Annotated in this window: 89 protein-coding genes and 1 pseudogene (1 of these 90 running past the window's edge); 47 read left to right on the top strand and 43 right to left on the bottom strand. The window is 72.8% G+C overall.

Annotated elements, in window-relative coordinates; translation table 11 throughout:
• A pseudogene (locus ACGF5T_RS10065) lies at positions 1-212 on the top strand (fusidic acid esterase FusH); the annotation flags it as partial.
• A 164-nt stretch (positions 213-376) separates the two neighbouring features.
• Here the strand turns inward: ACGF5T_RS10065 and ACGF5T_RS10060 are convergent.
• The 9 genes from ACGF5T_RS10060 to ACGF5T_RS10020 form a co-directional block, all read right to left on the bottom strand.
• Entirely contained in the window at positions 377-1,468 is a 1,092-nt protein-coding gene (locus ACGF5T_RS10060; RefSeq protein WP_361015426.1) for an AI-2E family transporter, read from the bottom strand.
• 76 nt (positions 1,469-1,544) lie between these two features.
• On the bottom strand, positions 1,545-3,257 hold the full coding sequence (locus ACGF5T_RS10055) for a SpoIIE family protein phosphatase (RefSeq protein ID WP_392887433.1): 1,713 nt from the start codon (positions 3,255-3,257) through the stop codon (positions 1,545-1,547).
• A gap of 183 nt (positions 3,258-3,440) precedes the next feature.
• Positions 3,441-4,958, bottom strand: a complete 1,518-nt coding sequence (glpK, locus tag ACGF5T_RS10050; protein ID WP_366766855.1) for a glycerol kinase GlpK — start codon at positions 4,956-4,958, stop codon at positions 3,441-3,443.
• A 24-nt stretch (positions 4,959-4,982) separates the two neighbouring features.
• Positions 4,983-5,828 (bottom strand): MIP/aquaporin family protein, encoded by an 846-nt coding sequence (locus ACGF5T_RS10045; RefSeq protein ID WP_366766856.1) that lies wholly within the window; start codon positions 5,826-5,828, stop codon positions 4,983-4,985.
• Between the two features lie 220 nt (positions 5,829-6,048).
• Positions 6,049-6,879, bottom strand: coding sequence for an ammonia-dependent NAD(+) synthetase (gene nadE, locus ACGF5T_RS10040; protein ID WP_356610243.1), 831 nt, complete (start codon positions 6,877-6,879; stop codon positions 6,049-6,051).
• Positions 6,880-7,012: 133 nt separating this feature from the next.
• Entirely contained in the window at positions 7,013-10,018 is a 3,006-nt protein-coding gene (locus tag ACGF5T_RS10035) for a family 16 glycoside hydrolase (RefSeq protein ID WP_361015423.1), read from the bottom strand.
• Between the two features lie 226 nt (positions 10,019-10,244).
• Positions 10,245-11,666 carry a DEAD/DEAH box helicase gene (locus tag ACGF5T_RS10030; RefSeq protein WP_366766857.1) on the bottom strand — a complete coding sequence of 474 codons (1,422 nt, stop codon included), beginning with the start codon at positions 11,664-11,666 and terminating at the stop codon, positions 10,245-10,247.
• A 147-nt stretch (positions 11,667-11,813) separates the two neighbouring features.
• Positions 11,814-12,773: a chlorophyllase gene (locus tag ACGF5T_RS10025; protein WP_366766858.1), complete on the bottom strand. Its 960-nt coding sequence runs from the start codon at positions 12,771-12,773 to the stop codon at positions 11,814-11,816.
• A gap of 190 nt (positions 12,774-12,963) precedes the next feature.
• Complete coding sequence (locus ACGF5T_RS10020) at positions 12,964-13,389, bottom strand: PGPGW domain-containing protein (RefSeq protein WP_361015417.1); 426 nt, start codon at positions 13,387-13,389, stop codon at positions 12,964-12,966.
• Positions 13,390-13,864: 475 nt separating this feature from the next.
• Here ACGF5T_RS10020 and ACGF5T_RS10015 point away from each other — a divergent pair, with 475 nt between their 5' ends.
• Positions 13,865-14,104 carry a DUF5302 domain-containing protein gene (locus ACGF5T_RS10015; RefSeq protein ID WP_356610248.1) on the top strand — a complete coding sequence of 80 codons (240 nt, stop codon included), beginning with the start codon at positions 13,865-13,867 and terminating at the stop codon, positions 14,102-14,104.
• Positions 14,105-14,247: 143 nt separating this feature from the next.
• Here the strand turns inward: ACGF5T_RS10015 and ACGF5T_RS10010 are convergent, their stop codons facing one another.
• A complete protein-coding gene (locus ACGF5T_RS10010; RefSeq protein WP_356610249.1) occupies positions 14,248-15,195 on the bottom strand; it encodes a formyltransferase family protein in 948 nt (315 codons plus the stop codon).
• A 231-nt stretch (positions 15,196-15,426) separates the two neighbouring features.
• On the opposite strand from ACGF5T_RS10010, the gene ACGF5T_RS10005 reads away from it, so the two are divergent.
• The 9 genes from ACGF5T_RS10005 (at position 15,427) to ACGF5T_RS09965 (ending at position 35,699) form a co-directional block, all read left to right on the top strand.
• Entirely contained in the window at positions 15,427-16,782 is a 1,356-nt protein-coding gene (locus ACGF5T_RS10005) for a lysine N(6)-hydroxylase/L-ornithine N(5)-oxygenase family protein (protein WP_356610250.1), read from the top strand.
• Positions 16,783-16,793: 11 nt separating this feature from the next.
• Entirely contained in the window at positions 16,794-17,852 is a 1,059-nt protein-coding gene (locus tag ACGF5T_RS10000) for an iron ABC transporter permease (protein WP_356610251.1), read from the top strand.
• Positions 17,853-17,863: 11 nt separating this feature from the next.
• The gene (locus ACGF5T_RS09995) at positions 17,864-18,952 is read left to right on the top strand and encodes a FecCD family ABC transporter permease (protein WP_392887605.1); all 1,089 of its coding nucleotides are present in this window, start codon (positions 17,864-17,866) and stop codon (positions 18,950-18,952) included.
• Between the two features lie 37 nt (positions 18,953-18,989).
• Entirely contained in the window at positions 18,990-19,847 is an 858-nt protein-coding gene (locus ACGF5T_RS09990; protein WP_361015413.1) for an ABC transporter ATP-binding protein, read from the top strand.
• Between the two features lie 93 nt (positions 19,848-19,940).
• The gene (locus ACGF5T_RS09985; protein ID WP_356610253.1) at positions 19,941-21,005 is read left to right on the top strand and encodes an iron-siderophore ABC transporter substrate-binding protein; all 1,065 of its coding nucleotides are present in this window, start codon (positions 19,941-19,943) and stop codon (positions 21,003-21,005) included.
• A 2-nt stretch (positions 21,006-21,007) separates the two neighbouring features.
• Complete coding sequence (locus tag ACGF5T_RS09980) at positions 21,008-22,795, top strand: ABC transporter ATP-binding protein (RefSeq protein WP_366766859.1); 1,788 nt, start codon at positions 21,008-21,010, stop codon at positions 22,793-22,795.
• Positions 22,796-22,864: 69 nt separating this feature from the next.
• A complete protein-coding gene (locus tag ACGF5T_RS09975; protein ID WP_366766860.1) occupies positions 22,865-33,781 on the top strand; it encodes an amino acid adenylation domain-containing protein in 10,917 nt (3,638 codons plus the stop codon).
• Positions 33,768-35,468 carry an ABC transporter ATP-binding protein gene (locus tag ACGF5T_RS09970; protein ID WP_356610256.1) on the top strand — a complete coding sequence of 567 codons (1,701 nt, stop codon included), beginning with the start codon at positions 33,768-33,770 and terminating at the stop codon, positions 35,466-35,468. The genes ACGF5T_RS09975 and ACGF5T_RS09970 overlap by 14 nt, the downstream gene beginning before the upstream one ends.
• 153 nt (positions 35,469-35,621) lie before the next feature.
• A complete protein-coding gene (locus ACGF5T_RS09965) occupies positions 35,622-35,699 on the top strand; it encodes a 50S ribosomal protein bL37 (RefSeq protein ID WP_372486533.1) in 78 nt (25 codons plus the stop codon).
• A 76-nt stretch (positions 35,700-35,775) separates the two neighbouring features.
• Here ACGF5T_RS09965 and ACGF5T_RS09960 read toward each other — a convergent pair whose 3' ends face one another.
• The 3 genes from ACGF5T_RS09960 to ACGF5T_RS09950 all read right to left on the bottom strand — a co-directional run bounded on the left by ACGF5T_RS09960 (position 35,776) and on the right by ACGF5T_RS09950 (position 37,948).
• A complete protein-coding gene (locus tag ACGF5T_RS09960) occupies positions 35,776-36,183 on the bottom strand; it encodes a DUF393 domain-containing protein (protein ID WP_366766862.1) in 408 nt (135 codons plus the stop codon).
• Positions 36,184-36,215: 32 nt separating this feature from the next.
• Positions 36,216-36,761: a DUF6328 family protein gene (locus tag ACGF5T_RS09955; protein WP_356610258.1), complete on the bottom strand. Its 546-nt coding sequence runs from the start codon at positions 36,759-36,761 to the stop codon at positions 36,216-36,218.
• Between the two features lie 98 nt (positions 36,762-36,859).
• The gene (locus tag ACGF5T_RS09950) at positions 36,860-37,948 is read right to left on the bottom strand and encodes an alpha/beta hydrolase-fold protein (protein ID WP_366766863.1); all 1,089 of its coding nucleotides are present in this window, start codon (positions 37,946-37,948) and stop codon (positions 36,860-36,862) included.
• Positions 37,949-38,037: 89 nt separating this feature from the next.
• Between ACGF5T_RS09950 and ACGF5T_RS09945 the strand changes: the two genes are divergently transcribed.
• From ACGF5T_RS09945 to ACGF5T_RS09935, 3 genes are all read left to right on the top strand, one after another.
• Complete coding sequence (locus tag ACGF5T_RS09945; RefSeq protein WP_356610260.1) at positions 38,038-38,250, top strand: MbtH family protein; 213 nt, start codon at positions 38,038-38,040, stop codon at positions 38,248-38,250.
• A 6-nt stretch (positions 38,251-38,256) separates the two neighbouring features.
• On the top strand, positions 38,257-39,834 hold the full coding sequence (locus tag ACGF5T_RS09940; RefSeq protein WP_366766865.1) for an amidohydrolase: 1,578 nt from the start codon (positions 38,257-38,259) through the stop codon (positions 39,832-39,834).
• Positions 39,835-40,242: 408 nt separating this feature from the next.
• Complete coding sequence (locus ACGF5T_RS09935; protein WP_366766866.1) at positions 40,243-42,834, top strand: MXAN_6230/SCO0854 family RING domain-containing protein; 2,592 nt, start codon at positions 40,243-40,245, stop codon at positions 42,832-42,834.
• A 39-nt stretch (positions 42,835-42,873) separates the two neighbouring features.
• On the opposite strand, the gene ACGF5T_RS09930 is transcribed toward ACGF5T_RS09935, so the two are convergent.
• From ACGF5T_RS09930 to ACGF5T_RS09915, 4 genes are all read right to left on the bottom strand, one after another.
• On the bottom strand, positions 42,874-43,296 hold the full coding sequence (locus ACGF5T_RS09930) for a DUF6003 family protein (RefSeq protein ID WP_366766911.1): 423 nt from the start codon (positions 43,294-43,296) through the stop codon (positions 42,874-42,876).
• Between the two features lie 64 nt (positions 43,297-43,360).
• On the bottom strand, positions 43,361-44,251 hold the full coding sequence (locus ACGF5T_RS09925) for a biotin-dependent carboxyltransferase family protein (RefSeq protein WP_356610263.1): 891 nt from the start codon (positions 44,249-44,251) through the stop codon (positions 43,361-43,363).
• Positions 44,248-44,910, bottom strand: a complete 663-nt coding sequence (locus tag ACGF5T_RS09920; protein WP_356610264.1) for an allophanate hydrolase subunit 1 — start codon at positions 44,908-44,910, stop codon at positions 44,248-44,250. The genes ACGF5T_RS09925 and ACGF5T_RS09920 overlap by 4 nt, the downstream gene beginning before the upstream one ends.
• Positions 44,907-45,659 carry a 5-oxoprolinase subunit PxpA gene (locus ACGF5T_RS09915; protein WP_366766867.1) on the bottom strand — a complete coding sequence of 251 codons (753 nt, stop codon included), beginning with the start codon at positions 45,657-45,659 and terminating at the stop codon, positions 44,907-44,909. The genes ACGF5T_RS09920 and ACGF5T_RS09915 overlap by 4 nt, the downstream gene beginning before the upstream one ends.
• Before the next feature lie 215 nt (positions 45,660-45,874).
• On the opposite strand from ACGF5T_RS09915, the gene ACGF5T_RS09910 reads away from it, so the two are divergent.
• The 4 genes from ACGF5T_RS09910 to ACGF5T_RS09895 all read left to right on the top strand — a co-directional run bounded on the left by ACGF5T_RS09910 (position 45,875) and on the right by ACGF5T_RS09895 (position 49,309).
• Entirely contained in the window at positions 45,875-46,594 is a 720-nt protein-coding gene (locus ACGF5T_RS09910; protein ID WP_356610266.1) for a DUF969 domain-containing protein, read from the top strand.
• On the top strand, positions 46,591-47,565 hold the full coding sequence (locus tag ACGF5T_RS09905) for a DUF979 domain-containing protein (protein WP_366766868.1): 975 nt from the start codon (positions 46,591-46,593) through the stop codon (positions 47,563-47,565). The genes ACGF5T_RS09910 and ACGF5T_RS09905 overlap by 4 nt, the downstream gene beginning before the upstream one ends.
• A gap of 77 nt (positions 47,566-47,642) precedes the next feature.
• A complete protein-coding gene (gene pcp / locus ACGF5T_RS09900) occupies positions 47,643-48,293 on the top strand; it encodes a pyroglutamyl-peptidase I (protein WP_366766869.1) in 651 nt (216 codons plus the stop codon).
• Complete coding sequence (locus ACGF5T_RS09895) at positions 48,293-49,309, top strand: DUF2891 domain-containing protein (protein ID WP_356610269.1); 1,017 nt, start codon at positions 48,293-48,295, stop codon at positions 49,307-49,309. Before pcp ends, ACGF5T_RS09895 begins: the two co-directional genes overlap by 1 nt.
• A 65-nt stretch (positions 49,310-49,374) precedes the next feature.
• Here the strand turns inward: ACGF5T_RS09895 and ACGF5T_RS09890 are convergent, their stop codons facing one another.
• Both ACGF5T_RS09890 and ACGF5T_RS09885 read right to left on the bottom strand, forming a co-directional pair.
• A complete protein-coding gene (locus tag ACGF5T_RS09890) occupies positions 49,375-50,172 on the bottom strand; it encodes an alpha/beta hydrolase (protein WP_366766870.1) in 798 nt (265 codons plus the stop codon).
• A gap of 86 nt (positions 50,173-50,258) precedes the next feature.
• Entirely contained in the window at positions 50,259-50,933 is a 675-nt protein-coding gene (locus ACGF5T_RS09885) for a type III effector protein (RefSeq protein ID WP_361015392.1), read from the bottom strand.
• A gap of 122 nt (positions 50,934-51,055) precedes the next feature.
• Between ACGF5T_RS09885 and ACGF5T_RS09880 the strand changes: the two genes are divergently transcribed.
• The gene (locus ACGF5T_RS09880) at positions 51,056-51,493 is read left to right on the top strand and encodes an Hsp20/alpha crystallin family protein (protein WP_366766871.1); all 438 of its coding nucleotides are present in this window, start codon (positions 51,056-51,058) and stop codon (positions 51,491-51,493) included.
• A 273-nt stretch (positions 51,494-51,766) separates the two neighbouring features.
• On the top strand, positions 51,767-52,147 hold the full coding sequence (locus tag ACGF5T_RS09875) for a DUF2267 domain-containing protein (protein ID WP_356610314.1): 381 nt from the start codon (positions 51,767-51,769) through the stop codon (positions 52,145-52,147).
• Here the strand turns inward: ACGF5T_RS09875 and ACGF5T_RS09870 are convergent.
• Together ACGF5T_RS09870 and malX are read right to left on the bottom strand one after the other, a co-directional pair.
• Positions 52,131-53,387 carry a MalY/PatB family protein gene (locus tag ACGF5T_RS09870; protein WP_366766912.1) on the bottom strand — a complete coding sequence of 419 codons (1,257 nt, stop codon included), beginning with the start codon at positions 53,385-53,387 and terminating at the stop codon, positions 52,131-52,133. The genes ACGF5T_RS09875 and ACGF5T_RS09870 overlap by 17 nt on opposite strands.
• Before the next feature lie 2 nt (positions 53,388-53,389).
• Complete coding sequence (gene malX / locus ACGF5T_RS09865) at positions 53,390-55,057, bottom strand: maltose/glucose-specific PTS transporter subunit IIBC (protein WP_366766872.1); 1,668 nt, start codon at positions 55,055-55,057, stop codon at positions 53,390-53,392.
• 206 nt (positions 55,058-55,263) lie between these two features.
• On the opposite strand from malX, the gene ACGF5T_RS09860 reads away from it, so the two are divergent.
• Positions 55,264-56,625: a phosphatase PAP2 family protein gene (locus ACGF5T_RS09860; RefSeq protein WP_366766873.1), complete on the top strand. Its 1,362-nt coding sequence runs from the start codon at positions 55,264-55,266 to the stop codon at positions 56,623-56,625.
• A 58-nt stretch (positions 56,626-56,683) separates the two neighbouring features.
• Here ACGF5T_RS09860 and ACGF5T_RS09855 read toward each other — a convergent pair whose 3' ends face one another.
• The 4 genes from ACGF5T_RS09855 to ACGF5T_RS09840 all read right to left on the bottom strand — a co-directional run bounded on the left by ACGF5T_RS09855 (position 56,684) and on the right by ACGF5T_RS09840 (position 61,958).
• Positions 56,684-57,547, bottom strand: a complete 864-nt coding sequence (locus tag ACGF5T_RS09855; RefSeq protein WP_366766874.1) for an ATP-binding cassette domain-containing protein — start codon at positions 57,545-57,547, stop codon at positions 56,684-56,686.
• Entirely contained in the window at positions 57,544-59,418 is a 1,875-nt protein-coding gene (locus ACGF5T_RS09850; protein WP_366766875.1) for a dipeptide/oligopeptide/nickel ABC transporter permease/ATP-binding protein, read from the bottom strand. The genes ACGF5T_RS09855 and ACGF5T_RS09850 overlap by 4 nt, the downstream gene beginning before the upstream one ends.
• Positions 59,415-60,356, bottom strand: coding sequence for an ABC transporter permease (locus tag ACGF5T_RS09845; RefSeq protein WP_366766876.1), 942 nt, complete (start codon positions 60,354-60,356; stop codon positions 59,415-59,417). The genes ACGF5T_RS09850 and ACGF5T_RS09845 overlap by 4 nt, the downstream gene beginning before the upstream one ends.
• A 72-nt stretch (positions 60,357-60,428) precedes the next feature.
• Positions 60,429-61,958 carry an ABC transporter substrate-binding protein gene (locus ACGF5T_RS09840; protein ID WP_366766877.1) on the bottom strand — a complete coding sequence of 510 codons (1,530 nt, stop codon included), beginning with the start codon at positions 61,956-61,958 and terminating at the stop codon, positions 60,429-60,431.
• Positions 61,959-62,150: 192 nt separating this feature from the next.
• On the opposite strand from ACGF5T_RS09840, the gene ACGF5T_RS09835 reads away from it, so the two are divergent.
• Positions 62,151-62,810 carry a TetR/AcrR family transcriptional regulator gene (locus ACGF5T_RS09835; RefSeq protein ID WP_366766878.1) on the top strand — a complete coding sequence of 220 codons (660 nt, stop codon included), beginning with the start codon at positions 62,151-62,153 and terminating at the stop codon, positions 62,808-62,810.
• On the opposite strand, the gene ACGF5T_RS09830 is transcribed toward ACGF5T_RS09835, so the two are convergent.
• Entirely contained in the window at positions 62,800-63,711 is a 912-nt protein-coding gene (locus tag ACGF5T_RS09830) for an SGNH/GDSL hydrolase family protein (protein ID WP_366766879.1), read from the bottom strand. The two genes, ACGF5T_RS09835 and ACGF5T_RS09830, sit on opposite strands and share 11 nt — an antisense overlap.
• Before the next feature lie 238 nt (positions 63,712-63,949).
• Between ACGF5T_RS09830 and ACGF5T_RS09825 the strand changes: the two genes are divergently transcribed.
• Both ACGF5T_RS09825 and ACGF5T_RS09820 read left to right on the top strand, forming a co-directional pair.
• Positions 63,950-66,370: a glycoside hydrolase family 3 C-terminal domain-containing protein gene (locus tag ACGF5T_RS09825; protein WP_366766880.1), complete on the top strand. Its 2,421-nt coding sequence runs from the start codon at positions 63,950-63,952 to the stop codon at positions 66,368-66,370.
• A 316-nt stretch (positions 66,371-66,686) separates the two neighbouring features.
• On the top strand, positions 66,687-67,886 hold the full coding sequence (locus tag ACGF5T_RS09820) for a serine hydrolase domain-containing protein (protein WP_366766881.1): 1,200 nt from the start codon (positions 66,687-66,689) through the stop codon (positions 67,884-67,886).
• A 213-nt stretch (positions 67,887-68,099) separates the two neighbouring features.
• Here the strand turns inward: ACGF5T_RS09820 and ACGF5T_RS09815 are convergent, their stop codons facing one another.
• Both ACGF5T_RS09815 and ACGF5T_RS09810 read right to left on the bottom strand, forming a co-directional pair.
• Positions 68,100-68,678: a helix-turn-helix domain-containing protein gene (locus ACGF5T_RS09815; protein WP_366766882.1), complete on the bottom strand. Its 579-nt coding sequence runs from the start codon at positions 68,676-68,678 to the stop codon at positions 68,100-68,102.
• A 10-nt stretch (positions 68,679-68,688) separates the two neighbouring features.
• Positions 68,689-69,963, bottom strand: coding sequence for a family 1 glycosylhydrolase (locus ACGF5T_RS09810; RefSeq protein ID WP_366766883.1), 1,275 nt, complete (start codon positions 69,961-69,963; stop codon positions 68,689-68,691).
• A gap of 279 nt (positions 69,964-70,242) precedes the next feature.
• Between ACGF5T_RS09810 and ACGF5T_RS09805 the strand changes: the two genes are divergently transcribed.
• Both ACGF5T_RS09805 and ACGF5T_RS09800 read left to right on the top strand, forming a co-directional pair.
• Positions 70,243-71,841 carry a family 20 glycosylhydrolase gene (locus ACGF5T_RS09805; RefSeq protein ID WP_366766884.1) on the top strand — a complete coding sequence of 533 codons (1,599 nt, stop codon included), beginning with the start codon at positions 70,243-70,245 and terminating at the stop codon, positions 71,839-71,841.
• Positions 71,842-71,921: 80 nt separating this feature from the next.
• On the top strand, positions 71,922-72,713 hold the full coding sequence (locus ACGF5T_RS09800) for a VOC family protein (RefSeq protein ID WP_366766885.1): 792 nt from the start codon (positions 71,922-71,924) through the stop codon (positions 72,711-72,713).
• 16 nt (positions 72,714-72,729) lie between these two features.
• On the opposite strand, the gene ACGF5T_RS09795 is transcribed toward ACGF5T_RS09800, so the two are convergent.
• The 5 genes from ACGF5T_RS09795 to ACGF5T_RS09775 all read right to left on the bottom strand — a co-directional run bounded on the left by ACGF5T_RS09795 (position 72,730) and on the right by ACGF5T_RS09775 (position 77,175).
• Positions 72,730-74,091, bottom strand: coding sequence for an APC family permease (locus ACGF5T_RS09795; protein ID WP_356610276.1), 1,362 nt, complete (start codon positions 74,089-74,091; stop codon positions 72,730-72,732).
• Between the two features lie 135 nt (positions 74,092-74,226).
• Positions 74,227-74,886, bottom strand: a complete 660-nt coding sequence (locus ACGF5T_RS09790) for a hypothetical protein (RefSeq protein ID WP_366766886.1) — start codon at positions 74,884-74,886, stop codon at positions 74,227-74,229.
• 195 nt (positions 74,887-75,081) lie between these two features.
• Positions 75,082-75,585: a hypothetical protein gene (locus ACGF5T_RS09785; protein WP_366766887.1), complete on the bottom strand. Its 504-nt coding sequence runs from the start codon at positions 75,583-75,585 to the stop codon at positions 75,082-75,084.
• Between the two features lie 39 nt (positions 75,586-75,624).
• The gene (locus ACGF5T_RS09780) at positions 75,625-76,455 is read right to left on the bottom strand and encodes a DUF4397 domain-containing protein (protein ID WP_366766888.1); all 831 of its coding nucleotides are present in this window, start codon (positions 76,453-76,455) and stop codon (positions 75,625-75,627) included.
• 111 nt (positions 76,456-76,566) lie between these two features.
• On the bottom strand, positions 76,567-77,175 hold the full coding sequence (locus ACGF5T_RS09775) for a sigma-70 family RNA polymerase sigma factor (RefSeq protein WP_356610280.1): 609 nt from the start codon (positions 77,173-77,175) through the stop codon (positions 76,567-76,569).
• Positions 77,176-77,336: 161 nt separating this feature from the next.
• Between ACGF5T_RS09775 and ACGF5T_RS09770 the strand changes: the two genes are divergently transcribed.
• The 4 genes from ACGF5T_RS09770 (at position 77,337) to ACGF5T_RS09755 (ending at position 82,450) form a co-directional block, all read left to right on the top strand.
• On the top strand, positions 77,337-78,344 hold the full coding sequence (locus ACGF5T_RS09770) for a MerR family transcriptional regulator (RefSeq protein WP_356610281.1): 1,008 nt from the start codon (positions 77,337-77,339) through the stop codon (positions 78,342-78,344).
• 556 nt (positions 78,345-78,900) lie between these two features.
• Positions 78,901-80,118 carry a lycopene cyclase family protein gene (locus tag ACGF5T_RS09765; protein ID WP_361015379.1) on the top strand — a complete coding sequence of 406 codons (1,218 nt, stop codon included), beginning with the start codon at positions 78,901-78,903 and terminating at the stop codon, positions 80,116-80,118.
• Complete coding sequence (locus ACGF5T_RS09760; RefSeq protein WP_356610283.1) at positions 80,115-80,846, top strand: class I SAM-dependent methyltransferase; 732 nt, start codon at positions 80,115-80,117, stop codon at positions 80,844-80,846. The genes ACGF5T_RS09765 and ACGF5T_RS09760 overlap by 4 nt, the downstream gene beginning before the upstream one ends.
• The gene (locus ACGF5T_RS09755) at positions 80,843-82,450 is read left to right on the top strand and encodes an FAD-dependent oxidoreductase (protein ID WP_356610284.1); all 1,608 of its coding nucleotides are present in this window, start codon (positions 80,843-80,845) and stop codon (positions 82,448-82,450) included. The genes ACGF5T_RS09760 and ACGF5T_RS09755 overlap by 4 nt, the downstream gene beginning before the upstream one ends.
• Before the next feature lie 12 nt (positions 82,451-82,462).
• On the opposite strand, the gene ACGF5T_RS09750 is transcribed toward ACGF5T_RS09755, so the two are convergent.
• The 6 genes from ACGF5T_RS09750 to ACGF5T_RS09725 all read right to left on the bottom strand — a co-directional run bounded on the left by ACGF5T_RS09750 (position 82,463) and on the right by ACGF5T_RS09725 (position 90,257).
• The gene (locus tag ACGF5T_RS09750; protein ID WP_356610285.1) at positions 82,463-83,605 is read right to left on the bottom strand and encodes a polyprenyl synthetase family protein; all 1,143 of its coding nucleotides are present in this window, start codon (positions 83,603-83,605) and stop codon (positions 82,463-82,465) included.
• A gap of 137 nt (positions 83,606-83,742) precedes the next feature.
• The gene (locus ACGF5T_RS09745) at positions 83,743-85,239 is read right to left on the bottom strand and encodes a cryptochrome/photolyase family protein (RefSeq protein ID WP_366766913.1); all 1,497 of its coding nucleotides are present in this window, start codon (positions 85,237-85,239) and stop codon (positions 83,743-83,745) included.
• Positions 85,240-85,252: 13 nt separating this feature from the next.
• Positions 85,253-86,626, bottom strand: a complete 1,374-nt coding sequence (locus tag ACGF5T_RS09740) for a deoxyribodipyrimidine photo-lyase (RefSeq protein ID WP_366766889.1) — start codon at positions 86,624-86,626, stop codon at positions 85,253-85,255.
• 53 nt (positions 86,627-86,679) lie between these two features.
• A complete protein-coding gene (locus tag ACGF5T_RS09735) occupies positions 86,680-88,203 on the bottom strand; it encodes an SDR family oxidoreductase (protein WP_366766890.1) in 1,524 nt (507 codons plus the stop codon).
• Positions 88,204-88,311: 108 nt separating this feature from the next.
• Positions 88,312-89,205 (bottom strand): SDR family oxidoreductase, encoded by an 894-nt coding sequence (locus ACGF5T_RS09730; RefSeq protein WP_366766891.1) that lies wholly within the window; start codon positions 89,203-89,205, stop codon positions 88,312-88,314.
• 164 nt (positions 89,206-89,369) lie between these two features.
• Positions 89,370-90,257, bottom strand: a complete 888-nt coding sequence (locus tag ACGF5T_RS09725; RefSeq protein ID WP_366766892.1) for a sigma-70 family RNA polymerase sigma factor — start codon at positions 90,255-90,257, stop codon at positions 89,370-89,372.
• Between the two features lie 82 nt (positions 90,258-90,339).
• On the opposite strand from ACGF5T_RS09725, the gene ACGF5T_RS09720 reads away from it, so the two are divergent.
• Positions 90,340-90,789: a carboxymuconolactone decarboxylase family protein gene (locus tag ACGF5T_RS09720; RefSeq protein ID WP_356610290.1), complete on the top strand. Its 450-nt coding sequence runs from the start codon at positions 90,340-90,342 to the stop codon at positions 90,787-90,789.
• Positions 90,790-90,868: 79 nt separating this feature from the next.
• On the opposite strand, the gene eno is transcribed toward ACGF5T_RS09720, so the two are convergent.
• On the bottom strand, positions 90,869-92,146 hold the full coding sequence (gene eno, locus ACGF5T_RS09715) for a phosphopyruvate hydratase (protein WP_361015367.1): 1,278 nt from the start codon (positions 92,144-92,146) through the stop codon (positions 90,869-90,871).
• Between the two features lie 191 nt (positions 92,147-92,337).
• Between eno and ACGF5T_RS09710 the strand changes: the two genes are divergently transcribed.
• From ACGF5T_RS09710 to ACGF5T_RS09700, 3 genes are all read left to right on the top strand, one after another.
• Positions 92,338-92,793: a MarR family transcriptional regulator gene (locus tag ACGF5T_RS09710; RefSeq protein WP_356610292.1), complete on the top strand. Its 456-nt coding sequence runs from the start codon at positions 92,338-92,340 to the stop codon at positions 92,791-92,793.
• A 110-nt stretch (positions 92,794-92,903) separates the two neighbouring features.
• Complete coding sequence (locus ACGF5T_RS09705; RefSeq protein WP_361015363.1) at positions 92,904-93,755, top strand: aminoglycoside phosphotransferase family protein; 852 nt, start codon at positions 92,904-92,906, stop codon at positions 93,753-93,755.
• Positions 93,756-93,888: 133 nt separating this feature from the next.
• Complete coding sequence (locus ACGF5T_RS09700) at positions 93,889-94,455, top strand: hypothetical protein (protein ID WP_366766893.1); 567 nt, start codon at positions 93,889-93,891, stop codon at positions 94,453-94,455.
• A gap of 113 nt (positions 94,456-94,568) precedes the next feature.
• Here the strand turns inward: ACGF5T_RS09700 and ACGF5T_RS09695 are convergent, their stop codons facing one another.
• Positions 94,569-95,858: a hypothetical protein gene (locus ACGF5T_RS09695; protein WP_366766894.1), complete on the bottom strand. Its 1,290-nt coding sequence runs from the start codon at positions 95,856-95,858 to the stop codon at positions 94,569-94,571.
• Positions 95,859-96,520: 662 nt separating this feature from the next.
• On the opposite strand from ACGF5T_RS09695, the gene ACGF5T_RS09690 reads away from it, so the two are divergent.
• The 3 genes from ACGF5T_RS09690 (at position 96,521) to ACGF5T_RS09680 (ending at position 99,437) form a co-directional block, all read left to right on the top strand.
• A complete protein-coding gene (locus ACGF5T_RS09690; RefSeq protein WP_356610296.1) occupies positions 96,521-97,411 on the top strand; it encodes an SDR family oxidoreductase in 891 nt (296 codons plus the stop codon).
• Between the two features lie 156 nt (positions 97,412-97,567).
• Positions 97,568-97,915, top strand: coding sequence for a VOC family protein (locus ACGF5T_RS09685; RefSeq protein ID WP_366766895.1), 348 nt, complete (start codon positions 97,568-97,570; stop codon positions 97,913-97,915).
• Positions 97,916-98,423: 508 nt separating this feature from the next.
• A complete protein-coding gene (locus ACGF5T_RS09680; RefSeq protein ID WP_356610298.1) occupies positions 98,424-99,437 on the top strand; it encodes a LacI family DNA-binding transcriptional regulator in 1,014 nt (337 codons plus the stop codon).
• A 93-nt stretch (positions 99,438-99,530) separates the two neighbouring features.
• On the opposite strand, the gene ACGF5T_RS09675 is transcribed toward ACGF5T_RS09680, so the two are convergent.
• Positions 99,531-99,965 (bottom strand): VOC family protein, encoded by a 435-nt coding sequence (locus tag ACGF5T_RS09675; protein ID WP_356610299.1) that lies wholly within the window; start codon positions 99,963-99,965, stop codon positions 99,531-99,533.
• A gap of 256 nt (positions 99,966-100,221) precedes the next feature.
• Here ACGF5T_RS09675 and ACGF5T_RS09670 point away from each other — a divergent pair, with 256 nt between their 5' ends.
• The 5 genes from ACGF5T_RS09670 to ACGF5T_RS09650 all read left to right on the top strand — a co-directional run bounded on the left by ACGF5T_RS09670 (position 100,222) and on the right by ACGF5T_RS09650 (position 106,575).
• A complete protein-coding gene (locus ACGF5T_RS09670; protein ID WP_361015354.1) occupies positions 100,222-101,316 on the top strand; it encodes an ABC transporter substrate-binding protein in 1,095 nt (364 codons plus the stop codon).
• A 70-nt stretch (positions 101,317-101,386) separates the two neighbouring features.
• A complete protein-coding gene (locus ACGF5T_RS09665) occupies positions 101,387-102,946 on the top strand; it encodes a sugar ABC transporter ATP-binding protein (protein WP_366766896.1) in 1,560 nt (519 codons plus the stop codon).
• On the top strand, positions 102,939-103,901 hold the full coding sequence (locus ACGF5T_RS09660; protein ID WP_366766897.1) for an ABC transporter permease: 963 nt from the start codon (positions 102,939-102,941) through the stop codon (positions 103,899-103,901). Before ACGF5T_RS09665 ends, ACGF5T_RS09660 begins: the two co-directional genes overlap by 8 nt.
• Positions 103,898-104,932: an ABC transporter permease gene (locus ACGF5T_RS09655; RefSeq protein ID WP_366766898.1), complete on the top strand. Its 1,035-nt coding sequence runs from the start codon at positions 103,898-103,900 to the stop codon at positions 104,930-104,932. Before ACGF5T_RS09660 ends, ACGF5T_RS09655 begins: the two co-directional genes overlap by 4 nt.
• A 140-nt stretch (positions 104,933-105,072) precedes the next feature.
• Positions 105,073-106,575: a family 43 glycosylhydrolase gene (locus ACGF5T_RS09650; RefSeq protein WP_366766899.1), complete on the top strand. Its 1,503-nt coding sequence runs from the start codon at positions 105,073-105,075 to the stop codon at positions 106,573-106,575.
• Positions 106,576-106,655: 80 nt separating this feature from the next.
• Here the strand turns inward: ACGF5T_RS09650 and ACGF5T_RS09645 are convergent, their stop codons facing one another.
• Entirely contained in the window at positions 106,656-109,931 is a 3,276-nt protein-coding gene (locus ACGF5T_RS09645; RefSeq protein WP_366766900.1) for a LamG-like jellyroll fold domain-containing protein, read from the bottom strand.
• A 270-nt stretch (positions 109,932-110,201) separates the two neighbouring features.
• Here ACGF5T_RS09645 and ACGF5T_RS09640 point away from each other — a divergent pair, with 270 nt between their 5' ends.
• The 5 genes from ACGF5T_RS09640 to rfbB all read left to right on the top strand — a co-directional run.
• Positions 110,202-110,933: a VOC family protein gene (locus tag ACGF5T_RS09640; RefSeq protein ID WP_366766901.1), complete on the top strand. Its 732-nt coding sequence runs from the start codon at positions 110,202-110,204 to the stop codon at positions 110,931-110,933.
• Positions 110,934-110,971: 38 nt separating this feature from the next.
• The gene (locus ACGF5T_RS09635) at positions 110,972-111,775 is read left to right on the top strand and encodes an SAM-dependent methyltransferase (protein WP_356610307.1); all 804 of its coding nucleotides are present in this window, start codon (positions 110,972-110,974) and stop codon (positions 111,773-111,775) included.
• A 212-nt stretch (positions 111,776-111,987) separates the two neighbouring features.
• Entirely contained in the window at positions 111,988-112,491 is a 504-nt protein-coding gene (locus ACGF5T_RS09630; RefSeq protein ID WP_361015341.1) for a cold shock domain-containing protein, read from the top strand.
• A gap of 399 nt (positions 112,492-112,890) precedes the next feature.
• Complete coding sequence (gene rfbA / locus ACGF5T_RS09625; RefSeq protein WP_361015339.1) at positions 112,891-113,763, top strand: glucose-1-phosphate thymidylyltransferase RfbA; 873 nt, start codon at positions 112,891-112,893, stop codon at positions 113,761-113,763.
• Between the two features lie 9 nt (positions 113,764-113,772).
• Positions 113,773-114,259, top strand: the 5' end (the start) of a protein-coding gene (rfbB, locus tag ACGF5T_RS09620) for a dTDP-glucose 4,6-dehydratase (RefSeq protein ID WP_366766902.1). 503 nt of this gene lie beyond the right edge of the window; 487 of the gene's 990 nt are visible here — the first part of the coding sequence; it begins with the start codon at positions 113,773-113,775; the stop codon falls past the right edge of the window.

Here is a 114,259-nt window from a genome sequence, read left to right as displayed (position 1 = left end):
TGGGTACCTACTTCGACGGTGGTACCCACTGGAGCGCCGGCTGGGGCCGCTTCCTGACCGGCGCCGACCTGGGTCGCCTCCGCTTCGGTGATGTCACCGGCGACGGCAAGGCCGACCTGTACGTCCACGTCTTCCGCAACGGCGAAGTCTCGGTGCGCACCAACAAGGGCACCTACTTCGACGGCGGCACAGTGATGGCCACCCTCCAGTAGGACCCGCGTCCTGGCCCTGTCCGACCGGGCACTCGACACGGCACCCTGCCGGCGGTTCCCCCGCCGGCAGGGTGCGGAGTGCTTTCACCGGGCTTCGCGTTCGCCGTCGTCGGTACCCTCCCGGGCGATTCATCGACGGGTCACCGAACGAGACCGCCGATACCTCAGGCGTCGGCTGTCGCGGGTTCCTCCGGGGGGTCGGTGAGTTGGTCGCGCACGTAGTTCCAGACGACCGCGATCAACGCGGCGACCGGTACGGCGAGCAGGGTGCCCACCACTCCGGCCAGGCTGCCGCCCAGCGTCACCGCCAGCAGGATCACCGCCGCGTGCAGACCCAGCCCCCGGCTCTGGATCATGGGCTGGAACACGTTGCCCTCCAACTGCTGCACCACCACGATGATCGCCAGCACGATCAGGGCGTCCGTCAGACCGTTCGACACCAGGGCGATGAGGACCGCGACGAAGCCCGCGAACAGGGCACCCACGATGGGCACGAACGCGGACACGAAGGTCAGCACGGCCAGGGGCAGCACCAGCGGCACGCCCAGTATCCACAACCCGAGGCCGATGAAGACCGCGTCGAGCAGACCCACGAGCGCCTGCGAACGGACGAAGGAGCCCAGGGTCTCCCAACCGCGCGCGGCCACGGCCGGTACGTCGGTGGAGAGCCGGCCGGGCAACTGGCGGGTGAGCCACGGCAGGAACCGCGGCCCGTCCTTGAGGAAGAAGAACATCAGGAAGACCGCCAGGATCGCGGTGATCAGACCGTTGACCACGGCGCTCACCCCCGTGGCCACCGTGCTGACCATGCTGCCGACGCTGTCCTGGACACGGTCCATCGCCGTGTCGACCGCGCTGGTGATCTGGGCGTCGCCGATGTTCAGCGGCGGTCCCGCGGCCCACTCGCGGAGCCGCTCGATGCCCTCCACCACGCCGTCGGTCAACTCTTCGGTCTGGGAGGACATCGGCACCGCGATCAGTGCCACGACACCGACGGCGGCCAGCAGGAACGCCACGGTCACCACCGACGCGGCCAGCGCGGGCGCCCATCCGTGCCGCCGGAGGAACCGGGCCGACGGCCAGGTCAGCGTGGTCAGCAGCAGGGCGATCGCCACCGGCCACACGACGGACCACATACGGCCGAGGAGCCACAGGGCCACGGCGAGCAGGACGAATATCAGCAGCAACTCGGTGGAGACACGCGCGGACGTGCGCAGCGCGGCACGGGTCCTCGCGGAACTCAATCTGGCAGACATGGGGATCACCTTAGAGGGACGGCGCACGCCCTCTGCCGCGGGTGAACCGACACAGGCGGCCGAGGTCCCGCGGCCGTCAGTCCGGGGCGCCCAGCCGCACGGCCAGCAGGGCGACGTCGTCGTCGTTCTCGGCGGGCCGCACCCTCCTGAGCAGCTCGTCGGTGAACGACTCCATGGGGCGGCGGGCCAGCACCGCGGCGTGGCGCCGCAGTTGCTCCAGTCCCTCGTCGAGGGAGTGCCCCGGGGACTCGATGAGTCCGTCCGTGTACAGCACGAGCGTCGAGCCGGACGGCAGGAGCGCCGACGCGTCCGGGCGGGCTTGCTCGGTACCGGTGCCGAGCAGCAGGCCGTGACCGCCCGTCAGGTAGCTGGCCACTCCTTCCCCGGTGATCAGCAGCGGTGGCGGATGTCCGGCGTTCGACCAGGCCAGTGCCCACTGTCCGTCATCGCGGACCGTCATCCGCGCGAACGTCATCGTCGCCATGGGCACATCGGTGATCCGGAGGATCGCCTGGTCCACGCGTTGGACGATCTCGCTGGGCGGCCCCTGGTGGGCCCAGGCGTAGGCACGGAGGATGTTGCGGACCTGCGCCATGCCGGCCGCGGCCTCCAGGTCGTGTCCCACGACGTCTCCGACGGCCAGCGCCGTGCCGCCGTCACTCAGCGGAAAGACGTCGTACCAGTCACCGCCGACATGGGAGGCGTCGGGCGCGGGCAGGTACCTGGCCGTCATCTGCAATCCCGGTACGCGCGGCAGTTGGGGCAGCAGATAGCGCTGCATGGTCTCGGCCACCTTGCGCTGCCGCTCGTAGAGGCGGGCGTTGTCCAGCGCCAGGCCCGCACGACGCGTGATGTCCTCCAGCAGCGTGAGGTCGGCCGCCGTGAACTCCCGCGCGCCCGCCTCGCGCCCCAGGGTCAGCGCGCCCAGCACCTGGCGCAGGCCCCGGATCGGTGCGATGGCGGCGGACTGGATCCCCGTGGACTCGAACAGGCGGCGCTGCTCCACGGCGATACCGGAATCCGGGGACCGCTCGTACGTCCGCGCGTCGGTCACCGTCGAGGCGACACCCCGCAGAGCCCGGGACAGCGGCATGGTGGACGCCTCGGGCACCGGGGCCATGGGGCCCTCCAGGTCCGGTCGGTGCACCAGGGCCCCGCCCTCCGCGTGCACCACGGCGGTGCGCCACACCTCGTCGCGTTCGGTGATCTGGTCGATCACCGCCCAGTCGGCCAGCCGGGGCAGCACCAGGGCCACGAGTCGGCGCATGGCCTCGTCGACGGAGAGGGTGGAGGTCAGCTGGGTGGTCGTCTCGGCCAGCAGGGCCAGCCGATCCAGTTCCGTGAGTTGCCCCGAGCCGTGTGCGACGCCCGGGACGTCGTGGAGAGTCGGCGAGTGGAAGACGACGAGCGTCCCGTTCTCGTCGTCGCCGATCCGGCAGGGAGTGATCAGCCACGCGACGGGCATCAGGGTCTCGTCCCCCCGCAGGAACCAGTCCAGCTCGCCCTGGGCCGTGTGTCCGGAGAGGAACGCCTGCCGCATGCCGCACCGGGCCCTGGGCAACGGTTCGCCGTGAGCGCTGCGGTGCAGCAGGTCGTGCGCGTCGCAGCCGACGAGTTCACCGGCGGGGCGGGCCAGTGACCGCTCGGCGGCGGCGTTCACCGCGATGATGCGTCCCCGCTCGTCCACGACGTAGGCGGCGCCCCCCAGGGCAGCCAGCACCCTGTCCACTTCGCGGGGCGTCTCCGCGGCCTGCTCTCCGGCGCAGCCGTTCTCGTCCGGACCGAACACTGCGTCTCCTCACCGTCTGCCGGAAGGAGGGGCCACCGAGGAACGAACCACTGAGGGTCCTCCGCGCCCCGCCTTCGTCTCGCGCTCCCACAGGCGAGCGCCGACGCTCAGATCATCGCACCTCCGGTGGCGCGAGAGGAGGGGGAACAGGACGACCGGCGCCGGTCGCCGCCGGGCCGGGCGTCACGGCACCTCGACCCAGTCGAGGGTGCGCTGTACCGCCCGCTTCCACCCGTCGTAGCCTGCCGCCCGCCGGTCCTCGGCCCACTGGGGCACCCAGCGCCTGGACTCCTGCCAGTGGCCGCGCAGCTCGTCGGTGTCCCGCCAGAAGCCCGTGGCCAGCCCCGCGGCGTACGCCGCCCCCAGCGCGGTGGTCTCCGCGACGACGGGCCGGCTGACGGGGACACCGAGGACGTCGGCCTGGATCTGCATGCAGAGGTCGTTGGAGGTCACGCCCCCGTCGACCCGGAGCACGTCGAGGTGGACCCCCGAGTCCTGCTCCATGGCCTCGACGACGTCGCGGCTCTGGTAGCAGATCGACTCCAGGGTCGCCCGGGCCAGGTGCGCGTTGTCGTTGTAGCGGGCGAGGCCGACGATCGCTCCCCGGGCGTCGGAGCGCCAGTAGGGGGCGAACAGGCCCGAGAAGGCCGGGACGAAGTACATGCCGCCGTTGTCGTCGACGGTACGGGCGAGTTCCTCGCTCTCGGCCGCGGTCTTGATGATCTTCATCTGGTCGCGCAGCCACTGCACGGCGGACCCGGTCACCGCGATGGAACCCTCCAGGGCGTAGACCGCCGGGCCGTCGCCGAACTGGTAGGCGACGGTGGTGAGGAGGCCGTGCTGGGAGCGGACCGGTTCCGTGCCGGTGTTGAGCAGCAGGAAGTTGCCGGTGCCGTAGGTGTTCTTGGCCTCGCCGGGCGCGAAGCAGACCTGGCCGACGGTGGCGGCGTGCTGGTCGCCGAGCACGCCGCAGACGGGGACGGCGGCGCGCAGCGGCCGGGAGGTCCGGGCCACGCCGTACGCCTCCCGGTGGGAGGACGGGTGGATGGCGGGCAGCATGGCCCGGGGGATGTCGAAGAAGCCGAGCAGTTCGTCGTCCCAGTCGAGCGTCTCCAGGTTCATCAGCATGGTGCGGCTGGCGTTGGTCACGTCGGTGGCGTGGATGCCGCCTTCGGGACCGCCGGTCAGGTTCCACAGGACCCAGGCGTCCGTGTTGCCGAAGACGGCGTGGCCCCGCTCCGCCGCCTCGCGCACGCCGTCGACGTTCTCGAGGATCCACTGGATCTTGCCGGCCGAGAAGTAGGTCGCCGGCGGCAGTCCGGCCTTACGGCGGATGACGTCTCCCCGCCCGGAGCGTTCCAGGTGCGCCGCGATGGCGTCGGTGCGGGTGTCCTGCCACACGATGGCGTTGTAGTAGGGACGCCCGGTGCGCGGGTCCCAGACCACCGTGGTCTCCCGCTGGTTGGTGATGCCGATGGCCTCCAGGTCGGTACCCGACAGCCCGCTGTGGCGCAGCGCGTTCTGCATGACCGAGTTGGTGCGCTCCCAGATCTCCACGGGGTCGTGCTCCACCCAGCCGGAGCGGGGGAGGATCTGGGCGTGCTCCAGCTGGTGCTTCGCCACCTCGTTGCCGCCGTGGTCGAAGATCATGAATCGGGTGCTGGTGGTTCCCTGGTCCACCGCGCCGATGAAGTCCGCCATGATGTGTCGCCTCTCCGGCCGGTGTCAGTCCTCGGGCGCCGGTACGCGCCCCGTCGGTTCCGGCTCCGCGGCCGGCAGGAACCGGCCGACGAAGACCTTGTACAGCCCCGCCCCCAGAACGCCGCCGATCAGCGGCGCGACGATCGGCACCCAGAAGTAGAGATTCCCGTACTGGTCCCGCCAGGCCCCGCCGTATCCGGTCAGGAAACTGGCCAGCCGGGGGCCGAAGTCGCGCGCCGGGTTGATGGCGTAGCCCGCGTTGGTGCCCCACGCCATGCCGATGGCGACCACCACCAGGCCGATGACGAAGGGGGCCAGGTTCGCGCCCGGGGGTGTGTTGAGCAGATCGGTGATGGCCAGGATCAGCAGCAGCAGGAGGGCGGTGCCGATGATCTGGTCGCGGAAGGCGCCCCACTCGTGGACCGGGAGCGCGGTGTTCCCGTTGGCGGGGAGCGTGGAGAACACGGTCTGCGTCTTGACCGTGTGGCCGGGGTCGGCCTTCGCCAGCGCCTCCGAGTAGTTCCAGCGGACGAGCAGAGCGGCCACGAAGGCGCCGGCCGTCTGGGCCAGGGCGTACGGGGCCACCTTGCGCCAGGGGAACCCCTTGAACGTGGCGAGGGCGACGGTCACCGCGGGGTTGAGGTGGGCGCCGCTGAGCCGTGCGGCCACGTAGACGCCGAGCGTCACACCGAGCCCCCAGGCCCAGGCGATGCTGTCGTGGTCGCCGAGTCCGCCCTGGGGGTCGGTGAGGGCACCGCCCGCGGCCACTTGGGCGACCACGCCGCAGCCGAAGAGGATGAGGATGAGCGTGCCGGCGAACTCGGCCGACAGTTCGCCGATCAAGCCGGACCGCTTGAGCCGTTCAGCCATGGAAGCGCACCTTCCGCCGGCTGAACCGGCCGTCGACTGTCCGAGCCTTCCAGTCGACAGATTAGGGCGGTAAGTGACATATCGCACCAATTGTGCGACCACCTGCCCCTACCGTGCCCGCCCCTGCCCGGGTGGTCCGGGCACACGTACGGGGAGAACGGCGGAGCATCGTCCGCCGTTCTCCCCGCAGGTCACGTCCTCGGCCCGCCGGGCCGGGGCCTCACGGCCCGATGGGCAGCTTGCGCTTGTGGTCGGTCAGCCGGTAGCGGCTGACGATCTTCTCGAAGGCCTCCTCGCCGACCGGCTTGCCCTCGAGGAAGTCGTCGATCTCGTCGTAGGTCACGCCGAGCGCGTCCTCGTCGGCCTTGCCGGGGTCGAGGGTCTCCAGGTCGGCCGTCGGCACCTTGCGCACCAGTTCGGCGGGCGCGCCCAGCGCGTCGCCGACGGCGCGCACCCGGCGCTTGGTGAGACCGGTCAGCGGGACGACGTCGGCGGCGCCGTCGCCGAACTTGGTGAAGAAGCCGGAGACCGCCTCGGCGGCGTGATCGGTGCCGACGACGAGGCCGTTGTGCGCGCCGGCCACGGCGTACTGGGCGATCATGCGCTGCCTGGCCTTGACGTTGCCGTGCACGAAGTCCTGGTGGTGGGCGTCGCGGAAGGCGACGTCGGCGGCGAGCAGGGCCTCCAGGGTGGCGTCGCTCGCGGGCTTGATGTCCACCGTCAGCACCTGGTCGGCCTTGATGAAGGAGAGCGCGAGCTGGGCGTCGTGCTCGTCGGCCTGGACGCCGTTGGGCAGCCGCATCGCGTAGAAGCGAGCCTCGTGGCCCTCGGCCCGGGCCCGCTCGACGGCCAGCTGGCACAGACGGCCCGCGACGGTCGAGTCGACCCCGCCGCTGATGCCCAGCACGAGGGCGCGCAGACCGGTGGAGGTCAGGCGCTCGGTCAGGAAGGCCACCCGGCGCTCGATCTCCCGTTCGGCGTCGAAGGTCTCGGCGACCTCCAGTTCCCGGGCGATCTCCAGTTGCAGGGCGACGGACGCCGGCTCGCTCAATTCCGCTCCTTGTTCGACTCACGGCAGGACTTCCACTCACCCTACCCAGAGGCGCCCGGAGGACACGGGCCGGCCGGTGACCAGGAGCGGTGCGTGCGGGGTGGCCGTCCGGAGCCACCCCGCACGGCCGCGGTCAGTCCAGCGGCTCGATCCGGAGGTTGCGGAACCGGACCTTGTTCCCGTGGTCCTGAAGCCGGATCGCCCCGGCGGCCGGCGTCTCGGCCCGGCCCGCCGCGGTGGGGCCGTCGAGGGCGACGTCGTCGTGGACCTTCTTGCCGTTCCAGACCACCGTCACCCGGGCGTCGGCGGTCTTGCGACCGGTGTCGTCGTAGCGGGCGGCGCGGAAGACGATGTCGTACGTCTGCCACGTCTCCGGGGCCGTGGCCGCGTTGATGTCAGGCGCCTTCTTCTGGTAGAAGGCGCCCGCCTCGTTGGTGGCCGGCGAGGTGTCCCCGAAGGAGTCGAGGATCTGCAGCTCGTAGCGGTCCTGCAGGTAGATGCCGCTGTTGCCGCGGTCCTGCCCGGTCACGTCCGGGGGCAGCAGGGGGACGCGGAACTCCACGTGGAGGGCGAAGTCCTGGTAGGCGTCCTTGGTGCGGAGGTCGCCGCAGCACACCTCCATCGACCGTTCCTCGGACAGGGGCCACGCCGTGCGCCGTCCGTCCGTGTGCTGCCACTGGTCCTGCGAGGCGGCCGTGCCGTCGAAGAGGGCGACGCGGGCACCCTGCGGGTGGACGGTGATCAGGTCGAGGTTGACGTGGCCGGTGTCGCCCGCGTCGTACCGGTAGGAGACCGTGTTGTGGCCCGCGCGCAGGCGCAGGCGCTCGGTCCGCGTGGACCAGGTGTCCCAGTCCCCGGTGGAGGCGAGGTGGGTCTGCCGCACCTTCTTCCCGTTGGCGTACAGGGACAGCGACTTGGTTCCCTCGAAGGGGTTCGGTCCGTTGGAGTAGCGCAGGTTGACGTCGTACGTGCCCGACTTCGGGACCGTCACGTCGAACGTGGTGGCGGCCCTGCCCTCGGTGGCGTACTGGTCGACGAAGCCGCTGCCGGAGTAGCCGACGTGGTCGGTGCCGATCCCGGCCGTGCCCGTCAGGCTCGCCTCCTCGGCCTCGTAGAGGGTGGCGGCGGGCGGCTGCTTGCCGGGCATCGCGTTCAGCGTGTACCAGGCCTCGGTGCTCCAGAGCGCTTCACCGGACGCGGAGGTGAAGGGGCGCGGGGAGCGCACGTGCACCACGCGGTCCGGCTTGAGGCCGTCCAGCCGCAGCCGGACGGTCCGGGCGTCCCGGGAGAGCGTCGCGGAGCGCACGGACAGTCGCTCCTCGGCGATCTTAGGGCCGCCGTAGTCGGCGGTGGGGGTGTAGTGCCACTGCTGGGCCTCGTAGCGGGCGGCCAGCTCCGCGGCGGTCTCGGCGGACACCGGCTGGGTGTACGTCAGGTCGAAGCCGCCGGGTACGGCGCGCATCTTCTGGATGTCGAAGGTGTTGCCGCCGTTGGGCGTGAGCTTCTGCAGGCCGAACTTGAGCTTGCCCTCCTGTCCCCAGTTGCCGTCGGCGCCGAGGCCGCCGGCGTAGATCGCCCCGTCGGGGCCGACGCTGATCCGGTTGACGCCGGCCTCCAGGCCCTGGGTGTAGCGGAAGACGGCGCCCTGGTACTGGCCCTTGACCTTCTCCAGGTAGGCGCGTTGCAGGCCGCCGTAGGTGACGTCACCGATCAGCATCTGGCCCTTGAAGGTCCCCTTCTTCACGAGCAGCGGGGTGGAGGGCGAGTTGCCGATCTCGTTCTGCGGCAGCCACAGCACCGGCTTCGTGACGGGGGAGTCCTCGAAGGGCCCGGCGGGCTCGGTGTAGTGGTTGAAGAAGCGGTCCTGCTCGACCTGGACGAGCTTGGAGGAGGGCAGCCAGCCGCCCTGGTTGTCGGTGGCGAAGAGGCCGTTGTCCGGGCCCCAGCCGATGCCGTTGGGCGTCCGCAGTCCGCCGGCGACCGGGCTGATCTTCCCGGTCCTCTTGCTGATCTTGTACGTCGTCCCGCGGCCGGGCGCGGGCTGCGGGGTGGTGGTGGCGCCGCCGAGGTCGATGGCGACGGAGAGGTTCACGTAGAAGTAGCCGTCGCGGTAGAGCAGGCCGAACGCGAACTCGTGGAAGTTGCCGCCGTACGGCCAGGTGGCGACCGTGCGCAGGTCGTCGGCCACGTCGTCGCCGTTGTCGTCCACCAACCGGGTCAGTTCGTGCTTCTGCGAGACGTACAGCGAACCGTCGACGTACTTGATGCCCATGGGCTCGCGCAGCCCGCTCGCGATCTTCTTGACGGTGACCTTGTCCCGGCTGGTCGCGCCGGTGACGTTGTCGAGCAGGTACACCTCACCGGCAACGTTGTCGGTGCCGCCCCAGGTGCTGATCGCGAGGCGTCCGTCGGGCAGCCAGTCCATGCCGCTGACCTGCGGTTCGAATCCGTCGGGGCGCAGGTCGGTGAGGGTGAGGTCGGGGCGTACGGAGGTCAGCGGCAGGCCGTCGCCCGGGGTGTCCCGACCGGCCTCGCACTCCTTGCGGCCGGGTGCCGTCACCCGGACGACCCCGGCGTCGGTGCTCAGCGCCTCGCGGGGTACGACGGTGAACCCGCTCTCGCCCGGCGGCTTCCAGGACAGCTGGAGCTGCTGCCCGCCGCCGCGGTCGAAGTGGTCGATGCGCAGCGGGTGCGCTCCCGCGGTGAGGTCGACCGCGCCGTCCTTGGGTTCCGCGCCGTGCAGTCCGTCGTGGTCGATCACCGTGGCCTGGTCGAGGGTCAGCCGTGAGCCGTCGTCGCTGGTGAGACGGAACACGTAGGTGCCGTCGCGGGGCGCGACCAGGTAACCGGAGGCCTGCGAGACGAAGTTGTCCGCGATGCCGCCGAAGTCGTCGGTGGTGGACCAGTCGACCGTCGGCATCAGTTCGTCGTGGTTGGGGGTCTGGCCCGTCTTGAGGGTGCACAGCTCGTTCAGGGGTGTCTGGACGTCGAACACGCGCAGGGTGACCCCGGGTTCCTGCGGCGGGATGTCGGCCGGGGCGGCGGACGCCGGGGCGGCCAGGACGCCGCCGGTCGCGACGGCCGACGTCAGCAGGAGGATGAGGCTTCTTCGAGCACGCGAGAACAGGCGTTGGGGCATTGGTCCTCCGTGGCATGGGGACCGGACCGTGCCGGAAATCGCTCCGGTCTTGAGCGGAGTGGCTTCAGTTCCGCCGCAAAGGTAGGAGACTTCCGCTTGGCATGTCCATACTTTGTCATCGATGTGTTCAAAGTTCTCGGCGCCCCGGGAGCGCCGGCGGGCTTCCGGACACGCCGAAGCCCGCCCCCCACGTGGTGCGCGGGCGGCGGGCGGTGTCGGGTGGCGGTCAGCGGCCCTTGCGTACCCGGGCCGCGGCCCTGGCCTCGGCGGCCTTGCGGGCCTCGGAGGTCTTGCGCGACTCCTTGGCGGGGCGTCCCGGCCGGTTGCCGAGGCCGCGGAAGGGGGCGTTGCCGCCGCTGGACCGCGGTGCGCTCGGAGGGCGCTTCGCGCCGGTGATGTCGGTCAGTTTCTGTTCGCCGGAGCGCACCGGGGTGACCGTCGGGCGGATTCCCGCCTCCGACATCATCCGGCTCACGTCGCGTCGCTGGTCGGGGGTGACCAGGGTGACCACGCGTCCGGACTGTCCGGCGCGCGCGGTGCGCCCGCCGCGGTGCAGGTAGTCCTTGGCGTCGGCGGGCGGGTCCACGTTGACGACGAGGTCGAGCGCGTCGACGTGGATGCCCCGCGCCGCGACGTTGGTCGCCACCAGCACGGTGACGTCGCCGTCCATGAACTGGCCGAGCGTGTGGGTGCGCTGGGGCTGCGACTTGCCGCTGTGCAGGGCGGCGGCCCGCACGCCGGCGGCCCGGAGCTGACGGAGGAACCGGTCGACCCCGGCCTTGGTGTCCAGGAACATCAGCACCCGGCCGTCGCGGGCGGCGATCTCGGTCGCGAGGGCGTACTTGTCCGCCGGATGGACGGTCAGCACGTGGTGCTCCGACCCGGCGACGGAGCCCGACGCCGGGTCGACCGACACGAGGACCGGGTCGTGCAGGTGACTGCGCACCAACCCGTCGACGTCGCCGTCGAGAGTGGCCGAGAAGAGCAGCCGCTGCCCGTCGCCCGGCACCTGGTCGAGGATGCCCGTGACCTGGGGCAGGAACCCCATGTCGCACATCTGGTCGGCCTCGTCCAGCACGGTGATCCGCACGCGGTCCAGGTGGCAGTCCCGGCGGGACACCAGGTCGGCGAGGCGCCCCGGTGTCGCGACGACCACTTCCGCGCCGCCGCGCAGCACCTCCGCCTGGCGGTTGATCGACAGCCCGCCGACCACCGTGGCGAGGCGCACGTCCAGCGCCCGCGCGTACGGCGCCAGCGCGTCGCTCACCTGCTGGGCGAGTTCCCGCGTCGACACCAGAACCAGGGCCAGGGGCCGCTTGGAGTCGGCCCGCCGCCCCGCGGTCCTGGTGAGCAGGGCCAGCCCGAAGGCCAGGGTCTTGCCGGAACCGGTCCGCGCGCGGCCGAGGACGTCGCGGCCCGCGAGCGCGTCGGGCAGGGTGGCCGCCTGGATCGGGAAGGGGTGCGTCACGCCGAGGCCGGTCAGCGTCTCCAGCAGGGCCGACGGCAGTCCCAGGGAGTCGAACGACGCGGCCGGCGGAGCGTCCGCCGGGGCGGGCCGGGGCGGCCGGCCCCGGTCCTGGGGGGCTGTCGCCCGCGAGGGCGTGCCGCTCCCGGAGGAGGCTTCTCGGGCGGACGGCTGCGCGTGCATGGGGGACGACCTTCCTGATCAGGCGCCCGGAACGCGCCCGGGTCCGTACCCCTCGGTACGGACCCGGGCGCCTCGAAGCGTGGACCCGAGTTTACCAGCGGGCCTTCCGGGGCCGGCGGCCCGCGCGGGCCGCCGGCCGTCGGCGGCCTACTTGGACTGGATCCGCCCGAACGGGTCGGCTCCCGCCGTCAGCTCGTCGCACGCCTCCTTCCAGGCCGGGTCCCCGGGGTGGAACGCGCTGCGCAGATAGGCCCAGGTGAGGCGCTGCACCGCGGCCACCCGCCCGGGGCTCTCGTCGGTGGTCTCGGCGACGTCGTACCCGGCGATCCCGCCCAGGCCGTGCTCCGCGTCGAACAGGGTGAGCAGGGTCTTGGGGCCGGGGGAGAGGACGTACGGATCGGTGTGCCACTCCGGTCCGCGGACCGTCAGGTGCGCGGACGCGTCCTTCTCGCCGGCGACCACGAGGGCGGGGGTCGTCATCCGGGAGAAGTCGGTGCTCCGCAGGAAGGGGAGGTCCCGCGCGGCGTACTCGGTCAGGGAGTCGCCGCCCCGGCCGGGAGCGGCGAGCAGGACACCCGCCGTGATGCGGGGGTCGCTCAGGTCCACCTCCGTCGCGTCGCCCGGGTCGGTGAGGCGGGCACCCAGCAGCAGGCTCGCGGTGTGCCCGCCCATCGAGTGGCCGGCCACGGCGACCCGGCTGCCGTCCAGTCGTCCACGGAGTTGCGGGACGGCGGCCTCCAGCGCGTCCAGTCGGTCGAGGACGCGGGTCATGTCCTCCGCCCGCGACCGCCAGTGGAGCGGCGCGCCGGGGGTGTCGGGGGTCAGGCGCAGGCTCCGGGAGCTGAGGTGGGTGGGCTGGATCACGACGAAGCCGTGGGCCGCCCAGTAGTGGGCGAGGGGCGCGTAGCCGTTCAGGGAGGACAGGTGGTGCGAGGGGCCCTGGCCGTGCGAGAGCAGGATGACGGGCAGCTCGCCGCCGGTCAGGGGCGCTGAGACCCGTACCTCGAGGTCCACCGCCCGGCCGGGGGACGGCAGCACGACCGGGCTGACCGAGAGGACGGGGGCGGGCGGGACGCGGTGGGCGGCCGCGGTGGTCGGTGTACTCATGGCGTACGTCCGTTCGGTGGACGCCGCGGCCGGTCCGGGCCGGCCGACGACTCGTGGAGGGGCTCGTGAAGGATCGCGCCGGCTGCGAGCAGTAACCGGAACGTCGTCCCGTTTAATATACGGAACGCTGTTCCGTTTGGTCAACGGTGCTCGGCGCGGACCGCCTCCTCGCTGAGCCCCCGTGTCGGCGTCACTCGGCCGTCGGCGGGTCGTCGCGGCGGGCCGCCCGTACGCGGCGGTGGCTCCACAGGAGCAGCGCGAACAGGACGAAGCCGGAAAGGAGCAGACTCGCGCCGGTGCCCCATCCGGAGAACGGCAACCAGGGCAGGAGGCCCCACGCCAGGCCCGCGCCCACGAGGCACAGTCCCGCCAGCACGGAGCCGGCCACCCGCCAGCGCGAGGAGACGCTCTCCTCGGCCGCACGCATCGCCTGACGGCGCACGGGGGTGACGAACCGGTCCAGGGCGGGGACGGCGCGCGACAGCAGCACCACCCCGGCGAACACCAGCAGCAGGCCCGGTCCGGGCAGGACCAGCAGGGCGATGCCGACCACCACCAGCACGGCACCCAGGGAGCCCAGGGCGGCCCGCCGGATCGAGTCGACGCTGCGTCCCATGAAGCCACCTTCCTGCGGTCCGCTGGAACCACGGTTCCGTCGGGCCCGTCCCACCTTAGGCAGGCATCGGAGGGCGGGCGATCCAGCGGGGTCCCGCGGTGTCGGAGGCCTCCGCGCGGGACGACCGTGTTCAGGTGCCCAGGGCCGCCGACGGCGGGAACGCCGGGGCCTGCGCGGACGGCGACTGCGAGATCTTCGCGAGATGCACCGCGTTCCGCATCGGGGCCCGCATCCGGGTCGGCACATGCCGGCACCCGTCAGCGCACAGGCGAAATCCCGGCATCTCCGGATGCGTTCACGGTGCCCCGCCGCGACCGCCGCCGACCGGCGGCAGGCAGGCGCCGTCGGCGGCGCGGCCACCCGCGGTCGGCCCCTCGCCGTGCGCGGGAAGGCGGCCGGGCGTCCGGTATTCGTTCCTCGGACGGTCGTCGGCATGACAAGCTGTGATCCTGTTGTCCCAACCCAGGAGGTCACCATGGCTGCAGACGACTCATCGCAAGCGGGTTCGGAGTCGGCCGAGGCCGAGAACCCCGCCCTGGCGCCCGACGAGGAGGGTCAGTACGACCTGAAGGGCAAGTTCCGGGAAGCCCTGGAACGCAAGCGCAAGCAGGCGGACGAAGCGGGACGTGCCGCGAACGTGGACTCCTCGAAGATCCGCGGCGCACACGGTCCGGCTTCCAGCCAGCGCTCCTTCCGGCGGAAGAGCGGCGGCTGAGTCCGACACGGGCTGTCCGGCGGTCGGTGTGACGCGTCCGATCCGCCGGACCCCACCCGCCGCGCGCCGTGCCGGTCCGCGGTGGGACGAGGACGACGCGGTCCCGGCCGCGGCCGGTGCGGGAGCCCGGCCGTCCGGTCCGGTCAGGGGCGGCTGGTCAGGTAGCCGCCCATGGAGGTGAAGTACTCCGCCGCGGACAACTCCCGTCCGTCCTCGGTCCGTACGCGCGTGATGGCCAGGCCGTGGTTGCGGCCGGTACGGGCGTCGGCTCCGGCCACGATCACCACGCCGTCGCCCTCGCGGTAGAAGACGCGACCGGGCGTACCGCCGTAGCGGCCCTGGGAGACGACGGCGGCGAGCACCTCCAGTCGCCTGCCCCGGTGGAACGTGAAAGCGCTCGGGTACGGCTCGGACTGGGCGCGGACCAGTCGCTCCAGGTCCTCGGCCGGCCAGCTCCAGTCGATGCGGATGTCCTCGGTGGAGCGCTTGTGGAAGAAGCTCGCCCGCGACCGGTCCTGCCGGGTGAACTCGGTCTGCCCGGCGGCGATGAGGCCGAGGGCGCCGACGGTGACCGGGGCGATGAGGTCGACGGTCTTGTGGAAGAGGTCGGTGGCGGTGTCCGTCGGTCCGACCGGCACGGCCTCCTGCCGGACGATGTCGCCGGCGTCCAGCTCGTCGTTCATCATGTGCGCGGTGACGCCCACCTCGGTCTCGCCGTTGATCAGGGCCCAGATCAGCGGGGAGAAGCCGGCGTACTTCGGCAGCAACGAGTCGTGCACGTTGAGCGTGCCGTGCCGGGGGAGGCCGAAGATGCGCGGGGGAATCCACGTCCGCCAGTTGTTGGCCACGATGATGTCCGGCTCGGCCGCCTCGAGGCGCTCGAACAGCTCCTCGTCGTCCGGGCGGTTGCGGATCAGCACCGGGACACCGTGCTCCTCGGCGAGGTCGGCGACGGAGTCGCTCCAGATCTTCTCGTAGGCGTGCTCGCTCTTGGGATGCGTCACGACCAGCACCACGTCGTGCTCGGAGTCCAGGAGGGCTTGGAGGGTGCGGTGGCCCCAGGTCTGGTAACCGAACATGACGACCCGCATGGGGTTCCTCCTCAGGGCAGGAAACGGCTCCGCAAGTAAAGCAAGGCTTGCCTTAGCCCACAACACCACGCCAGGAGAACCGAGTTGAGGTAGTCGACCGCGTCTCGCCCTATCGACAGTCTCGCGGCATTAGCTTAGGCTCACCTAAGTTTCCGGCGGGAGTGTTCCGTCGGCACATCCCGTTCCGTCCCCCACGCCCGACAGGCGACTGTCCCGCACGATGGGAGTGACATGTCACAGGTTCTTCCTGATGACGCACCACCGGTCCACGACCTCATTGGCATCGGCTTCGGCCCGTCCAACGTGGCCATGGCCATCGCGCTCAGCGAGCACAACGCGGGCGTCGGCGGGCAGGAGGCGGTCACCGCCCGCTTCTTCGAGCAGCAGCCGCGCTTCGGCTGGCACCGCGGCATGCTCATCGACGACGCGACCATGCAGGTGTCCTTCCTCAAGGACCTGGTGACACTCCGGAACCCGGCCAGCGAGTTCAGCTTCCTCTGCTACCTGCAGAGCAAGGGGCGGCTGATCGACTTCATCAACCACAAGAACCTCTTCCCGCTCCGGGTGGAGTTCCACGACTACCTCGAGTGGGCGGCGGCCAAGGTCGACGACCTGGTCTCCTACGGCCACGAGGTGGTCGGTGTCGCACCCGTCGTGCGCGACGGAGCCGTGGAGCACCTGGAGGTGACGGTCCGCTCGGGGGAGGGGCTGGAGGTCCACCGGGCCCGCAACCTCGTCCTCGGCACCGGGCTGCGCCCCCTCCTGCCGGAGGGCGTCGAGCGCGGCGACCGCGTCTGGCACAACTCCGAACTGCTCGCGCGGGTCGACGGATTGGAGGGCACCTCCCCCTCGCGGTTCGTCGTCGTCGGAGCCGGACAGAGCGCCGCCGAGAACGTCGCCTACCTGCACCGCCGCTTCCCCGACGCGGAGGTCTGCGCGGTCTTCACCCGTTACGGCTACAGCCCCGCCGACGACAGCGGCTTCGCCAACCGGATCTTCGACCCCGCCGCGGTCGACGAGTACTTCGCCGCACCCGGGAGCGTCAAACGCCGGCTGATGGACTACCACGGCAACACCAACTACTCCGTGGTGGACATCGACCTGATCGACGACCTGTACCGGCAGATGTACCGGGAGAAGGTGCTCGGGACCGAACGGCTGCGGTTCCTCAACGTGTCCCGGCTCACCGAGGTCGAGGAGACGCCGGACCGGGTCCGTACCACCGTGAAGTCCCTCGTCACCGGCGAGGAGACCCTCCTGGACGCGGACGTCGTGGTCTTCGCCACCGGCTACCGCCCGGCCGACCCCCTCGGCCTCCTCGGCGAGGTCGCGGAGCGCTGCCTGCGCGACGACGACGGACTGGTCCGCGTCGAGCGCGACTACCGCATCGCGACCGACCCGGACCTGCGCTGCGGCATCTACCTCCAGGGCGGCACGGAGCACACCCACGGCATCACGTCGTCGCTGCTGTCCAACACCGCCATCAGGGTCGGCGAGATCCTGGAGTCGCTCCTCGCCCGGGGCGTCAAGGCCGCCTCCGACGAGGTCCGTACGGTCGCCGACGGAACCGGCAGCACGGCGCGTTAGTGTACGTCGCCATGACCACGACTGCGGTTGCCCGCCCCGCGCCCGGGGGGACGGCGAAGGCCCGCCGGAAGCGGCTGGCGGGGCTGGGCGTGCTCGCGTTCCTCCTCGTGGTCGCGGGCGCCGCGTCGCTGGCCGTCGGCGCCCGCGCCCTGAGCCCCGCCGAGGTGTGGCACGGCTTGTTCTCCGCGCCCGACGCCGATCAACGACTCACCGAGATCAGGCTCATCGTGCGCACCGTGCGGGTACCCCGCACGGTGCTCGCCGTGGTGGCGGGCGTCGCCCTGGGGATCGGCGGGGCGTTGATCCAGGGCTACACGCGCAACCCCATCGCCGACACGGGTCTGCTGGGGGTGAACTCCGGTGCCTCCTTCGCCGTGGTGTCGGGGATCGCCCTGTTCGGGCTGACCGACCCGTTGCAGTACGTCTGGCTGGCCTTCGTCGGTGCGGCGGTCGCGGGTGCCGTCGTGTTCGGCCTGGCCAGCATCGGCCGCGGGGCCGGCAACCCCCTGACGCTCGCTCTGGCCGGGCAGGGCGTCACGGTGTTCCTCGCGGCGATGACGACGGCCGTCGCGCTGACGGACAAGGCCTCGCTGAACGCGCTGCGGTTCTGGAACGCGGGCTCGGTGGCCGGCGTCGGCTTCGACGTCATCTGGCCGGTGACCGCCTTCATAGCGGCCGGACTGGTCCTCGCCCTCACCACCCTGCCCGCGGTCAACCTGCTCAACCTGGGCGACGACGTGGCGCGGGGCCTCGGGGTGAACGTCGCCCTGACCCGGACCGTCGGCATCCTCGCCATCACCCTGCTCGCCGGCGCGGCCACCGCGGCGTGCGGCCCCATCGCGTTCATCGGCCTCATGGTGGCCCACGTGGCCCGGTACCTGACCGGACCGGACTACCGCTGGCTGGTGCCCTACGCGGGTCTGCTCGGCGCGGTGATCCTGCTGGTCTGCGACATCGTGGGGCGACTGGTGGTACGGCCGTCGGAGCTGGACGCGGGGGTCCTCGTCGCGCTCCTCGGCGCGCCGTTCTTCGCGGCCCTGGTGTGGCTCGGGAAGTTCAAGAACGCGTGAACGGGGCGGAAGTGAAGTCGAGCGGAGCGGACGTGCGGCGGGACGCGGCGCACACCGGGCCGGTGCTGACACCGGGAGTGCGGTTCGGCCGGGTGTCCTTCGTGTGGCGGCCCTGGATCGCCGGCGTCACCCTGCTGCTGGCGGCGGCGGCCTTCCTGGTGTTCTGCCTGTCCATCGGCGTCGGGGACTTCCCGATCAGCCTGTCCCGGGTGATCGCGACCCTCTTCGGCCGGGGCGAGCAGGTGGACGAGTTCGTGATCATGGACCTGCGGATGCCCCGGGCCCTGGCCGGGCTCGTCGTGGGGATCGCGCTCGGGGTGTCCGGGGCGCTCACCCAGGCCATCGCCCGCAATCCGCTGGCCAGTCCGGACATCCTGGGCATCACCAGCGGCGCGAGCGCGGTCGCCGTGTTCCTCGTGACCGTCTCCGGCGGCACCGCCGCGGTGATCGCCGACGCCGTGGGCCTGTCCGCGGCGGCCCTCGCGGGAGGCCTCGGTACCGGCCTGCTCGTGTACTTCCTGGCCTGGCGCCGGGGGATCGACGGCTTCCGGCTGATCCTGATCGGCATCTCGGTGAGCGCCGCGATGCAGGCGATCACCACCTGGCTGCTGGTCACGGCCGACATCAGGGACGTGGCCCGGGCGCAGGCGTGGCTGGTCGGCTCCCTCGACAACCGGTCGTGGGACGAGGTCCGGGTGGCCGTCTGGGGCACGCTGGCTCTGCTCGTCGTCGTCGCGTGCGTCTCCTTCCAGTTCAAGCCCCTGCATTTCGGCGACGAGATCGCCGCGGGCCTCGGCGTGCGGTACTCGGCGGTGCGGGCGGTGCTGCTGCTGTGCGCCGTGCTGCTCGCCGGCGTGGCGGTGAGCGCGGCGGGCCCGGTCCCGTTCGTCGCGCTGGTGGCGCCGCAGGTGGCGATGCGTCTGGCGCGGTGCCCGACACCGCCGATGGCGGCCTCCGGCATGGTCGGGGCGCTGCTGCTCATCGGCTCCGACCTGGTCGCGCGCACGGCGCTGCCGGTCTCGCTCCCGGTCGGCGTGGTGACCGCCGCGATCGGCGGCCCCTTCCTCGTCCATCTGCTGGTACGGGCGAACCGCAGATAGCTGGTACAAAGTAAGGCAAGCCTAAAGAGGGGGCCTTGTGGTCGTACAGTCCATCGCCGGCGTGAAGTCCGGGGTCGACGACGTCTCACGGCTGACAGCCAGGGGCGTCACGGTCGGGTACGGCAGCCGGACCGTCATCGACGAACTCGACGTCGAGATCCCGCCCGGGGTGATCACCACGATCATCGGCCCCAACGGCTGCGGGAAGTCGACGCTCCTGCGCACCCTGTCGCGGCTGCTGAAGCCGACCAGGGGGGCGGTCGTGCTCGACGGCGAGGACATCGGCACCCTCCGGACCAGGGACGTGGCGAAGAAGCTCGGCCTGCTGCCGCAGGCACCCGTCGCGCCGGACGGGCTGACGGTGTCCGACCTCGTCGCCCGGGGCCGGCACCCCCACCAGAGCTGGCTGCGGCAGTGGTCGTCGGACGACGCCGCCGTGGTCGAGAGCGCGCTGGCGATGACCGGGGTGTCCGACCTCGCCGACCGGCCCGTGGACTCGCTGTCGGGCGGCCAACGCCAGCGCGTGTGGATCTCGATGACCCTGGCGCAGGGCACCGACCTGCTCCTCCTGGACGAGCCGACCACCTACCTGGACCTGGCGCACGCCATCGACGTGCTCGACCTGGTGGACGACCTGCACGAGTCGGGGCGCACCGTGGTCATGGTGCTGCACGACCTCAACCTCGCCACGCGCTACAGCGACCACCTCGTCGTGATGCGCGAGGGCGCGATCCTGGCGCAGGGACACCCGCGGGACGTCGTCACCGCCGAGTTGCTGAACGAGGCCTTCGGGCTGCGTGCCCGGGTGATCGACGATCCCGTGGGCGACCGGCCGCTGATCGTGCCGATCGGACGCACCCACAGTGAACTCGGCGGAGAAGCAACGGAGTTGTAGAAGTGAGGGTAGGCTAACCTCACTCCGGCGCGATAAGGTTTGCTGCCCTTAGACGGGGGCGCAGTGGACAGCGCGACAGCAAGGGATCTGCGGATGCTCCTCCTTAGAACGACGCGTACGAAGCCCCGGCGGCGATGGGCGGCCGCACTGTCCGCCACCGCCCTCGGTGTCGGGCTCCTCGCGGGCTGCGGTTCCGGCTCGGACGACTCGAACGACCCGGCCGACAACGCGGGCAGCGACACCTCGGCCGCCGCCGGCGCCTTCCCGGTCTCCGTGGAGCACGCGTTCGGCACGACGAAGGTCACCGAGGCCCCCGAGCGGGTCGTCACCGTGGGCTACACGGACGACCAGACCGTCCTGGCCTTCGGCATCAAGCCGGTCGGCATGGTCGACCAGTACCCGAACCCGGCGGGCCAGAGCCCCGACATCAACACCCAGTGGCCGTGGGTGAAGGAGCAGTGGGGCGACACGCAGCCCGAGGTCGTCATGAAGAACGGCGATTCCGGACCCAACTTCGAGAAGATCGCCGCCCTGCGCCCCGACCTGATCATCGCGGTCTACTCCGAGATCGACCAGGCCGCCTACGACAAGCTCTCGAAGATCGCCCCCACGGTGGGCCGCACCAAGGCCGAGAAGGAGCCCTTCAGCGCTCCGTGGCAGGACAACGCGCTGCACATCGCCAAGGCGCTCGGCAAGGCCGAGGAGGGCGAGAAGAAGGTGGCCGACATCCAGGGCAAGCTCGACACGGCCAAGAAGGACCACCCCGACTTCGCCGGACAGACCGCCGTGGTGCTCTCCTGGTACGAGGACTCGGTGGCCCCCTTCACCTCCACCGACGTCCGCGGACGGCTCGTCTCGGGCATCGGCTACGGGTACCAGACGGAGATCGACAAGGTCGCGGACGGCAACTTCTACACGAAGCTCTCCCCGGAGCGCGTCGACCTGGTCGACGTCGACCGCGTCTTCGTCATCAACGACAAGGCCGACCAGGACGCGCTGAAGAAGTTCAAGCTCTTCACCAACCTGGACGCCGTCAAGAACGGCAAGGTGTCGTACCTGCTCGACAGCGAGGGCCCGGCCGTCGGCGCGGCCATCTCCCAGGGGACGCTGCTGTCGATGCCGTACGCCATCGACGAACTCGTCAAGTCGGCCGGGTAGGTGTGACCGGCACGGACACGCGCGTCGCTCCGGCGGCCCTGCGTACGGCGAGCGGACGCGAGGCCGGCCGATGGGTCGCGGCCCACTGCCGGGAGGTGCCCTGGCTGACCCTCACCACCGTTCTGACGACGGTGGCCGGAGCGGCGCTCCAGGTCCTGCCGGTGCTGCTGCTCGGCCGGGTGGTCGACGCGGTGGTCGAGGGCGGGTCGCAGTCGGTCCTGGTCACGATCGGGGCCCTGATGGTGGCCGCGGCGCTGCTCGGCGCGGCGGCCACCGCGGTGTCGACCTACCTGATCGGACGGCTGGGCGCCGACCTGCTCGCCCGGCTGAGGGAGGGCGCCGTCCGGGCGGTGCTCGGGATGCCCAGTACCCGGGTCGAGCAGGTCGGCCGCGGGGACGTGCTGTCCCGGGTCGGTGACGACGTCGCCGTGATCTCCAAGGGCATCAGGACGGCGGTCCCCACCGTCTTCTCGGCGGGGGTCCTGGTGGTCATCGCCACGGCCGGCATGTTCGGGCTGGACTGGCGCCTGGGCCTGGCGGGCGCCGGCGCGCTGCCCGCGTACGCGCTGGCCCTGCGCTGGTACCTGCCCCGGTCCGCCCCGCTCTACCGCAGGCAGCGGGTGGCCCAGGCCGACCGGGCGCAGGCCCTGATCAGCGGACTGAACGGCATCGAGACGGTGCGGGCGTACCGGCTCGAAGACGCCTTCCGCGAGAAGGTCACCGCGGAGTCGTGGCGGGTGCGCAACCTCGGCATCGAGGTGTTCCGGTTCTTCGGCCGCTTCGTCGGCCGGGAGAACCGCGCCGAGTTCATCGGCCTGACCCTGATCCTCGTGGTGGGGTACGCCCTCCTGGAGGCCGATGCCGCGACCCTGGGCGAGGTCTCGGCCGCCCCGCTGCTCTTCCACCGGCTCTTCACCCCGCTGGGCGCCATCATGTTCACCTTCGACGAGGCGCAGAAGTCGGGCGCGAGCCTGACCCGGCTGGTGGGCGTGCTCGGGGAGGACGGCGAGGGCCGGCTGGTGGGCGACGCGTCCGTCGCGCGGGCCGGCGTCGCCCCCCGCCCCGTGACGGTCACCGGACTGACCTTCTGCTACCCCGGCAGCGAGGAGCCGGTGCTCAGGGACGTCGACCTGACCATCCCGGCAGGGGGCTCGCTCGCCCTCGTGGGGGCGACGGGCGCCGGCAAGTCGACCCTGGCCGCGCTGATCGCGGGCGTCGGGACCCCCCGGTCCGGGTCGGTACGCATCGGGCCGACCGACCTCGCGGATCTGGACGAGGCCGGGGCGCGGGCCCTGGTGAGCATCCTGACCCAGGAGACGCACGTGTTCTCCGGTCCGCTCGCCGACGACCTGCGGCTGGCCGCGCCCGAGGCGACCGACGCCGAACTCATGGACGCCTTGCGCACGGTCGGCGCGGACGGATGGGTCGGCGCGCTGCCCGGGGGAGTGGACACCCCGGTCGGTGAGGGCGGCGAGCGCCTCGACGTCACCAAGGTCGCCCAGATCGCCCTGGCCCGGCTGGTGCTGAGCCGGTCGCCGGTGGTGGTGCTGGACGAGTCGACCGCGGAGGCGGGCAGCGAGGGCGCCGCCGAGCTGGAACGGGCCGTGCTGGCGGCCTGTGCCGGCCGGACCACGCTGTTCGTGGCGCACCGGCTGACCCAGGCGATGGCGGCGGACCGGATCGCCGTGCTCGACGCGGGGCGCGTCGTGGAACAGGGAACGCACCAGGAGCTGGTCGCGCTGGGCGGCCGCTACGCACGGCTGTGGCGAGCCTGGCGAGAAGGAAGTTAGCAAGCGAAGCCTGATCTCCGTTGGTCTGCTGGTCTGCCGTCATTCCTTTGAAGGGGCGTTGAGTCTTCGATGATGGAACCGAGCGCTCGTCTCGTACGGCTTTCTCCCACGCACCTGCACGACATACGCCGGCGCACCGGCGACTTCCCCGACCGGACCATCGCGCGGGCGTGTGCCATCGGGCTCTCGTACTGGGCGACGGGCCGCAGCCCCGAAGGCCTCGACCTCACCCCCTCCACCCTGTTCGCCGACGTGCTCGGCTGGGCCGACAACGGCGGCGGACAGGACGGCCCGCACGTCGGGGAGGACGACCGGAGCGTGCCGCTGCCGCCCGGCGTCGCACCGGACGACGCGCGGCTCGCACTGGACGACCTCGCCGACTTCCCGGACCGGCCCCTCGGGACCATCGGCCCGTCCACCCCGGCGGAGCGGCGCCGGCGACTGGCCGAGTGGAACGACACCCGGGCCGACCGGGTCCGCCCGACCCTCGTGGAGATGTTCCTGGAGCAGGCACGGGCCAGGCCGAAGGCCGTCGCCGTGGTCGACGAGCACCGGACGCTGACCTACCGCGAGGTCGCCGAGAGGTCCGGCCAACTGGCCCACCACCTGGTCGAACGCGGGCTCACCGCCGAACAGGTCGTCGGCATCTCGCTGGAACGCTCCGCCGACATGGTGATCGGGCTCCTCGGCGTGCTCCGGGCCGGCTGCGCCTTCGTGCCCCTCGACCCGCACTGGCCCGCCGCCCGCCGCGCCGTCGTCATCGAGGACGCCCGGGTCGTGCTCCAGCTCAACGGCTCCGGCGAGCACGCGGCGGGGGAGCCGGAGGCCGTGGCCGTCGACCTCGGTGCCTGGCGGTTCGGTTCCCGTCCGGCCGACGGGGTCGACGTCGCCGTCCCCGGCGACGCCCTGGCCTACGTGATCTTCACCTCGGGCTCGACCGGGCGCCCCAAGGGCGCGATGATCCGGCACGAGGCGATCAGCGAGCGGCTGCTGTGGCAGGTCCACGAGATCCTCGGGTTCGGCCACGACGACGCCTCGCTGTTCAAGGCGCCGCTGTCCTTCGACATCTCCGTCAACGAGATCTTCCTGCCGCTGGTGTCCGGCGCCCGGCTGGTGGTCCTGCGCCCCGGGGGCGAACGCGACCCGCACCACCTGCTGAGCGTGATCGCCGAGCAGCGCGTCACCTTCACGTACCTGGTGTCGTCCATGCTGGACGTGCTCCTGGAGATCGCCGGCGACTCCGGGCGCCTCGACAGCCTGCGGCACGTGTGGTGCGGCGGCGAGGTGCTGACACCCGAGCTGTACGAACGCTTCCGGACCCGGCTCGACATCCCCATGTACCACGGTTACGGCCCCGCGGAGACGACCATCGGCGTCTCGCACGTGATCTACCGGGGCGCCGCGGAACGCCTGTCCACGTCCATCGGCAAGGCCAACCCCAACACCCAGTTGTACGTCCTGGACGACGAACTGCGCCCGGTCCCGGTCGGCGTCGGCGGCGAACTCTACGTCGGCGGCTTCCTCCTGGGACGCGGGTACGTGAACGCGCCCGGCCTGACGGCGTCCCGGTTCGTGGCGAACCCCTTCGCCGACGACGGGTCCCGGCTGTACCGGACCGGCGACCTCGCCCGCTTCGCCCCCGACGGTTCGCTGGACTTCCTCGGCCGGGCCGACAACCAGGTCAAGATCCGCGGCATGCGGCTGGAGATCGAGGACGTCGAGGTGGGCCTCGCCGAGCACCCCGGGGTGCGGCACACCTGCGTCGTCGCGAAGAAGAACAGCGCCGGCGGCACCTACCTGGTGGGGTACGTCATCCCCGCCGCCGGGCACGAGAACCTGCGGGCGGCCGACGTCAAGGCGTGGGCCGGCGCGCACCTGGTGGAGTACATGGTGCCCGCCCACATCGTCGTGCTGACGGAGTTCCCGCTCACCGCGAACGGCAAGCTGGACCGCCACGCGCTGCCCGAGCCCGCGCTCGCGACGGCCTCGATCGTCCCGCCCGCCACCGACGAGGAGCGCGCGGTGTGCACGGCGGTCGCGACCCTGCTCCGGCTGGAGCAGGTCGGTGTCGACCAGGACTTCTTCCAGCTCGGCGGAGACAGCATCCTCGCGATCTCGCTGCTGAGCGCCCTGCGCGACGCGGGGCTGCACGTCACGGCAGGGCAGATCTTCACCCACAGCACGGTGGGCGCGCTGGCGGCGGTGGCGACCCGCGAGGACACGGCCGTCGTGGACCACCACGACGTCGCCACCGGCTCCGTCACCGGATCACCCATCGTGCAGTGGCTCGGCGAGACCACCGACGCGATCGACGGCTTCGTGCAGTCGCTGGTGCTGAACACCCCCACCACGCTGACCCCCGCCGCTCTCGAGGAGATCCTCGCCGCGCTGGTCGGCCACCACGCCATGCTCCGCGCCGAGCTGGTGCGCGGTGAGCGCTGGAGCTTCGTGGTCCCGGAGGCGGCCCGGCCGGTCGTACGGTGGCAGGAGAGCGACCTGCCCCTCGACGCGTGCGTCGCGCTCGCCACCGGCGGACTGGACCCGGAGCGCGGCGTGATGCTCCGGGCCGTCTGGCGGCGGGCGGCACGGCAGCTGGTCGTGGCCGTCCACCACGTGGTGATCGACGGCGTCTCCTGGCGGGTCCTGATGGAGGACCTGGCCACCGCGTGGCGGCAGCTCTCCTCGGGCGCGCCGATCGAACTGCCCGCCGTGGGCACGTCGTTCAGGCGCTGGACCCGGCTGCTGGAGCGTGCGGCCTTCGACGCGGACAGCGCCTGCTACCGGCGCCCCCTGCCGGCTCCGGACCTGCCCTTGGGCAGGCGGCCCCTCGGCGAGGCGGACACCGTGGCGCGGGAGCGGACCCGGACCGTGTCGGTCGGCCCCGAGGTCACGGCCGCCCTGCTGGGCGAGACACCCGCGAAGTTCCACGCCGGCGTCAACGACGTGCTGTTGACCGCGCTGGCCGTCGCCCTCGCCCGTCGACGCCGGGACCTCGGCCAGGACCAGACGTTCGCGCACGTCGAACTCGAAGGACACGGCCGTGAAGGGCGGTTCGTGGCACCCTCCGCAGGGTTCGAGCCGGAGCTGTCCCGGACGGTCGGCTGGTTCACCACCCTGTTCCCGGTCACCGTGGACCCCGGCGCGGCTCCCGACCCCACGGCGCCCGCCTACCTGGCCACCGCGCTCAAGGCGGTCAAGGAGGACCTCGCCCGGGTGCCGTACAACGGCGTCTCCTACGGCGCCCTGCGGTACCTCGCCCACGCCGAGTTCCAGGCGCCCGCGCCCCAGATCCTCTTCAACTACCTGGGCCGCTTCGACGCGGGTGGCTCCGGGGACTGGGAACTCGCCACCACCACGAACCAGTTGGGCGAGAGGCGCGACCCGCGGATGCGCCTGCCGCGGGCCCTGGAGTTCAACGCGATCGCCGAACCCACCGCCGACGGCGCCTACGAGCTGGTGACCACCGTCTCCTGGCCCGAGGGCATGTTCACCGACGAGGACATCGCGGTGCTCACCGCCCACTACGCGGAGGCCCTCACCGGGCTGGCCGCGCTCGAACAAGGCGGTCACTCACCCAGCGACTTCCGCCCGCTGTCCCTCACCCAGGCCGACGTCGACGCCCTGGACGGGCCGGCGCTGCGGGACGTCCTCCCGCTGACCCCGCTGCAGGAGGGCCTCTACTTCCACTCGGTCTACGACGACGACTCGGCCGGCAGCTACGTCGAGCAGCAGCTGCTGACCCTGGACGGCGAGATCGACGCCGACCGGCTCGCCGCCGCGGCCGACCGGCTGCTCACCCTCCACCCGAACCTGGCCGCACGCTTCGTACCCCTCGCCGACGGCCGGGTGGTCTCCGTACTGGAAGGCGGTGTCGAAGCGCCCTTCACCGTCCTGGACCGCCCCGGCATCACCGACGACGAGATCCGCGCGCACGCCGAACGGGACCGCCGCGCCGGTTTCGACCTGGCCACCGGCCCGCTGATGCGCTACACCCTCGTCCGCGGGGGGCGCGGCCGCAACGTCCTGGTGCAGACCGTGCACCACATCATCGCCGACGGCTGGTCGGTGCCGCCGATGCTCCGCACGCTGCTCGCCGAGTACCACGCACCGGGGTCCGTGTACCCGCTCGGCGGCTTTCCCGCCTACGTCCGCCTGCTCGCCGGACGCGACGACGCCGCGAGTGAGCGCGTGTGGCGCACCCAGCTGGCCGGCCTCCCGGGCCCGTCGCTGGTCGCGGAGGGGCACACGCCGTCCGACCGGTTCGCCGACGTCGCCGTGGAACCGGCGGACGACCTCGACGCGGCCGTCCGGTCGGCCGGCGTGCCGCTGAGCGTGGCCGTGCACAGCGCGTGGGCGCTGACCCTGGGCACCATCCTGCACGGCACGGACGTCGTGTTCGGGTCCACGGTGTCCGGACGGGACGCGGACGTGCCCGGCATCGAGGACATGGTGGGCCTGCTCATCAACACGATCCCCCTGCGCGCCCGGTGGACCGGCGACGCCACGGCACGCGAGCTGCTCGCCTCGGTCAGGGAGCACCAGAGCGCGGTCCTGCCGCATCAGCACGTCTCGCTGGCCGACCTCACCCGCCGGGCCGGCGCCGGCCCCCTCTTCGACACGCTGGTGGTCTTCGACGTCGCGGCCGACCTGGGCGACCTGCGACGGCCGGGCGACACACTGGTCGTCACCGGCATCACGAACGAGGGCGCCCCGCACTACCCGTTGACCCTGGTGGCGGAACGCACCCCCGACGGCCGGCCGCGCTTCAACCTGATCCACGACGGCGCGCTGCTGCCGCGCAAGGGCGCCGAGACGATCCTGCGCACCTTCACCCGCGCCCTCACCGGCCTGCTCACCCGGCCCGACGCCCCGGTCGGCGAACTGGCGCCCCGGCAGCCCCGCATGCCCGAGCGGATCGCCCCCACGACCCTGGACGCCCTCTTCGACACCGCCGCCCGGCGCGACCCCGCCGCCACCGCCGTCACCCACTGCGCCCTGGACGGCGGCACACGGTCCCTCACCTACGGCGACCTGGCACGGGAGAAGAGCGCACTCGCCTCGGTCCTGCGCGCGGCGGGGGTCGGGCCGGGCACCCGGGTCGCCGTGGCCGTCCCACGCTCCGTCGAGCAGGTCGTCGCCCTGGTCGCCGTCGTCAGCGCGGGCGGCGCCTACGTACCGCTGGACCTCGCGTACCCCGACGAACGGCTGCGGTACATCCTCACCGACGCCGCTCCGCAGGTCGTGCTCGTGGCCCCGGAACACCGCGACCGCTTCACCGGCCTGCTGTCCCGGGCCGGCCTGCCGACGGCCCGCCTCCTGGTGCAGGGCGAGGAGTCTCCACCGGCCGACGCGGCACCGCAGTCGGGGCCCGCCGGCCACGACCCCGCCTACGTGATCTACACCTCCGGATCGACCGGCAGGCCCAAGGGCGTCGTCGTCCCCCACTCCAGCGTGGTGGCACTGCTCGCCCACACCCGCGCGGACATGGGGTTCGGACCGCACGACGTGTGGGTCCAGTTCCACTCCTTCTCCTTCGACTTCGCGGTCTGGGAGCTGTGGGGTGCCCTGGCGCACGGCGGTGAACTGCTGGTCCCGGAGTACGGGCTCACGCGCTCCCCGGTCGACTTCCACCGTCTGGTCCGGGAACGCGGCGTGACCGTGCTCAACCAGACGCCGTCCGCGTTCCACCGGTTCGCCGAGGCCGACCGGCGCTCCGGCGAGCCGCTGCCCGCACTGCGCCTGGTCGTCTTCGGCGGCGAGGCGCTGGAGACCGCACGGCTGCGGGACTGGGTCCGGCGGCACGGCGTCCGCGCTCCCGAACTGGTCAACATGTACGGCATCACCGAGACCACCGTCCACGTCACCCACCGGGTGCTCACGGAGGAGGACTTCGCCCCCGGCGCCGACGCCAGCCCGATCGGCGGTCCGCTGCCGGGACTGGTCACCTACCTGCTCGACGACCGGCTCCGGCCGGTACCGCCCGGGCGGGAGGGCGCCCTCTATGTCGCCGGTGACCAGGTGTCACTCGGCTACCTCGGCCGGCCGGCGCTCACGGCGGGCCGGTTCGTGGCGAACCCCTTCACGGGCGACGGCACCCGCATGTACCACACGGGCGACCTCGCGCGCCGCACCCTCGACGGCGAGCTGCTCTTCACGGGCCGGGCCGACGACCAGGTCCAGCTCAAGGGCTTCCGCATCGAACTCGGCGAGGTCGAGGCCGCGATCAGGGAACTCGACGGCGTGGTCGACGTGGCGGTGACCGTCGCGGACAGCGGCGACCACCTGATCGCGCACCTCGTGGGCCAGGTGCCCGCCGACCTCGCCGCCCTGCTGTCCGAGAAGCTCCCCGCGCACATGGTCCCGAGCCGGACGCTGCCCCTCGAGGCGCTGCCGCTCACGGTCAACGGAAAACTGGACCGCAAGGCCCTCGCCGAGCGCGCCGCCCGGGCGGTCGGGGACGCGTCGACACCCGGGCCGGGAGCGGTGACGCGCCCCGCCGGGGCGGCGCTCGCCGGCCTGGTGGACATCTACGCCGACACCCTGCCCGGCGCCGCCGTGGACGCCGACACCGACTTCTTCCGCGCCGGCGGCGACAGCATCGTCGCCATCACGGTCATCAACCGGGCCAGGGCGCTCGGCCTGCCGATCACGCCACGGGACGTGTTCCTGCTCAGGACACCGCGCGCCCTCGCCGCACACGTGTCCGCCGCCACCCCGCCCGCCGCCCCCGCCCCGCCCACCGGCCACCAGGACGGCCCGCTGCCCCCCACCCCGATCATCCTGCGCCAACGGGACCTGGGCGGCTCACTCGCCCGCTTCGCACAGGCCAGGACGGTGCGGGCCCCCGAGGGCACCGGCTTCGGCGACGCCGAGCGTGCCGCGCGCGCCGTCGTGGCCGCACACCCTGCCCTGCGCCTGCGGCTGCGCGTCGCCCACGGGGTGTGGTCGCTGTGCACGGAGCCCGCCCGCGAGGTCACCGTCGCCCGCAGCGACGCCACCGACGCGACCGCGGTGGCCGACGACGCCGCCGGCCGGCTCGACGCCGAGGCGGGGCACGTCGTCGCGTTCTCGTGGCTGGACGCCACCCGGACCCTGGTCGTCACCGCACACCACCTCGCCGTCGACGCCGTGTCCTGGCTCATCCTGCTGGACGACCTGGCCACCGCCCTGCGCGGGGCGCCCCTGCCACCGCCGACGACGTCCTACACCGAGTACGCGCGGGCCCTCACCCACCGGGCCACCCACGCCACCGACGACCTGGACCACTGGCTCACCACACTCCGGGCCCCCGCGCTGCTCCCCGCCCTCGGTGGAACGCGACGCGATATCAGGGTCGTGCTCGCCTCCGAAACGAGCGACCGGGTGACGCGCACCGCGCCCGCCGCGCTCGGCGTCGGCCTCACCGAGCTGCTGTGCGGTGCCCTGCGCACCGCGCTGACACACGTCCAGGCGACGCCCACCGACCTCGTGGTCGACCTGGAACGGCACGGCCGGGTGCCGGCCCTCGACCACCACGACTACACCCGCACGGTCGGCTGGTTCACCTCCGTCGCACCGGTGCGGCTCACCGCGCACACCGACCCCGTCGCGGCCGCGCGCGAGCTGGCCGAGCGCCAGCCGGACGAACCCGCGCACGTCGCCTACGGCCTGCTCAGGTACCTCAACCCGCAGACCGCCCCCCTCCTGGACACCCGCCCGCAGGTGCTGTTCAACTACCTCGGGCGAGGCGGCGAGTCCCAGACACCGCGCCTCACCGGTGGCGACCAGGGCAGCCCGTACGCCGTCGAGGTCAACGCCTGGACCGACGACGCCACCGGCAGCCTGCACGCGGTCTTCACCCTCGCCGACGGCGTACCCGACGAGATCACCGCGCACTGGCGCCACGCGCTCGAACGCGTCGCGGACGCCTCCGCGACGGCCGAGCGCACGGCGCCGGTCACCGCGCTCCAGCGGGGCCTGTTCTTCCAGGCGCAGCTGGCGGGGCCGGCCGGACACTACGTCGCGCAGAGCTGGTTCACCTTCGACCGGCGCCTGGACACCGGCGCGCTGTCCGAGGCGATGGCCCGCGTGATCGCACGGCACCCGGCCGTGGGCGCCGGTTTCACCACGGGCGCGGACGGAAACCCCGTGCAGGTCCTCGCGGCGGGCCGGCGGGTCGACGTCCGCACGGTCGCGGTGGCGACGGACGAGGAGGCCGAAGCCCTGCGGGCCCGGGACCGGGCCACCGGGTTCGACCCGGGCGAGCCGCCACTGATCCGGCTGACCGTGGTGCGCCTGCCCGGCGACCGCGACGCGCTGCTGCTCAGCTACCACCTGCTGCTGTGGGACGGCTGGTCGCGCGAGATCGTCCTGCGGGACCTGTTCGACGCCTACGAGGCCGTCCTCGCCGGGGAGCCGCCGGCCCCCCTCGCGGCCGCGCCGGGCTTCGAGGAGCACGCCCGGGCGCTCGACGCCAAGGACACCGCGGCATCGGAACGCTTCTGGGCGGAACACCTCACCGGCCTGTCCGGTCCGACGCTGCTCGCCGGACCGGCGCCGGCCCTCTCCGACGACCTGCCGCGGGCGCTGGTGCACACCCTCTCCGCCGAAGCCTCCGCACGGCTGCGGGAGGCGGCCAGGACGCACGGGGTCACCCTGAACTCGGTGCTGACCGGCGCGTTCGGCCTCCTCCTGGGCGCCCGCACCGGCCGCGAGGACGCCGTGTTCGGCGTGACCGTCTCCGGCCGGGAGGGCGCGGGACTCTCCGACATCGTCGGCGTGCTGCTCAACACCGTGCCCCAGTGGACGCGGGCACGGCCCCGGGACACCGTCCGGGAGTACCTGACGGCCGTACAGGCGGCCCGGGTCGAGGCGATGGAGCACGAGCACCTGGGCCTCGGCGAGATCCAGCGGGCCGCCGGGCACGACACCCTGTTCGACAACCTGTTCGTCCTGCAGAACTTCCTGGACCTGGACGCCTTCGCCGAGATGAACGCCAGGCACGGCATCACCTCCGTGCGGGCCGACGACTCGACCCACTATCCGTTCACCTGGGTCGTCACGCCCGGCGAACGGCTCACCGTGAAGCTGGAGTACCGCGACGACGACACCCCGCAGGCCCGCCGCCTCCTCGACGACTACCTGCGCGTGCTCGACGACCTGGCCGGCGCGACCGGACCGCTCGGCGCACTGCGCGGCCTCGGACCGGTGCCCGAACCCGCCGAGCGCACCGACGTCGGCACGGACACCGTCGTCGACCGGTTCGACCGGGCGGCGGACCGCGCCCCGGAGCGGGTGGCACTCGTCGCGCACGGCGCGAGCATGACCTTCGCCGAGCTGCGGGACCGCAGCCGCACGGTGGCGGGCGTGCTCGCCCGGCGCGGCATCGGCCCGGAGACGACCGTGGGCCTCGCGATCCCGCGCTCCCTCGACTCGATCGTGGCGCTGTTCGCCGTGCTGCGCACCGGTGCCGCGTACGTGCCGCTGGAGCTGGACCACCCGGACGAGCGGATCGCCGCCATCGTCGCCGACGCCCGCCCCGCCGTGACCCTCACCGTGAGCGCGGTGGCGCCCCGGCTGGCCGGCGACCTGATCGAGCTGGACCGTCCGCTGCCGCCGGCCGAGCCGCTCGTGACGTTCGCGCCCGACGACCCGCACCGGCTCCGGCACCCCGCGTACACGATCTACACCTCCGGATCGACCGGGAAGCCCAAGGGCGTCGTGACCGAGTACGCCGGACTCACCAACATGCTGATCAACCACCGGCGCCGCATCTTCGAACCGGTACTGGCCGAACACGGCCACCGGGTCTTCCGGGTCGCGCACACCGTGTCGTTCGCCTTCGACATGTCGTGGGAGGAACTGCTGTGGCTCGCCGACGGGCACGAGGTGCACATCTGCGACGAGGAACTCCGCCGGGACGCACCCGCGCTGGTCGCGTACTGCCTCGCGCACGGCATCGACGTCGTCAACGTGACCCCGACCTACGCGCAGCAACTCCTGGGCGAGGGGCTGCTCGACGACCCGGGCAGGCGGCCCGCGCTCGTGCTGCTGGGCGGCGAGGCCGTCACCCCGACGCTGTGGCGGCGACTCGCCGAGACCGAGGGAACGGTCGGCTACAACCTGTACGGACCCACCGAGTACACCATCAACACCCTCGGCGTCGGCACCTTCGAGTGCCAGGACCCGGTGGTGGGGGTGGCGATCGACAACACGGACGTGTACGTGCTGGATCCCTGGCTGCGGCCGTTGCCGGACGGCGTCCCCGGTGAGCTGTACGTGTCGGGCATCGGCATCGCGCGGGGCTATCTCGGACAGCCGGCGCAGACCGCGCACCGCTTCGTCGCCTGCCCGTTCGGCGCGCCGGGCGACCGCATGTACCGCACCGGAGACCTGGTGGTCCGCCGCCGTGACGGCAACCTGACGTACCTCGGCCGCACCGACCAGCAGGTCAAGATCCGCGGGCACCGGGTGGAACTCGGAGAGGTGGAGGCCGTGTTCTCGGCGCACCCCGCAGTGCGGTTCGCCGCGGCGGTCGCCCAGCCCGACCCGCAGGTCGACGGCGCCCACCGGCTGGCCGCCTACCTGGTGCTGGACGGCGCCGACCTGGCCGAGGTGGCCGCCGAAGTGGGCGCAGCGCTGCCGGACTTCCTGCGCCCGACGCACTACGCCCGGGTCGACGCCGTCCCGTTGACGGTGAACGGCAAGGCGGACGTCAAGGCGCTGCCCGAGGCCAAGCCGCTGGGAGCGCTGACCACGGCGGGGGAGCGCGGCCCGGCGACCGGGACGGAGAGCGCGGTGTGCGCGTTCTTCGCCGAGGCACTGGACCTGGACGACGACGAGGTGAGCGCGGTGAGCGACTTCGTGTCCCTCGGGGGCCATTCCATGCTGGCGGTGCGGCTGGCCGGGCTGCTCCGCCGCGAGTACGGTCCAGTGATCACGATCCGCGATCTGTTCACCCTGCGAACCCCGGAAGCGATTGCCCGTCACCTCGATGAGAACTCCTGACACGCAGCGGACCCGCCCCGGGTCCGACATCCTGCGGACCGCGCTGCGCCGCAACATCGGCGCCATGACCTCCGGCACCGTCCTGATGGGGCTCTACCAGGCCGGTGAGACCGCCTTCCCCATCGCGCTCGGCCTCATCGTCGAACACACCATGCGGGACCGGAGCCCCGGCTCGCTCGGCCTGTCGATCGCCGCCCTGGCGGTGATCATCACGACCGTCTCGCTGTCGTGGCGGTTCGGCATGCGCATCCTGCAGAAGGCCAACACCACCGAGGCGCACCGCTGGCGGGTCCGCGTCGCGGAGTGCGGGCTCCAGCCGGTGGCCAGGGACGTGGACCTCAAGTCCGGCGAGGTGTTGACCATCGCCACCGAGGACGCCGACCAGACGGCCGACATCATCGAGGTGGTGCCGCTGCTGATCAGTTCGCTGGTCGCGGTGCTGATCGCGGCGCTGGCACTGGGCCTGGCCGACCTCCGGCTCGGGGTGCTCGTGATCGTGGGGACCGTCGCGATCCTGTCCGTCCTGAGCGTGATGTCCAAGCGGATCGGCTCCAGCACCCGCGAACAGCAGGCGCGGGTGGCACGGGCGGGTGCCAAGGTCGCCGACCTCATCATCGGGCTGCGGCCCCTGCACGGGTTCGGCGGCAACCACGCGGCGTTCCGGTCCTACCGGAAGGTCAGCACGGAGGCGAAGCGGCAGGCGGTCACCGTCGCCAGGGCGAACGGAGCGTACGCGGGTACCGCGCTGGCCCTCAACGCGGTGCTCGCCGCCGCCGTGACCCTGACGGCCGGCGTGCTGGCCTTCGAGGGGCGCATCACCATCGGGGAACTCGTCATGGCCGTGGGGCTCGCGCAGTTCATCATGGAACCGCTCCGGCTCTTCTCCGAGATGCCGAAGTACGTGATGATCGCGCGCGCCTCCGCCGAGCGGATGGCGCTCGTCCTGGCCGCGCCCCCGGTGACGAACCCGGGGTCGGGGCAGCCGGACGCAGGTGGCGACCTGGAGGTCGACTGCGTACGCCACGGGGCCCTGCGGAAGGTGAGGTTCAGGGTGTCCGCCGGCGAGTTCGTCGCGATCGCCGCCTACCAGCCGCGGGCGGCGGCCGACCTCGCCGCGGTCCTCGCCCTGAACGTCCCGCCCGAGGCGTACGAGGGCGCGGTACGGGTCGGCGGCCGGGACCTGGCGGACCTGTCGGTCGAGGCGGCCCGCGCGCTCATGCTGGTGAACCCGTACGACGGGGAGATCTTCGCGGGCACCCTGCGCTCGAACATCGACCCGTCGAACACCAGCCGGACGGTCCCGGAGGCCGTCGAGGCGTCCATGCTGACCGACGTCGTGGCCCTGCACCCGGAAGGGCTGGACTACGCCGTCCGCGACCGCGGCGCCAACCTCTCCGGCGGACAGCGCCAACGGCTGTCCCTGGCCCGTGCCCTCGCCGCCGACGCCGACGTCCTGGTCCTGCGCGACCCGACCACGGCCGTCGACGCGGTGACCGAGCAGCTCGTCGCGCGCAAGGTCGCCAAGCTGCGCCGGGGCCGCACCACCCTCGTGCTCACCAGCAGTCCGGCCCTCCTGGACGCCGCAGACCGGGTCCTCGTGCTGGACGACGGCGTCATCACCGCCGAGGACACGCACCGCAACCTGCTCGCCACCGACGAGGACTACTGCCTGGCGGTGGCACGGTGAGCGCACGCATGCCCCGCGCCCGTGACGTGCGCCACCCTATTGCAGTCGTTTGGGGTGTTTGCGCCGACGGCCCTGGGAAAGGGGCTCTGTGATCACCGGTGGCGACATACCGGGGCACAGCGTAGGTAAATACGAGAAACAAAGGAGGTTTCGATGTCCTCGAAGCGACGTCGCAAGAAGAAGGCCCGCCGCAAGAACGGCGCGAACCACGGCCGCCGTCCGCAGAGCTGAGACGGCCCGGACTCGGGTGGGCGGCCGACGTCGCCCACCCGAGCGCGTTCGCGTTCGCGGACGCGCCCGACGAGCCCTACGCCTCCTGGCCGGCCCCCGCCCGACGGGCGCCCGCGTCGGGTAGCGCGCAGGCCGGAGTTCCGCCGGGCAGCCGCCGGCGGTTGGCCGCCACGAGCCGGTAGACACCGGCGGCCGCCCAGCGGGCCGGCGCCAGGGCGAGCACCGCTCCGACCACGCTCCAGCCGCCGCCGGCGCTCAGCAGCAGCTTCGACACGGCCTGCGCTCCGCCGTGGACGGACCCGGTCGGCGTCACCCAGAGGACCTCCCGCCGCGCACGCTCCTCGCTCACGCCGTACTCCGCCAGGTCGGACCGCTGCCAGGGGACGGTCTCGCAGCGGGGCCGCACCCTCCGCTCGATGACACGCACCGCGGTGGTGCAGAAGCCGCAGTCTCCGTCGAAGACGAGTACAGGCCGGGTCCGCATACGTCCCATGGTGCGCCTTCCTCCCTCTCGGTTCACTTCCGGGCCGAGCGCCGACGCAACCAGAGGGGCAGGGCGTACCAGGACAGGACGAACCACAACATCACCAGCCCGGTGAGGACTTCGGCCAGCACGCCGGGCACGACGACGTGCAGGATGAGCAGGAGCGTGCAGCCGATCGTCAACGCCATCAGCACCATGCCGCACATCATGAGGCGGTGCGCGATCTCCACCATCTCGTCCTTCATGCGCTGCCCGGACAGGAAGCGGTGGAGGGAGACCGGCGCTATCAGCGAGGCCGTGGCCGACGCCCCGAGGACGACCGTGATGACGTAGACCACGTGGTCGAAGGTGTCGAGGGACCGGAAGTGGGGTGTGAAGGCGACGCTCAGCAGGAAGCCGAAGAGGATCTGCACGCCTGTCTGCGCGACGCGCGTCTCCTGCATGATCTCGTTCCATCTTCGGTTGACGCGCTCGCGCGGCGTCTCGGGTGGTTCGAGTTCGTCGGTGGAGGCACGGCCGTCACATGCGTCGCATCGACCGGTCCGTGCCCCGTCGGTCGGTTCGGCGGTAGTGGTCATGTTCACCCTCCTGTGTCGGACCGTTCATCTGCCCGTTCGCGGCGGGGGCATGCACCGGAACCGGGCAGGTCGGGGCGGGTGCCCGAGGGCCGTCGACGCTAGGCGAGCGCCCAGCCGACGTCCCGGAGCAGGGCGTGGCGCCAGCCCGCCCGGTCGTGGTCCGACGCCGACCGCGAGACCCGTACGGTCGCGCCGGCCCGCTCGGTGAGGGACTCCACCAGGGCGCAGTGGGGGAGCATCCGGCGCTCGTGCTCTCCAACGTCGAAGGCGATCCGCAGCGCGGACAGGTCGGGACGCGCCCGCAGACGCGCGGCGAGGGTGCCGCCGACCGGGCCGGCCAGAGGGTCGGTCCGGTCCGGGGCCTCGGGCGTCCACCAGAACGACGCCGACTGGCAGGCGACGCGGGACACCAGGCCGGGGAACTCCAGGGCCGCGTACAACGCGCTCAGTCCGCCGAGGCTCTGTCCCGCGACCACCATCCGGTCCGGGTCGGCGTGCACGCCGCTCTCCGCCACCAGGGGCAGCAGTTCCTCCCCGACCGCCTCCCACAGCTCCGGCCGGCACCCGAACTCGGCCGCCCGGTCCCCGGCCGGCAGGAAGACGAGGGTGACCGGAGGCAGGTCGCCCGCTGCCACGGCCGACTCGAACGCCGTCATCGCCGGGTGCAGGTACAGCCAGTCGTCCCCGTCCAGCAACAGGACCAGCGGGCCGCCACCGCCCACCGGATGGACGCGCACGGTACGGCGCCCACCGAGCCGTCGACCGGACCAGCGGATCCGGGTGCGGGGGAGGGGGAGCACCCCGGCGGCGTCGACGAGGGGCCAGTGCGGCTGGGCCGGAGCGTCCGGGGTGGCGGCGATGGACCGTTCGCCACCCGCACCGGCCGGGTTCAGCGGATCGGCATACGCCGAGCCGTCGACGAGGAACTGGTACGTCACCCGCAGCCGTGCGGGCATGCGCACGTGCGCGTACCAGCAGTCCGTGTCGCCCCACCGCCGCAGGGGGACCGGCGCCGACCAGCTCTCGAAGCCGACGGTCGCCGCCTCGTGCCCGCGCCGAAGGAACAGGGTCACCCAGCCCTCGCCGTCGGGCCGTGAGACCGGTGCCCGCGCCGCCGCCCAGAACGCGTCGGTGCCGGGCACACCGGACAGTCCGAACACCGCGAAGTCGTCCCCCACCGGGCTCATGAACGTCTCCTTGTGGAGCGGAAAGAGAGAAGGCTAAGCTCAACTCCGCTTAGGCGAGCCTAACTTAACGTGTCGGGAGGTACCGCGGAATGAGCACCAACCCCTTCGATGACACCGAGGGCCGTTTCCTCGTCCTGGTGAACGACGAGGGCCAGCACTCGCTCTGGCCCTCCTTCGCGGAGGTGCCCGGCGGGTGGACGGTCGCCTTCGAGGAGAACACCCGCGACGCCTGCCTGGAGTTCGTCGAGGCCAACTGGACCGATCTGCGCCCCCGTTCCCTCGCCGAGGCCATGGACGCCTGAGGCCCGATGCTCTGCGCCAGACTCACCAACGCCCGCTTCCTCACCATGGACCCGGACCATCCCGTCGCCCACGACCTGGGTGTCTGGCGGGGCCGGATCGTGGGGCTCGACGCCGCCGTCACCTCGCTTCCGGCGCGGGAGGTGATCGACCTCCAGGGCGCGACCGTCCTGCCCGGCTTCATCGACGCCCACGTCCACCTGGCGTGGACGGGGTTCAAGCAGCGCACGCCGAGCATCGCGGGACACACCCGGATCGACGACGCGCTCGCCGCCATCGACGAGGCCGTCACGCGCGAGGGCACTCCGGGCGCCTGGGTGAGCATCGCCGGCTACGACCAGCGGGCCCTCGGCCGGCACCTGACCGCCGCCGAACTGGACCGGGTCAGCCACGGCCGCAAGCTGTACGTGACGCACGACTCCGGGCACGGGTGCCTGGTCAACTCCGCCGTTCTCGACCTGCTCCCGGCCGATCTCCCGCACGAGGACGGCTTCCTCGCCGAGGGCGCCATGGGCGCCGCCCGCGCGCTGCGCCTGCCGTACTCCCAGGAGGAGCTGGCCGAGGCGATCGGACGGGCCGCCCGCGCCTGCCTGACCGAGGGGGTCACCGCCTGCGCCGAGGCCGGTATCGGCGGCACCCTCCTCGGTCACGGGCCCCTGGAACTGGGGGCCTACCAACTCGCCCGCGATCGTGACCTGTTGCCGCTCAGGGTGCAGCTCATGGTGTCCGCGGACCGCCTTCGCCCGGTCGCCGCCCACCGGGACGACGGCATCCCGCGCGCCCTCGACCTGGGCCTGCGCACCGGCCTCGGCGACGGGCGGCTGTCCGTGGGGGCGCTGAAGGTCTTCACCGACGGCGGCATGATGGCCCGGACCGCCGCGCTCACCCGCCCGTACGAAGGACTCGACCACGCGGGCCAGTTGCAGGACGACCCCGACGTGCTCGCCGGCACCATCGTGGACGGTCACCTCGCCGGGTGGCAGCTCGCCGTCCACGCCATCGGCGACCGCGCGGCCGACGTCGCCCTGGACGCCCTGGAACGGGCCCAGCGCCTGCGACCGCGGCCCGACGCCCGGCACCGCGTCGAGCACGCCGGCCTGATCCGCCCCGACCAGCTCCCGCGCCTCGCGCGACTCGGCGTCAGCGTGGTCGTACAGCCCTCCTTCCTGCGTCACTTCGGCGACGACTACGCGGCGATCATGGGCGAGGAGCGGGCTCCCTGGCTCTACCGCGGCCGGGCGTTCCTGGACCACGGCATCCCGCTGGTGGGCAGCTCGGACCGCCCCGTCGCCGACGGGTCGCCGCTGCGCGCCGTCCAGTTCATGGTCGAGCGCGCCTCCGGGTCGGGCCGCACCATCGGCCCCGACGAGGGCATCACCGTCGACGAGGCCCTGCGCGCCTACACGGTCGCCGGCGCCTTCGCCTGCCACTGGGAGGACGACCTGGGCAGTCTCACCCCGGGCAAACGGGCCGACCTGGTCGTCCTCGGCGACGACCCGACGCGCGTCGACCCGTCGCGCATCGGCGCCATCGAGGTGGTGGCGACCTACGTCGACGGACGCGTCGCCGGGAACCCGACGCGCTAGGACCCGCCGACGAGGGTCCGTTGCCGTGAGCCGGTGCCGTGAGCGGCAGCGCGGGGACGCGGGCCACAGGGACATCCGGTCGACAGGTCGACGCGCGGTTCCCCCGGTGGGCGGGTCTGCCGCGGCGGCCGTTCGAGCCGGCCGGGTCGGACCACGCGATCCACCGGCTGACACATGGCGGCCGATGACACGTGGCGCGGGTGACGCGGCGGACCGGGCGGCCTTCGTCGCCGGCGCCGGACGCGGCCGTAAATGCGTTGGCGCTCGCGCGTGCCTGTGGTGGGATGAGGGCAACGGGGGCGGCTCCCCGGCGTGCATCCTTCTCATCCTCTCGAAAAGACCCGCGCGCCCACTCTCCGTCCCCGTTTCCGTTTCCCCTTCCCCCGGACGTCGTGGAGGATCTCCCCGTTGCTCGCTGCCGAGTCCGTACTGCTGCGCCGTGTCCAGAACGCGTACGTCGACGGGGCGTCCCCGGCCGCCGGCGGAACGGGACCGGCGATGCGCCGACTCGAGGCCGAGCTGCTCGGCCGCGGTCACGTTCTCTCCGCTCCCCTGCACGCGGCGCTCGGCGCCCTGGCCACCGACGAACTGGCGGCCGCGCACGTCCGCCTGGTCGGGCTGGCCGACGAACTGCTCGGCTCCGACCGCACCCACACCCCGCTCTTCCGCCGTTTCCCGCGCACCGTGCCGCGCGACACCGAGGCGCTGTACGTGGACCGGGTCTTCGCCTTCCTGCTGCAACAGCCGCAGCACCCCTGCGTGCTGTGCGGCGAGGCGCGCACGGTGCACCCCGTCTCGCCGTGCGCGCACCTGGTGTGCCGGCTGTGCTGGGACGGCGCCGACTACGCGGGGTGCCCGGTGTGCCACCGCCGGATCGACGCCGACGACCCCTTCCTGCGGCCGGTCCGGGCCGTCGGGGCCGCGAAGGCACCGGTGCCCGGCCCGCTGCGTCTGCTGCGGCTGGGCACCGACCGGGCCGCCGACGCCACCGACGTGGTGGACGCCCTGCTGGCCCGTCGTACGCCCCTGTCCCCGCAGGACCGGGACGACCTGCTGACCCTGCTGCCCCTCACACCGGCGGGCCGCGGCGAGCTGCCCCGGGACATCCCGGTCCGGGAGACGAAGGCACTCGTGCTGGGAACGCTCGTACGCGACGCCGCGGACGGCGTGCCGGTACGGGAGCTGCTCGCCGAGCGGCTCACCACCGCCACCGACGTGCTGCGGCTGCTCGCCGTGGTCTGCGACGGCGACCCCGGGCTGGTGACCCCGACACGGTTCACGAACCTGCCGCGCCCGCTGCGCCGACTGCTGCTCACACTCCTCGACGGCCTGCCGACGCCGTTCCTCGTGGAGGACGTGCTGCGGCACCCCACGGCGTGGAAGCGGGCCGCGGAGGCCCTGCACCCCTTCGAGCGGCACACCCGGCATCCGCGTGCCGCCCTCGCCTTCGCGGTGCTCCGCGCCACCCCCGTGGACCCCGGCACCGCCTTCGGTGCCGCCCTGCTCGACACGGCCGCCGCGCACCCCGGCGCCGTCCGGGTGGACGGGAGCCGGATCCGCCCGGCGACCTGGGCCGGACGTCTGGAGCAGGCGGTGGCCGAGGGCGACGTCGGCCGCGCCGCGAGCCTCGCGGGCGAGCGCCCCGGCGAACTCGTGCGCCGCCTGGACCAGTTGCTGTGCCTGCACACCGACGACGTCCTCGACGCGGACCTGGAGAAGGCCCTCCTGCGCGGGCTCCCGAAGGTGGGCCCCGGGCCGCTGCTGTCGGCCCTCGGGGCGCTGCGGGTGCGTACCGAGGACCGCATCGGCCGCCGACGCGTGTTCTTCCCGCGCGGGGACGTGACCCGGGCCCTGACCGTCGCGGAGCGGCGGGCCCCGTTGCCGGCCGGGCTGGTGTCGGCGGCGGTCGCGTCGCTGGAGGGGGAGGTGCTGCGCCGGTTCGCCGCCGGGCCGTCGTACGAACTGGCGGTCCTGGACGCGGGTCTGGCCGACCTCACCGTGCCGTTCACCGAGCGGACCGCCGCGAAGGCGCTGGTCGCCCTGGGCCGGGGCAGCGCGCAGGTGCTCCCCGACGGCGCGCTGCTCCGGCTGTTCCTGCACTGGACCGAGCCACGGGGCGACCGGACGGACCTCGACCTCTCCGTCGCGTTCTTCGACGCGGCCTGGGAGTTCACCGGGCTGTGCGACTACACGCACCTGGTCCACGGGGTGGACGCCGCGGTCCACTCCGGCGACCTCACCTCGGCTCCGGCGCCGCTGGGCGCCACCGAGTACGTGGACCTCGATCTGGAACGACTGACCCGACGAGGGGACGTCTACGCCGTCCCGCTCGTCTTCAGCTTCAACAACGTGCCGTTCGAGGAGCTGCCGGACGCCTTCGCGGGCTTCATGGCCCTGCCCGCCCACGGGCCGCGGGACGCGTCGTACGATCCGCGGACGGTGCGTCAGCGGTTCGACCTGGCGGGCGACTCGCGGGTGTGCCTGCCGATGATCGTGGACCTGGGCCGCCGCCGGACGCTGTGGACCGACACCCACCTGCCGTCCGCGAGCGGTTTCCAGTCCATCGGCTCGCACGGCGGCGACGGGCTGGCGACGGTGGCCCGGAACGTGTGGGAGCAGTTCGCCTCCGGCAGCCGGGTCACCCTGTGGGATCTGGCGGTGTGGCGGGCGGCGGCACGCTCCCCCGAGGTGGTCGTGACGCTCCGGGGGCCGGAACCCGCGCTGCTGAGGTACCGGCGGGGGCCGGGGGAGACCACGCGGGAGTTCGCCACCAGAGTGGCGTCCACGGAGGACAGCGACGCGTGCCTCACGCGCTCCGACCCCGACGGTGCGGCGGCCCGGCTGGCCGCCGGCAATCGGGTGTTCCTCGCGACGGTCCACGGAGACATCGACGCGGAACGGGCCACGGGCACGACGTACCGCGTCTTCCCGGGACCGGGGGACGCCTCGCGGACCCTGACCCGCGTGACCGCCGGCGACCTGGTCGCCGAGTTGGGGTGAACCGGTCCCGGACCGTCCACCGGGCGACCACCGACCGCGTCACACGGCCGTCGCCCGGACGGCCGCCAGGTCCTCCCCGGTGAGCTGCGCGACCCGGTGCGCCGGCACACCGGCGGCCAACGCGCGGGCGAGCAGCGCCTCGCGACCGTCCGCGCAGGTGCGGTAGGCGAGCAGCTCCTCCTCCAGCCGGGCGACGCTCTCCGGAGCGGCCTGGTGGCGCACCCGGCTCAGCTCCTCCTCGCTCAGCGGGACGGGCAGTCGCTCCGCGTCCTCGGGAACGGCCGCCGTGTCCTCCGGCGGCACCAGGCGGAGCCCGGCGGACGACGCGCCGACGCCCTGCGCGTCGAGCCACGCCCGCACGGCGGGGGTCTCCATGCAGGCCAGGTCGCCGACCGCCGCGGGAGGCACCCCGAGCGTCGTGGCGGTGCCGTCCAGCAGAACGAGGTAGGCGTCGTCGGTCATCCTCGGTTCCTCCCGGGAGAAGGTCATGTCCTGAGTGCCTCCCCTCTACCCGCCTTCGGCCGCCTCATCGGTGGGCCGACCGGCGACTTTCCCCGGCACGTCGCCCCGGCGTGAAGCGCACCGGCGTCCCGGCCGCCGCCTGGGCCGCCGCCGCCAGGGCGGGCTCCGCGACGACCGCGACCACCGGGTAGCCACCGGTCGTCGGATGGTCGTTCAGGAAGATCACCGGGCGTCCGTCGGGCGGGACCTGCACGGCGCCCAGGACCATGCCCTCACTGGGCAGTTCCCCCGTGGACACGCGCTCCAGGGCCGGCCCCTCGGTGCGCAGCCCGATGCGGTTGCTCTGCGGGGAGACGCGGTACGTGGCCGAGGTGAGGGTGCGCAGGGCGGCGGGGGCGAACCAGTCGGCGCGCGGGCCCGGGTGCACCGGAAGGACGAGTTCGGTCGGCGGTGCCGGCCAGGGGACGGCGGGGGGCAGCGCCACCGGCCGGGCGGGGGTGCCCACCGGGACGACGTCCCCGTCCCGCAGGGGGAGCGGGCCCAGCCCCGAGAGCAGGTCCGTGGACCGGCTGCCGAGCACCGGCTCGACGACGACGCCCCCGGCCACCGCCACGTAGGAGCGCACGCCCGCGCTCGCCGCTCCCACGTCCAGGACCGCGCCGGCCGGTACCCGCACCGGAGCACCCCAGGCCGCGGGCCGCCCGTCCACGGTGACCGGGCAGGGCGCACCGCCGACCACGGCGGTGACGGCACGGTCGGGACGCAGGGCGCAGCCGGTGAGGGTGGTCTCCAGGACGGCGGCGTCGGGATGATTGCCGAGCAGCCGGTTGGCGAGCCGCATCGCCGGTGCGTCGAGGGCGCCGGAGCGGGGCACGCCCAGGTGGGCGTGGCCGCGTCGGCCCGCGTCCTGCACCGTGGTCAGCGCGCCCGAGCGCACGGCCGTGAGCGCGGTCATCCGGTGGCCCCGGCGGGAACGTCGGGTGCCGCGACGAAGCGCACCCGCGTCCCCGGGGTGAGCAGCGCCGCCCGGTCCCGCGCGGTGTCCCACAGCCGCCCCGGGTCGGGCATGGCGCCGATCAGCTGCCAGCCGCCCGGAGTGGAGCGCGGGTAGACCGCGCTGTAGGGCCCGGCGAGTGCGACCGCGCCGGCCGGCACCCGGGTCCGGGGAGTCGCCCGGCGGGGCACGTGCAACTCCTCGGGCAGACCGGTGAGGTAGCCGAAGCCGGGTGCGAAACCGCAGAACGCGACGCGGTACGTGGGCGCCGTGTGCAGTGCGGCGACCTCGTCGGGGGCGACTCCCCACCGGTCCGCCACGTCCGCCAGGTCCGGACCGTCGTAGCGGACGGCGATCTCCACGACGTCGCCCTCGTCGTCGCCCCCCGGCCGCACCTCCCAGCCGGCGACCTCGCGGGCCAACGCCTCCGGGTCCGCCACCCCGTCCAGCAGCACCGTCCGCGCCCCCGGCACGATCTCCGCCACGGGCGGCAGGGACCCGGCGGCGCGCCGGCGGAGCAACTCGGTGTGGAAGGCCGCGGTGTGCTCGGCGTCGGGCAGTTCGACCAGGAGCGCGCGGCGGCCGGCGGGACGCGTCGTGACCGTCCGGCTCCCCGTCACGCGAAGGCCCCGATTCCGGCCCCGGACGCCTCCAGCGCCTCGCGCACCCGGGCCGCGATCCTGGCCGCGTTCGGGGTGTCGCCGTGCACGCACAGCGAGCGGGCGGCGACCGCGACCGTCGTGCCGTCGACGGCCTCGACCGTGCCGTCCACCGCGATCGTGAGCGCGCGCCACACCACCGCGTCCTCGTCGGTCACCACGGAGCCGGCCTCGCGTCGGGGGACGAGGGTGCCCCGGGCCGTGTAGGCGCGGTCCGCGAAGGCCTCGGGCACCCCGGTGAGGCCGGCGTCCCGGGCGGCGGCGAGCAGGTGGGATCCGGGCAGCCCGAGCACCGGCAGCGCACCGCCGGCGAGCCGCACACCGGCCACCACGGCCCCGGCCTGCTCGGCGTCGTGGACGGTGCGGTTGTAGAGCGCACCGTGCGGTTTCACGTAGGCGACCTCGGCGCCGGCGGCCTCGGCGAACACCCTGAGCGCCCCGATCTGGTACGCCACCTCGGCCGTCAGCTCGTCGGCGGGCACGTCCATCGCGCGCCGCCCGAAGCCCGCCAGGTCGCGGTAGGACACCTGTGCCCCGATCCGCACCCCGCGCTCGGCGGCGAGCCCGCAGACGCGGCGCATCACCGACGGGTCGCCCGCGTGGAATCCGCAGGCGACGTTGGCGCTGGTGACGACGGAGAGCAGGGCGTCGTCGTCGGTGAGGGTCCAGCGGCCGAAGCCCTCACCGAGATCTGCGTTGAGGTCGATCACCCTCTGAACGTAGACGATTGTTGAACGATCCGACAAGAGGTGACCGACCGCCCGTGGGGTTGCCATGAAATCGACCCCTTGTTAGATCGTTGAACGATCGCTAGTGTCCGTGCATCTGCCACGTATCCGGGGTCAGGGTCCCGGGGCCATGAAGCTCCGGCTCCGCGACTCCCGGATCCGTGCTCTGCCCCCTCATGCCTGAAGAAGGCCACCGAATGATCGTTCTTCTCGGTGTGGTCGTGGTGATCCTCGGATTCGTCACGCGCCGCAACCCCGTCCTCGTGGTGGGCGTCGCCGGTGTCGTCACCGGACTGCTCGGCAGGATGGACCCGCTGGAGGTCCTCGCGGCCTTCGGCCGGTCCTTCGCCGACAGCCGCTCGGTCACCGTCTACGCCATCGTGCTCCCGGTGATCGGCCTGCTGGAGCGCTACGGCCTGCGCGAGCAGGCGCGCACCCTCATTGGCCGGCTGGGCAAGCTCAGCGCGGGCCGGTTCCTCACGGTCTACCTGCTCGTCCGCCAGGTCACCGCGGCCTTCGGTCTCAACAGCATCGGCGGCCCCGCGCAGACGGTCCGGCCCCTGGTCGCCCCCATGGCGGAGGCCGCCGCGGAACGCTCCACGGGGGCGAAGCTGCCCGACCGGCTGCGCGAGAAGGTGCGGTCGTACTCCGCGTCGGCCGACACCGTGGGCGTCTTCTTCGGCGAGGACTGCTTCATCGCCATCGGCTCCATCCTGCTGATCACCGGCTTCGTGAACTCCACCTACCACCAGGAGATCGAACCGACCCAACTGGCCCTGTGGGCGATCCCGCTCGCGGTCTGCGCCTTCGTCATCCACGGCGCCCGGCTGCTGGTCATGGACCGGCAGCTGGAGCGCGAGATGGCCCTCGCCGCCGCCGAGCACGACCTGCCGCTTCCCGAGGGGGCCGACAAGTGATCAAAGTCGAATGGCTGTACTGGGTGATAGGCCTGGTCTTCGTCGTCATGGCCGTCCAGATGGCCGCCGACCACAGCAACCCCAAGCGCTGGACCTCCGCCGCGTTCTGGGGACTGCTCGGCCTCACCTTCCCCTACGGCACCGGCGTGGCCAACGCCACCGCCGGCAACGGGGGCTGGACCCTGCCCGCCGAACCGCTCGGCGTCGGTGTCCTCGCCCTGATCGTGCTCGCCGGGTTCAACTTCCTCGGCAAGGGCGTCCCGGTGACCACCACCGACGAGCAGCGTGAGGCCTCCGCCGCCCGGCTCGGCAGCAAGATCTTCATCCCCGCGCTGACCATCCCCCTCGTCGCGATCGTCTGCGCCTCCGTCCTGGACGAGTCCGGACTGTTCGAGACGGGCAAGGCCACCCTGCTCGGCCTCGGCCTCGGCTGCGTCGCCGCGCTGGTCGTCGGCATGCTGGTCACCGGCGAGAGGAAGGTGTCCGTACCGATCCGGTCCGGCCGCTCCATGCTGGAGGCGATGGGCTCCGCCCTGCTGCTGCCCCAGCTGCTGGCCGTCCTCGGGTCGATCTTCGCCGCCGCCGGGGTCGGCACCCAGGTGGGGGACATCATGAACAGGGTCCTGCCCGACGACTCCCGGTACCTGGCCGTCATCGCCTACTGCGTGGGCATGTTCCTGTTCACCGTCATCATGGGCAACGCCTTCGCCGCGTTCCCCGTCATGACCGCGGCGATCGGCTGGCCCGTCCTCATCCAGCAGATGCACGGCAACGAGCCCGCCGTCCTCGCGATCGGCATGCTCGCCGGTTTCGCCGGCACCCTCTGCACGCCGATGGCCGCCAACTTCAACATCGTCCCGGCCACCCTGCTCGAGCTGAAGGACCAGTACGGGCCGATCAAGGCACAGCTGCCCACGGGCATCGCGCTCCTCGGGTGCTGCACCGTCATCATGGCGCTCTTCGCCTTCTGAGGGACGGCTCCGACCGGCCCCCGCGACCCCGCACAGCCGCCCCGCCCCACGGCCGCCCGACCCCGCAAGGAATGCCCATGCCCCGTGTCCTCGTCACCGGCTTCGCCCCCTTCGGCGGCGAGAGCGTGAACCCGTCCTGGCAGGCGGCGACCCTGGTGGCCGCCGAGCCCCCCGCCGGCCTCACCGTCCGCGCCGTCGAACTGCCCTGCGCGTTCGGCGCGTCCCTCGACGCCCTGCGCGACGCCGTCCGCACCGAAACCCCCGACCTGGTGCTCTGCCTGGGCCAGGCGGGCGGGCGCCCCGGCGTCACCGTCGAACGCGTCGGCATCAACGTCGACGACGCACGCATCCCGGACAACGCCGGCCGGCAGCCCGTCGACGAACCGGTGGTCGCGGGCGGCCCCGCCGCCTACTTCTCCACGTTGCCCGTCAAGGCCTGCGTCGCCGCGATGCGCGAGGCCGGGGTGCCGGCCGCCGTCTCCCACACGGCCGGCACCTTCGTCTGCAACCACGTCGCCTACGGCCTCGGCCACCTCATCGCCACCGAGTTCCCGCGGGTACGGGGCGGTTTCGTGCACGTGCCCTGGGCGCCGGAACAGGTTCCCGACGGGACCGCTCCGTCCCTGCCGCCCGCCACCGTCGCCCACGGCCTGCGCGCGCTGCTGGCCACCGCCGCCCGCACGCCGGCGGGACAGGACCTGAAGGTCACCGAAGGAGCCACCCACTGATGCCGCTCAGCGCCCACGCGTCCCGGTTCGCCGGGATCGCCCTCGCCAACATCACCCGCGAGTACCCCCACTTCCCCGCCCACCTGATCACCGCCCCCGACGAACACCCGGAGCCCAGGTCCCTGCACCCCGTCTTCTACGGGGCCTACGACTGGCACTCCTCGGTGCACATGCACTGGCTGCTCGTCCGGCTGCTGCGCCGGCACGGCGATACCCCCGCCCTGCCCGACACCGGACCGGCCGTCGACGTACTCGACCGGCACCTCACCCCCGAGAACCTCGCCGTCGAGGCGGCCTACCTCCGGGCCCGCCCCTCCTTCGAGCGGCCCTACGGCTGGTCCTGGCTGCTCGCCCTCGCCGCCGAGTGCCGCGCCCTCCCCGGCGAGGCGGGCACCCGCTGGGCCGGGGCGCTCCGGCCGGCCGTCGCCGCCGTGGACGATCTGCTGGCCGACTGGCTGCCCAAGGCCACCTATCCGGTGCGCCACGGCAACCACCCCAACAGCGCCTTCGCGCTGGGCCTCGCGCTCGACTCGGGCGAGCTCTCGGCCGCCACCGACCGGGCCGTACGGGAACGCCTGCTGGCCTGGTTCGCCGACGACCACGACGCGCCCGCGCACTGGGAGCCCTCGGGACAGGACTTCCTCTCCCCGGCGCTGACCGAGGCCGACACGATGCGCAGGGTGCTCACCGAGGCGGAGTTCCCGGCCTGGCTCGACCGCTTCCTGCCCGCGCTGGGCACCGGCGCCCCCTGCCCACCGCTCGACGTGCCGGTCGTCTCCGACCACGCGGACCCGCAGATCGGCCATCTGCTCGGGCTGACGCTCAGCAGGGCCGCCGCTCTGCGCGCCCTCGCGGACGCCCTGCCGGACGGCGCGGTGCGCGGCCGTCTGGACGCAGCGGCCGAGGAGCACCTCGCGGCGGGCCTGCCGGCGGTGGAACGCGGCGACTTCACCACCGACCACTGGCTGGCCACGTTCGCCGCGCTGGCCCTGGACCCGGTCGCCGCCGACCGGTGATCCGGGCGCGTCCCTCCCGGGGCCCCTGAAGCCGTACGGTCAGGCCGTCCGGTCAGGCCGTCCGGTCAGGCCGTCCGGGCGGGCGCCGACGCGCGGCGGACCGGCATCAGGGTCTCGACCGCGTCCTGCGCCAGGTGGTCGAGGACCAGCCGCTTCACCGCGTCCGGCTTCTCCAGCGGCACCACGTGGGACGCACCGGGGACGACGGCCAGCTGGGAGCCCGGAACCGCCCGGTAGAGCGCCACCGTGTGCTCCAGCGTGACCAGGTCGTCGTCCCCGACCACGACGAGGGTCGGCGCCTCGATCCGGGCCAGGTCCTCGGGGGAGAGCGTCGGCTGGGTGCGCCACATGTCGACGACCTTGGCCGCCACCATCGGCCAGTGGTCCGCGCCGTCCGGCGTCACGGCCTCGTACAGCTCGCGGAAGAACGCGAGGTCCTCGCCGTCCGGCGTCATCGCGTCGAGCATCGCGGGCTCGGCGAAGCACTCGGGGGCGGGGCGGAAGTTGGCCCCGATCACCACGGCCTTCCGCACGAGGTCGGGACGCGCGAGCGCGACGAGCAGCGCGACGACACCGCCGTCGCTCCAGCCGACCAGGTGCGCCGGCTCCCCGACGACCGTCTCCAGGAAGACCACCGTGTCGTCGGCCATCGCCCCGTACGACAGGGGCCCCGCGACGTCGGGGGTGTGTCCGTGCGCGCGCCGCTCGGGCAGGAAGAGGCGGTGGGCGGCGGCCAGGTCGGGGCGCAGCGCACCCCATGTGTCGTTGGTGCAGAAGCCGCCGTGCAGCAGGACCAGGGGATCACCGGCCCCCTCGGTCTCGTACCAGGTCCTGACACCAGGAAGGTCGGCGTAGTCGCCCATCGCTCCAGGCCCTCTCCGGCCGCGGTCGTCTCCCGGCCAGTCTCCGCCGCGCCCCCCGGGCCCGCAACGCGGCACGGTCGCGCCGCTCAGCGGGCCGCACCTCCTTCCGGAGCGCCCCGCTCGTCCGTCCCGGCGCGGCGGAGCCGGTCCGCGCTGCGGGCGACGGTGTCCAGGCGTGCCGCCAGCTCCGCGTGATCGTCCCGCAGGTGCTCCCGGGCGCCGGTCAGCGGGCCGAGGAGACCGGCGGCGTCGTCGTGCCCGAGGGCCCGTACGAGGGGTGCGCGGGCCTCGGCCGGCAGCTCGGCGAGGGCGGCGACCTGGCCGGCGAGCTGGCGGAGGCCGGCCGCGTTGCCCCGCGCCCAGGCGGTGACGGCGCGGTCGGCGGCCCGGCTGTCCCGGGTGGCCCGCACGCGCTCCTCGCCGGTGGTGCCGGGGGCTCCGGGCCGCAGCCGAAGGTACCGGCGTTCGGCGGCCTGCCGGCTGGCGACACCGAGGGGACGGGCGAGATCGGCCCAGCTCGCGCCCGCGTCCCGGGCGGTCTCGATCAGTCCCGTCTCCCAGCCCGCGAGCTGGTCGCGCACCTCGCGCAGCAGCAGCAGCGCGGCGAGCGCCTGGTCGGAGCCGACCTCGGTGCCGCCGCTCCGCTCGGGGCGACGCGGACGCTGCGCGGTCCGTACGGCCTCTTCGATCGCCGCCAGTGCCGCCTGGGCGGCGAGGAAGGACGCGGGCCGTGCACCGGCCTCCCGCGGGTCAGCGGTCATGGCCACCTCCGTTGCCGTCACCCGTTGGATGACGTCGTCAGTTGTCATCGTTTCGATGACATGCTACAACAGATGTCAGAAACAGCGCATGAGCGAATCCGCTCGATGTAGGAGGTGTTCCGATGCTGATGCGCACCGACCCCTTCCGTGAGTTCGACCGCGTCGCCCAGCAGTTGCTCGGCGGTCCGTCCGGCACCTGGTCCCGTCCCTCGGCGATGCCCATGGACGCCTACCGGGAGGGCGACTCGTACGTGATCGCCCTCGATCTGCCCGGTGTCGACCCCGAAGCGATCGACATCGACGTCGAACGCAACATGCTGACCGTCCGGGCCGAACGCCGCCCCGGCCCCAGTGCCGAAGGCGTGCAGATGGAGCTGTCGGAACGCCCGCTGGGCGTCTTCTCCCGGCAGGTGATGCTGGCGGACACCCTCGACACCGAGCACATCACCGCCGACTACGAGGCGGGCGTGCTCACCCTGCGTGTTCCGATCGCCGAGCGGGCCAAGCCCCGCAAGATCTCCATCACCGGCGCGTCGGACCGCAAGGAGATCTCCGGCTGAGCGGCGGCCGCACCGGCAGCGGCGGAGGACCGCACGCCCCGCGTCCCGCCTCCGCCGCCGCGCCCGCGGCAGCCTGCGCACCGGCGCTGCCCAAGCTCCGTCGCTCACCGCCGCGGGCCGTCCGGCGCCCCCGGCTCCCACGACGAGAAGCCTCCACCACGAACGAGGAAGGATGCCTCACCGATGCAGTCCCTGACGGCCCGGGTCCCGGCGGCGGCCACGGCCACAGCCACGGTCACGGTCACGGCCGAACCGGACACGCCGTACGTCCGGATGCTGGAGCAGGTCCGCTACCACGGCGCCTACGCCACGCGCGAGCGGGCCGAGGAGGTCGTGACCGCCGTGCTGGCCGCCCTCGGCCGCCGGGTCACCGGCGAGGAGCGCGTCGAGCTGGCGGCCCGGCTGCCCCGGGAGGCCGCGCGGATCTTCGCGGCGGAGGCGCCCGTGGCCGAACCGATGACCGGCTGGGGTTTCGTCCGGGACCTCGCCGACCGTACCGGCGGTTCCCTCGCCACGACGCGCTGGGACGTCGGCTCCGTCCTCGGCGTGGTCGCCCGCCTCGCTGGTCCCGACCTGCTCGACCGCGTCATCGCCCAGCTCCCGTCCGGCTACGGCATCCTCTTCGGCCGCGCCGAACTCATCCAGGCGGCGTGACCGGACGCCGGTCCGCGGCGGGGGCGGCGTGCGGCCCCGCCGCCGTGAGCCGGCGCAGCGCGCGCACCAGGGCCTCGACGCCCGCCCGCGCCTTGGACCGGGGGCAGCCGACGTTGAGCCGCACCCGTCCCGGAGCGCCGTAGGCGGCGCCGGGCATGACGGCCACCTTCTCCACCTCCACGAGGTCACGCTGCAGCGCGTCGTCGTCGACGCCGAGGGGCCGCAGGTCGATCCAGGCCAGGTAACCGGCCTGCGGCGGCTCCCAGCCGAGCTGCCCGAACTCCTCGCGCAGCCGGTCGGCGACCATCGCGAGGTTGCCCGCGAGGTAGGCGCGCAGGGCGTCCAGCCAGGCCGCACCCTCCCGGTACGCGGCGATGTGTCCGACCAGCGAGAGCACGGCGGGGGAGGACAGGCCGTCCGCCTCCTTGAGCTGCCGGAGGAAGGCGTCGCGCGACGTGGGATCGCCGATGATGCCGTAACTACCGGTCAGAGCGGGCACGTTGAACGACTTCGAGGCCGAGGTGAGCACGGCCCACCGCCCCTCGCCGCCGTGCCGTACCCAGGGACGGTGGACGTGCGGGGCGTACGCCAGGTCGGAGTGGATCTCGTCGCTGATGACGGCCACGTCGTACCGTGCGCACCACCGGGCCATCCGGTCCAGGTCGTCGGCGGACCACACCCTGCCCGTCGGGTTGTGCGGTGAGCACAGCAGCAGTACGGCCGTGTCGGGGAGCGCCAGGAGCCGCTCCAACTCCGCCCAGTCGTCGAGCGGACACTCCCGGAGCCGCCGTCCCGCCGCCGCCACCGTCCTGGGGAACGCGTCGTACATGGGGGTGTGGACGACCACGCCGTCACCGGGCCGCGACCACAGCCGCAGGAGTTGCGCGACCTGGTAGACGACGGAGGGCGCGTAGACGATCGACTCGGGATCGACCTCCGTGGCGTGCCGCGTCGCGTACCAGTGGACGACGGCGGAGAGGAAGTCGTCCTGGCGCCACCGCGAGTAGCCGAGGACCCCGTGCTCCAGACGGCCGCGGAGCGCCGCCAGGATCTCCGGGGCGGTCTCGAAGTCCATGTCGGAGATCGTGAACGGCAGCAGGTCCGGCACGCCGAAGCGGTCCTGGACGTAGTCCCACTGGGTGCACCAGGTGCCGTGCCGGTCGACCGGGGTGTCGAAGTCGTAGGGCGTCGGCGAGGGGTCGCGGGCCGGACCGGCGGAGGGGACGCGGGAGGAGGCCATGGTCATCCCACCGGGATCATCGAGGCGATGGCGTCCTTCACCGACTGGACCTGCGGGCCGATGACGACCTGGACGTTGTGGTCGTCGAGCTTGACGACCCCCACCACCCCCAGTCGCTTCAGCCGCGCCTCGTCCACCCGTCCGGCGTCCCCGACCGTCATCCGCAGGCGCGTGATGCAGTTGTCCAGGGAGCGGATGTTGTCGGCGCCCCCGATCGCGTCGAGGATGGCGACGGCGTCGTACTTCCCCGCGACCAGGACGCGTTCCGGTTCCGCCGCCGCGTCCGACGCGGCGCCCCCGGTCGTGCCGGGCGCACCCGCGGCGTCGACCGCGCCGGCGGGCCCGCCGCCCTCCTCGTCCTGCTCCCGGCCGTCCTGGGCCGGAGCCTCGTCGCGGCCCGGGGTCCTCAGGTCGAAGCGGGTGATGGCCCAGCGGAAGAGGAAGTAGTACACGGCGAACCACACCGCCGCGATCACGGGGATCAGGTACCACTTGGTCGAGGAGCCCTGGAGGACGCCGAAGACGAGCCAGTCGATGACATTGCCGTCGGTGTTCCCGATGAACACGCCGAGCACGGCCGCGGTGAGGAAGCCGAGGCCCACGAGGACCGCGTGGAGGGCGTACAGCCACGGCGCGACGAAGAGGAAGAGGAACTCCAGCGGCTCCGTGATACCGCCCACCACGCAAGCCACGACACCGGACACGAGCAGGGCCTTGATCTCCGGGCGCATCCGCCGGTTCGCGCAGTGGTACATCGCCAGGGCCGCGCCCGGCAGGCCGCCCAGATAGGCGGCCATCTTGCCCTGGGAGAGGAAGTGCGTCGCGTCGGTGACGGCGGCGTTCGGCGCGGCCGAGCATTCCAGGTGGGCGTAGAACATGTTCAGTGCGCCGGAGACCTGGTCCCCGCACACGGCTCCCGAACCGCCGACGTCCGTGAAGCGGAACATGGCCACGAGGATGTGGTGCAGGCCGATCGGCCGCAGCAGCACCTCGCCCATGCCGAAGAAGAACGGACCGAACACCCCGGTGTGGCCGATGCCCCGCCCGACGGCGGTGATCCAGCCGTTGAAGGTCGGCCAGACCAGCGGGATCAGCAGGCCGAGCACGCTCAGGACCAGCGCCGACACGATCGGGACGAAGCGCAGCCCGCCGAAGAAGGCCAGTGCGTCCGGCATCCGCTGGGTGCGGAACCGCCGGTGCAGCAGGCTGACAACGATGCCAACGGCCACGGCGCCCAGCAGGCCCGTGTCGATGGACTGCACGCCCAGCACGTCGGCGATGCCGTAGTGCTCGATCGCCTTCTCGTCCTCGAAGTCGACGCCCTCGGCGGTGAGGTAGAAGTTCACCGCGAGGTTCATGGCGGCGAAGCCGACGAAACCGGAGAAGGCGGCGACCCCCTTGTCCTCGCGGGCCAGACCGAGCGGAATGGCCATCGCGAAGAGCACGGGCAGGAACGTGAAGGCGACCAGACCGGTGTTGGCCATCCAGGTGAAGACGAGGTGCCAGCCCTCGCCCTTGAGGAAGGCAACGTTGTCAGTGACGGCCTCGCTGGAGAGTGAGGAGCCGATGCCCAGCATGATGCCGCAGAACGCGAGCAGGGCCACGGGGAGCATGAACGTCTTGCCGAGCCCCTGGAGGAATTCCCAGAGGGCGGCCTTGGTCTTCTGCATGTGAACGGGACTTTCGGGCCTGGGGGGACGGGAGGACGGAGGGGACCGTTCCACCGGACGGATCACATCACAGCGGGTCGGCGACTGTCCATGGCTCCGACCAGGGGCGGGACCCGTCCCACCGCACCGTTAGCATGTTCGAAACCGCATGTCCGTCTCCGTGATGTGTGATCTTGTGTCCGGTATCGAGCAAATGGCCCAGACAATTGAAGAAGACACCCACGCGCATAGCCGCGCCGCGCCGCGGCCTCTCCCACGCCGTCCCGCGTGAGCCGCGGACGAGGCTGCTGGCCTCGGCGGGGGTCGCGGTCCTCACGTCCCTCCTGGCGCTGGAATGCGCCGCCCGACACCTGGGGCACCCGGGGCCGCTCACCGCTCAGTCGCGCGAGGTGATCCTCGCCCCGCACTCGGGGCCGCTGCTGTACGCCGGTCTGGCGTTGACGATGGTGGTGCTCACCTGGCGGCAACGGGCCATCGCGGCCGGCACCGCGATCGGCATCGACCTCGCCTTCTGGCTGGTGCGGTGGGCCGTCGGCGCCGAGATGAACTTCGGCAACGGCGCGCTCTGGGTGGTCCTGGGCTGCGCGGTCGTCGCCGTCACCCGCCGGGTCGGCCGGGAACGGGTGCTGCTCCTCAAGGGCGCCGGCCTGGGCCTGCTGCTGGTCGCGGGCCACAAGACGGGGGACACCTGGCTGCTCATCACGTCGAGGACCCGCCCGCTGGTGCTCGACCCGTACCTGGCCACCGCCGATCACGCGCTGGGCGACCCCTCCTGGGTGGTCGGCCGCCTCCTCGACGCCACCGGACCGGTCGGCGAACACACCCTGGGACTCGTCTACGGCCAGCTCCCGCTGGCGGCGGCCCTCGTCGGGCTGTACCAACTGCGCCACGTGGCCGCCGAGCGCCGCTTCCCGGCCCACCACCTGGTGCGGACCTTCCTGGTCATCGGCCTCCTCGGCCCGGCCGTCTACATGATCTTCCCGGTCGTCGGACCGGTCTACGCCTTCGGCGCCGACGGCGGCCAGTGGGCGCTGGCCGACGTGTGGCCGAACACGCCGCCGCCCCTCGGCGTCCCGCACGCGATGCCCTTCGACGCCGTCACCCCGCGCAACTGCATGCCCAGCCTGCACACGGCCTGGGCCACCACGCTCTTCATCCACTCCCGCGGCGGCTCACGGCCGATGCGGTACGCGGGCACGTTCTGGCTGGTCGCCACCCTCGCCGCGACGCTGGGCTTCGGCTACCACTACGGTGTGGACCTCCTCGCCGGAGTGGTCTTCGCCCTCACCGTCGAGGCGGCGATGCGCTCGCTCGCGCGGGGCTGGGACCGCTCGGGCACCCGGCTCGTCACCTACGGCGCGGCGGTCTTCACCGCGCTCCTGGTGTCGTACCGCCTCCTGCCAGGAGAGATGGCCGCCCGCCCCTGGCTGGCCGGACCGCTGCTCCTCCTGGTGACGGTCTCCGTGATCCTCGGCCATGTGCGGACCACCGGGCGGTGGGACGCGCGGGCCGTGCTGGCGCCCCGCCCCGGGGCCACGCCCGCGACACCGCAGCCCGAACTCGTCTGAGCCGAGCGACGCCGCGGCCGAATGCGCACCGGGCCCCTGGCCACCCGGTGCCGGCCGCTCATGCCCTGGCGCTCTCCGCCGCCTCCCTGCGCCGCCGTTGCGCGGCGACGTCCGCCACGGGGGCGGCCAGCATCAGCGCCCGGGTGTAGGCATGCCGTGGCGTCCCGGTGACATCGGCGGCGTCGCCGGTCTCCACGATCTCGCCACGGTGGATCACCGCCACCCGGTGGCTCATGAACCGCACCACCGACAGGTCGTGCGTCACGAAGAGGTACGCCGTCCCTGTCTCCTCCTGGATGTCCAGCAGCAGGTCCAGCACCGCCCGCTGGGTGGTCAGGTCGAGTGCGGAGACCGGCTCGTCGCAGATGACGAGGCGGGGGCGCAGCGCCAGCGCCCGGGCGATGGCGATCCGCTGCCGCTGGCCCCCGGAGAACTCCCGGGGCAGCCGGTGGACGGCGTCACCGGGCAGCTGGACGCGGTCGAGCAGACGGCGGACCCTCTCCCGGGCCTCCTGGGGCCTCGCCCCGTGCGCCACCAGGGGCTCGGCGAGGATGGCCCCGACGGTGAGCGAGGGGTTCAGGGAGCTGTAGGGGTCCTGGAAGACGACCTGGAGGTCCCGGCTCAGTGCGCGGCGGCGGGCTCGGCCCGCCCGGTGGATGGGCTCTCCGGCGAAGGCGATCGTGCCGGAACCCACCGCCACCAGGCCGAGCACGGCCCGGCCGATGGTGGTCTTGCCCGACCCGGACTCCCCGACGAGGCCGAGGGTCTCGCCCGGCCGTACATCCAGGGACACGCCCCTGAGCACCTCGGCGCGCGCGGCGCGCCGGTTCCGCCCGGGGAAGGAGACCCGCAGGTCCCGCACCTGGAGGAGGGCCTCCGGGCCGACGGAGGGGTCGGTCTCGGTGACGTCGACGGCGGTCATACGGTGGTGCTCCTCGCCTCGCGCGGCTGCCAGGGGTCCCGCGCCGGAGCCTCGTCGAGGACGGCGTCGAGCAGGGTCCGGGTGTAGGGGTCCTCGGGGGAGTGCAGGACCTGTTCGGCGGTGCCGGTCTCCACGATCCGGCCGCCGTTCATGACGGCGACGCGGTCGCACAGGTCCGCGACCACTCCGAGGTCGTGGGTGACCAGCAGGACGCCGAGGCCCCGGTCCCGCTGGAGTCTGCGCAGCAGGGCGAGGATCTCCGCCTGGACCCGCACGTCGAGCGCGGTGGTCGGTTCGTCGGCGATGAGAAGCTCGGGGTCGCACGACATGGCGCCCGCGATGAGGACCCGCTGGGCCATGCCTCCCGAGATCTCGTGCGGGTGGAGGCGCAGGGTGCGTTCCGGGTGCGCGATCTCCACCAGGCGCAGCAGCTCGACGGCGCGCCGGGTCGCCTCCCGGCGGGAGAGTCCGAGGATGTGACGCATGGGCTCCGTGAGCTGGCTGCCGATGGTGAAGGCGGGGTCGAGGTTGCTCATCGGCTCCTGCGGGACGTAGGCCACGGTGCGGCCCCGCAGTGCGCGGTGCTCGCGTTCGGGCAGCCCGACCACCTCACGTCCCCCGACCAGGACGCTGCCGGCGCCGATCCGTCCGCCGTCGGGCAGGATGCCCAGCATGGCGAAGGCCGTCTGGGTCTTGCCGGAGCCGGACTCGCCGACGAGCCCGACGATCTCCCCGGCGCGGACATCGAGGTCGACCCTGTGGACGACCTCCTTGTCGGTGCCGTCCGCCTGTGTGTAGGCGACGCTGAGTCCGCGTACCGACAGCAGCCCGGCCCGCTCGCCCGCCTCGTCAGCGGTGCCGGAGTCGTCCGCGTCGCCCGCGGCTCGGTGACGTCGTGCGTCCACCGGCACGGCGCGGCCGCGTCGCGCGGTGCGTGGAGGGGCTGCCTGTGACCGGCCGGTGCGATCCTCCAGCCCGTCGCGCAGGGCCGACGCGAGCAGGACGAGGGCACCGTTGGTCAGCCCGAGGGCGAGGCCCGGCCACAGCATGAGCCAAGGCGCGCGCTGGATGTTCTGGAAGGCCTCGTTGAGCATCGCGCCCCAGGTGGCCGCGGAACCGCTGCCCACGCCGAGGAACTCCAGACCCGCCTGGAGTCCGATCGCGACGCCGGCGACGAGCGCGACCTGGATGATGACCGGGCCGCGCACCACGATCAGGACGTGCCGGGCCACGATGCGGGCGTCGGAGAGCCCGGAGACCTTGGCCGCGTCGATGTACAACTCCTTGCGCACACCCGCGACGATGCCCCGTACGAGGCGGTAGAAGCTCGGGGCCGCGAGCACGCCCAGCACGACCATCAGGGCCCACACCTGGGGGCCGAGGATGGCACGGGAGGCGAGCAGCACCACCATCGCCGGCAGTGCCATGACGAGGTCCACCGTCCAGTTGGCGGCGGAGTCGAACCGGCCGCCGCGGTAGCCCGCGTAGAGGCCGGCGGGCACGCCGAGGGCCAGGGCGATGCCGAGGGCGATCAGCGCACCGCCCAGGGTGTTGCGCCCGCCGTACAGGATGCGCGAGAGGATGTCGCGGCCCGCCGAGTCCATTCCCAGCGGATGCGCGCCGCCGGGGTCGGCGAAGGCCTGGCCGAGCGAGGCGGCCGTGGGGTCCTGCGGGGCCAGCCAGGGCGCCAGGAGCACCGCGAGGACGAGGAGGACGAGCACGGCCGCCGACCCGGCGCCGAGCGGGTTGCGCAACAGCCGCCGCAGTACGCGCGACGAGGACGCCGCGGGACCGTCGGCGGCGGGAGCCCCGGTGCCGGGGCGGTTCGCGCGGGCCGGGACGGGCGGGTCGGCCGGAAGGTTCTCGCTCATGCGGCCCTCGCCTTGGGGTTGAGCCAGCCGACCATGATGTCGACCAGGAGGTTGACCAGGACGACGCCGACCACGGTGAGCATGACCAGTGCCATGATCACGGGGATGTCGCCGCGGGTGGTGTAGGTGACGGTCATGCTGCCGATGCCGGGCAGCCCGAAGATCTGTTCCACTACGACCGCGCCGCCGAGCAGCCCCACGAACTGCATGCCGAGTACGGACAGCGCGGGCGCGCCGGCGTTGCGCAGCACGTGCCGGAAGACGATCCGGGAGGGGGGCAGACCACGGGCGCGCAGGGTGCGCACGTAGTCCTGGCGCAGGACGTCGATCACCGCCCCGCGCACCTGTTGGGAGACGCCGGCCACGGAGGCCACCGACAGGGCCAGCACCGGGAGCGTGATCGTGGAGAGCCAGCCGCCGGGCGAGTCGGTGAACGGGATGTAGCCGATGGCCGGGAACCAGTTCAGCTCGACCGCGAAGACCAGCACTAGGACGAGGGTGACGAGGAAGCCGGGGAGCGCGTAGCCCACGACGCCCAGCACCTGCACCACACGGTCGACCACCCCGCGCCGGACGCCCGCCCAGACGCCGAGCAGGAACGACACCACCGTGGTGACCAGGGTGACGCCGATCATCAGGCTGGCGGTGACCGGCAGCCTGCCGAGCACCGCCTGTGTGACGTCCTCGCTGGTGAACCAGGAGGTCCCGAGGTCGCCGCGGACGGCGTGGGCCAGCCAGTCGGCGTACTGCTCCCACACCGGCCGGTCCAGGCCGAGGGAGGCGTTCTTGGCGTCGACGGCGGCCTGGTCGGCGCCCTGGCCGAGGAGTTGCCTGCCGACGTCGGTGTCGGGGATCGACAGCAATACGTAGGTGAGGAGGGAGATGACGGCCAGGAGCAGGGCGCCGGACGCGATCCGGCGGGCGACGAAGGTCAGCATGGCACTCGGTATCCGTGACGGACCGCCGGGGCCGGCGCGGGCGGCGGCCGCCCGGTCCGGCCCCGGCACGGGTCACTTGGCGGGGGAGTAGTTGTAGATCGACGGGACGGCCATGCCGGACTGCGGGCGGACGGTCACCGAGCCGTCCGAGACGTGCAGGTACGTCATCCGGTAGAAGGGCACGAACCACGCCTCCTTCACCAGGTGCTCGCCCAGCGCCCGTACCGCCGCCCCGGCCTGCTCGGCCGTGCCCGACTGGACGCGGGGGACCAGCTCGCGCACGGTGGCGTCGGAGGTGCCGAACATGTTGAAGGCCCCAGGGTTGACCAGTTCGTCGACCACGACCCAGTCCGACGAGGACTGTCCCATGTTCATGACCATCCCGGAGTAGGCGCGGTCGGTGAACACCTTCTGGACCGCCGAGGCTCCGTCGAGGTCGTCCCAGACCAGTTTCACCCCGACGGCCTCGAGGTCGGCGGCCAGCGAAGCGGCGAGCGCGTCGTTGACGATGGCGGGGATGCGGGGGAGCTTCAGCGTGAAGCCGTCGGCGTGGCCCGCGGCCCGCAACAGGTTCCTGGCCCTGTCAGGGTCATGGGGGTAGTACGTGTCCAGCTTCCGGTCGTACCCGTGCGTGTCAGGGCCGAAGACCTGGGAGGTGGTCTCGCCGCGGTTCTGGCGGATCGCCTCGAGCATCGTCTCCCGGTCGATGGCGAGGTTGAGGGCCTGGCGGACGCGGGCGTCCTTCAGCGCGGGGGTCAGCTTCCCGCCCCGGTCGAAGAGCAGCAGGCCCTGGAAGTCGAACTCCTGCTCGGTCGTCTTCATCCGGGGGTCGGACTCGATGCTGATCTGCTGGTCGGCGCTCTGCAGGAGGGCCGCGTTCACCTGACCGGTCTTCAGGCCGTTGACGATGGCCGTCTCGTTGTCGAAGAAACTCATCGTCAGCGTCTCGTAGGGAAGCGGCTCGCCCCAGTAGTCGGGGTTGCGCTGGTACACCCACTTGGTGCCGACCGTGGTCTTCGCCTTGTCCAGGCGGTAGGGACCGGTCCCGTCCGGAGTCGTCTTGAGACCGTCGCCCCGGTCGAAGGCCGACGGGTTGGCCATGAGGCCGGCCGCGTCGCTCAGGTAGAAGAGCATGGCGGGGTTGGGCTGCTTCAGTCTGAGCGTCACGTGCGTGGCGTCCTCGACCGCGACCGACTCCAGGTCCTTCAGCCACTTGGCGTCCGCGCCGCCGCCCTCCTTGAAGCGCTCCATGTTGGCCTTGACCGCGGTCGCGTCGAAGGCGGTGCCGTCCGCGAACTTCGCGTCCTTGCGCAGGGTGAGACCGAGTTCGGTGCGGTCCGCGTTGTACTCCCACGCGGTGGCGAGCATGGGGCGGAACTCGCCGTCGGGCTCACGCTTGACGAGGGTGTCGTAGGTCGCCTGGAAGAACGGCAGGGCGCTGCCGACCGCCTGGGCCGGATCGAGGCTCTGCGGAAACGTCATAGTCGCGATGTTCAGCGTTGACGTGCCGGCGCCCGTGGTGCCGGCGTCGGTGCAGCCCGCGAGGCCGAGAGAGGCCGCCAGGCAGGCGGCGAGGGCCCCGGTTCGGGTGGTTCTGGACATGGTTTTCGCTCCGTGTGGAGAGCCGGGAAAGGCGTCCCGGACGAGATGGGCGGTGAGCTTAGCCGCAGAACTGACCACTTGGTAGGTTTTCTCGCGGTGCGGTCGGCCTGCTGGTAACTTCCGGGGACCGTCACGCGGCGCCGAGAGCGCGGCCCCGCGGTCCGACGGCGTCGACGGCAGGAGACCGCAGAAGTGAGCGCACGACCCCCGGGCGCCCCGCGTCGCCTCTCCAAGGGAGAGCGGACGCGGGCGCGCATTTTGGACTCCGCGGCCGAGTTGTTCTCCCGTTCCGGCTTCAACGCCGTCTCGCTGCGGGACATCGCCGCGCACGCGGGGCTGACCCATGCCGGCGTGCTGCACCACTTCTCCGGCAAGGAGTCCCTGCTGACCGCGGTGCTGAGCCACCGGGACCGGCTGGACGCGCAGTCGGTCTTCCCTGGAATCACCCACCCGGGCGCCCCCGAGCCGTCGCCGGCGGAGCGGCTGCGCATGCTGCTCGGGGTGGTCGCCCGCAACAGTTCGACTCCGGGTCTGGTCGCGCTGTACACGAAGCTCTCCGCCGAGGCCACGGACCCCGGGCACCCCGCCCACCACTACTTCAGGGAGCGGTACCGCGTCCTGCGGGAGGAGCTGACCGTCCTCGTCGAGGCACTGTGGACGGCGTCCGGCCCGCCGACCGCCGTCGATCCAGCCGTCGTCGCCCGGCAGTTGCTGGCGCTGATGGACGGGCTGCAGACACAGTGGCTGCTGGAGCCCGAGGCGGTGGCGATGGAGGACCTGGTGCGTGACTACCTGGTCCGGCTCGGTCTCGACCCGGACGGCGGCGCGCCCGCGGCCGGCGTCAGCGCGTGAGGGCGGCGAGCACCGCATCGGCCGTACTCCGGTGCCCGTCGGCGTTGGGGTGGAATCCGGCCGCGGCCGCGGTGTCCTCGGGCTCGATCCAGCGGACGCCGACCGGCCGGCACACGTCGTGCCCGACGGAGGGGCCGTAGGCGTCGACGTAGGTGGCGCCGTCGAGCCCGGCCTGCGCGGCGAGCATGGCGTCGAGGTGCTTCGTCATGTCGCGCAGCCAGGGGAAGTCGCCTTCGGCGAGCGCGACCGTCGCCCGGCAGGCCGTGCCGTCGTCGGGGAAGATCGTCGGGTATCCGACCACGAGGATGCGGGCGTGCGGGGAGCGGACGCGGATCTCGTCGAGGACGGCTCCCACACGCGGTGCCGTGGCGTCGATGCGGGCGGCGATCTCGTCGGTGCCGAACAGCGTGTAGCTCCGCTTGCACGGCGCGCCCTGTGGTGCGAGGTACCCGAGGAGCACGCAGCGGGTGATGACGCCGGGCAGGTCGAGGTCGTTGCCGCCGATGCCGAGCGTCACCAGGGTGGTGTCAGGGCGCAGGGCGTCGAGCTGTGGTGGCACGGTGTCCTGAGGGCCCGTCATGTGACTGGTGTCGGCGCCCGCGCAGGTCACGTCGGTGAAGGTCGCGGCCTGCACCGCCCCGGCGACCAGGGTGGCGTAGTTGGCCGACGAACGTCCGCAGCCCGGGTCGGTCTGTTCGGGAATGCCCGGCCCGGAGCTGAAGGAGTCGCCGAGGGCGACGTAGTGCACCTCCGCGGCGTTCGGCGCGGGCCCGGGGTCAGGGGTCGCGGAGGCGGCCGTGGTGGCGCTGATCAGGGAGGCGAGGGCCGCGGCGACGGTGACCGCGCGCCGCCGCGCGCGTCTTCCGGGTGGCGCGGCGGCGGGCCGGCTTGAGGGAGGCATGGCGGTTCCTCGTTTCGGCGATGGGTGAGAGTGCGAAAACCGTACGGTGATCGGTTTCTGGTAGTCAATAGGGTGCACCGAGATGGGGTGGCAGGGTCCACGGGGGCGTCTACCGCCGGGCGGAGGGTTCTTGACAGTAAAAACCGATCATCGTACGGTTTTTGAAGGTTCAGCTATCCGGCCAGGTCTTTCACCCCGCCGTACTCACCAGCCCCACCAGAGCCGAACAGGTGCGCGTATGACCCAGCAGACCCCGTCGACGCCGTCCCTTCCGCTGCCCGGCAAGGCCTCGCTGACCAGCGGTGCGGGCGACTTCGTCACGACCGGCCTCGCTGCTGCCGGTGTCCCCGCCGTCACGCTGTCCGACGGCCCGCACGGCCTGCGGTTGCCGAAGGAGAGCGGCGACGGCGGCCAGCTCGACCTGCACAGCGCCGCACCCGCCACCTGCTTCCCGCCGGCCGTGGCCCTGGGCAGTGGCTGGGACCCCGGACTGACGCGGCGTGTCGCCGGCGCGATCGCCGCCGAGGCCTCCGCCCACGGAGTGCACGTCGTGCTCGGCCCAGGGATCAACATCAAGCGGTCGCCGCTGTGCGGGCGCAACTTCGAGTACTTCTCGGAGGACCCCCTGCTGACCGCCGAACTCGGCGGCGCCATGGTCCGCGGCCTGCAGGAGGCGGGCGTCGGCGCCGCCCTCAAGCACTACGCGGCCAACAACCAGGAGACGGACCGCATGCGGGTCAGCGCCGACGTCGACGAGCGCCCGCTGCGCGAGATCTACCTGCGCGCGTTCGAACGCATCGTCCGCCGCGACCGACCGTGGTCCGTCATGGCCTCCTACAACGCGCTCAACGGCGTCCCGCTGTCGGAGAACACACGGTTGCTCACCGACATCCTGCGCACGGAATGGGGCTTCGACGGCATCGTCATGTCCGACTGGGGTGCGGTGCGCGACCGGGTCGCCGCGCTGCGCGCCGGCCTCGACCTCCAGATGCCGGGCACTGGTGGGCGCACCGACCGGGAGGTCGTCGCCGCGGTGACCGACGGGCACCTCGACGAGGCGGTGCTCGACACCGCGGTCGAGCGTCTTGCCCGCTTCGCCCGGCGCGCGACGGGCGGCGCCCGCAACGGGGACCGGTTCTCCGTGGAGGAACACCACCGCCTGGCCGGTGAGGCCGCGGACCGGTGCGTGGTCCTCCTCAAGAACGACACGGGACTGCTGCCCCTCGATCCGGCCGCCGGCAGCGTGGCCGTCATCGGTGAACTGGCCCGCACCCCCCGTTACCAGGGCGCGGGCAGCTCCCAGGTGACACCCACCCGCCTCGACACACCGCTCGACTGTCTGCGGCGGCTCGCCGACGGCGCTCAGGTGGAGTTCGCCGCGGGCTACGCCCTCGCCGGTGCCGACGTCGCCGGACCTGCTCCGGCCGCGGAGGACGAGGCGGTGCGGCTCGCCGCCGGGAGCGACTCGGTGGTGGTCTTCCTCGGCCTCTCGGCACAGGACGAGTCCGAGGGGTTCGACCGCACCCACATCGACCTCCCCGCCGACCAGGTACGCCTGCTGGAACGAGTCCGCGCGGTCAACGACCGGGTGTGCGTGGTGCTGTCCAACGGCGGAGCGGTGCGCACCGCGCCCTGGCACGACACGGTTCCCGCCGTCGTCGAGGGCTGGTTGCTCGGCCAGGCCGGCGGAGGCGCCCTCGCCCGGGTGCTGTTCGGCGCGGTCAACCCCTCCGGCAAGCTGGCCGAGACGCTGCCGCTGCGCCTGGAGGACTGCCCGAGCCACCTGTCCTTCCCCGGCGAGGAGGGCCGGGTCCGGTACGGCGAGGGCGTGTTCGTCGGATATCGCGGCTACGACGCCGCCCGCCGCGAGGTCGCCTTCCCGTTCGGCCACGGGCTGTCCTACACCAGCTTCGCCTACTCCGGCCTGCGCGTGGATTCGCGGGAGGACGGCACGGCGTTCGACGTCGCGGTGACCGTCACCAACACCGGGGAGCGGGCGGGCCGAGAGGTGGTCCAGTTCTACAGCGCGGCGCCGGTCGACTCCGAGGTAGCCCGGGCGCCGAGGGAACTGCGGGCCTTCGCCTCGGTGTCGCTCGACCCCGGTGAGAGCCGCGAGGTGGTGGTGGAGCTGGCACGGGCCGACCTGGCCCACTACAGCGAACGCGAGGGCGGCTGGCGGGTCGAGGGCGGCGTGCACCGCATCGAGGCGGCAGCATCCTCGAGGGACGTGCGGCTGTCGGTGGGGATCACCCTCGACGGGGACCCCTCGCGGCTGCGGCTGACCGGGCGCAATACGCTCGCGGAATGGCTGCGGCACCCGGTGGGGGGGCCGCTGCTCGCGGAGCGGTTCGCCCGTGCCCGCGCGGCCGCGCCCGGGTCCGGGGCCCTGGAGGACCCGGTGTTGCGGCGGTTCCTCGCCGGCATGCCGCTCGAGGTGATCTCGGAGTTCCCGCAGAGTCCGGTTTCGCCCGACGCGGTGGGGGAGTTGACCGCCGAAGTCGCCGACGCGAGAGCCACCCGGACCACCGCGTCCGTGCGGGAGGGCTCCGCGGAGGGCTCCGCACCGGAGGGCGTGTCGGACGACGGCACGTCCGGGGGCGATGCCGCTGCCTCCGAGTCCTGGGCCGCGACGGCTGCCGCCGCGCCCGAGGGGTCGTGACGGCCACCTCGGGGTACGTGGCCGGCGCCTGCGCGCCCGAGGCCGGGAGCGTGGTGGCGAATTCCGTGCTCGTGGCCGTCGCCTGCGTGCCCGAGGCCGCGACGGACGCCGATGGGCCCGGGGACGTGACAACCTTCTCCATGTCCATGGCCGTTCCCTGCGCGCCAGGAGCCATGACCGAAGCCTCCGTGTCCGGGTCCGCGTCTCCCGCATCCTCGATCGCCGCCGCCCCGGCACCCGCGGCCGCACCCTGCGCCGCGCCGTCCCGCGCAGCCACCGGCGGCGCGCTCCGCCGCACGCCACGGTGACCGCGGGCGTGGTGGTGCGCGGTCGAGTGCGGCCGGGCTGGGAGGCCGTATGCGAGGCCTTCGCTCAGGGACAGGCGGACGATCCGGGCGCCGCGCAACTGGCCGTGCACCACCGGGGCCGACCGGTCGTCGACCTGTGGACCGAGGGCGCGGCGACCGTCCCGCCCACCGGGCCGGACTGGGTCACCGTGCTGATGTCCGCCACCAAGGGCATGACGGCCGTCTGTGTCCATCTGCTCGCCGAACGCGGCCTGCTGGACCTGGAGGCACCCGTCGCCTGCCACTGGCCGGAGTTCGCCGCGGCCGGCAAGGCGGAGACGACGGTGGCCGACCTGCTCGCCCACCGCTCGGGGCTGCCTGCCTTCACCGACGACCCGGCCGGCGTCGGCCTGCCCGGCCTCCTGGACCACGTCGGCCGCGTCCGCGCCCTTGCGTCCATGCGGCCGCTCTGGGAGCCCGGCACGGCGTTCCTCTACCACGCCCTCACCTACGGCCACCTGCTGGGAGAGGTGGTCCGCCGCGTGACGGGCACGAGCGTCGGGGCGTTCTTCGCCCGGGAAGTGGCCGGGCCGCTGCGGCTGGACCTGTGGATGGACCTGCCCCGGTCGGCGGAGCACCGGTTCGTGCCGCAGACCGCCGTACGGCCTGCGCCCGGCGCCGAACAGATCGCCGCGGCGGTCGGCCGCCTCGGCCTCGCACCCGGCGACCGGCTGGCCGCCGTGCTGCGCGCCTCGGCCGGTGAACTGGCCTCATTCGTCGAGGCCTTCGACTCGTCCCGGGGCCGCGCGCACGAGTTTCCCGCCGCCGGCGGCATCGGCGACGCGCGGTCGCTGTCCCGCCTGTACGCCGCGCTCCTCGGCGAGGTCAGCGGCGTGCGGCTGCTGTCCGCCGCAGCGGTGGAGCGAGCCCGCGCCCCGCAGACCGACCACCTGCCGCCACCGGGACCGCTGCGCCGGTTCGACGGACCGGACCGGTCCCGCTTCGGCCTCGGTTTCGAGCTGCCCCGACCTGGCTCCCCCCTGCTCGGCGAGGGCTCCTTCGGCCATGCCGGAGCGGGTGGCCGGCTGGGCATGGCGGACCCGGAGAGCGGCTTGGCGGTCGGCTACGTCTGCACCGCCATGGCCTGGGACCCGTCCGCGGGTCCCGATCCGCGCTGGACGCCGTGGACCGCGGCGGTCCGGGAAGCGGCCGGGACCGGCCCGCCCTGAGGCGTGCCGCACGGATCTCAGGCCGAGGCCTCCCCGGCTTCGGCCTGGTCGTGCCTCGCGGCCCGGTCATCCGGCCCCGGTCCGCCTGCCCGGACCCACCCGCACCACCGGCCGTGTGGCCGGGGGCGAGGAGGGGGTCCCGGTGTCGTAGCGTCGAACGGCGGCCGGGGCGGCCCGCGACCGCCGGAAGGGGGCTGAGAGTGCCCCTCCCGGTCAGGCCTCCCGGTCCGGGGCCAGCAGTCGCATGATGTCGTCGATGGGCTGTTCCATGTCCGTGGACCGGTCGATGAGCCACTGCAACTGGATGCCGTCGGCCACCGCCAGCAGCAGTACCGCCAGCCGCTCGGGCGGGACGACGGTGCTCATGCGCCCCTCGTCCATGCGCTCGCGCACGTACGTCGCCACCCGTTCCCGCAGCACCGGGTAGCGCTCGGCGAAGTGCGCGTGCGCGGGATGCCCGGTGTCACTGGCGGCCGCCGCCATGGACACGAACAGCTCCACCAGACCAGGGGTCCTGGCACCCTCCCTGATGATCTCCCGGTAACTCTCGGGGTTGGTGCGCTCGTCCTGCCGTACCCGGGCGGTCTCGTCGCGCATGCGCAGGACCTGTGTGAGGAGGTCCTCCTTGGAGTCGAAGTAGTGCATCAGCCCGGGCAGGCTGAGATTGCACTGGGCGGCCACCTTCCGCAGCGAGGTCCCCCGGTACCCCTCGGCAGCGAAGATCTCCAGAGCCGCGTGCAGGATCTCGCCGCGCTTCGCCTCGCCCTTCTCGTACGGGCCGCGTTTCGCCATGCCGGCCAGCCTAACCCGCGTGCGCGACGCCGGCCGCCGAGGCGGCGGGCGCCTCCGGCAGGCGCCCGGAACGGGCCACGGAGCCCAGCCAGCGGGCCGACTCCTTGGGACGGCGGGCGAAGGAGTGCGGATCGACCGCGATGAGGCCGAACGTCGGCCGGTAGGAGCCCCATTCGTAGTTGTCCAGGGCGCTCCAGTGCAGGTAGCCACGTACGTCCACGCCGTCGCGCAGCGCGGCGGCCAGGCCGGCCAGGGCCCTGCCGGTGTACGAGATGCGCAGAGCGTCGTCGTCGGTGGCGATGCCGTTCTCGGTGACCAGGATGGGCACGTCCGGTCCGACCACGGCGGCGGTGTGCCGTACGGCCTCTCCCAGCGCCTCCGGGTAGAACTCCCAGCCGGTCAGCGTGGTCTCGGCGCCCTGGGGCACGGGCAGCGGTCCGTCCGGACCGATCAGGTGCCGCGTGTACGCCTGTACGCCGACCCAGTCGTCCTCGCGGGCGGCCTCCAGGAACACGTCCTCGCGCGGCCCGGCGTAGGCGGCGGCGACCTCCTCGGCGCCCGGCTCGGCCTGGTAGACCTGGTTGGCGACGGTCCAGCCCACCCGCAGAGCGGGGTTGGCTTCCTTGAGCACGCCGAAGGCCGCCCGGTGGGCCCGGATCAGTGCCCGGGTCACGTCGGCGTCCGGTTCCACGGAGCCGGGGTCGAGGGCGGCCGCGCCCGTGCGGTTGCCGCCGCGGGCCCGGCTGCGGGCGGTCTCGCGCACCACCGTGTGCATAAACGCGACCATGTTGGGCTCGTTGATCGTGACCACGTGGCGGACGCCCGCCGAGAGGATGTCGGCGGCCACGCCCGCATAGGCCGCGAACAGCTCGGCCGACTCGGGCGCGGACCAGCCGCCGAGTTCGCTGAACCACCGCGGCGAGGTGAAGTGGTGCAGCGTCACCACCGGCGTCAGCCCGCGCGCCAGGGCTCCGCGCACCATGTCCCGGTAGTGGGCGACGGCGGCACGCGAGATCCGGCCGCGCTCGGGCTCCACACGTGCCCATTCGATCCCGAAACGGTAGGCGTTGAAACCGAGTTCGCTCAGCAGGTCCATGTCCTGCGGCCAGCGGTGGAAGCTGTCGGCCGCGTCACCGCTCGGCTCGGCGACGAAGCTGTCCGGCCGGTTCTCCCATGCCCACCAGTCACTGGAGACGTTGTTCCCCTCGACCTGGTGGGCGGAGGTGGAGGCTCCCATGAGGAAACCGTGCGGCAGCACGAGACCGGGCCCGGTCGGGGGTGTCATGCGGGGCTCCTTTCGCCTCGGATCCCGGCCCGGACGAGGTCGGGGCGGGGCTCCGTGAAAAGCGTTCATTGATCGGTTTTCGTGTTAGCGTACAGGCGGAGCCGCTCCAGCAGGAAGGCGCGCCGGCCGCCCCCCTTCCGGAACGGCCCGCCGCCCGGGGCCCGCGCCCACCTGACGAGGCCGCGGCCCCCGGAGCCGGCGCCCACGGCGTCCCGGCCCGGACACCGCGCCTGGCCGAGCACGGCGCCGCCAACCGTACGACCCGCGTGGAGGAGAACCATGGACGTCGTCATTCCGGCCCTCGCGAACCGGACGGAGGCCGCCACCGGAGGGACACTGGACCCCGCCGGACCGTGGCGCGTCACCACCACCGACCATCGCCTCGTACCGGTCGCCGGGACCGTCCGTGCGCTCCTCGCCCCTCACCTCGGCGACCGCCTGCTGCCACCGGACGCACTCGGGACCGCCGCCACCCTCGAACTCGTCCTCGACGCCGCCGCGTCGGTTCCGCACCGGGCACCCGTCGGCATCTCGCCGCCCGGCGCCGCGGAACCGGGTGACGAGTCGTACCGCGTCACGGTCACCGCACACGGCATCAGCTGCCGGGCCGCCACACCCGAAGGTGCGTTCCGCGCGGCCACCACGGCGCTCCAGGCGATCGTCGCGACCACCGGCCCCCTTCTCTGCGGGGAGCTGACGGACGCACCGCACTACGCGTGGCGCGGCCTGATGGTCGACCCGGCGCGCGGCTATCTCACGCCCGCCGAACTGCGCCGGGTCGTCGACCTGGCGGCCCTGTACAAGCTGAACGTCCTGCACCTGCATCTGACCGACAACGAGGGCTGGCGCCTGCCGCTGCCCGCCGCGGCCACCACGCGCGGACCGGACGCCCTCCCGCGCCAGTACTACACCGCCGACGACTACCGCGACCTGCAGGCCTACGCGGCCGAGCGCTTCGTCACGGTCGTCCCCGAGATCGACCTGCCCGGCCACTGCGCCGCCCTGCGCGAGGCGGTGCCCGGCCTGCCCGCCGCGCCCGCGCCGCAGGGGCTGAAGGGCCGCTTCCGGTACGTGCCGCCACTCGACCTCGCCGACCCCGCGACCCGGGACCTGGTGGCCTCCGTCCTCACCGAGGTGTGCGAGCTGACCGACGGCCCCTTCGTGCACATCGGCGGAGACGAGGCGGTCGGCATGACCGCGGACAGCTTCGTCCTGGCCGTACGCGAACTGCGCGCCGTGGTACGGGCGGCCGGTAAGCGTCCGCTGTCCTGGCAGGAGGGCGCACGCGCCGGGGTGACCACGGACGACATCGCACAGTTCTGGGTGGACGTGCCGATGATGGACCTGCCCGACGCACAGGAGGAACTCGACCGTCGTCCCGAACTGCTGGCGGCCGGCTACACCCCGGCCCTCGTCCGGGCCCTCAAGGGGTTCTTCGCGCCGACCGACGCGGATCTCGCACGGATCCTGGACGGCGGCGGCCGCGTCCTGCTCTCCCCGCAGTCCCACCTCTACCTGGACCGCCGCTACCCGCCGGACGTCGCCCCGCCGGCCCAGGCCGAGGACGCCGCCCGCCTGGGCTTCCCGACCTACCGGCCCCGCGGAGTGCGGCACACCGCCGCCTGGGACCCCGCCGAGTACGGGATTCCCGAGGAGCGCGTCGCCGGGATCGAGGCGACGGTTTTCGGCGAGTCGATCCAGGGACTCGACGACCTGACCACCCTGCTGCTGCCGCGCCTGTCGTCCGTCGCCCACACCGCGTGGACCGGCCGGGCCCCGGACTGGGACGCCCACAGCGACCGCGTCGCCCGGCACGGCGGGCTCTGGAACGACCGCGGGCTCTCCTACCTGGCCTCCACGGAGATCCCCTGGACGTGACCTGCGCGCCACGGACGACGGGCGGGCGTCCGCACACGGTGTCACGCTGGAGCGGACAGGAACTGCGAAAGGGCACCGCCGTGATCACCACTGACTTCGTCCCCGGCTCCCCCTGCTGGCTCGACCTCGGCACTCCCGACGTCCGCGGCGCCGCGGCCTTCTACGGCGCCGTGTTCGGCTGGGACTTCGAGTCCATGGGGGAGGACGCCGAGGGCGGCATGTTCCGCAAGGACGGCAAGATCGTCGCCGGTATCGGCCGGCTCACCGAGGAGGGCGCGCGCTCCGCCTGGATGGTCTACTACCGCGTCGCCGACGCCGACACCACGACGCAGGCCGTGCGGCAGGCGGGCGGTACGGTCCGGGTGGCGCCGATGGATCTGGACCCCTGGGGCCGGATGGCCCAGTACAGCGATCCGGCGGGCGGCCAGTTCGCCGTGTGGCAGCCGGGCAGCACGCAGGGCGTCGAGCTGGTGGACCAGCCCGGTTCGCTGTGCTGGACGGAGCTGTACACGAGCGACGCGGCGGCGGCCAAGGAGTTCTACGGCGGTGTCCTCGGCTGGCAGTTCGGGGACATGGAGCTGCCGGGCGGCGGGGGCACGTACTCGCTCATCACGCCCGCGGGTCTCCCCGAGGAGCGCATGCACGGCGGTCTCATGGAGCTTCGCGAGCAGGACCTCGCCCTGGCGGACGGTCGCCCGTACTGGCACCCGGTCTTCGCCGTCACCGACTGCGACGCCTCCGTCGCCGCGGTCGTCGAGAGCGGCGGCAGCGTACAGATGGGTCCGGAGGACGCGGAGGGCGTCGGCCGGCTGGCCCTGTGCCTCGATCCGTCGAACGCGGACTTCGTGGTGCTCGCACCGGCCCGGGCGTGAGAGGACCCGCGACGGGTCACCGCTCCGGGCGCAGCCGCATGACCAGCTTGTTCACACCCCACAGCGCGACGCCGATGGCCACCAGAACGCCGGCGCGGATGTAGACGTCCGCCGCCCGCTCCGCGAGGGGACTCGCCAGGACCAGCGCCGTGATCGCTCCGAGGACCGGCAGGATCGTCGGTGTACGGAAGTGCCGGTGTTCCACCGGGTCCTTGCGGAGCACCAGGACGGTCACGTTGACCACGGCGAACACGCAGAGCAGGAGGAACGACGTGGTGTCGCCGAGGCCCTCGATCTCGCCGGTCGACACCAGGCCGATGGCGAGCAGGGTGACGAAGACGATGCCGGTGATCGGCGTGCGCCGCCGGGGGAGCACCTTGCCCATGACACGCGGCAGGACCCGCTCGTTGGCCAGGCCGTAGCAGAGCCGTGAGGCCATCATGATGTTGATCAGCGCGGAGTTGGTGACCGCGAAGAGTGCGATCAGGGCGAACAGCCTGGGCGGGAAGTCGACGCCGCCCGCCTTGACGACCTCCAGCAGCGGGCCGCTGGACGCCTCCAGGGTGCGGTAGTCCACGAGCAGCGACGACACCAGTGCCACGAGGACGTAGATGACGCCCGTCACGGCGACGCCGATGAAGATCGCCCGGGGGAAGGTGCGGACCGGGTCCTGCGTCTCCTCGGCCATGTTGACGGAGTCCTCGAAGCCGACGAAGGCGAAGAAGCCGAGCGCCGTCGCCCCGAGCACCCCGGTGATCAGCGCGTATCCGGTACCCGAGCCCTCGAACTCGCCCAGCCGGGAGGGTTCCCCGTCACCGCTGAACACCGCCCACGCACCGATCCCGAGGATCACCAGGAGCCCGGTCAGCTCCACGATCGTCAGCACCACGTTGGTCTTCACGGACTCCGACACGCCCCGCAACGCCAGGGAGGAGAGCGCGAGGAGGAACACGATCGCGATCAGGGTCGGCGGGATCGCGTCGGTGAACTCCTGGAAGTAGTCGCCGCTGAAGGCACGGGCCGCCGCGCTGGCGGACGACAGGCCCGAGCACATGACCATGAAGGCCACGATGAAGGTCAGGAACGGCACCTTGAACGCCTTCTGCGTGTACAGCGCGGCGCCGGCCGCCTTCGGGTACTTGCCGACCAGCTCCACGTACGAGGCGGCGGTGAGGAGCGCGACCACGAACCCGATCAGGAACGGCAGCCACAGCGCGCCGCCGACCTTGCCCGCCACCTTGCCCGTGGTGGCGTAGATACCGGTGCCGAGGATGTCGCCGATGACGAAGAGGATCAGCAACTTGGGGCCGATGGCACGCTTGAGCGACGGTGACCCGCCGTCCGGTGCGTCGGTGGTCCGCGGCTCGGCTGTGCTCATGCGACACCTCTCCCGTTCTGTGTGCAGAACGTTCTGCCCTGCGGGCCGGATGTGATGCATGTAACCGACCGTCACGGCGGAACGGGTCCCGACACGTCGGGAGAGGGGGAATCCGGCCTCAGGGGCCGTGTCGGTTCACGCCTGGTACCAGCCGAAAGCCCCCGCGCCCTCGGAGGGGTCGAACGACTGGTGGAGCCCCACCAGCGCGGTGACCAGACGAGGGTCCCACCCGGGCGTCAGCACCCGGTAGTCGTCGGCCACACCGCGGAAGACGATGTGGGCCCGCCCGGTGCCGTCCCGCCAGATCACACGGCGGGGCGGCCCGAACCCGCCGTCGCCCTCACCGAGGAGGGACGTGATCGCCCACAGCAGGCTGACAGTCAGCCCGACCGGCCACCACAGGGCCCACCACACCAGGCGGCCCCGGTAGCCCCGCAGGGCGGGCCCGGTGGCCGGCTCCACGGTCCACCGCGTCCGGCCGGGCCGGAAGGGGCGGCGGCGCCGCATCGTGATCCGCCCCAGCGGCGCGCCGGACGGATCCTCGACCCGGTAGACGGCGGCGTGCCCGCTCACGCGCGGGCCGAGGGGCCGCTCGGTGACCACGCGCGCCCACGGGCCCTGCGTGTCGGGAAGGACGTGGAAGGCCCGGACGGAGCGGTACCGGTCCGGTGCGGGGGCGGGTTCGTCGGGGCAGAGCCGAAGGGCTCCTCCTCCGGCGTCCGGTCCACCGCCGCTGACGACGGCCGGCGGAGAGACCCCGTACCTCACCTCGTAGGTCAGTCGCCCTGGTGTCATGCTCCGCGTCTCCCTCTCCCCGTTCGACGGCCCGGTGGGATGCTCTCATCCGGGGTCGCGGGGGCGGCGGGCAGGTCGTCCGGGCGCGAGCAGGGGCGGCGGTCGGGGAGGACCGGACGGGATGCGGCGGGCTTCTCGGGCTCTCGCGGAGGACCGGACGGGATGCGGCGGGCTTCTCGGGCTCCCGGCCGGGCGTCAGCGACGCCGGCGTTCCGGACGCGTCCGGTGGGCGGTGCGTGCCCGGTCCCGAAAGCGCCGGCCGGAGTCGCGGACCGGCCCGCGGCCGGCCCGTGCCGACCGATGCCGTACGACGAGGACCACCGCGACGACAGCGGCACCGGCGGCCAGGACACGTGCGGTGAGGCTCCCGCGTCCGACGACGCCGGCCGGCCGCGTGAGCCGGTCGCCGCCGGTCGCGCCGCCGGCGGGCCGGCCGGCCGGGCGTCGTCGTGGGTGCGGGGGCGTTTGGGCCTCGCGCGACACCTCTTCCGCGATCCGGTGCCAGACGTGCGCGGGGGCCGCCGCGGGAAGGTCCGTCACCTCGGCGTCCCGCGCGGCGCTCACCAGGCGGGTCAGCGCCTTCAGTTCCTCCCGGCAGAACGGGCACCCGGCGATGTGCCGCAGGGCGCGGGCATCCTCGTCGCCGGACGCGTTGCCGAGTGCCAGTTCCACCAGGTGCGCCGACTCTACGTGGGCCACGGCGCCCTCCCGGTCCCTCCGGCGGACCGGCGCTCGGTGTCAGCCACGTCGGCCCGCGGTGCGGCGGGCCACCAGGGCGCCGGTCACCGTGATCGCGCCGACCGCGGCGGCATAGGCCGGCCACTGGGCGAGCGAGTCCGGGGCACCGGAGGCGGCGCCCGCGTGGTTGGTGTTCGACATCGCCTCCGAGCCGCTGAACGTCTGGGTGGCCAGCGCCAGGTTCTTGTCCTCGGCGCTGCCCCAGGCGTAGACGATGTTGCTCGTTCCCTCCTTCAGGTTCACGTCGGCGGGGCCGATGGCCACGGTGTCGGTCCCGGCGAGGACGACGTCGGCGTTGACGGTGCCCGCGTCGACCGTCGCGGAGTCCTCGCCGGGGTTGGTCAGGCCGGTGAAGAGAGGCTGACCGCCGGCGCGCACGTCCACGGCGGGCGCGGCCGCGACGTGGCGGACCGTGAGGCGGGCCTTCCCGTCGTCCGGCCGCGAGACGTCGTTGGTGTACGCCGTCAGCTGCGGTTCACCGTTCGCGGAGAGGTGTGCGGCGACCGTGGCGTTGCCGCCTTCGGGCACCTTCACCTCCTTCTCCAGGGCCGGTGCGCCGTCGGGTCCCTGGCCCGCTTCGAAGATCTGGAGGTCGTAGGTCCCGGCCTCCAGGGACAGCGGGTCGGTCACGGTGCCGGGCTCGAAGTCGCTGAGCAGCTCGTCACCGTTGGCGTACACGTCGACCGTCATCCCGGGGATGCCGTGGAAGACGGAGACCATGGCCTTGTCCTGCGCCTGCGCGGGCTCTGCCATGGCGGGTGCGGCCACACCGAAGGCCAGCGCGCAGGCGCCGGCCGAGGCGGCGACGGCCAGGGGGGTCCGGGAAGTCATGGGGATCATCCCTTCGGAATGCTGTCTCCGCTGCCGCGGAGTCTCGGTGGTGTTTCCTGGACGGGCGGCGCCGCGGATGCGTCCGCGACCCCGCTTCCCCCCCTTGTCGACCTATCTGTCCGCGCTCTGCTCGCGGCCTTGGTCGACGGCCAGGCGCAGCCGGTGCAGGCCGCGGCGGGCGTGACTCTTCACCGTCCCGAGCGGCACGCCCGTGCGCTCCGCGATCTGGACCTGGGTCAGGTCCTCATAGAAGGCCATGCACAGCACCTCCCGCTGGGCGCGCGGCAGCCGGGACAGGGCGTCGACGAGGAGCACGCGATCCAGTACGGCCTCCGGTGCCGCCTCCACCGGCTGGTCGGGGGCGGTGTCGCGGGCTACCGATTCGGCCAGGGTCAGACGCCTGGTCCGGGCGGCCAGCGCGTCGACGATCTTGCGGCGCGTGATGCCGACCAGCCAGGCACCGAGCGCGCCGCGCTCCGGCCGGAAGCCCTGCCGTCCGCGCCAGGCGCCGATGAACACCTGCTGGGTCACGTCCTCGGCCTCGTGCGGATCACCGAGGGACCGGGCGGCCATGGTGTGGACGAGTGATCCCCAGTGCCGGTAGATGGCCGCGAACGCCTCGTCGTCGGCCGCGACGAGACCACGGGCCAGATCCTCCTCGTACCGGGTCTCCTCCGAGGGCGGGACGAGCGCGGTGGCGGGTCGCACGTGGGTGCTCATGGCCTGATTCCTCCTGCCGTGCCTCGTACGGGGACACAACGTGGTCCGCCGGACGGCGAGTTCACCGTCCTGTCCTGTCGGGGCTGCCGTACGTGCCTCCAGTGTTGGACGCACAACCGACGCAGGCAACATGCGTCGGTTGTGCGTCGTACAGTGGAGGCATGAGGGTGTCCGCGGACGGTGACGACGAACGGGAAGGCCAGCGCGTCGCGGAGGGCGGTGGCCTGACCACGGGCGAGGTGGCCAGGCGACTCGGGGTGGCACCGACCACGGTCCGTACCTGGGACCGCCGCTACGGACTCGGACCCGCGGCGCACACCGGGGGGCGGCACCGACGCTGGACCCCCGGGGACGTGGCGCGGCTGGAGCGTATGTGCGCGCTCACGGCGACCGGGCTGGCACCCGCCGAGGCCGCCCGGCTGGCGCGCCGCGACGAGAAGGGGGCCGCGGCCCCCGGCCCCCCTGCGGGGCCCGGCGAGGCGAGCGCCCCGGCCCGCGGCCGCAGCCGGGCGGGCAGCGGGCTGCGGCTGGGTGATGTCCGCCAGGAGTGCAAGGGCATCGCCCGTGCCGCCCTGCGGCTCGACGCCGCCGCACTGGACGAACTGCTGCTCACCTCGATAGCGGAGCACGGTCTGATCGCCGCCTGGACCGAGGTGATCGTGCCGACGCTCCAGGCCGTCGGCCGCAAGTGGGAGACATCGGGCGAGAAGTACGTCGAGGTGGAACACTTCCTGTCCTGGCACGTCTCCGGCGCGCTGCGGCGCAGCACCTCCGCCACGATCGCCGACCGCCCCGGCGCCACCACCCTGCTCGCCTGCGTGCCGGGGGAGAACCACACCCTGCCGCTGGAAGTGCTGTCGGCCGCCCTCACCGAGCGGGGCCTGCCGGTGCGCATGTTCGGCGGGGCCCTGCCCGTCGAGTCCCTGGTCGCGGCGGTGCGCAGGACCGGGCCTGCCGCGGTGGGGCTGTGGGCGCAGTCGCGCACCACCGCCAGCAGACCGCTGGCCCTGCACGTGGCCGCCATGGAGTGGGGGGTGCGCGGCGCCCGTCGCAGGCCGGTCGTCCTCACCCTCGGCCCCGGCTGGACGGGGCAGCGGGCGGCCGGTCTGGCGCGCCCGGCGGGACTCGCCGAGGCCGTCGCCGCGGTGGAGTCGGCACTGGCACACTGACGTGCCCCCCGGCCCGGCCGCGGCGGGCGGGCACCCGGCATCCCGCGACCCCGGCCGGCGCCCGCGGTGACCGGGTGCCGCGGCCGGTGCCCCTCGGCCGGCCCCGGCACGGTCGAGCCGCGCGACCCGGATCGGACCGGGCCGCCAGGCGCGCCGCGCGGGAAGTCCCCGCCGTCCTGGGGTACTGGTGGCGTCGGTACGTCAGTGGAGGTCGCCGCATCCGTGGACGGTCGGCGGCCCGAAGCAGGGGTCGACGGCAAGTGGATCGTCGACCCCGGGGCCGGGAGCGAAGCGTGGAACTGAGCGGCGCGCGTGTGCGGACGACCGGTGCCGGAGCACCGGAGACCCGGCCCCGGCACCTGGACACCGAACACCCCGACACCGGGCACCGCGGCACGGGACGTACCGGCCGACCCGCGAGGGGCGCCCCGCCACCGCGCGGGGGCGGCGACCCGTGCCGGGTGGCGCGCCGCGCCGTCGGGGGCGTACCGGCAGCCGGGGCCGCACCCGCGCGACGCTCCGGCCCGGACGGCACGCCCGGCGAGGGGCGGACCCGGTGACCTCCCCGCCCGACCACACGTCCGACGTGGTCGTCCTCGGCGGCGGCGCGGCCGGTCTCAGCCTCGCGCACCGGCTGACCGGGACCGGCACCGCCACGGTGACCGTGGTCGAGCCGCCGGACGGCCCACCGCGTCCGGCGGAGCGCACGTGGTGCTACTGGGACCAGGGCACCGGCGACCTCGACGACGCCGTCACCGCCTCCTGGCCGGTGCTGCGCGTGCACGGCGCCGACGGCCGGGAGGTCACCGTCGACCCGGCCCCCCTGACGTACCGCATGGTGCGCTCCACGGCGTTCGAGCGACTCGTCCACGCCCGGCTGGCCCGTTCACCCGGCGGGCGCCTCCTGCGGGCGACCGCGGACACGGTGCGCGACGTTCCCGGAGGCGCCGAGATCCGCTGCACCCTCCCCGGAGGACACCCCCTGATCCTCCGCGCCCGCCGCGTCTTCGACTCGCGGCCGCTGCGCACCCTGCCACCGGCCCGGACCCAGCTGCTGCAGCACTTCCGTGGCTGGTTCGTCCGCACTCCCACCGAACGCTTCGATCCCGCGGTCGCCGACCTGATGGACTTCCGGGTGCCCCAGCCGGCGCACGGGCTCGCCTTCGGCTACGTCCTGCCGCTGGCCCCGGACCGGGCGCTCGTGGAGTACACCGAGTTCTCCCGCACCGCGCTCACCACCGAGGCGTACGAGACGGCGCTCGGCCACTACTGCACCGACGTCCTGGGGCTCGGCCCGCTCACCGTGGAACGCACGGAGCAGGGTGGCATCCCGATGACCGACGCCCGCTTCCCCCGGCGGACCGGCAAGGCCGTCTTCCGCATCGGCACCGCCGGGGGCGCCACCCGCCCGGCCACCGGCTACACCTTCGCCGCGGTGCAACGGCAGAGCAGGGCCATCGCCGCCGCGCTGCGCGACGGGCACGGGACCGTCCCCGCACCCCACGGGCGGCGGGCGCTGGCCATGGACGCGATACTGCTGCGCGCTCTGGACACCGGGCGGATCGACGGCCCGGACTTCTTCACCGACCTGTTCCGCCGCGTCCCGGCGGAGCGCCTGCTGCGTTTCCTCGACGGCGCCACCTCGCTCGGCGAGGAATGGCGCATCGGGCTGCGCACCCCGGTCCGTCCGATGCTCCGCACGGCGGTCGAACTGCCCTTCCTTCCCCGCCGCTCCCGAACCGCCGCCGCCAGAAACGGAGAGAACCACCGATGAGCCTGCTGCGCGACCACGACCTGGCCCGCGCCTTCGACCGCGCCTCCCACTCCTACGACCGCCTCACCTCGCTCAACCCCGGCTACCGCACCGACCTCCTGCGCTCGGCCCGCCGTCTGAGGCTCCCCGGCGACGGAGCCGGGCTGCGCGTCCTCGACCTCGGCTGCGGCACCGGCGCCTCCACCCTCGCCCTGCTCCGGGCAGCGCCGCGCGCCCGGATCACCGCGGTGGACGCGTCGGCGGGCATGCTGCGCCGCGCGCTGGCCAAGCCGTGGCCCGCCCGCGTGCGCTTCCTGCACCTGACCGCGGAGGAGGTCGCGACGTCCGGTGAGGGCCCCTTCGACGCGGTCTTCGCCGCCTACCTGTTCCGCAACGTCACCGATCCCGACGCGGTCCTCGGGAGCGTACGGACCCTGCTGCGGCCGGGCGGCCGGCTCGCCGTCCACGAGTACAGCCTCAGCGGCTCACCGGCCCACCGCGCCCTGTGGTCGGCGGTGTGCCGCGGCATCGTCATCCCGGCGGGCACGCTCACCGGCGACGGTGCCCTCTACCGCCACCTCCGGCACAGTGTCACCGCCTTCGACACCGCCCCCGCCTTCGCCGGCCGGCTGCGGCGAGCCGGCTTCACCGCAGTCCGTGTCGCGCCGGTCGCCGGCTGGCAGACGGGCATCGTGCACACCTTCCTGGCCCGCAACGGCGCGGCCACCGCGACGGAGGACACCCGGTGACCGCCCACCGCACCGGCGCCGCCCGCCGGGGCCGTGACCGCAAGGCCGAGATCCTGACGCCCCCGCCCGGCAGGGACCGCTTCCCGCGCGGGGACGAGCCGTCCGTCGCGGTGATCGGCGGCGGCATCGCCGGTCTCGCCGCGGCCACCCTGCTGTCCGAGCGCGGGGCCCGCGTGACCGTGTACGAGCGGGAGGACGCCCTCGGCGGCCGGCTCTCCGGCCGGCCCACCAGACTGGCGGACGGCTCCGCGGCGACCATGACCCGGGGGTTCCACGCCTTCTTCCGCCAGTACTACAACCTCCGCGGCCTGCTCCGGCGCACCGACCCGTCCCTCGCACGGCTCACCCCGCTCCCCGACTACCCCCTGCGGCACAGTGGCGGCCTGACGGACAGTTTCGCCCGAGTCCCGAGGACACCGCCGTTCAGCGCGCTCGGCTTCGTCGCCCTGAGCCCCACCTTCGGCTGGCGGGACCTGGCCGCCATGGACGCCCGGGCGGCGCTGCCGCTGCTCGACGTGCGCGTGCCGGAGGTCTACGAGCGTTTCGACGAGGTCACCGCCACCGGGTTCCTGGACGGCGTGCGCTTCCCGGAGGCGGCCCACCACCTGGCGTTCGAGGTGTTCTCGCGCAGCTTCTTCGCCGACCCGCGGGAACTCTCCGCCGCCGAACTGCTGCTGATGTTCCACATCTACTTCCTCGGATCGTCCGAGGGGCTGCTCTTCGACGTACCGGGCGAGCCCTTCCCCCAGGCGCTCTGGGATCCGCTGGGCGACTACCTCCAGCGCCTCGGGGCGGACATCCGCACCGGCACCCCCGTCGTCGACGTGGACCCCCTCGACGACGGAGGCGCGCGGGTGCGCACCGACGCGGGCACCCGGCACCACCAGGCCGTGGTGCTCGCCCTCGACCCCGGGGGACTGCGCCGGCTCGTCACCGCGTCACCCCGTCTGGGCACGCCCGGCTGGCGCGCCGACGTCGACGCCCTGCGCACCGCGCCGCCGTTCCTCGTCTCCCGGCTCTGGCTCGACCGACCGGTCCGCGCCGACCGTCCCGGTTTCCTCGGCACCAGCGGCTACGACGGGCTGGACAACATCAGCGTCCTGGAACGGTACGAGGGCGAGGCCGGCCGCTGGGCCGAGCGGAACAAGGGCTCGGTCGTCGAGTTGCACGCCTATGCCGTGGACACCGGCGCGGAACCGGAGAAGGTGCAGGACATGCTCGTCGACCGGCTGCACCGGGTGTACCCGGAGACCCGCGAGGCGCGCGTCGTGGACGCCCGGCACGAATGGCGCTCCGACTGCCCGCTCTTCGCCGTCGGCTCACACCGGCGGCGCCCCACCGTCCGGACCCCCCACCCCTGGCTGACCCTGGCCGGCGACGCGATCCGCTGCGACCTGCCGGTCGCCCTCATGGAACGCGCCGCCACCACCGGCTTCCTGGCGGCGAACACCCTGCTCGCCGAACGGGGCGTCCGGGGCCAGGTGCTGTGGACGGTCCCCCGGGCGGGACGCTCCGCCGCGCTGCGGGCCCTCGGCGCCCTCGCGGGGCGGCCCGGCAGCCGCTCACCGGACCGGCCCCGGGTCCCGCCGGGGACGGCGGCCTGACCCGGGGCCGGGTCAGGACACGTCCTCCGCGCGGTGCGGTGCCATGCCCGTCGCGCGTTCGACCAGCGCCGCGAACTCGTGCCGCACCGCCCGGGAGGCGCCGGTGCGGGCGAAGTGCCGGAGGCCGGCCGCCGCCAGCTCACCGATCTTCGCCTCCACCGCCTCCCGGGCGCCGGTGCGCTCCAGCACCGCCCGTACCCGCTCGACCGCGCGGTCCGACCCGGTGTCCGCGTCCGGCGCGAGCACGGCGGCGGCCTCGTGGTCCGCGGTCGCGTCGGCGAGCCGGTGGGCGACGGCCAGGAGGTAGGTGAGCTTGCGCGCGCGCAGGTCGTCCCCGGCCGGCTTCCCGGTCAGCGCCGGGTCGCCGAAGGCGCCGAGGAGGTCGTCGCGCAACTGGAACGCCAGCCCGGCGCACCGGCCGGCGGCCCGCAGCGCCTCCACCGTGTGCTCGTCGGCCCCGGCCAGCGACGCGCCCAGGGCGAGCGGCCGAGCGACCGTGTACAGCGCGCTCTTGAGGGTGGCGACGGCCAGGGCCTCGTCGACGCCGGACGAACGGGCGGCCTGGGCGCGCAGGTCGAGGTACTGCCCGGCGACCATCTCGGTGCGCATCGCCCGCCACTCCTCGTGCAGGCGCGGGCCGTACGGGGTACCGAGCGCCGTCTCCGTCAGCAGGTCGTCCGCCCACACCAGCGCCAGGTCACCGGCGAGCACCGCGGCGGAGGTCCCGAACGTCTCCGCCGACCCGTGCATGCCCGCGGCCCAGTGCCCGCGGGCCAGCTCGACGTGCAGGGCCGGGGCGCCCCTGCGCTGCAACGACCCGTCCATCACGTCGTCGTGCACGAGGGCGCACGCCTGGAGCAGTTCGAGCGCGGCCGCGGTGCGCAGGACCGCCGTGGGGTCGCCCGAGCCGCCCGCCGCCCGCCAGCCGCAGCAGGCGAAGGCCGTGCGCAGCCGCTTCCCTCCCCGTGCTACCAGCGCGGCCACCCGGTCGGCCACGTCCCGCGCGAAGACGGGATCGACCGCACGGGAGTGACGCAGACGCGCGTCGAGGACCTGCTGGAGGACGCCGCCCACGGCGTCCGTCGCGGCGAGCGCGGTGAGTGGGTCCTCGACGGTCCCGGCCGGTGCGGGCGCCGTCGTCGGCGGTCCGAGCATGCACAACCCCTTCTCAGGTCCGGTCGTCGTCCGGTCATCCGTACGACGATGCTTCCGCCGAGTGCCCTCCCGCGGATGCGCCGATCCCCGCCCGGTCCCGCGCGGGCCCCGCGCCTCCACGACACCGGGCACGTGCCTCACGGCGGCCCGTCACCGCGCGAGCGGTCCCACGCGCGGACCGCGGCGAGGTCGGTGAGCCGGTCGAGCTGCCGTACGGGCCGGGCGACACGGTGGTTGCCGGCCAGCAGGTCCCGGTGGCGGTCCAGGAACGCCCAGTAGCCCGCCGTGTAGGGGCACGCGTGATCGCCGGTGCGGTCCCCGGGCCGGTAGGCGCAGCCCCCGCACAGGTCGCTCATGCGGTGCACGTAGGCGCCGCCCGAGGTGTAGGGCTTGGTCGTCATCCGGCCGCCGTCGGCGTACTGGGACATCCCGACCACGTTGGGGACCATGACCCAGTCGTACCCGTCCACGAAGCAGCGGTGGAACCAGTCCGTGACCGCTGCCGGGTCCCAGCCCCGCTGGAGGGCGTGACTACCGAGGATCATGAGCCGGGGGATGTGGTGCGTCCATCCGGTGTCGCGCACCTGGGCCAGGACGGTACGCAGGCAGTTGGCCCGTACGGCGTCCGCGTCCAGGTCGTTCCACCAGCCGGGCAGGGGAGCGGTGTGCCGGAGCTCGTTGGAGCGCCGGTAGTCCTCGCCGAAGTACCAGTACAGCTGCCAGACGTACTCGCGCCAGCCGGCGACCTGCCGGACGAATCCCTCCACGCTGTTCAGCGGGGCCCGGCCCGCGCGCCACGCCGCCTCCGCCCGCTCGACGCACTCGGCGGGATCGAGCAGGCCCAGGTTGAGGGACGAGGACAGCAGGCTGTGGCTCATGACCGGGTCGGCGGCGAGCATGGCGTCCTCGTAGGGACCGAAGGTGGCGAGGCGCTGCTCGACGAAGCGTTGCAGGGCCCGCAGTGCCTCCCCCCGGGTCGCCGGGAACAGGCGGGGCCCGTCCCGCCCGACGAACGAGACGTCGCCGTCCCGCTCCCAGCGGTCGAGGTCGTGGCGGACCTCCTCGTCGATCTCGTCCTCGCGCGGCCGGTACGGACGCCCGACCGGGAGCGAGGCGGTGTCGCGGGGTGGCGGCTCGCGGTTGTCGTGGTCGAGGTTCCACCGGCCTCCCGCGGGCTGACCGCCGTCCATGAGCAGCTCGTGTCCGCGGCGGACCCAGTGGTAGAAGTCCTCCTGGCGCAGGCGTCGTCCGCCGTGGCCGTCGGCCCACGAGGCGAAGTCCGCCATCGGCACCAGGAAGCCCCGCGCGGGGCCCACCGTGACCCCCGGGAGGGAACGCACGAGACGGAGGGCCGGGTACGACGTGGGGTGGTGCACCGTGACCGGACGCCCCCGTGCCGCCCGGTCCAGGCCCTCGCGGTAGGTGTCGGCGCGTACGTAGGTGACGCGTTCGCCCAGCTCCGCCGCCCGGTGGCGCATGGCGGACAGCACCAGGTGCGCCTTGGCCCGGTGGAAGCGGCGCCGCCGGAACACGGAGCGGGCCTCGATCATCAGGACGGGCGTGCCGCGGCCGGGACCCGTTCCGTCCGGGGCGAGGAAGTGCGGGCCGAGCTGGTCGCCGAAGAGCCAGTGCACCACCGTCGCCTCCTCAGTCGCGGCCGCGGGCGTGCCGGAAGCGGTCCAGCCCGTCGGCGAGGTCGATCAGCGGGGCGGGGTAGTCCAGCGCCGCGCGCCGGTCCTCCGGGAGCCGCCAGGGCTCGTGCACCCTCTTCCCGTCCACGTCCCTCAGCTCGGGCACCCAGCGGTGCACGTAGGCGCCGTCCGGGTCGAAGCGCCTGCCCTGGACCACGGGGTTGAGGACACGGTGGGGGCGGGTGTCGGTGCCGGTACCGGCGACCCACTGCCAGTTGAGCTGGTTGTTGACGATGTCGCCGTCCACGAGGAGGTCCAGGAAGTGCCGGGCGCCGATCCGCCAGTCCACGTAGAGGGTCTTGGTCAGGAAGCTGGCCGTCAGCAGGCGCGCCCGGTTGTGCATCCAGCCCTCGTGACGCAACTGGCGCATGGCCGCGTCGACCACGGGATATCCCGTACGCCCCTCCCGCCAGGCGGCGATGTCCTCGGCGGCGTCCCGCTCGTCCCGCCAGTGGTCGTGGCGCGTCCGGTAGTCCTCCGCGGACGCCTTCGGCCGCGCGGTCAGCACTTGGTGGTGGAAGTCCCGCCAGCACAGCTGCCGCACGAACGCCTCCGCGCCCGGGCCGCCCTGTCCGCGGGTCCGGTGGACCAGTTCCACCGGTGACAGGGCCCCGAAGTGGAGGTACGGCGAGAGCCTGGAGGTGGCGTCCCCCGCCAGGTCGTCGTGCCGGTCCCCGTAGCCGGGCATCCCGGCCCGCGACCACCGCGAGAACCGGTCACGCCCCGCCGTCTCCCCTCCGTCCGGCAGGCCCGGCGAGGTGTCCGGTACCTCCGCCCGGTCGGGCAGGGGGTCGCCGCGCACGCCGGCGGGGACGCGGACGGAACGCGGCGCGCCGAGGGACTCCCTGAGCGCCTCCTGGGACCAGCGGCGGAAGTAGGGCGTGAACACGGCGAAGTGATCGGAACCGGTCGGTGTCACCGCGCCGGGGGCGACGACGGTCGTCACGGTGTCGTGGGCGTGCAGGGCCACACCGCTGCCGCCGAGCCGCTCACGCAGCCGTTCCTCGCGGTGGTGCGCGTAGGCCGTGGCACCCGCGGCCAGGTGGACCTCGCCGGCCCCGGACTCGGCGGCGACCTCGCCGACCACGCGGGCGGCCGGTCCCCGGCGGACGACGAGCCGCCCGCCGCGACGGCGCAGCGAGGCGTCCAGGTCGTGGAGGCAGTCGGCGAGGAAGGCCCGGCGGTTGGGGGCGTCGAAGCCGGCCGCGTGGATGCCGGGATCCAGCACGAACAGCGGCACCACCTCGTCCGCCGCCCTGAGCGCGGCGCGCAGCGGCGGATGGTCGTACAGACGCAGGTCCGAGGTGAACAGGACGACCGCGACGGTCATGGCTGGCTCCAGGTGCAGTGGTGCAGTGGTGCAGTGGTGCAGTGGTGCGGGGCCTAGGGTCGGACGGGGCGTCGGCTGCGTGCGGCGGCGCGGGTGATGTTGCGGGCCATGCCGCCGAAGACGACGGCGTGGAAGGGGGAGACGGACCACCAGTAGGCGTGGCCGAAGAGACCCCGCGGGTGGAACAGCGCGCGCTGCCGGTAGCGGGTACGCCCCGCGTCGTCCGTCTCGACGTACATCTCCAGCCACGCCAGTCCCGGCAGCCGCATCTCCGCCCGCAGCCGCAGCAGGTGTCCCGGCTCGATCTCCTCGACGCGCCAGAAGTCCAGCGAGTCGCCGACCCGCAGGCGCTCCGCGTCGCGTCGCCCGCGGCGCAGTCCCACACCGCCGACGAACCGGTCCAGCCAGCCCCGGACCGCCCAGGCAAGCGGGAAGGAGTACCAGCCGTTGTCACCGCCGATCCCCTCCACCACCTTCCAGAGCGCCTCCCGGGACGCGTCCACGGACAGTTCCCTCTCGTCCTGGTAGAGGCTGCCGCCGGCCCAGTCGGGGTCGGTGGGCAGGGGGTCGCTGGGGGCGCCCGGGACGGAAGCGGACGACCAGCGGGTGGCGACCTGCGCCTCGCGCACTCTCCGCAGGGCCAGGGCCAGTGCTTCGTCGAAGGGCAGCGGTCGGTCCGGGGGATCGGGGACGTAGCGGGCGATGTCGTGTTCGTGGCAGACGACCTCGTGCCGCAGGGACTCCGTCAGGGGCCGGGCGAGGGAGGCCGGCACGGGAGTTACCAGGCCGACCCAGTGGCTGGACAGCCGCGGGGTGAGCACGGGGACCGGCACGATGACCCGGCGCCGGAGCCCGGCGACGACGGCGTAGCGGCGCATCATCTCGCGGTAGGTGAGCACGTCCGGTCCGCCGATGTCGAAGGACCGGTCGACGTCGTCCGGCATGGTGGCGGAACCGACCAGGTAGCGCAACACGTCGCGGACCCCGATGGGCTGGGTGCGGGTGTGCACCCAACTGGGTGTCACCATGACCGGCAGCCGTTCGGTCAGGTAGCGCAGCATCTCGAACGAGGCGGATCCCGAACCGATGACGACGGCGGCCCGGAGCACGGTGGCGGGCACCTCGGACTCCAGGAAGATGCGCCCGACCTCGGCGCGGGAGCGCAGATGGGGCGAGAGCGACCCTTCCGGAACGTTCCGCGGGGTGAGACCGCCCAGGTAGACGATCCTGCGGACGCCGGCCGCACGCGCCTGCCGGGCGAAGATCCGCGCCGCCCGGCGGTCGGTGTCCTCGAACTCGGCACCGGAACCGAGGGCGTGCACCAGGTAGTAGGCGACGTCGATGCCGCGCATGGCCTCGGCGACCGAATGCGCGTCGGTGACGTCCCCCCGCACCTTCTCCGCGTCCGGCGCCCACGGGTGGTCGCGCAGCTTGCCGGGGGAGCGGACCAGGCACCGGACCCGGTGACCGGCTGCCAGCAGCTCGGGCACCAGGCGTCCGCCGATGTATCCGGACGCGCCGGTCACCAGACAGTGCAGCCGCTCCTCGTCCCGCTGTCCCCGTCCGTTCGTCTCCACGGCCCTTCCTCCGGCTCGTCCCGGTCCACCCGGCGCCTCTGTGTGTGTTCAGCACCTGTTCGCGCTCCGCGCCCGCGACGGATGCACGACGCGCGCGCCGCCGTCCCGTCAGCCGGGCGGGGCCTCGTCGTCCGTCCTCCGTCCGCCGGGGCCGCCGGCGCCGAGCATCCCCGTCGCCGAGAACGGCTCGTCGGCGGCGAGGCGGGGCAGCTCACGCCGCGACAGCCAGGTGACGACCGGCGGCATCGCGGCGCGTACGAGCTGGGTCGAGCGCAGCCATCCCGGTACGTAGACCGACGGCCGGCGTCGCTCGACGGCGTCGACCAGCCGTCCCGCCACATAAGCCGCGGGATACACCTTGCGCGCCGGCGGCGGCATGTGCCCGCGCAGCTCCCGCAGCACGGCGTGCTCGTCGGCGTCGCGCACCATGTCGGTGTCCGTCCAGTTGATGTAGGCGATCCCCACCCCCACGTGCCGATGGGCGACCTCGGCGCGCAGCGCGTGCGCGAACGACTCGACTCCCGCCTTCGACGCGCAGTACGCGCTCATCATCGGAGCCGCCCCGATGGACGCGAGCGAGGCCACCTGCAGGAAGTAGCCCCGCGTGTCGAACAGGTCGGGCAGGAACGACCGTGCGGTGGCGGCGCTGCCGATGAGGTTGACCTCCACGACGCGGCGCCACACCTCGGGGTCCGACTCGGCGAAGGGACCGCCCTCGGCCACACCGGCGTTGGCGACCACCACCGACGGCGGGCCGAGCCGCGCCCGGATGTCGGCGCCCGCCAGCCGCATGCCCCGGTCGTCGGTGACGTCGACCTGCCAGACGGCGGAGGTGCCCGGCAGCGAGTCGCGGACCGGGGCCAGGGTCCGCTCCTCACGGCCCAGCAGCGCCACCTTCGCACCCCGTTCCGCCAGGACCCGTGCCAGGGCGGCTCCCAGACCGCGCGCGGCACCGGTCACGACGGCGACGCGTCCGTGCAAGGGCTTCCGGGCGAGGGGCATGGAAGGTTCCTTTCGCGGTGGCTCCTGCCCGGCCCACGCTAGACGCGTACCGGCACGGGGGCATGCCGGCCGCTGCCGCGCGGGCGGGCGAGGCCGGTACCGTGTCGCGCGGACACGGTTCCCGCCCCGGTGGACGCGTCACCGCTCCCCGGCCGCCGAGAGGCTCAGCGCCGCACCGCCGGGTCCGGCAGATCCGCCGCCGCGAGCCTGACCGGGTCCACCACCACCGTGATGTCCGTGATGCGGCCCTCCGCCACGGTGAACGCGACGACCGAGAGCGGGGTGCCGTCCGCATGCCAGGACATGACTCCGGGACGGCCGTTCACGAGCACCGCCCGCCCCCGTACCGCCGCGTCGGCCGACAGCCGTGCGCCGGCGGCGACCTCGGTGGCGCCGAGGGTGACGATCACGCCGTCGGAGGTCTGGACGGTCCTTCGCACGTCGGGGTCGAGCACCCGCAGCAGCCCCTCGAAATCACCGCGGCGGGCCGCGGCCAGGAAGGCCTCGACCACCTCCCGCTGCTCCCTGCCGACGGCCGCCGGACGCTCCGTCGCCCGCACCTTGCCGCGGGCGCGGCTGGCGAGCATCTTGGCGGCGTTGGTGGATCTGCCGAGGATCCGGCCGATCTCGTCGAACGGCACGGCGAACAGGTCGTGCAGCACGAACGCCAGCCGCTCGCTCGGGCCCAGCGAGTCCAGGACGACCAGGAGGGCGAGGCCGACCGAGTCGGCGAGCGCCACGTCGTCCTCCGGTGCCGGCCCGTCGTCGGCGATGACCACCAGCTCGGGCAGCCGGTCGTCGTAGGACGTATGCGGGTGGGCCCGGCGGGACCGCAGCACGTCGAGACTGAGCCGGCCGACCACCGTGGTCAGCCAGCCCGCCAGGTTCTCGATGGTCTCCGTGTCCTGGCGGGAGAGCCGCAGCCACGCCTCCTGGACGACGTCCTCGGCATCGGCGTGCGAGCCCAGCACGCGGTGGGCGACCGCGCGCAGCCGGCCGCGGTGGGCCTCGAACGCCTCGGCCAGCGGGTCCTTCGGGCTGCTCCCGGACATGTCGTTACCTTCCTCGAGTGCGCTCCGTCATGGGGATGACGTGCCCGGACGGGCACAGGTAACCGATGAAGGAGCGGGACCGATGGAAGCACGCATGAAGAGCCCGGCGAATCCGGACGTGGTCACGGCCATCCAGCACCTGATGAAGGCGATGCACGCCGGTGGCGTCGATCCGCGCCTGCTGGACCTGGTCCACCTGCGGGCCAGCCAGATCAACGGCTGCGGCCCGTGCGTCTTCGCCGGTGTGCAGGGGGCGAAGAAGCACGGGGAGACCGAGGAGCGGCTGCACAACGTGGTCGCGTGGCGCGAGACGCCCTTCTTCACCGAGCAGGAGCGGGCGGCGCTCGCGCTGACCGAGGCGGCCACCAGGCTCCAGGACGGCGCGGACGGCGTGACCGACGAGATCTGGGACGCCGCGGCCGACCATTTCAGTGAGGAGCAGCTCTCCGCGATCATCCTGGGCATCGCGGTGACCAACTTCTTCAACCGGATCAACCGCACGGTCCGGGAGCAGGCCGGCAGGACCTGGTGAGCTGAACCGGACGGCACCCGCCCGCCCGGCGCCGGCGTCCGCTGCACCGGACGCCGGCGTCCCGCCCCGCCGCGCGGGGCTAGCGGCGCAGCGCCTGCGCACCCGCGTAGCGCGCGCTGTCTCCCAACTCCTCCTCGATGCGCAGGAGCTGGTTGTACTTGGCGGTGCGGTCGGAGCGGGACAGCGAGCCGGTCTTGATCTGACCGCAGCCCGTGGCCACCGCCAGGTCGGCGATCGTCGTGTCCTCCGTCTCTCCCGAACGGTGCGACATCACGACGGTCCAGCCCGCCCGGTGGGCCGCGTCCACGGTGGCCAGGGCCTCCGTGAGCGTGCCGATCTGATTGACCTTCACCAGCACCGAGTTGGCGACGCCGGAGGCGATGCCCTCGCGAAGGAGGGTCTCGTTCGTGCAGAAGACGTCGTCGCCGGTGAGCTGGCAGCGGTCGCCGACCCGACCGGTCAGGTCCCGCCACCCCGTCAGGTCGTCCTCGGCCATCGGGTCCTCGATCGACACGACCGGGTAGGCGTCGATCAGCTTCACGAGGTAGTCCGCGTGCTCGGCGGGCGTGCGCCGCACCCCCTCCCCGGCGTAGTCGTAGACCCCGTCGCGGAAGAACTCGGACGACGCCGGGTCCATGACCAGGCCGATGTCCGTGCCGGGCCGGTACCCCGTGCGCTCGACGGCCGCCACCACGAAGTCGAGCGCCTCCTCGGCCGTGCGCAGCGCGGGCGCGAAGCCGCCCTCGTCGCCCACGCCCGTGGAGTGCCCGGCGGCCAGCAGGTCGCGGCGCAGGGTGTGGAAGATCTCGGAACCCATCCGCACGGCCTCGGCGAAGGTCTCCGCGCCGATCGGGGCGATCATGAACTCCTGGAAGTCCAGGGGATTGTCGGCGTGCGCGCCCCCGTTGACGATGTTCATCATCGGCACGGGCAGCAGCCGGGCGTCGGAGCCGCCGAGGTAGCGGTACAGCGGCAGCCGGTGAGCGGCGGCCGCGGCCTTGGCCGTGGCCAGGGAGACCCCGAGGAGCGCGTTGGCGCCGAGCCGCGACTTGGCGGCGGTGCCGTCCGTGGCGACGAGGACGGCGTCCAGACCGGCCTGGTCCTCGGCCTCGCGACCGCGGACGGCGGCTGCCAGCTCCGTGTTGACGTGGGCCACGGCGCGGTCGACCCCCTTGCCGTGCCAGCGGGCCGGGTCGCCGTCGCGGAGCTCGACGGCCTCGCGGGCGCCGGTCGACGCGCCGGAGGGGACCGCGGCCCGGCCGACGGAGCCGTCCGACAGCTGTACGTCCACCTCGACGGTGGGGTTGCCCCGGCTGTCGAGGACGCGGCGGCCGGTGACGGAGCTGATGGCGGTCATGGGAGTCCTCCCGTTGTCTGCGTGCCGGGCTCGGCTGCGACGACGGTGGCGCTGGACCCGGCGCCCGCCACTCTACAGCAATGCTGTTCAGTTGTGCTGTTTAGTCGTGCTGTTCAGTTGTGCTGTACAGGCTCGCTGTTCAGGGATGCTGTGCAGATCTGCTGTGCAGAGTGGCTGCGTTAAAGTTCGGTATGCCCCTTCCGGAATCCACCGCCGTCGCGGCCGAACTGCGCACCGCGATGGGAAAGCTCACGCGGCGCGTGAAACTCGAGGACCAGATGCCCCTCGGTCAGGTGGCCGTCCTCGGCGCGCTGGACCGCAGCGGGGCGATGACGACCAGCGAACTGGCGGCCGATCAGCGCGTACGCCCGCAGTCCATGGCGCGAGCCGTCGGACTTCTCATGGAACAGGGCCTGATCACGCGCCGGGCGCATCCGACCGACGGCCGCAAGAGCCTCGTCGAGCTCTCACCGCAGGGCCAGGCGCTGCTGGAGGAGGAGCGGGGGCGCAGGGCGGACTGGCTGGCGCGGGCCATCGAGGCGGAACTGACCGGCGAGGAGCGGGAGTTGCTGGCACGAGGTATCGGGCTGGTGGAGAGGCTCGCGGCGCACCGGGTCCCGCCGGCGGAACGGACCGACGCGCCCTAGGCCGGTCCCGCGGGGAGGTGACCCGCACCAGGAGCTGCCGCGTGCTCACGTCGGCACCGCTCCGACGGTGCTTGTCAGGACGTGCCGACGAGGAGAGGGGCCGGGTAAGGATGCGGGCGGAGGAGTCCTCGAGGGCGGTGGCGGCGGCCGTGGCGGTCGCCGCGTCGCTCGGCCTGGAAGTCGGCGACGCGGTCGTGCTCCACGACTCGAACAAGCTCACCGTGCGCCTGCTCCCCGGCGACGTACTGGCCCGGGTGGCGCCCGAGGCCCAGCAGGTCGCGCGGTTCGAGGTCGACCTCGCCCTGCGGCTGGCCGAAGCCGGGTGCCCGGTGGCGGCTCCCGACCCCCGGGTGGAGCCCCGCGTGCACGAGCGCGACGGTTTCGTGGTGACGCTGTGGACCCACCACGAGCCCGTGGCCCCCCGGGAGGTGCCGCCGGCCGACTACGCCGCCGCGCTCGAACGGTTGCACGCCGGCATGCGGAAGGTCGACGTCCCGACCCCGCACTACACGGACCGGGTGGAGCAGGCACGCCGGCTCCTGACGGACCGCGACCGCACCCCCGCGCTCGCCGACACGGACCGGGAACTGCTCGCCCGCACGCTGAGCGGCCTGAGCCGGGTGATCGGCGAGAGCGGCGGCCCCGAACAACTGCTGCACGGCGAGCCGCACCCGGGCAACCTCCTCGGCACGGAGAGAGGCCCGCTGTTCATCGACTTCGAGACGTGCTGCCGCGGGCCCGTCGAGTTCGACCTCGCCCACGCGCCCGAGGAGGTCGGTGCCCACTACCCGGGAGCGGACCAGGAGGTGCTGCGTAGGTGCCGCCTGCTCGTCCTGGCGATGGTCACGACGTGGCGCTGGGACCGGGACGACCGGTTCCCCGACGGGCACCGTCTCGGCACTCAGTGGCTCGGCCGGATCCGGGCGGCGGTCGGCGACACCGGTCCGGGCGTCCACGGCTGACCGTCGGCCGGCGGGCAGCGGTGCGGCACGTCCCGACGCACTCTGGCGTACGCGCGTAGACCTCGGGCACCATCGTCGTGCACCGCATGCTCAACCACCCCACAGGCAGCATGACGTACCGCATGGAGGTCCGATGAAGTCTCCGACCGTCCCCGGTGGCACCTCGACGGAACCGAAGCCAAGGCGGCACCGCTCGACCGGCACGCGCCTCAGGTCGGTGGTCACGGCCCTGGCCCTGGTGGCCGCACCGGGTGCCGTGGTCGTCGGCGGCGCCGGCGAAGCCTTCGCGGCCACGAAGATCAGCCACGCCACCGCGACGTCGATGTTCCGCGAGGTCGGCATCACCTGGTCGTCCTCCGGCAACTGCTCCAACCGGAACAACGCGACCTGCACCTCCTTCGACCAGCTCAACCTCGCCACCGCCCAGGGCGCCCAGACCCTCAAGCGGGCCAGCGGCTGCGCGCTGAACGTCACGGGCGGAACCGAGACGGGGCACGCCTCCGGCACCTACTCGCACTGGAACGGCTACAAGCTGGACTTCAGCAAGTACACGTGCGTCGGCAACTACATCAAGAACACCTTCACCTACATCGGCGTCCGCGGTGACGGCGCACCGCAGTGGCGATCCGGCTCCGGCAACGTGTACGCCGACGAGGGCAACCACTGGGACGTCACGTACTACAACTGCGGCGGCTGCTGAGGCGCCACCGAGGCCCGCGGCCCGCGACACGGGACCGGGGCACGCGCGACGCCCGGACGGGTCGGCGCGTGTCCCGAGGGCCCTTCGCGGCGCCCGGTGGCGTGCTCGCGGGGTCAGCAGGCGGGCACGCCCGGGAGCCAGGCGTCGGCGACGTCGATGAAGACGTTGGAGACGTAGCCGCCGTAGTCGGGCAGGTACGACCACGCGTCGTTGCTCCGACCGTCGCGGTCCACGAGTTGGCCGTGGACCTGGCACCTCACCCGCACGGTCGTGGGACCGGGCAGGTTCGCCACGCGGGTCGAGGTGGTCGTCGCCTGCTGCCGGACGCCGACGTCGGTGCCCGACGTCGGGAAGGACGTGGTGTCGCCCCCGCCGTCCGTCCACAGATAGGTGACGGTCACCCAGCCGTTGTCGTCGAGACCCACGTTGTAGAAGGTGCCGTCGGCCAGGTCGATGCCCGCCGGGTTGGCGACCTGCCGGCCGAACTCGTCGCGCCCGCCGTTGTAGTCGTCCTCGTAGGCCGCCTGCGCCTCGGGCAGGCCCCTCGGCAGGTCCTTCCACTGCTCGCGCTGCGCGGAGGGGTTCCAGTGGTCGTCGTGGGTGTTCCAGGGACCGACGTCCCACACGGGCGCCGTCTCGCAGCGGACCGGACCGCACACCTGCACCGAGTACTGGCCGCTGCCGGCCGGGGACAGCGCCCGGCGCGAGGGCAGTGCCACGAAGTGGTCGTCCTCGCGGATGACGTGACCGTTGGCGGTGGTGTGCCCGACCAGGCCCTCACGGGTGGCGTAGACCCTGGCCGAGAAGGCGGAGGCCGCCAGCTCGGGTCCGGCGGGGACGCTGCCCGCGTCGTCCGCCGTCAGGGTCAGTCCCCGCACGGCGGCGGTGGCTCCCCCCTCGGCGTTCCACAGGGTGAGCCGGGCCTGGACGTCGACGACACGACGCGGCAGGTGCGTCGCGGCGCCGGTCACCGCGCTCCGCCACTCGGTCCACGCTCCGTCGGCCGACCGTCCCCGGACGTCCACCTCGGCGCTCGCGGCCGCGGGCACCGTCGCGTCGAGGGTCACCGTGACCTGGTTCACCGGCCGGTCCACGTGGTGCGACTCCAGTACGGCGGAGGCGTAACCGCCGTCACGGCCCAGGGACGCGGGGCTGACGGAACCGTCACGCACCCTCAGGGCACCCTCCCGGTACTGGACGTTGACGTCGTCGGCGCCGGTCCGGGAGAGGTCCGACTGCCAGGACACCGGCGCGGACGACGAGGTTTCGGCGGCCGGTGCCGGCGCCGAGGCCAACGCGGTACCGGCCAGCGAGATCAGGCACACCGTGCCGGCCAGCAGGGGCGCGGAGCGTGTTCCGCTGCGCGGGACGGAGGTGCGGTAGGAGGTGCGAGGGGTCAGCATGCGGGCACTCCGGAAAGCCAGGCGTCATGGACGTCGCTGCGGATGGGGGAGACGCAGCCGCCGTGGTCGGGCGGGTACGACCCTGCGTCGTCGCTGTAGCCGTCGTACTCCACGGGTGCACCGTGCACCTGGCAGGCCACGCGGACGGAGGCCGCTCCGGGCGGCGTCGCCACCCGGGCGGAGTCCTGAGACGCTTGCTGACGGACGCTCACGTCCGTGCCTCACGTCGGGACGGAGTGCCCGTGGTGCCGTCGTCACCGGGCACCATGTGATGCTGTGATGCCCGACGGCGCGCGCGGCCCGCGGGATGCCGGTCCGTAGCCGTGAAGGTGGCGGGTCAGCGCCGCCGAGGAGCAGGTGCAGGTGGCGGTGAACCAGCCGGGCCGACCGCCGACCGCCGACCGCCGACCGCTGGCCCTCGACCGCGGACTGCCGACCGCGGACCGTCGGCTCCCGGCTCCCGGCTCCCGGCCCAGGTCGGCAGCCCATGCCTGCTGACCTGGCGCGGACCTGGTGCGGACCTGGTGCGGACCTGGTGCGGACCGGCGCGACGGGGGCCCGGCGTCGGGGCGCGGCGGCGGTCGGATGATCCGGGGCTTTTCGGACCGCCCGGCCAGGGAACACGGTCGCTGACTTCGCTCCACGAGACACAGGAGGCCGATGTGGCGGACGACCAGCGTCACCAGCAGGACCCGACGGACCAGTACCCGCGTCCCGACTTCGCCGCGCAGGACCAGCCGCATCCGGGCTGGACCGGCCCGATGGACCCGCCGCCCGACCACGGTGAGGAGTCGTACCGCGGGTCGGGGCGTCTGGTGGGCCGCAGGACCGTCATCACGGGCGGCGACTCGGGCATCGGCCGGGCCGTGGCGCTGGCCTTCGCCCGGGAGGGCGCCGACGTACTGTTCACCTACCTGGAGCAGGAGGAGGACGAGGCCCGGGAGACGTCCCGTCTGGTGGAGGAGGCCGGGCGGAAGGCCGTGGCCGTCTCCTGCGACATCCGCGCGGAGGAGAACTGCAGGGCGCTCATCGACCGGGCCGTCTCGGAGTTCGGCGGCATCGACGTCCTGGTGAACAACGCGGCCTACCAGATGTCCCAGCCGGACGGCATCGAGGCGATCCCGACGGAGCAGTTCGACCGGGTGATGCGGACCAACCTCTACGGCATGTTCTGGCTGACGAAGTTCGCCGTGCCGCACATTCCCGCGGGCGGCAGCGTCATCAACACCACCTCGGTCCAGGCGTACAAGCCCAGCCCGCACCTGCTGGACTACGCGATGACCAAGGGGGCGATCGTGACCTTCACCCAAGGTCTCGCCCAGATGCTCGCGGAACGCGGCATCAGGGTGAACGCGGTGGCGCCCGGCCCGGTGTGGACGCCGCTGATCCCGGCGACACTGCCGGACACGGCCGAGTTCGGCAAGCAGAGTCCGCTGGGACGTCCCGCGCAGCCGGCCGAGCTGGCACCCGCGTACGTCTACCTCGCCTCGCAGGAGGCCGGCTATGTCACGGCGGAGATCATGAACGTGACCGGTGGGACGCCCCTGCCCTAGCACCGCTCGCGGCGCGGCCGGGCGACAGGTGCAGCAGCGGCGACGGGCGCAGCACCGGCGACGGGAGCAGCACCGGCGACGAGTCCCGTCCGGTCGGGGAGTCTGTCCTGGTACGGACGCGCCCGCGCCCGCGCCCCGTAGCGAAAGGCCCTCATCATGCTCTTCACTCACGTCCTCGCGGTCGCCCCGGTGAGCGACATCGAGTCCGCGGTGGCCTGGTACGAGCGGTTCCTGGGGCGGCCGGCCGACGCGAGGCCGATGGCGGGGCTGGCCGACTGGCACATCGCCCCGTCCGGCTGGCTCCAGGTGTTCCAGGACCCCGAGCGCGCCGGGGCGTCGCTGGTCAACCTCGTGGTGGACGACCTGGACCAGGGGCTGTCGGACCTCGCCGGCCGTGGCATCACCGCCGGGGCGATCCAGCCGGGTGCGCGGAACGTGCGGTTCGCCGCCGTCCACGACCCGGACGGCAACCGTGTGACGCTGATCGAGAACCCGGTCACCTAGCCCGCGGGGGGCCGGGTCGGCCGGACCACCGGACTCCACAAGGGCGGAAGGAGGACCGGAGGGGCCGCCGACGGGCTCACCCGCCTCTCCGGTCGGCCGCCCCGCAAGGTGTACGCACGGACACAGCAACCGGCGCCGCCGCTCGTACTCGGAGGCCGGCTCCTCCGCGGGCTTACGGCCCGGTGGGCGAGTCGGTGGCGTCGACCGGGTCGATGCACGGCACGGCACCGCCGCGGCCGTCGACCGTCCGGGCGCAACGACATCCGCTCACGCTTCGTGCTCGACCTGTCCGGCCTCGACCGGACGGCGGGGCGCGATTCGGCGCGCGACCGGCACGCGGACGGCCGGCGCTCAGCCGGGCCGCGCGGGGTGACCAGTGCCTTGTCAGCGTGACGACAACGGATGTATAACGTTGTAAAATCAGCGCACGCGCTCGGCGCACGGCTCACGGTGACGGCACCGGTTCCGCACCGGCCACCCGAGTCGGGTCGCTCAGGAAGGGAATGCCGTGCGGGTCAGCCTCAAGGACGTCGCCGCGCACGCGGGGGTCTCCATCAAGACCGTCTCCAACGTGGTGAACAACTTCCGGCACGTCACCCCCGCCATGCGAGAGCGCGTCCAGCGTTCCATCGACGAGCTGGGCTACCGGCCCAACCTGACCGCCCGGCACCTGCGCGCGGGACGCACGGGCATCATCGCCCTCGCCCTGCCCGAGCTGGGCAACCCCTACTTCGCGGAGCTCGCGGCGGCCGTCATCGACACGGCGGCCGAGCACGACTACACCGTGCTCCTGGACCACACCGGCGGGCGACGCGAGCAGGAACTCCTGGTCAGCCAGGGGTTCCGGGCCCGGGTCATCGACGGACTGATCCTCAGTCCCATCGAGCTGGAGGCCGAGGACCTGCGCGACCGCGCGGGGAACGTGCCGCTGGTGCTGCTGGGCGAACGGGACTACGACCTGCCGTACGACCACATCGCCATCGACAACGTCGCCGCCGCGCGCGCGGCGGTGCGGCACCTGGTCGGACTGGGGCGCCGCGAGGTCGCGTTCATCGGCGCCCGGCGCGGGCGCAACGAACCCGCCCAACTCCGGGTACGGGGCTGGCGCGAGGAGCTGACGGCCGCGGGCCTCCCGGTGGACGACGCGCTCGTCGCCGCCACCGACGGCTGGGGGCACGCCGACGGCGCGGCGGCCATGACCCGCATCCTCGACGCGGGAAGGCGCCCCGACGCGGTCTTCGCCTACAACGACCCGATGGCCATCGGCGCGATGCGGGTGCTCCATGCGCGGGGGCTGCGGGTGCCCGAGGACATCGCGGTGGTCGGTTTCGACGACGTGGTCGAGGGGCGGTTCGGTGCGGTGACCCTCACCTCGGTCTCGCCGGACAAGGGGGCCATCGGCCGCCTCGCCGTGGAGTCGGTGCTCGCCCGGCTCGGCGGAGCCGCTCCCGAACCCCGGCGCGTGTGGGCCGAGTACCGCCTGGTCGAGCGCGAGAGCACACTGGGCCGCGGCGCGGTGTGACGAGACGACGGAACCCGGCGGCGGCGGAACCCGACGGCGGCGGGACCCGAACGACGAGACCGTCGCCGCCCGGGCCCCGCGGTCCGCGCCCCCTCAGTCGAGACAGAACTCGTTGCCCTCGACGTCCTGCATGTTGAGGCACGACTCGTTCTCGTCGTCGGCGAGCAGCAGCCGTCCGCGCACCGCGCCGAGCGGGACCAGCCGCGCGCACTCGGCCTCGAGGGCGGCCAGGCGCTCTTCCCCCACCAGCCCGGTGCCGACCCGTACGTCGAGATGCACCCGGTTCTTGACGACCTTGCCCTCGGGAACGCGCTGGAAGTACAGGCGCGGGCCCACGCCGGAGGGGTCGTGGCACACGAACCCGGCCCCCTGGCGCTCGGGCGGCAGTGAACGGTCGTAGTCACCCCACGTGGCGAACCCCTCCGGCGGCGGCGGTACGACGTACCCCAACACCTCGCACCAGAAGCGGGCCACCCGCTCGGGTTCCGCGCAGTCGAAGGTGACCTGGAACTGCTTGATCGACGTCATCGGGTCATCGTAGAGGCGCAGTTCATCGCTGTCTCCGTCGTTTCGCTCCCGGAGGTCACCCGGACGTCCGCGCACCCGTCCCGTTCCGCGCGGCCCGCCCGCATGTCGCGCACAGGGGGTTTACAGCCCCCTTTCAACGATGTAAAAACTCATTGCGGCGGACCTGACAACGTTGGCCGCCGGGGGAGCAGCGCCACCTCTGCTCGTCTGCCCGGCTCCCCAATTCCCTTACAGAGTCGCCCGGATCGGGGTCACCATGCAGCGCAGCACGCACCGTCCGCACCTCCTCGCCCGTCCCGTCCTCGTGGCCCTGGCCGCCGCTGTCGCCCTGACCGCGACCGCCTGCTCGAAGTCGGAGGACGACGCTTCGGGCGACCAGGAGTCCACCGCGGCCGCCGGTTCGGAACAGAAGGTCGTCACGCCCGCGCCGGGCAGCAAGACCTGTGCCATCGACGCCTACGGGGCGGAGAAGATCGACCTGGAGAACGCCACCGTCGGCTTCTCCCAGTCGGAGAAGGAAGCCAACCCCTTCCGTATCGCGGAGACCCGGTCCATCAAGGACGAGGCGGGGAAGCGGGGCGTCAAGCTGCTGACGGCCAACGCCCAGTCGCAGTTCTCCAAGCAGATCAGCGACGTGCAGAACCTGCTGGCCAAGGGAGCGGACCTGCTGGTCATCGCCCCGCTCAACTCCGACGGCTGGGACCCGGTGCTGCAGGCCGCCGCCGCCAAGAAGGTGCCGATCATCACGATCGACCGCAAGATCAACGCGGACCCCTGCAAGGACTACGTCTCCTTCATCGCCTCCGACTTCGTCGAGCAGGGCCGGCGCGCCGCCGACCAGATGATCGAGGCCACGGGCGGCAAGGGCGAGGTCGCGATCCTGCTCGGTTCCGCCGGCAACAACGTCACCACCGAGCGGACCAAGGGCTTCAAGGAGCGGCTCGCCGAGAAGGCCCCGGACCTGAAGGTCGTCTTCGAGCAGACCGGCGACTTCGCCCGCGAGAAGGGCCAGCAGGTCACCGAGCAACTCATCCAGTCCAAGCCGGACATCAAGGGGATCTACGCCGAGAACGACGAGATGGGCCTCGGCGCGGTGACCGCCCTCAAGGGCGCCGGCAGGAAGGCGGGCGACGTCAAGATCGTCACCGTGGACGGCACCCGCAACGCCGTGCAGGGCGTCGTGGACGGCTGGATCAGCGGCGTCGTCGAGTCCAACCCGCGGTTCGGGCCGCTGGCGTTCCAGACGCTCGACACCTTCACCAAGGGCGGGGAAGTCCCCCAGGACATCATCATCCAGGACGGCGCCTACACCGCGGACAACGCCAAGCAGGACATCGGCAAGGCCTACTGACCACCCGAGGGGCCCGGAGACGCCGGGCCCCTCCGCCGCTCCCGAACCCCTTCTCCTCCTGGAGGCACAGGTGGCACCCCCCGCCGAAGTCCTCGCCGTCCGCGGACTCAGCAAGACCTTCCCCGGCGTCCGGGCCCTGGACGACGTGGACCTGACCCTGCACCCCGGCGAGGTGCACGCGCTGATCGGCGAGAACGGCGCCGGCAAGTCGACCCTCATCAAGCTCCTCACCGGCGTCCACCGGCCCGACGCGGGCACCCTCACCTTCCAGGGCCGCGAAGTCTCCTTCGGTACCCCGCTGGAGGCGCAGCGGGCCGGGATCTCGACCATCTACCAAGAGGTCAACCTCATCCCGCTGCTGAGCGTGGCCCGCAACCTCTTCCTGGGCCGCGAACCGCGCAACCGCTTCGGCCTGTTGGACGTGGCCCGCATGAACCGGGAGGCCGAGGAGGCACTCGCCGCCCACGGCGTCCGGGTGGACGTACGGCAACCGCTGCGCACCCTCGGTGTCGGAGCCCAGCAGATGGTCGCCCTGGCCCGAGCCGTGGCGACGGACGCCCGTATCGTCATCATGGACGAACCGACCTCCTCGCTCGAACCCCGCGAAGTGGCGACCCTGTTCTCGGTGATCCGGCGCCTGCGCGACGCGGGGATCGCCGTCGTCTACGTCAGCCACCGCCTCGACGAGCTCTACGCCGTGTGCGACACCGTCACCGTGCTGCGCGACGGCCGCCGCGTGCACCACGGCCGGCTGGCCGACCTGGACCGCCTCTCCCTGGTGTCCACCATGCTCGGCCGGGACCTGGGCGAGGTCCGCGAGGAGGGAGCGACCAAGTTCTCCGGCGACCACGACGCCGTGGACACCCGGCCCGTCCTCCACGCGGAGGGGCTGACGGTCCCGCACAAGCTGCACGACGTCTCCGTCAGCATCCGCCCGGGTGAGGTCGTGGGCCTCGGCGGCCTGCTCGGTTCGGGACGCACCGAGACGGCGAAGGCCGTCTCCGGCGCCCTCGCCCGCAGCGCGGGCAGGGTCACGGTGGCCGGCGTACCGTTGCGCGGCGGCTCCACCCCGGCCGCGATCCGCGCCGGGATCAGCCTGCTGCCGGAGGACCGCAAGAGCGAGGGCATCGTCCCCGGGCTGTCGGTCCGCGAGAACATAGCGCTCGCGGCGCTGCCCCGGCTCTCCCGCTTCGGCCTGGTCTCCGAGGCCCGCGTGGACAGCGTCGTCGACACCTTCGTCAAGCGGCTGCGCATCAAGGCGTCCTCGCCGCACCAGAAGGTCGGCGAACTCTCCGGCGGCAACCAGCAGAAGGTGCTCCTCGCCCGCTGGCTGGCCATGAACCCCAAGGTGCTGCTGCTGGACGAGCCCACCCGCGGCATCGACGTCGGCGCCAAGGCCGAGGTGCAGAAACTCGTGGACGAACTGGCCGGGGACGGCCTGGGCGTGCTGCTCATCTCCTCCGACCTGGAGGAACTGATCGAAGGGTCCGACCGCGTGGTCGTACTGAAGGACGGTGCGGTCGTCGGTGAGCTGACCGGCGACGACGTCACCGAGGACAAGCTGATGCGCACGATCGCCGGCGGCGAACCGGCACCCGACGCGGCGAAGGAGGCCGGCACCGATGGCTGAAGCCACCCTCCGCACCGCCCCGCTCGACAGGGCCCGCCTCCTCCAGTGGCTGCAGACCTACGGCGTCTACGCGGGCGTGGCGCTGCTCCTGGTCGTCAACATCGTCATCACCCCGCACTTCCTGTCCGCGGAGAACTTCCGCACCCAGGCCGTGCAGGTCGCGCCCGTCATCATCGTCGCGCTGGGCATGGCCCTGGTCATCGGCACCGAGGGCGTCGACCTGTCGGTCGGCGCGGTGATGGCACTGGCGGCCTCGGTGACGGCCCTCTACCTCGGCTACGGACTACTGCCCGCCCTACTGGTGGTGGCCCTGTTCGCCGCCGGGGCGGGGCTGGCCAACGGAGCGCTGGTCGCGTTCGTCGGGGTCCAGCCCATCGTGGCCACGCTGGCCCTCATGGTCGGCGGCCGGGGCCTGGCCCTGGTGCTGCTCCCGCAGCTGAAGGACCTGCACAACCCGGCGCTGGCCTCCCTCGGCTCCGGTGACGTCCTCGGGGTCCCCTACCTCATCCTGATCGCCGCCGTGCTGGCGCTGCTGGTCGCCTTCGTGGTCCGCCGCACCACCTTCGGCCGGCAACTGCTGGCCATCGGCGACAGCCGCCCCGCCGCGCACCTCGCGGGCCTGCCGGTGCGTCGCGTACTGATCATCGTGTACGTCGCCTGCGCCCTGCTCGCCGCGGTGGCGGGGGTGCTGGCCACCGCCCGGCTCCAGGCCAGCGACCCGACCTCGCTGGGCAACCTGATGGAGCTGTCCGCCATCACCGCGGTGGTGGTCGGCGGCACCCCGCTGACCGGCGGCCGGGTCAACATCGCCGGCACCGTGGCCGGAGCGGTGCTCATCCAGCTGCTCACCGCCACCCTGATCAAGCACGATCTGCCCCCGTCGTGGACCCAGATCGCCCAGGCCATAGTGATCGTGTGCGCGGTCTACGCGGCACGGGGACGAGGGAAGCGATGACCGTCACGAACACGGACACGCCCGTGACCACCGCGAGCAACGCGGCCGCGGACACCGAGGGACCGGTCGGCTCCGCCCGCTCCGAACGGCTGAGCGCGCTGGTCCAGCAGCACGGCGCGCTGGCGGTGCTGGTGATCGTCTCGATCGTCGCCTCGTTCGGCTTCGACTCGTTCGCCACCGGCGACAACGTCTCCAACATGGCCACGAGTTCGGCGTTCCTCGCGATCGTCGCGCTCGGCATGACCTTCGTCATCGTCACCGGCGGCATCGACCTGTCCGTCGGCTCCCTGTTCGCGCTCGGCGGCGTCCTCGCGGCCTGGGGCTCCCGGCACGGGACCCTGGTGGCGTTGCTGCTGCCCCTCCTGGTCTGCGGCCTGATCGGCGTCGTCAACGGCCTGCTGGTGGCCCGCTCCCGCCTCGCCCCCTTCATCGTCACCCTGGCCGCCATGCTGGGGGCGCGGGGACTGATGCTGGCCCTCACCGACGAGGGCGCCGACACCTACCTGATCGGCAAGGGCTCCTTCCTCGCCGAACTCGGCCAGGGCAGCACCCTGGGCCTCGGCAACCCGGTCTGGATCACGCTGGCGCTGTTCGTCGCGGGCGCGGTGGTGCTGCGCCGCACCCGCTTCGGGCAGCACGTGTACGCGGTCGGCGGCAACGAGGACGCGGCGGCCCTGATGGGCGCCCCCGTGGCCCGTACCAAGATCCTCGTCTACACCCTGTCGGGGGTGCTGGCCGGTCTCGCCGGCGCGCTCAACGCCGCATGGCTCGCGTCCGGGGTGACCATCCTCGGCAACGGCATGGAACTCGACGCCATCTCGGCCGTCGTCATCGGCGGCACCCTGCTCACCGGCGGCCTCGGTTACGTCAGCGGATCGCTGGTGGGCGTCCTGCTCCTGAAGGTCATCCAGAACGTCATCAACCAGATCGGGTCCCTGGACTCCTCGCACCAACTGGTCGTGAGCGGCGCCTTCCTGGCGCTCGTCGTGATCGCCCAGACCTGGCTGGGCCGCAGACGGCAACTGATGTGACAAGCACCGGACGCGGTGGCCGTGCCCCGGGCACCCGGCTGCCGCGTCCGGCTCCGGTCGGGCGACCGTCCGGTGGCACGCGGCTCCAGCTCGTCCCCCCACCGTCCGCCCCAGTGCCCACTCCAACGGAGGTCCCAGCCATGACTGCCGGAACGACCGGGCTCCTCGCCAGATCCTGTGCCTCGCTGCTCGCCGGCGGGCTCCTCGCCCTGCTCTCCCCGACCCCCGCCGTCGCCGCCCCCGTGTATACGACGGCCGAGGCGGGCAATCCCTTCGTCGACGACTGGTACGCCGACCCCGACACCGTGATCTACGACGGCCGTTACTGGGTCTACCCGACGACCTCGAAGAGCTACGCCGAGCAGACCCGGCTCGACGCCTTCTCCTCGACCGACATGGTCCACTGGACCAGGCACCCCGACGTCCTGAGGACGGCGGACATCCCCTGGGCCGAGTACGCCCTGTGGGCGCCGGCGCCGGTGGAGCGCAACGGCAAGTACTACCTGTACTTCGCCGCCAACGACATCCAGAGCGACGCGGAGCTCGGCGGCATCGGAGTCGCCGTCGCCGACCGGCCGGAGGGCCCCTACAAGGACGCCCTGGGCAAACCGCTCGTCTCCCGGTTCCACAACGGCGCGCAACCCATCGACCAGGACGTCTTCATCGACGACGACGGCCAGGCGTACATGTACTACGGCGGCTGGCACCACGCCAACGTCGTCAAACTCAACCCCGACATGACGAGCCTCGGCACCTTCGCCGACGGCTCGACCTACAAGGAGATCACCCCGGAGAACTACACCGAGGGCTCCTTCATGTTCAAGCGCAACGGCACCTACTACCTGATGTGGTCCGAAGGCGGTTGGACCGGCCCGGACTACTCGGTGTCCTACGCCATGTCCGACTCGCCCACCGGCCCCTTCAGGAAGGTCGACCGGGTGCTCGCCCAGGACCCGGCCGTGGCCAAGGGGTCCGGCCACCACTCCGTCGTCAACGTGCCGGGCACCGACGTGTGGTACATCGTCTACCACCGCCGCCCCCTCAGCGAGACCGACGGCAACCACCGGCAACTCGCCTACGACCGCCTGTACTTCAACGAGGACGGAACCATCCGCCGGGTGCGGATGCAGGTGAAGGACAACTTCGCCGACCGCAACGCGCTGGGCTGGAAGACGTACGGCGGCTCCTGGTCGGCCGGTGACGGAAGCTACCGGGTGAACCGTTCCCAGGGCGGCAAGGCGCTCCTCGACACGAACTTCGCGGACTTCACCCAGGACGCCGACGTCACGGTCACCTCGGGCGGCGGCGACGCCGGCCTGGCCTTCCGGGTGACACGGCCGTCGATCGGCTGGGACAGCTACTCCGGCTACTACGCGGGTATCGGCCCCGACGGCAGGGTCGTCCTGGGCCGGGCGAACGACGGCTGGACCCCACTGGGCACCGCGCGGGTGCCGAGCGCGCCCGGCACGACCCACCGCCTGCGCGTCAGCGCCGTCGGCTCGTCCCTCAAGGTGTACGTCGACGACATGACGACGCCGAAGATCTCCGTCACCGACGGCACGTACCGCAGCGGAGCGAACGGCGTCCGGGTCTTCGACACGGCCGCCTCCTTCGACAACGTGGCGGTGCACCCGGCGCAGTGACCTTTGGTCCGGCCGCCCCCGGCCGCACGCACACGGTCCCGGCGAGTGGTCGCTCGCCGGGACCTCCGCGCGCCGGACGCCTACGGCTTGCGCTGGGCGTGCAGGGCGCTCACCTCCTCGGCGGTGAGGGCCCTGTCGTAGGCCCGGACCTCGTCGACGGCGCCGTTCCAGAAGTCGGTGTCGGCACCGTTCCACTGGGCGCGCCCCACCGCGAGGGGACCGGTGGACACGTAGTTGGGGCCGGCCGTCGCGGTCGAGGCGGGCTTACCGTCGACGTAGAGCCTGATCTGGTTGCTCGCGTCGTCGCGCACCCCGACGAGGTGGTACCAGCGCCCCGTCTCCGGTGTGACCGCCAGCCGGGCGCGCTGCTCGCCGGGCGTGCTGAAGGCGAAGGCGCCCTGTCCGTACTGGAGGTAGAAGGGGCTGGCCTGGTGGCGGCCGTCCTGGCTGACGGCGGTGGCGTAGTTGCCCGGGAGTTCGTCGAGGGTCACCCAGGCGGAGACCGAGTAGCTCCCGGTCGTGTCGAGCACCGGGCCGTCGGTCTCGGCGTGCGCTCCCGCACCGTCGAACCTCAGCGCGCTGCCGCTGACCCCGGAGGTCCAGGCGGTGCCCTCGGAAAGGGTCAGCGCCGAGCCGTTCGGGCCCTCGTCGGCGGCGGTGGACCCCGCGCCCTCGTCCAGGGCCCAGTGCCCGCCGCCCTTCGGTTCCTCCCGGTCACCCGCGGCGGCGCCGGCCGCGATGACCTTGCGGTTGACCTCGCGCACCCGGACGGGGTCGACCTTGATCTCCCGGCGGTCGTAGGTGTAGAGGCCGTTGAGCTCGTTCTCCAGGTCGGAGATCTGCGTGTACACGGAGCCGGACAACTCGGCACCGGCCTGGTCGAGGTAGAACCTCTCGGTGTTCTCGACGTACTTGCGGGTCAGCGCCTCCTTGTCCGCCACCCCGCTGTAGATCACGGTCGGGGCGCCCGGCCACATGTGCCCCGGGGTGCGCAGGGTGAAGCCGCCGTGCTCACCGTCCATCGCGGCCCGGTGGTCCGGGAACGGCGGGTCCTCGTTGTTGTAGTCGTGGTGGTCGATGATGTCGCCCTTGCCCGAGTCACCCTTGGAGTTGCAGCAGTTCACACCGCTGTGGGCGTTGACGATCCGGGACGGGTCGGCGGCCTTGACGGCCTCGGCGATGCGGCCGCTCTCCTCGCGGTCCCACTCGCCCCAGCCCTCGTTGAAGACGATGTTGCCGATGACCGAGGGCGCGTTGTGGTGCTGCCGCATCGCCTCCATGCCCTGGTCGACGAACGCCTTCTGGCCGGCCGTGTCGGTGACGTTCCCGGAGACGAAGTCCTGCCAGACCAGCAGACCGAGCCGGTCCGCGTGGTAGAACCACCGCGCCGGCTCCACCTTGATGTGCTTGCGGACGGCGTTGAAGCCCAGCTCCTTGTGGGCCTTCAGATCGAAGGCGAGGGCCTCGTCGCTGGGCGCCGTGTACAGGCCGTCGGGCCAGAAGCCCTGGTCGAGGGTGGCGAGGGAGAAGACGGGCTTCCCGTTGAGCACCAGCTTCGGATAGCCGCCGACCTCCTCGATGCCCACCTCGCGCATGCCGAAGTAGCTGTCGACCGAGTCCTTCGACCTGCCGTCGGTGAGCGACACGTCGAGGTCGTAGAGGTAGGGGTCGTCGGGGCTCCAGAGGTGCTGCTTCGCCACGGGAAGGCGCAGCTCCTCGTTGGCCGGCCCGCTGATCCGCCCGACGACCCTGCCGCGCTTGTCGCGGGCGACGGCCTCGACGCGGGCCCCGGCGGAGGCGCCCTCGGACTCCACCGTCACGGCGAGGGAGCCGCTGTCGATGTCGGGCGTCGTGACTACGTTGTCAATGGACGTCTCCGCGACCGGTTCCATCCACACCGTCTGCCAGATGCCCGACGACTGCGTGTAGAAGATGCCCCCGGGGTTGGTGGACTGCTTGCCCATCGGCTGGTTGGCGCCACCGGTGTCGGTGACGGCGACGACGACCTCCTGCGGGCCCTTGCTCTTGAGCGCGTCGGTGATGTCGGCGCTGAACGCGGTGTAGCCGCCGGTGTGTTCGGCAACCTCTTTCCCGTTGACCCACACGCGGGCCTGGTAGTCCACCGCTCCGAAGTTGAGCTTGAGCCGGTCGCCCTTGCCGCCCTTGCCGACCTTCCAGTTCTTCGGCACGTCGACGAGCTTGCGGTAGAACATGTGGTCCTCGTGCCGCTCCAGCCCGGAGAGCTGCGACTCGACCGGGAACGGCACGACGATCCGCTCGTCGAGGTCCTTGCCGAAGACCGGCTGCTCTCCCGCCTCGGCGGCGGCGAACTGCCAGGGGCCGTTGAGGTTCTTCCACGCGGAGCGCACCTGCTGGGGGCGCGGGTACTCCGGCAGCGGCCGCTTCTCGTCGAGCTGGTCGCCCCACTCGGTGGTGAGCCGGTGCACCGAGTCGTTCTGCGCGTAGCGGATGAACGCCGGTACGGTCTCGCCGCCGGAGGTGAGCCCACCCTGGCCGTCGTAGGTGAGCTTGACCTGCTGGTTCTTCTGGATGGGCGCCGCGAGCACGATCTCCAGAGCGGTGCGGTCGCGGCGGGACACCGTGACCGACTCGATCGGCATGGGCGTGGTGTCGGCCTCGATCTCCAGGCGTTCGGCCAACGCCGCGACGTCGCCGCCGACCTCGCCCTCGAAGCGCGCCATCACCCGCCGGCCGTCCTCGGCGACCGACGGCTCGACCGGATAGACCTCGAACCCGGCCGGGGGCGTGAACGCCGACATCGGAACGGCCTGCTTGGGCAGGGTCGGAGTGGACCAGCGCAGGAACATGTTGGCGCCGCCGGTGTCCTGGAACATCTCCAGGCGGAACTCGTGCTTCTCCCCGGCGGCCAGCCTGACCGCCGCGCTGGTCTGCTCGTTGTCCCAGTCCGGCTCCCAGTGGTCGATGACGGGTTCGTCGTCGATGAACAGCCGGAAGCCGTTGTCGCCGCTGGCGTGGAAGGTGTAGTCCCCGGTCGCCGGGGCTTCGATCTGCCCGGTCCAGCGGGCGGTCGTGTGCTCCGTCCTGCCGGTGAGTTCCTGGAACGTGCTGGTCAGGCCGGAGAAGTTGATCTGCGGGTCGAGGACGGTGCCGCCGAGCTCGGCGAAGTCCCTGGCGCCCGGCGCCGACATGGCGAAGTACTCGCCCTTCAGGCCGTGCACCGCGACGGCGGCCTGCTCGGCCGCGGGGGCCGAGACACCGGCGGGTGTCCCGGCGGCCGACGCGGTGGACATCAGACCGGTCGTCGGCAGCGCCAGGGCCGCGGCCGTCAGCAGGGCCCACGTTCTCGCTCGTGGGCGTGCGGTACGTCTTGTCATCGAACCTTCCTCGCAGTGGGGTCCCGGACCGGGACGAGTCGGTCGGACGGCACCGGCTGGGCGGCACCGTGGAGGTCGTGGGCGCGAGCGTTCGTCGGGTGCGTCTGCGTCGAGGCGTTCTTCCAACGTTGGAAATCGAACGACAGCGGAATGACAACACGTCGATCCGTCACTGTCCAGACCCCCGGATCCGGTTCGTGGAGCGCCAGTTGACCGCCCCGGCGGAACTCTCCACCCGCCGCGGGGCCGCCGCACTAAGGTGGGTGGACCATGCCGGATCTTCTCGGAATCAACCACCTGACCCTGTCCACGACCGACCTCGACCGGCTCCTGCCGTACTACACGGACCTGCTCGGGGGAGTGCTCGCCTTCGAGCGGGCCGCGACCGGCTCCGATCCGCGGATCGCGGTCGTCGACGTCGGCGGGAACGACCACTTGATGATCGTCGAGACCGCGACCGCCCCCGGCACGGAACCCGGCCCCCTCGGCGGTGCGGGATGGGGGCTGCGCGTGGCAACGCGCGCGCGGCTGGGCGAGGTGCGCGCACGCATCCTGCGCGCCGGGTTCCCGGTCGGACGGATCGACACCCTGCCCACGCAGTGGACCATGACGGCGCGCGACCCGGACGGGCGCCCCGTGGACGTCCGGGCCCATCGCCCCCGCACCGCACCGCACCGCCGCCTCCGACCGGCTGAGGACGCCCAGGGGGAGAGGGACCGACGGAACGTGAGCGACGCCGAGCACGACCTGGAGCGAGGCGAGGGCGAGGCGAGGGCGAGGAGACCCGACGCGTGCCACACGGGCCGCGCCGAGCCGCCGCCCGGCTTCCAGGCCAGGACCGGTGTGCCCGGTCTGGTGGCGCAGCGCGCCGGCGTCGCGCTGACCGAGGCCGCGTTCGACGTCTCCGACGGGCGCGTCACCCCGATCTGGGTGGTCCGCAACCCGGAGAAGCTGCGTGCGTGGGCGCGCGAGGGCGTCGAAGTGCGCGAATCTTCGGGGTAGTCGACCACGGACGTACGGGCCTGTGTGAAGCTTTCCCCATGACTCATCCGCGCGAAGAAGTCAGGGCCAGACTTCAGACCGATCGCCCGCACTCGGCCCGTGTCTGGAACTACCTGCTGGGTGGCAAGGACAACTATCCCGTCGACAGCGAGGCCGGCGAGGTCATCCTGACGACCTTCCCGGAGTTCGCCGCCGTCGCCCGGCTGCAACGACGCTTCCTCTCGCGCGCCGTGCGCTTCCTGGCGGGGGAGGCCGGGGTCCGCCAGTTCCTCGACATCGGCACCGGCCTGCCCACCGCGGACAACACGCACGAGCTGGCCCAGCGCATCGCGCCGGAGAGCCGCATCGTGTACGTGGACAACGACCCCCTCGTCCTGGTCCACGCGCAGGCACTGCTCACCAGCAGCGACGAGGGCGCGTGCGCCTACATCGACGCCGATGTCAGGGACCCGGAACGCATCCTGGCCGAAGCCGCGAAGACCCTGGACTTCAGCCGCCCGGTCGCCCTGACCATGCTGGGGATCATGGGCCAGATCTCCGACGCCGAACGCCCCGCGGAGCTGGTGAGTTCGCTGCTGTCGGGTCTGCCGGCGGGGAGTTACCTGGCCCTGAGCGACGGCACGAACACCAACGAGGCGCTCAACACGGCGGTCCGGGTCTACAACGGCCAGTCGGCCAACACCTACCACCTGCGGTCGCCGCAGGAGATCGCCACCTTCTTCACCGGGCTGGACCTGGTGGAGCCGGGGGTCGTGTCGACGGCCTCCTGGCGGCCGGACTCCGACGGGTCCGAGGAGTCCACGGCCGACGTCTCCGTCTGCGGCGTCGCGATCAAGCACTGAAGCGCCACCCACGAAGGCCGAGCAGAGGCCCGGGTCCGGGTGCCGCGGTCGGTACGGACCGCGGCACCCGGACCCCGCGCGATCGCCGCCAGCGCAACCCCGCCCTCGGTCGCTCGTCCGAAGGATCATTGTGCGTGTACCGGGTGGGAGGTACTCTCGGGCGCAGTTGCGCACGGTGGAGGTAAGTGCGCCTGGGGTGAGTGGGGCATGCAGTGGCGGTTGGGAAGATCATTCGGTTCGACGAGTTCCGGGGCTACGGATTCATCGCGCCCGACAACGGCGGCGAGGACGTGTTCATCCACGTCAACGACCTGGCCTTCGACAAGAGGCTCCTCGGTCCGGGCATGAAGGTGGAGTTCGACGTCGAGGAGGGCGACCGCGGCCTCAAGGCCAGCAGGGTGCGCATCCAGAACGGGAACGCCGAGCGTGAGCGCCCGGTGTCGCCGCCGGTGAGGACGTCCTCGGCTGCCGCCGGTCCCGCAGGCCTCTTCCCGGAGGACGGACTGTGCGACGTGCTCTCCGTGAAGGAGTACATCGAGGAGGTCACCGAGACCATCCTCCGGACCGCTCCGACCGTGACCTCCGAACAGATCCTCCAGGTCCGTCAGGGGCTCGTGCAGGTCGCCCTCTCGCACGGCTGGATCGACGCGGAACCCGGAGCGGACACCCGGGTCGGCGGACCGGTGTCCCCGCCCGGCGTGGGCAGGACGAGCTGACACCGGACGCGTTCCGAGTCCTGGCCCGATAGTCGGTACCCGTCTTCGCGGTAGAGGGCGGGACCGCCATGTCTTCGGCCGGGATGCCTCGAACCCGTCGGCCCTCGGTCCGAGGGCCGGCTGACGGCATGCCTTCTCCCTCGGTCCGTCCCCGCGCGCGCCGCCGGCGCACTCGCCTCCGGTCGGATCATCGGTCATGAGCGGGATGCTATTTCACATCTGCAAATCCTTTCACGCGGCGGCTGGTGCGCTTTTGTTTATGCCGGTGACTTGGCCGTGGCAGTAGACGGAATCACGCGGTGAGCGATACTCTCGATCCGACTCAGGCATGATCTCGGTTGAGTGGCGGCCCGCTCGATCCATCCCGAGTTCATCATCGGAAACGAGGGGTTAACGAGCATGAAAGGGATCGTTCTGGCCGGAGGGAGCGGGACGCGACTTTATCCGCTCACCCATGCCGTGTCCAAGCAGTTACTGCCCGTCTACAACAAGCCGATGATCTATTACCCGCTCTCCGTCCTCATGCTCGGCGGCATCAAGGACATCCTGCTGATATCGACTCCCTCGCACACGGGGCTCTTCCGGGAGCTGCTGGGCGACGGGAGTCGACTCGGTCTTTCCATCGAATACGCCGAGCAGCCACGGGCAGGCGGCATCGCGGAAGCCTTCGTCATCGGTGAGAAATTCATCGGGGACGACTCGGTGGCCCTCATTCTGGGCGACAACATCTTCCACGGCCCCGGACTTTCGGACCTGCTGAGCGATCACTGCAAGAACGTCGACGGTTGCGTGCTGTTCGGCTACGCGGTGAAGGACCCGGAACGCTACGGGGTCGGGGAGACCGATGACCGGGGCGAACTGATATCGCTGGAGGAGAAGCCGGTCAGGCCCAGGTCGAACCTGGCTGTCACGGGGCTCTACCTCTACGACAACGGAGTGGTGGACATCGCGCGGGACATCCGGCCGTCCGCCCGTGGGGAACTGGAGATCACCGACGTCAACCGGGTGTACCTCCAGCAGGGTCGGGCCAGAATGGTCGACCTGGGACGCGGATTCGCCTGGCTCGACACGGGCACACACGACTCGCTGCTCCAGGCCGGGCAGTACATACAGGTTCTGGAAGAGCGCCAGGGCGTACGGATCGCCTGCCTGGAGGAGATCGCCTTCCGTATGGGATTCATCGACTCCGCCGCCTGCTACGCACTGGGCGGACAGCTGGGCACGTCGGAGTACGGTGCCTACCTCATGGCCATCGCGAGTGCGGATCACTGAGGGAGCGGCATGCGCATCGTAGTGACCGGCGGCGCCGGGTTCATCGGCTCCCACTTCGTGCGACGGGCCGTGACCGGCGCGTACACCGGCGGCAGCGCGCCCGAGGTGGTGGTCCTGGACAAGCTCACCTACGCCGGCAACAGGGCCAACCTGGCGCGGATCGAGGACGATGCGCGCTTCACCTTCGTGCGCGGTGACATCTGTGACCACGCACTGGTCGCGGAGGTACTGGCCGACTGCGACCTGGTCGTCCACTTCGCCGCGGAATCGCATGTGGACCGCTCGATCAGCGGGTCCGAGGAATTCGTCCGGACCAATGTCCTCGGCACCCAGATACTGCTGGAAGCCTCCCTGCGTGCCGGGGTGCGGAAGTTCGTCCACGTCTCGACGGACGAGGTCTACGGTTCCATCGACGAGGGTTCGTGGAGCGAGGACCGGCCACTGGAGCCTAATTCCCCCTATTCGGCGTCCAAGGCGTCCTCCGATCTCCTGGCAC

It is taken from the genome of Streptomyces sp. NPDC047853 (genome assembly GCF_043204535.1).
Classification (GTDB): Bacteria; Actinomycetota; Actinomycetes; order Streptomycetales; family Streptomycetaceae; genus Streptomyces.
Note: the sequence above shows the minus strand (reverse complement) of the source record. Positions and strands in the feature narration are given on the sequence as shown.

Excerpts from the sequence above, each read along its gene's own strand:
- ACGF5T_RS10060 (WP_361015426.1), bottom strand. The coding sequence starts at position 1,468 with ATGTCTGCCAGATTGAGTTCCGCGAGGACCCGTGCCGCGCTGCGCACG.
- glpK (WP_366766855.1), bottom strand. The coding sequence starts at position 4,958 with ATGGCGGACTTCATCGGCGCGGTGGACCAGGGAACCACCAGCACCCGA.
- ACGF5T_RS10045 (WP_366766856.1), bottom strand. The coding sequence starts at position 5,828 with ATGGCTGAACGGCTCAAGCGGTCCGGCTTGATCGGCGAACTGTCGGCC.
- ACGF5T_RS10035 (WP_361015423.1), bottom strand. The coding sequence starts at position 10,018 with ATGCCCCAACGCCTGTTCTCGCGTGCTCGAAGAAGCCTCATCCTCCTG.
- ACGF5T_RS10030 (WP_366766857.1), bottom strand. The coding sequence starts at position 11,666 with ATGCACGCGCAGCCGTCCGCCCGAGAAGCCTCCTCCGGGAGCGGCACG.
- ACGF5T_RS10025 (WP_366766858.1), bottom strand. The coding sequence starts at position 12,773 with ATGAGTACACCGACCACCGCGGCCGCCCACCGCGTCCCGCCCGCCCCC.
- ACGF5T_RS10020 (WP_361015417.1), bottom strand. The coding sequence starts at position 13,389 with ATGGGACGCAGCGTCGACTCGATCCGGCGGGCCGCCCTGGGCTCCCTG.
- ACGF5T_RS10015 (WP_356610248.1), top strand. The coding sequence starts at position 13,865 with ATGGCTGCAGACGACTCATCGCAAGCGGGTTCGGAGTCGGCCGAGGCC.
- ACGF5T_RS10010 (WP_356610249.1), bottom strand. The coding sequence starts at position 15,195 with ATGCGGGTCGTCATGTTCGGTTACCAGACCTGGGGCCACCGCACCCTC.
- ACGF5T_RS10005 (WP_356610250.1), top strand. The coding sequence starts at position 15,427 with ATGTCACAGGTTCTTCCTGATGACGCACCACCGGTCCACGACCTCATT.
- ACGF5T_RS10000 (WP_356610251.1), top strand. The coding sequence starts at position 16,794 with ATGACCACGACTGCGGTTGCCCGCCCCGCGCCCGGGGGGACGGCGAAG.
- ACGF5T_RS09985 (WP_356610253.1), top strand. The coding sequence starts at position 19,941 with ATGCTCCTCCTTAGAACGACGCGTACGAAGCCCCGGCGGCGATGGGCG.
- ACGF5T_RS09975 (WP_366766860.1), top strand. The coding sequence starts at position 22,865 with ATGATGGAACCGAGCGCTCGTCTCGTACGGCTTTCTCCCACGCACCTG.
- ACGF5T_RS09970 (WP_356610256.1), top strand. The coding sequence starts at position 33,768 with ATGAGAACTCCTGACACGCAGCGGACCCGCCCCGGGTCCGACATCCTG.
- ACGF5T_RS09965 (WP_372486533.1), top strand. The coding sequence starts at position 35,622 with ATGTCCTCGAAGCGACGTCGCAAGAAGAAGGCCCGCCGCAAGAACGGC.
- ACGF5T_RS09960 (WP_366766862.1), bottom strand. The coding sequence starts at position 36,183 with ATGCGGACCCGGCCTGTACTCGTCTTCGACGGAGACTGCGGCTTCTGC.
- ACGF5T_RS09955 (WP_356610258.1), bottom strand. The coding sequence starts at position 36,761 with ATGACCACTACCGCCGAACCGACCGACGGGGCACGGACCGGTCGATGC.
- ACGF5T_RS09950 (WP_366766863.1), bottom strand. The coding sequence starts at position 37,948 with ATGAGCCCGGTGGGGGACGACTTCGCGGTGTTCGGACTGTCCGGTGTG.
- ACGF5T_RS09945 (WP_356610260.1), top strand. The coding sequence starts at position 38,038 with ATGAGCACCAACCCCTTCGATGACACCGAGGGCCGTTTCCTCGTCCTG.
- ACGF5T_RS09940 (WP_366766865.1), top strand. The coding sequence starts at position 38,257 with ATGCTCTGCGCCAGACTCACCAACGCCCGCTTCCTCACCATGGACCCG.
- ACGF5T_RS09930 (WP_366766911.1), bottom strand. The coding sequence starts at position 43,296 with ATGACCGACGACGCCTACCTCGTTCTGCTGGACGGCACCGCCACGACG.
- ACGF5T_RS09925 (WP_356610263.1), bottom strand. The coding sequence starts at position 44,251 with ATGACCGCGCTCACGGCCGTGCGCTCGGGCGCGCTGACCACGGTGCAG.
- ACGF5T_RS09910 (WP_356610266.1), top strand. The coding sequence starts at position 45,875 with ATGATCGTTCTTCTCGGTGTGGTCGTGGTGATCCTCGGATTCGTCACG.
- pcp (WP_366766869.1), top strand. The coding sequence starts at position 47,643 with ATGCCCCGTGTCCTCGTCACCGGCTTCGCCCCCTTCGGCGGCGAGAGC.
- ACGF5T_RS09895 (WP_356610269.1), top strand. The coding sequence starts at position 48,293 with ATGCCGCTCAGCGCCCACGCGTCCCGGTTCGCCGGGATCGCCCTCGCC.
- ACGF5T_RS09890 (WP_366766870.1), bottom strand. The coding sequence starts at position 50,172 with ATGGGCGACTACGCCGACCTTCCTGGTGTCAGGACCTGGTACGAGACC.
- ACGF5T_RS09885 (WP_361015392.1), bottom strand. The coding sequence starts at position 50,933 with ATGACCGCTGACCCGCGGGAGGCCGGTGCACGGCCCGCGTCCTTCCTC.
- ACGF5T_RS09880 (WP_366766871.1), top strand. The coding sequence starts at position 51,056 with ATGCTGATGCGCACCGACCCCTTCCGTGAGTTCGACCGCGTCGCCCAG.
- ACGF5T_RS09875 (WP_356610314.1), top strand. The coding sequence starts at position 51,767 with ATGCTGGAGCAGGTCCGCTACCACGGCGCCTACGCCACGCGCGAGCGG.
- ACGF5T_RS09870 (WP_366766912.1), bottom strand. The coding sequence starts at position 53,387 with ATGGCCTCCTCCCGCGTCCCCTCCGCCGGTCCGGCCCGCGACCCCTCG.
- malX (WP_366766872.1), bottom strand. The coding sequence starts at position 55,057 with ATGCAGAAGACCAAGGCCGCCCTCTGGGAATTCCTCCAGGGGCTCGGC.
- ACGF5T_RS09855 (WP_366766874.1), bottom strand. The coding sequence starts at position 57,547 with ATGACCGCCGTCGACGTCACCGAGACCGACCCCTCCGTCGGCCCGGAG.
- ACGF5T_RS09850 (WP_366766875.1), bottom strand. The coding sequence starts at position 59,418 with ATGAGCGAGAACCTTCCGGCCGACCCGCCCGTCCCGGCCCGCGCGAAC.
- ACGF5T_RS09845 (WP_366766876.1), bottom strand. The coding sequence starts at position 60,356 with ATGCTGACCTTCGTCGCCCGCCGGATCGCGTCCGGCGCCCTGCTCCTG.
- ACGF5T_RS09840 (WP_366766877.1), bottom strand. The coding sequence starts at position 61,958 with ATGTCCAGAACCACCCGAACCGGGGCCCTCGCCGCCTGCCTGGCGGCC.
- ACGF5T_RS09830 (WP_366766879.1), bottom strand. The coding sequence starts at position 63,711 with ATGCCTCCCTCAAGCCGGCCCGCCGCCGCGCCACCCGGAAGACGCGCG.
- ACGF5T_RS09825 (WP_366766880.1), top strand. The coding sequence starts at position 63,950 with ATGACCCAGCAGACCCCGTCGACGCCGTCCCTTCCGCTGCCCGGCAAG.
- ACGF5T_RS09815 (WP_366766882.1), bottom strand. The coding sequence starts at position 68,678 with ATGGCGAAACGCGGCCCGTACGAGAAGGGCGAGGCGAAGCGCGGCGAG.
- ACGF5T_RS09810 (WP_366766883.1), bottom strand. The coding sequence starts at position 69,963 with ATGACACCCCCGACCGGGCCCGGTCTCGTGCTGCCGCACGGTTTCCTC.
- ACGF5T_RS09805 (WP_366766884.1), top strand. The coding sequence starts at position 70,243 with ATGGACGTCGTCATTCCGGCCCTCGCGAACCGGACGGAGGCCGCCACC.
- ACGF5T_RS09795 (WP_356610276.1), bottom strand. The coding sequence starts at position 74,091 with ATGAGCACAGCCGAGCCGCGGACCACCGACGCACCGGACGGCGGGTCA.
- ACGF5T_RS09790 (WP_366766886.1), bottom strand. The coding sequence starts at position 74,886 with ATGACACCAGGGCGACTGACCTACGAGGTGAGGTACGGGGTCTCTCCG.
- ACGF5T_RS09780 (WP_366766888.1), bottom strand. The coding sequence starts at position 76,455 with ATGACTTCCCGGACCCCCCTGGCCGTCGCCGCCTCGGCCGGCGCCTGC.
- ACGF5T_RS09775 (WP_356610280.1), bottom strand. The coding sequence starts at position 77,175 with ATGAGCACCCACGTGCGACCCGCCACCGCGCTCGTCCCGCCCTCGGAG.
- ACGF5T_RS09770 (WP_356610281.1), top strand. The coding sequence starts at position 77,337 with ATGAGGGTGTCCGCGGACGGTGACGACGAACGGGAAGGCCAGCGCGTC.
- ACGF5T_RS09760 (WP_356610283.1), top strand. The coding sequence starts at position 80,115 with ATGAGCCTGCTGCGCGACCACGACCTGGCCCGCGCCTTCGACCGCGCC.
- ACGF5T_RS09750 (WP_356610285.1), bottom strand. The coding sequence starts at position 83,605 with ATGCTCGGACCGCCGACGACGGCGCCCGCACCGGCCGGGACCGTCGAG.
- ACGF5T_RS09740 (WP_366766889.1), bottom strand. The coding sequence starts at position 86,626 with ATGACCGTCGCGGTCGTCCTGTTCACCTCGGACCTGCGTCTGTACGAC.
- ACGF5T_RS09730 (WP_366766891.1), bottom strand. The coding sequence starts at position 89,205 with ATGCCCCTCGCCCGGAAGCCCTTGCACGGACGCGTCGCCGTCGTGACC.
- ACGF5T_RS09725 (WP_366766892.1), bottom strand. The coding sequence starts at position 90,257 with ATGTCCGGGAGCAGCCCGAAGGACCCGCTGGCCGAGGCGTTCGAGGCC.
- ACGF5T_RS09720 (WP_356610290.1), top strand. The coding sequence starts at position 90,340 with ATGGAAGCACGCATGAAGAGCCCGGCGAATCCGGACGTGGTCACGGCC.
- eno (WP_361015367.1), bottom strand. The coding sequence starts at position 92,146 with ATGACCGCCATCAGCTCCGTCACCGGCCGCCGCGTCCTCGACAGCCGG.
- ACGF5T_RS09710 (WP_356610292.1), top strand. The coding sequence starts at position 92,338 with ATGCCCCTTCCGGAATCCACCGCCGTCGCGGCCGAACTGCGCACCGCG.
- ACGF5T_RS09705 (WP_361015363.1), top strand. The coding sequence starts at position 92,904 with ATGCGGGCGGAGGAGTCCTCGAGGGCGGTGGCGGCGGCCGTGGCGGTC.
- ACGF5T_RS09700 (WP_366766893.1), top strand. The coding sequence starts at position 93,889 with ATGAAGTCTCCGACCGTCCCCGGTGGCACCTCGACGGAACCGAAGCCA.
- ACGF5T_RS09695 (WP_366766894.1), bottom strand. The coding sequence starts at position 95,858 with ATGCTGACCCCTCGCACCTCCTACCGCACCTCCGTCCCGCGCAGCGGA.
- ACGF5T_RS09685 (WP_366766895.1), top strand. The coding sequence starts at position 97,568 with ATGCTCTTCACTCACGTCCTCGCGGTCGCCCCGGTGAGCGACATCGAG.
- ACGF5T_RS09675 (WP_356610299.1), bottom strand. The coding sequence starts at position 99,965 with ATGACGTCGATCAAGCAGTTCCAGGTCACCTTCGACTGCGCGGAACCC.
- ACGF5T_RS09670 (WP_361015354.1), top strand. The coding sequence starts at position 100,222 with ATGCAGCGCAGCACGCACCGTCCGCACCTCCTCGCCCGTCCCGTCCTC.
- ACGF5T_RS09660 (WP_366766897.1), top strand. The coding sequence starts at position 102,939 with ATGGCTGAAGCCACCCTCCGCACCGCCCCGCTCGACAGGGCCCGCCTC.
- ACGF5T_RS09655 (WP_366766898.1), top strand. The coding sequence starts at position 103,898 with ATGACCGTCACGAACACGGACACGCCCGTGACCACCGCGAGCAACGCG.
- ACGF5T_RS09650 (WP_366766899.1), top strand. The coding sequence starts at position 105,073 with ATGACTGCCGGAACGACCGGGCTCCTCGCCAGATCCTGTGCCTCGCTG.
- ACGF5T_RS09645 (WP_366766900.1), bottom strand. The coding sequence starts at position 109,931 with ATGACAAGACGTACCGCACGCCCACGAGCGAGAACGTGGGCCCTGCTG.
- ACGF5T_RS09640 (WP_366766901.1), top strand. The coding sequence starts at position 110,202 with ATGCCGGATCTTCTCGGAATCAACCACCTGACCCTGTCCACGACCGAC.
- ACGF5T_RS09635 (WP_356610307.1), top strand. The coding sequence starts at position 110,972 with ATGACTCATCCGCGCGAAGAAGTCAGGGCCAGACTTCAGACCGATCGC.
- rfbA (WP_361015339.1), top strand. The coding sequence starts at position 112,891 with ATGAAAGGGATCGTTCTGGCCGGAGGGAGCGGGACGCGACTTTATCCG.